The following is a 115,343-nucleotide window of genomic DNA, read 5'->3' as shown; positions in this document are numbered from 1 at the left end:
CCTTAGGGAAAACACCATTCAAAAAAGCATTAGAGCAATACAGTTTCAATTTCATACATGTTAATTTTGGAATTCCCCTAAACGAAATAGATGCCTTTATAGATTATGTTGAGAACCAGGGTATTGATAAAACCTTACTGGCAAAGGATAAGGAAATTCAATTTTTGGAGCGTATTAATCAACTGAGTAGATCTTATCTAAAAACTAAAGGTGATAAGAATTAAATTTCTTTTGTTTTGCTACCTTTTCTTTTCAGGCAGTGTATTACTAGCCCAACGATTTGAGATTAAAGGGCAACTCATCGCAGATGATGATGTTGAAGGAATTCATATTTTAAATACTTCTGCACCAAAATATACAGTTTCTGATGAAAAGGGCAACTTTGCTATTGAAGTTAAATTGTCTGATACACTTTTCATTTCCAGTTTAAAATACCAACCTAAAGAAGTAGTTATTTCTCAATCAACATTAGATTCTAGAACATTACGTATATTTTTAACAGAAAAAGTGAACGAGTTAGATGAGGTCATAGTTGGAAAAATATTAACAGGTAGTCTAGAATCTGATTTGCAAAATTCTGATGTCGAGCCCGAAATTAATTTTTACGATTTGGGAATCCCTGGATTTAAAGGAAAACCACTTACTATAAATGAAAGGAAATTATTTGATGCTGACGGTGGGCCTGATATTCTCTCCCTTTCTGGTGGTCCTTTTGGAGGTGGTTTAGGAGTAAACTTTCATAAACTTTTAAATCGTATAAGTGGTAGAACCAAAAAGTTGAGATTAATCGTTGATCTTGATAATCGTGATGCCTGTATCTCCAGATTAAGGCAAGAGTATGAGTCTATACTTTTTGAAGATTTAGATTTAGCTGAAAACTTAAGAGCAGAATATTTTCTTTATTGTCAGGAAGACGAAGGATTTTTGGATTTATGTGCTAGAAAAAATGATATAGAAGCCATTGATTTTTTAAAATTAAAGTTAAATACTTATTTGAATAATCAGAAATCTACGGTTAAAAACTAAATTTGGAATAATGTTTGGATTCAATTTCTTAAATAATTAGTAATGCGTAGACTTAACTTCTTTTTATTACTTTTTTTAGTGCCATTCTTAATTTCAAGTGGTCACAAGCATGAATATTATGTTAGTGTTACTAATATAGAATATGTTCAAAAAGAGGAATCCGTTCAAATAATTACACAAATCTTTATCGATGATTTTGAAAGAATGATAAGAGAACGCTTTGATGAAAGAATAACCTTGGCGATTGATAATGAATCTATTCTGGTCGATGATTATATGACGCGATACTTAACAGATAAATTAGAAGTGACCATAAATAATAAATCCCAAAAATTTAATTTCCTGGGAAAAGAGTATAAAGAAGATATTGCCTATTGTTATTTAGAGATTTCGGACATTAAGGCAATAAGTAGTATCGAAGTTAAGAATAGAGTTCTTTTTGATATTTATCCTGATCAGCAAAATATTGTTCGATTGAAAATAAACAATAAAAACAAGAGTTATTTATTAATTCCAGATAATGACAACTGCGTGTTAAACTTTAATTAAAACATAGCATAAGCCAGGAGATTTGGCTATTTTCGACATCATTTTTTAAAACTACACTAGAGCATATGAAATTTCTTAAGTACTTAATATGTGCTACATTAATATTTTCTGTAAGTACATATGCGCAAAATGAAATAAAGCCTGAGCGACAAAAGGGCCACACAAACCAGAATAAGTTCAAGCAATTATATGATGAGTTTGCCACGCCAAATATGTTTAGAACAGGATCTGGAGCACCAGGACCAGCTTACTACCAACAACAGGCAGATTATAAAATGGATATTGAAATAGATGATGACAATGCGCGTTTATATGGAGATGAAACCATTACATATACCAACAACTCTCCAGATCAATTGAGCTATTTGTGGGTACAATTAGACCAAAACATGCGTGCAAGGGATTCCAAGACCCCATTAATTAATAATACTGGTATTGGTCCTGCAACTACATCGTCAAGAGCAGTATCATCTTATTTAAAGGAACGTTTTGATGGCGGTTTTAATATTGAGCATGTAAAAGATACAAACGGAAAGGGTTTGCCTCATATTATCAACCGCACAATGATGCGTGTTGAGTTACCAAAACCATTAAAAACTGGAGAGAAGTTTTCATTTAAGATTAAATGGTGGTATAATATAAATGATCACGTGAGAGATGGCGGTCGTTCTGGGTACGAGTACTTTGAAGAAAATGATAACCGTATTTATGTTATGGCTCAATTTTACCCACGTATGGCAGTTTACAATGATGTAGAAGGTTGGCAGAATTCTCAATTCTGGGGACGAGATGAATTTGCTTTACCATTTGGTAATTTTGATGTAAACATAACAGTACCGGCAGATCATATTCTAGATGGTACTGGTTATCTCACTAACAGAGAAGAAGTGTTTACTAAAGACATGATGAAGCGTTACAAAAAAGCTCAGAAATCTTACGATGAGCCTGTTGTAATTGTAACTGAAGAAGAAGCGCGCGTCACAGAAAAGACTAAAAGCAAGGATAAGAAAACGTGGAAATTGTCTGCGCAAATGGTGCGTGATTTCGGATTTGCAACCTCACGTAAATTTATCTGGGATATGATGGCTGTGAAGCTTGGTAGTAAAGATGTAATGGCAGTTTCGCTTTATTCTAAGGAAGGGAATCCATTATGGGAACAGTGGTCTACTAAAACTGTTGCAAGTACCTTAAAATCATATTCACGTATGACTTTTGATTATCCTTACCATAAAGCCATTTCGGTGCATGCGCCAATGGGAATGGAGTATCCAATGATTTGTTACAATTTTGGACGTCCTAACGAAGATGGTACCTATTCAGACAGAACAAAATTTGGTATGATAAGCGTTATAATCCACGAGGTCGGTCATAATTGGTTTCCCATGATTGTAAACAGTGATGAACGTCAGTGGACCTGGATGGATGAGGGTCTAAATACCTTTGTTCAATATGTTGCCGAACAAGATTTTGGTCAATGGTACCCTGCAGCTTTATCTCCAGGACAAACTAATTATCCTTCGCGCAGAGGTCCAGCAAAGAATATTGTACGCTATATGAGTGGCAACCAAGATTATATTGCGCCAATTATGACAAAAGGTTTGAACACCTATCAGTTTGGTAGTAATGCTTACTCAAAACCTGCAACAGGTTTGAATATGCTACGTGAAACCATAATGGGTCGCGATTTATTTGATTATGCCTTTAAGGAGTATGCGAACAGATGGAAGTTTAAGCACCCTACACCAGAAGATTTTTTCCGCACTATGGAAGATGCATCGGCGGTTGATTTAGATTGGTTTTGGAGAGGATGGTTTTACACAACTGATTATACTGATATTGGAATAAAAGAAGTAAAAAAGTTTGCTGTTACCAATAATCCAAACGAAGAAGGAAAACGCCTTGCTGAACGCTACAGAATGGATCCTAACAGCCTTGTTTATTTTATTGAAGAAGGAAAAGAAGGTTATGATGAGGCCCTAACTAGTGGAGGAATGACGGATTTACCAACCGTTAAAGAATATTTAATGGATAATTTCTCCCCACAAGAACGAATTGCTATGAAGACACCTCCAAGATACTTCTATGAAGTAACCTTTGATAAACCAGGTGGTTTAGTAATGCCTCTAATTGTAGAATATACCTACAAAGATGGAACCAAGGAGAAAATTACCTACCCAGCACAAATTTGGCGTTTAAATGATAAGGAGGCCAAAAGAGCAATTGCAAGTGATAAGGAAATTATTGCAATAACAGTAGATCCTGATTTAGAAACAGCAGATGTTGATACCTCTAACAATTCTTGGCCAAGGGAGGTTCAAGAAAGCGAGTTCGAAAAATTCAAGAATCAATTGAAAGATTAATTTATATATAAATTATTAAGCCGACTTTAACGAGTCGGCTTTTTTTATTACATAAAGTCACTCTATATTTGTAATGTGATAAAGTTCATGACATACCTATTCATAGGAGGCACTGAAATAATTTTTGTGCTTTTCGTTGTTGTGCTTGTTTTTGGAGCAGATAAACTACCTGAAATTGCAAGAGGTTTAGGTAAAGGAATGCGTACTTTGAGAGATGCAACAAACGATATTAAGCATGAAGTTACAAAAAGTGCTAAAGAAAATAATGTTATAGATACAGAGGTAACCAAAAACATAAATGAAGAACTAAATAAAGTAAAGGATGATCTCGAAGATTTTACTGGTTCTTTAAAGCGTGATATGTAACCTTATTTTTTTCGACTGATTGTCAATCCATCACGTATTGGTAATAGAACAGTCTCGATTCTTGGATCGTTTTTTAATAAATTATTATAATCCAAAACAGCTTTTGTAGAGTGATCTTTGGAATTAAGAGGCTCAACAACTTTACCATGCCAAAGTACATTGTCTGATAGTATGATACCACCTTTAGTTAATTTACCGATTACAAGCTGAAAATAATTCGAGTAATTTGGCTTATCAGCATCTATAAAAACTAGATCAAATGTGTCATTAATTTTTGGGATGATTTCTAGAGCGTTTCCAATATGTTGGATAATCTGATGGCCATAACCGGATTTGTCAAAATATTTCCTTTGCAAATCTTCGAGTTCTTCGTTAATATCTATGGTATGGATAACTCCATCAGTTTCTAAACCTTCTGCCAAACATAATGTTGAATAGCCTGTAAAGGTGCCAAGTTCTAATACTTTTTTTGGGCGTATTAATTTTGATAGTATACTCAGAACGCGACCTTGATAAGGACCACTAAGCATTATGGGCTGTAGAACTTTCTGGTATGTTTCTCTTGTTAACTCTTGAAGTAATTCTGGTTCGTCGTCGGAATGTTCAACGACGTATTTGTCTATTGCATTTGGTAAAAAATACATTAGCTCAGGATTCTATTGTAAAGTGTTTTTTTTGCGTCTTCATCTTCACCACACAGCCATTTAATAACATTGTCCTCCCAAATTTCACCTTTTTCTTCTTCAGTAATTATATTTCTTTCTATAGCGAGATCCAGTATTTTACCAGGATAGGAGGACTGTTTAATACTTTCCATTTCGCCTAGAGGGTACGGATCATCTAACCCCATAATTACTTGCTTGGAGGTCTGATTTTTAATCAATAATTGCAAAGAGCCTGTGTCATGAACTAAAGTATCAAAATAGATATTTTTATGACCTACAGCTTTTCTTGGGTGAATTTTATCTTCAAACAAATCTGGTCTGCCGTCAAATCCTTGAATTCTCCTGCCTAAATTTATTTGTGCCAATTGCCCACCATGGGCAAAACAAACACGCATGTTTTTATATTTTTCGTAGTATCCATTAAGTGTTAAAAAGTGATAAGCATCAGCACATTGTGCAAGCATCCATATCAGATGAAAACGCCATGAGGTGTTCTCTAGTTTGATGAATTTCTCACCATCATAAGGATGAATTTCTACTGCAAGATTGTACTTGTCGGCCAGTTCAAAAATGGGTTCGTTTTCTTCGTCAAAAATGCAGCGCCACGTCCCAATGGTGTCCATGTAATGTGTCGGAAGGCAAAGCAAACGCATCCCTAAAACCTCGACACAGCGTTCAATTTCCCAGCATGCTCCTCTAACAAAGCCAGGGTGTACTACAAAACCACATGTAAATTTGCTTGGATTGTCGTGCTGGATCTTTGCATTGAAATCATTTTGAAAGCGTAAAGCCTGTTTCATTTCTTCCAGTCGTAAGCCATTACCATATAATTGTGAAAGGTTAAGCACAACAGCATGATCTATCTTAAAATGCTCCATCCAAGCGAGTTTCTCATTTAAGAAAAAACTAGAATCGGTGATCGGTCGATTCCAATCTTTTTGAAGCATAAATTTTCTATCCTTATCAACCCAGAAAATACCTTTATCTCTCATAAAATCTGGTATCTCTTCAGGATAGGGAAGAAGATGCGAATGGCCGTTTATTCTTAGCTTACGTTTAGTCATTAATTTTAACCATTAAAGGTAATTTTACAAAGCGTATTTAATTATTAGAGTTTTTTTTCGCTATAGTATTGTAATATCTATCAAATATTGCTGGCATATCCGTCTCAATATTTTCAAGGGTAAATTCCTCTTCATATAATAAGCTTGCATCCTTTTCCGAATACCATTGCAGTTTATCTTTCACGCCTTTGTCGCGCGGATATTCTATAACCAAACCAACGGTGTTTGGACCGCGTTGAGGTGAGTGTGGAACCTTTGGTGGCAGTAAAAAGATTTCTCCTTCTTTAATATGTATGTCTTTTTGTTCACCTTCATCGATAACCTTCAATATAATATCACCTTCAATTTGATAGAAAAATTCAGGTGTTTCGTTATAGTGGTAATCTTTACGATCATTAGGTCCGCCAACAACCATTACAATAAAATCTCCATCTTTCCAGACGACCTTATTGCCAACAGGTGGTTTTAATAAATGTCGATTTTCTTCAATCCAAGCTTTAAAATTAATTGGTGGATATAACTTACTCATGTTTAAAGTATTTAATTTGGTGATACTATAAAGTTACAAACTTTTTGTTCGGCCACCATCAACAGGCAGGTTTATTCCGTTGATATAGCTGGCTCTTTCACTAGCTAGGAAGGTTATGGCGTCTGCGGTCTCTTCTGGTTGCGCAAAACGTTTGGCTGGAACTGTATTTTTCATTGCATCTGAAGCTTCTTCTACGGATTGACCGGTTTTGCTAGCTTTATTTTTTATAATTTGGGATAGTCTTTCAGTGGCAGTAGCGCCAGGAAGTACATTGTTTACGGTAATACCAAATTGACCCAATTCATTGGCGAGCGTTTTACTCCAGTTGGCAACAGCCCCTCTGATGGTGTTGCTAACACCCAACCCATCCAAAGGTTGTTTTACAGAAGTTGAGATTACATTTATTATTCTCCCAAAACCTTGTTCTTTCATGAATGGGACCAAAGTTTGAACCAATACATGATTACATTTTAAATGTTGTGTAAAAGCGTGTTCAAACTCTTCTAAAGTCGCATCAAAAATTGGTCCACCAGGAGGCCCTCCCGTATTATTAATTAAAATATGAAATCCGTGATTTTGTTTAATAAAAGTCGAGATCTTTTCTTCTAGTTCGTCTGGATTGCTGAAATCTGCGACAATAAAGTTGTGCTTGTGTTGTTGAGGTAGTCCTTCTATAGTGGCTTTTAACTTTTCTTCGTTTCGTGCAATAAGTGTTAAAATTGTGCCCTCGTTTGCGAGTGCAATTGCAGTTGCTTTTCCAATACCTGCTGTGCTACCACAAACAAGAGCATATTTATTATTTAGTTCTAAATTCATTTATTTAGCAAGTTTAAAACTTTGAAAAATAAGATCTGCTATTTTAACGTAATCGTCGTATTCTGCAGTAGAGGAGGAGAATGTTAAAATATATGCCTTACCGTTAAATAATAGTATGCTCTGTTTGAATTTCAGTAAATTTCCATTACCAAAATCTGCAGACCAGACTACTTCCTTAGTAGCAAGCCCATCTAATTGCGTAGCATTATTCGATTCTATTTTAGAATCAGGGAGTTGTGTCATAATTTGATCAAGGGATATTTTTGCGTACTCTTCAACGGTAAGTTCTTGGCCGTTTAGACTTTCAGTAGTTAAATTTATATATTCTCTGAACTTATCTCCATCCATTGTACTTTCGTCCGATAGAAGTAGAAATTGCATTCCTGGTTGAGACAATTGGTCACTAGATTCCCAGTTATCAGGATATGAAATTGCGAATGCATCTTTCTTGAGTGTTTTCCAGTTTTCTTGTGCTGTTATTGCCAATGAGGCAAGTAAGAGTAGGCATGTCATTACTTTAGTTTTCATGGTATTTGGTTTAAAATTATTACCAAAAGATACAGAATATTGATTTTTATATCAATGAATGTTCAATATTTAATACAAACGTTTTTAGGTTCAGTGAAAAACCTAAGTGCTTCAAAACCTCCTTCACGACCAACACCAGAAGCTTTTACACCACCAAAAGGTGTACGTAAGTCGCGCATCATCCAAGTATTCACCCAAATAATTCCTGCATGTAATTGATTGCTCATTCTCATGGTGCGTTTTAGATCATTGGTCCATAATGTTGCAGACAAACCATATTTTACTTTGTTGGCCATATCTAAGACATGGGTTTCGGTTTCAAAAGGCATTAGGGTAACGACTGGCCCAAATATTTCCTCCTGATTTACTCTGCATTCATCATTCATAACTTCGATAACAGTGGGTTCCAGATAGTATCCATTTTCATAATCTTTAATTGTGACTTGGTTACCACCACATAGCACTATACCGTTTTCATCTTTGGCTATGTCTATATATGACTTTACCTTTTCAAGATGAGGCTTTGATACCAGTGCACCAATATTTGTAGTAGGATCAGAAGGGTGGCCTACTTTAAGCTGTTTGATCTTTTCGACAAAATCTTTTTTGAATTTTTCATAGATGGATGTCTCGACAAATATTCTGCTACCACATAAACATATTTGACCTTGGTTGGCAAATGATGACCTAACTGTGGTCTCTAACATATCATCATAATCGCAGTCTGCAAAAATGATATTTGGATTTTTACCGCCTAGTTCTAATGATAGTTTTTTAAACATTGGCGCAGCAACTTTGGCGATATGAGCACCAGTTGCTGTACCACCAGTAAATGAAATGGCTTTAATATTTGGGTGTTCTACGATGGCATTACCAGTTGTAGTACCCAAACCATGTATAATATTTAAAACGCCATTAGGTAAACCAGCTTCATTACATATTTTTCCAAGTAAAAAAGCGGTCATAGGTGTAATTTCGCTAGGCTTTGCAATAACACAATTACCTGCTGCAATTGCTGGTGCAATTTTCCAAGTGAATAAATAGAGCGGTAAATTCCATGGACTTATACATCCTACAACACCAATGGGCTGTCTCAGTGTATAATTAATAGCGTAATGACCCACTGATTCATGGCTTTCACTTGCAAATTGAGTAATGGCATTTCCAAAAAACCTAAAGTTACTCGCTGCTCTGGGAATATCTACAGCTTTAGCCAAAGAAATAGGTTTACCATTATCCCTGCTTTCAGCTTCTGCAAAGCGTTGTAGATTGGCTTCTAATAATTCAGAAATCTTAATTAGAATTCGACTGCGCTCTTCTAATGTGCTATTACTCCAACCAGGAAACGCTGTTTTAGCACTTTGATAGGCGAGTTTTACATCTTCTACTGATGAGTTAGGAATCTTGCCATAAATTTCACCATTGGAAGGGTTATAATTATCTATCCAAGTATCTTTTACTGGATTTTCAAATTTACCATTTATGAAATTTTGGATTTTCAAATTAGGATTTCTTATGAGCCATTACTTTAATTTCAACAACCAAATCTGGATGTGGTAATTGATGTACCGCAACTGTTGTTCTTGCCGGTCCAGTTTCCTTATCAAAGAATTCTGCATACGCCTTATTGTAATCTGCAAAATCGTTCATGTTTACTAAAAAAGAGGTAACATCGACTACATCTTTTAACGTTGCACCTTCTTTTGCTAGATTGCGCTCAATATTTTTTAGTACTTCTTTTGTTTGGGTATAAGCATTTAGTTTTTTGGTACCCATTTCATCAATAATATCAACTCCTGCTATTGAATTGTCGGGTCTTCTTGAGCTGGTACCGGAAACAAATATAAAATCACCCACACGTTTTGTGTGTGGATAGGCTCCTCTTGGGGTTACTGTTTTTTCGTTCATACTTATTTTTCTAATCCAGCAATTTTATCATCTTTTAAAACTGCTTCGGTTTCGTGTTGAATTTTCTCTAATATTTGATGTAGCATATCAATATTTGACGGATCATATGGTGTTGTTATATCTCTATCTACTAACATATTTAAAATTGCTTTGTCTTGAGCTCTACCGAGTATCATTGCTTCTCTATAACCTATTTCCTCATTGAAGGTAACCATGCTATATTTTGAAAAATAAGTATTTGGGAAATGATTTTCTAGTGCCATTTCAATTTTTCTTTTTTGCTGAAATAGCGGATTAGCAACATGATTTTTCATTTCATGAAAATTATCAATTGCTAAATCTGCAATAGCGTCGGTATCTTTTTTTCTGGTTTTACTAAACTGAGAAAAGACTTTTTCCCAGTCACCTTTATGTTTCTCCAATATTTTATCAAATTCTACTACATCTTCAAAAGATGCATTCATCCCCTGGCCATAAAATGGGACTATTGCGTGTGCAGAATCTCCCATCAACAAAGTGTTGCCTTTGTAATGCCACGGCGAACATTTCACAGTTCCCAAAGGTGCTGTTGGATTTTCAAAAAAGTCATCAACTAAATTTGGCATAAGCTCTAGGGCATCTGGGAATTCATTTTTGAAAAAATCGGTGACCCTTTCTGGGGTGGTAAGGTTATTGAAATTGTATTCGCCTTCATCATAACTTAAAAACAATGTGACGGTAAAACTACCATCTAAGTTTGGAAGCGCAATAACCATAAATTCACCTCTTGGCCAAATATGTAGGGCGTTTTTATATGTTTTGTATCCACCATCTTCATTTGGTAGAATAGATAATTCTTTATAGCCATGGGTTAAATACTCTTGCGAAAAACTAAATAAGAATTTATTGCCAAGGTAATAACTCTTTCTTAGAGCGGATCCAGCGCCATCTGTTGCAATGATACAATCTGCTTCCTCTGCAAATTCTTTGTTTGTTATAAGGTTTTTAAACAGTGCAGTGGTATTTTCAAAATCTACAGATTTACATTCCGTATTAAAATGAATCGTAACATTTGGATGCTCTTCTGCTTCATCTAGTAGTAATGCATTTAATCCACCCCGAGAAATAGAATTTATATATTCATGTGCTCGGCCACTATAGTTGGAGAGAAATGAATTACCGTCTTTATCGTGTAACATGCGACCATTCATTGGTATGCACAACGCTTTGACTTTTTTCTCCAAGCCAACTAATTTTATTCCTTTGTTGCCTCTGTCTGAGAAGGCTAAGTTAATTGAACGACCGGCTGATATGTCTGTTTTACGCAAATCCGGACGTTTTTCGTATACCGTAACATTGTAGCCTCGTTGACCCATGCGCAATGCCAGTAAACTTCCACATAGGCCTGCGCCAATGATTAATATCTGTTGTTGATTATTTTCCATTTAAGATTAATTTCAATTTTTCTACCATGTTAAAAACGTCCTCAAACGAATTGTAAAGTGGTACTGGAGCACAGCGAATTACGTCAGGTTCTCTCCAGTCACAGATTATACCCACATCTGTTAACTTATGATGTAAACTTTTATCGGCATTTTTAACTTGAATTGATAGTTGACATCCGCGTTCGTTGTTGTTTATAGGTGTTATGATTTTTATGCTTTTGTGATTTAATTCATTCAATAAAAATTCAAAATATGTGGTTAGCTTTTTGGATTTAGAGATCAAATTATCCATACCTGCCTTTTTAAAAACATCAAGTGAAGCTTTTATTGCTGCCATGGATAAAATAGGAGGATTGCTTAATTGCCAGCCTTCTGCTCCTGGAAGCATATCAAAATCGTCACGCATTTTAAATCTAGTCTCTTTATTGTGACTCCACCATCCTGTAAATCGATTTAAATTTTTATCATAAGCATGTCTTTCGTGTACAAAAACTCCGCTTAAACTACCAGGTCCTGAATTAAGATACTTATAGCTACACCAAATGGCAAAGTCTGCACCAGAATTATGAAGATTTAATTTAACATTCCCAGCGCCATGAGCACAATCGAAACCGACAAAACAGCCATATTTATGGCCTAACTCGGTTATTCGCTTTAAATCAAAAAATTGGCCGGTATAATAGTTAACACCTCCTATCATAACTAAGGCAATCTCATCGCCATACTCTTTTAATATGGATTCAAGATCTTCATACCGCAGAAGTTCTTCCCCTTCACGTGACTTCCACAAAATTAATCCTTCTTTCTCATCAATTCCGTGGTGTCGCAATTGTGATTCAACAGCATATTTATCTGATGGGAAAGCGTCACCTTCAATAAGTATTTTATAGCGTTTATTTGTAGGTCTGTAGAAGGACACCATCATCAGATGAAGATTTGTAGTCAATGTATTCATAACTACAACTTCAATTGGTTTTGCACCAACAATTTCTGCCATGGTATCAGTAAGTAACTCATGGTAGGATAACCAAGGATTTTCACCATGAACGTGGCCTTCTACACCCAGTTCTGCCCAGTCCTTTAGTTCTTGATTAATGTATGACTGCGTAATCTTAGGCTGCAAGCCTAGTGAGTTACCGCAAAGGTAAATGCAGTCTTCACCATTTTTATGTTTTGGGATGTGGAATTGACTTCTAAAATGTGAAAGTTCATCAGTTTTATCTAATTCTAGAGCAAAATTTAAACCTGTCTTATAGCTAGTCAATTCTGAATATTTATCGATTGATAACAAAAATAAGAATTAAAGATGAGGCAGTAAAGCAATTTTTGGCTCTGAAAAATTCATTATCTTTAAAGAAATCGTAAAGAAATGTCAAACAAAAAAGAATACTCCAATGGTGAAGTAACCATAGTTTGGGAAGCTAATAAATGTATTCATTCTGCGATGTGCGTTAAGGGTCTACCTGATGTTTTTCGGCCTAAGGAAAGACCTTGGATAAAAATTGATGCAGCCAATACAGTTGAATTGGTAAAAACTGTAAAACAGTGTCCCTCCGGCGCATTGAGCTTTTACATGAATGATAAGACTGATAAATCATCACAAACACTCGAAACCCAAGTGGAGGTTTTAGAAAATGGGCCACTACTAGTTTATGGGACTTTAAATGTAACCCACAGAGACGGCTCAAAAGAAACCAAGAACCGGACAACAGCATTTTGTAGGTGTGGTGCTTCTCATAATAAACCATATTGTGATGGTGCTCACGTTAAACATGAGTTTAAAGGATAAAAAAAGCGCTTTTTTCAAAGCGCTGGTGGAAATATATAGACGCACTAAGGCGGGAAATGTAATTATAACATCGGTCGAAACTTAATTGTTAATCATACAATTTGTTGGGCAAAATTTATGCCAAAAGTTTAGGCGTTTATCATTCTAAGGTTATGGTTAAGTCTGCAAAGTTAATATTCCACATGCCACCTTCTTGTTTGTGGTCTTTGGCAATCTTTATTCCATTAAAGTCTTGGTAATTTTCAAAAGTTGTTGTTAATGAAGGTGTTTCAGAATTACCTTTTCTAAAAATCCATTCTTTTATTAAATAGTTTTCATCATAGAAAATATCGTAAGCATCACCTGGGGTATATCCTCCTTCATTTGGATATGTTATTGTAATCATATCTAGCAGTTCCTTCTTAATAGGTGATTCTTTTTTAACTGACTCTGAAATTATAGCAGTTTCATCCCAGACCAATTGAAATGGTACTAATAACCAGAATTTGTCGTTTATAAATGCTCTATCGGTACTTATATGAGTGCTATCCATTTCATGCCGTTTGTAGTTCACAACAGCATCTCCAACGGTCATTGTAACTTCATTGTGCTTTGGTTTCCAAACCCAGGATCTGCCTTGACCTTTTATTGAATCCCTATCTACTTTAAATGTAAATTTAATTTCAGAAACTCTATCCCAATTATCAATACCATGTGCATTTGCAATTTTTTGCGCAACAGTTAGCTCGTCAGGGTTTTCGGATGTTGATTGATTTTCTTTATTTGACTTGCATGAAACTAGTAATGTGAGGCAAACTAGCAGAATAGAAATATATCTCATTTTAAAACTTATTATAAATTAGAGGCAAAATTAAGTAGAATGGAAGAGCTTAACAGTTATTTTAATGTTAATAAAGAAACTTGGAATAAAAAGGTAGCCGTACATGCACAAAGTGAGATGTATAATATGGAAGCTTTTAAGTCAGGTAAATCTTCATTAATGCCATACGAATTGCAGGCGCTTGGTAGTGTTGAAGGAAAATCACTGTTGCATTTGCAGTGTCATTTTGGACAGGATACTTTAAGCTGGAGTAGATTAGGGGCAAATTGTGTTGGGATTGATTTGAGTGATGAAGGCATAAAATTGGCAAGACAATTGAATGAAGAGCTTAACTTAAATGCAAGATTTATCTGTTGCAATGTTTTGGATGTCTCTAAACATGTTTATGAAACCTTTGATATTGTTTTTACAAGTTACGGCGTCATTGGTTGGCTACCTGACTTAAAACCATGGGGAAAGATGATAGCAGAACGTCTTAGTCCTGGAGGAATATTCTATTTAATTGAGTTTCATCCTATACTCTGGATGTTTGATTATATAGAAGGAAAACCAATAATGAAATACCATTACAACCAGGAGGCTGTAATTTATGAGGAATATAAAGGAACTTATGCGGACAAATCCTCAAGTATTATCAGTAAGGAATATGGTTGGAATCATGGTTTGGGTGATGTGGTAAACGCATTAATTGAAGCGGGATTGGAAATAGAATTTCTAAATGAATACGATGAAAGCCCATATGATGTTTTTCCTGATTTAATAAAGAAGGATAGTGGGATGTATGGCTTGAAAGAACCTTTGTTCCCTATGCTATTTGAGTTAAAAGCTATTAAAAAATAAAGCCTGTTCTAGAAACAGGCTTTTTATTTTAGTGTTTGGAGCTTTCTTTTAAAAGCTCAGGGAATTTTGCTTTGAATTTATTTAATCTAGGGATGGATACTGCTCTGACATAGCGCTGATTTGGATTGCGTTTTTCAAAGTCCTGATGATATGCCTCCGCTACCCAAAACTTTTGAAAAGGGTAGACCTCAGCAGCTATTTTGGCGTCTAATTTTTTGGCAAGAGCTTCTTTTTTTTGTTCAATTATTTTCTTTTGCTCGTCATTTTGATAAAATATAATCGATCGGTATTGTGATCCTGTGTCAGGACCTTGTCCAAGTACTTGAGTTGGGTTTTGCGAACCAAAGTAAACATCTACTAACGTGTCATAACTAACTACATTTGGATCGTAGATTACTTCTACTGCTTCTGCGTGTCCTGTACGGCCAGTATTGCTTAATTCGTATGTGGGATTTTCGGTGAAGCCACCAGAATAGCCGCTTATTGCTTCGTCTACGCCTTTAACACTCTCATATATTGCTTCAACACACCAAAAGCATCCACTAGCAAAATATGCTTTTGCTTTCCCATTTGTTAAAGGAACTTCTACAGGATCTGCATTAATTACTGCTTGCTGTTTTGGATTTATTTGTGCTTGGTTATGACAATTAAAACAAAAAGCAATGCTCAGCACAAAAAATATTTTCTTCATCTCTCTCTCTTTAATTATATCTGGAAACAAATTTACCATTCCTTAGGGTGAATAGTTTTAAAATTATATTAAATAAAAAAGCCTCTGCATAGAGCAAAGGCTTTATAAATACTTTGATAATTAATTATTTGCTCAGTTTAGCAAATAATTTTTCCATTTTTTCTTTTTCTTCTTCAGCCAACTGTGCATCAACTAAAATACGACCACTGTGTTCATCTGTTATCACTTTTTTACGTGATGCAATTTCAACTTGTACTTGTGGTGGTATTGTAAAAAACGACCCTCCAGATGCACCTCTTTCAATCGGTACTACTGCTAATCCATTTTTTACATTATTTCTTATTCTGAGGTAAGCATTCACAAGGCGCTCATCTATTTTCTTTTGAAAATCAGCTGACTTAGCCAACAACGCTTCTTCTTCTTTTTCGGTTTCTTTCAAAATCTCGTTAAGTTCACCTTTTTTGTGTTTAAGGTGTGCTGTGCGATCCTTTAATTTGTCTTTAGTCTCAGAAATGACTTCTTTTTTCTGCTCTATTTGTGCTTTGAATTCTTTAATGTGCTTTTCTGCGAGTTGAATTTCAAGTTCTTGATATTCAACTTCTTTTGTTAAAGAATTGTACTCTCTATTATTTCTGACGTTTTTTTGTTGCTCGCTATATTTTTTTATTAGCGCCTTTGCTTCTTCAATAAGATTCTTTTTGCCTTTTATCTCATCATCTATAACCGCAAGATTGTCATTTAACTTTTCCAATCGTTTTGTAAGACCTTCAACCTCATCTTCTAAATCTCTTACTTCTAAGGGGAGCTCACCTCTGACATTTCTTATTTCGTCTACTCTAGAGTCTATTAATTGTAAATCATACAGTGCTCTTAATCGTTCTTCGACAGAAACTTCAGCTTTTTTTGCCATAATTATAAATACTTAACCGGATTTGTATTTGTCTTTGATAAAATGATTGCAAAACTAGTAATTTTTTTCGAGAGATAGTCTACTAAAAACGATTTTGTGAATTGTTCACTTTCGGAATGTCCAATGTCGGCCAAGACGATATCATTTTCTGCAGTGAAGAAGTCATGGTACTTTAAGTCTGCAGTAACAAATAAGTCTGCACCATTGGTTTTTGCCGCATCAATCGCAAAACTACCTGAACCGCCTAAAACAGCAATTTTTTTAATTGGTTTTGACCGTAACTTTGAATGTTTAATACAGCCTGAATTAAATGTAGATTTAATCCAATTTAAACATTCTTTTTCGTCCATAGGATCATTTAATTCGCCAATCATTCCCATACCTGTGTAAGCGTCGGTATTATCCAAAACCATGATTTCGTAAGCGACCTCCTCATAAGGATGAGTCTCAAACAGTGCCTTTAATACCTTAGACTGAAGGTGTTTTTTAAATACTACTGAAACTGCAATTTCATTTTCGGTATGTAATTGTCCTTTTTGACCATGTGATGGATTAGAATTTTGGTTTCCCATATATGTACCTTTGCCTTCAACATTAAAACTACACGACTCATAGTTGCCCAAACTTCCTGCACCTGCATCAAAAAGAGCGGTTCTTAGTGCAATTGCATGTTCTTTCGGCACATAAGTTTGAAGTTTCTTAATAACACCAGGCTGAGGTAATAGTATTTTCTTGTTTTTTAGGTTGAGTTTATCGCAAATTATAGCATTAACGCCCATGTAAGCATTATCCAGAGCTGTATGAATAGAAAATATAGCAATATCGTTCTGTATGGCTTTTATAGCTACACGTTCTACATAGGTTTTTCCTGTAAGTTTTTTTAATCCCTTGAAAATGATAGGGTGAAAACTAACTATGAGATTACAACTGTTTTCAATGGCTTCATCGATTACAGCCTCAATGGTATCTAAGGTTACTAAAATACCAGTGACGTTTTTGTTATTATCACCAACCAATAAACCAACATTATCAAAATCTTCTGCATAGTTTAATGGTGCTAAATCTTGTAGGCAGTCAATTACGTCTTGTATTGTCATAAATGGTTATTTGTATCAAAAATAGCATATTTTAGTAGCAATGAAATTCATCCGAATTATATTATTTCCAATTACACCTATTTACTTTATCGTTACCTGGTTACGAAACTGGTTGTATGATGTCAATGTATTTGAATCTAGGACATACGAAACACCTCTAATTTGTGTTGGGAATTTAAGTACTGGTGGTACAGGGAAAACACCATTGATAGAATATTTAATTAGGCTCTTACAGAATAACAACAGGGTCGCAACCTTAAGCAGAGGTTATAAGCGCAATACTGATGGATTTGTTTTGGCAAATAAGGACGCTACTGTTCAAACTATTGGAGACGAACCTTACCAGTTTTACAAAAAATTTGATAATATTCATGTGGCTGTTGACTCAAACAGACAGAATGGAATAGAACAGTTATTAAAATTGAAAGACCAAACTAATGTAATCTTGTTGGATGATGCCTACCAGCATAGAAAAGTTAGTGCGGGACTAAATATTTTACTTACAGCATATGACAAACCTTACTACCTGGACTTTGTGTTGCCAACTGGGAATTTAAGGGAGCCGAAATCTGGTAGAAAACGTGCAGATATTATTCTTGTAACAAAGTGTAAGAGTAATATAACAGAAGCGGATAAGGCTGTAATTAAGCAAAATCTTAAATTAAAATCACATCAGAAGGTGTTTTTCAGTTTTATTACTTATGCACAAGAAGTAATAGGGTTTAACTCTAATTTAAATGTTGCTGATTTACCCAAATTTACCTTGGTTACTGGAATTGCAAACGCTGATCCGTTAGTAGATTATTTGGTACAGAAAGGTCTGAAATTTGATCATATTGAATATCCTGATCACCATAATTTTAGGGTTTCAGAAATTGAAATGCTGTCTAAAAAAGAGTTGCTAATTACAACTGAAAAGGATTTTGTAAGACTATCGGCCAATAAACGTCTTTCACATAATTTGTACTATTTGCCAATTGAGACGAAAATTGAAAATGAAGAGGAATTTAATGCACTCATAAAAGCCTTTGTATTTAAAAGAAGCTTGATATAACTTCTTTACCTGTTAAGACATCGTACAATTTATTCTCAAAATCTTCTTGTTTAAATGGTTTTGAGATTATATCGTTAAACCCAGCCTCACCGAACTCATGCATTTTATCTTCTAGTGTAACCGCTGTAAGGGCAAATATGGTAAGCTCCTTATCAAAAGTCCTTATTATTTTGGTGGCTTCAAGACCACTGATACCTGGCATATGTATGTCCATAAGAACCACTTTATAATCAACCTTCTTAACTTGTTCTACAGCTGACTCACCATTATCTACTACATCACAGTGCAAGCCCATTTTGTTAAGGATCTTTTTGGTAATCATCTGGTTGATTTTGTTGTCTTCCACAACAAGAATCTTCACGTCACTTAAATCTAAGCCTTCCATTTTACTTGGTTTTTGGTTGTCTTCAACTTTTTTAATTTTGGTAGTTTCAATGATCTCCAAGGGAATTTCGAAAAAGAACGTTGTACCTTTTCCAAGTTCGCTCTTTAAGTAGATTTTACCTTTTAGAATCTGAATAAGACCTTTTACAATAGATAAACCAAGTCCGGTACCGCCATATTTTCTGTTTATTTGAACAGAACCTTGAGAAAAACTCTCAAACATTTGGTCTTGTTTTTCTTTTGTAATACCAATACCATTATCTTCAACCTCGAATCGTAACGTACAGAGCTTATCTTTTTGGTCTATCTTGTACGTTCTAATCCAGATGTCTCCATCTTTTGTGAATTTAATGGCATTTCCAAGTAGGTTAATTAGGATTTGGGAAATTTTAAGTTGGTCGCCAATGTAGGTTTCTGGCAAACCATCTTCATATTCAAAATGTAATTTTGTACCGTTATCCTTAGCGGAATTACTTAGTGCAGACATTACATTTTCAATTTTAGTTTTAAGATTGAATTCTTCTGGATCTAATTCAACCTTGTTTGCTTCAATTTTATTTATTTGAAGTATATCGTTAATAAACGTTAGCAAATAATCCCCTGAAAACTTCAAAGACTTTAAATGTGGTATTTGATGTTCTTTTGGGTCTTCGTCTAAAAGCATAGTGGTTAATCCCGTAACTGCGTATAGAGGTGTTCTCAGCTCATGTGTTACTGTAGATAAGAAGTTTGCTTTGGTCTTAGAGGCAAGTTCAGCCTTTTCTTTTGCAACAATAAGCTCATCATTTTTCTTATGAAGCATATTGTTGGTTTTTAATCTGATGTTATTGTTTTTATATAACGAAAGGGTTAATAGAGAAAGAATTGTAATTAATGCAATACTTAGTATAGTAGTTATTCTTGTAAAATCACTTTCTGATTTCACCTCCTCAATTTGAGCTTTTAACTGCTCGTTTTCTGCATTTTTATAATCACTTAGATATTGACCTGGTATACCCGACGCTAGATTCTCTCTTTTAATATTCATAAGCGAGTCAGAAAGATGGATATGCCTTTTAAAATAGACTAGAGAGTTTTTATAGTCACCATCGTTATTATATATTTCACTTAAGGTTTTATAAGCAGCATTAACATTGTCTTTAATATTATTTACTCTGGCAAGTTCTAAGCCTTCATTAACTTGGGTCAATGCCAAGTCGTGGCTTCCTAGTGCAGATGAAACGCTTCCAGATTGAATTAAGGCGCTGCTTAATATGCGATTTTGTTCATACTTATTCGCAATAATGATGGTGCGCTCAAGCAGTGATTTGGCATCTTCATATTGTTCAAGAGCAATGTGGACTTTTGCCTCATTCAGAGTAACTTCAGAGATATACTCTTCAAGTCCCTCTTGCTCAAACAAGTTTTTTGCAGAATTAAAATAATCGAGTGCAGTTTCATAATCTTCTTTTGCGCTTAAAAAAACACCCTTGATATTATAACTAACGGCTCTGTTACCGTAATCGTCAATTTCTCTCTGAATGTTTAGAGCTTTGCTTAAGGATAGATTTGCCTGTTCATATTCGTTCACCAAAAACTGAACTTTAGCGATCTTGGTATGTATAATTCCTTGACTAGATTTATCGTCTATTTTTTCAGCGACGTCAAGTGCTTTGTTTAGATTATCTTTGGCATTATAGTAGTCGCCTCTGTCGCTTTCTAATTTAGCTTGATCAATGTAGTTTTGAAGTCTTAATGCAAGCATATCCACATCTTCAACGTCATCTAGTTGCGCATGGATCAGGCCACAAAAACACGCTAAAAAAACAAATATGTAATATTTGATTCGGGACATTTCAGCTCTCTCGTTTGAACAAATATAATTATTTATTCGACAAAAGTGGTGTTTTCTTCGATAAATTGCAAATTAAATCTAAAATTCTTGAGCTATAGCCAGTTTCATTATCGTACCAGCCTACTATTTTTACCATTTTTCCAATTACTGACGTCATTTGAGCATCGAAAGTGCACGAATGTGTATTGCCAATAATATCAACGGAAACAATGGGGTCTTCAGTATATTGTAAAATGCCTTTGAGTTCTTCTTTAGAAGCAGATTTGAAGATTTGGTTTACTTCATCAATAGTTGTCTGTTTTTTAACGTTTATAGTAATATCGGTCAATGATCCGTTTGCCACCGGGACTCTAATACCACAACCGCCAATTACATTTGATAAATCTGGAAATATTTTTGTTAGTGCCTTTGCAGCACCTGTTGTTGTTGGTACAATTGATTGCCCGGCTGCTCTAGCTCTTCTTAAATCACGATGTGGCTGGTCATGCAAGCTTTGATCTGTCGTATAAGAGTGTATTGTGGTGATATAGGCTTGCTTAATTCCAAAGTGTTTTTTGATGAGAGCAATCATCGGCGCTGCATTGTTGGTTGTGCAAGAAGCATTAGAAATTATTGTTTCACCACCATTTAATTCGTTATCATTAACCCCTAAAACAATAGTTTTGACATCATCCTCAATTGGTGGCACTGAAAGAATTACTCTTTTAGCACCCTTATTGATGTGTTGCTGTAGGTCACTTTTTGTTTTGAATTTTCCAGTTGATTCAATTACAAAGTCTGGTTTGATATCCGACCAATTTATTTTTGAAGGATGAGGAGCATTTGATAGCGGAATTTTTACGCCATTGACAATTACATGGTTTTTCTCAAAACCGACAACGTCATTTAAAATGCCATGAATACTATCGTATTTTAAAAGATGACTCAAGGTTTTAGCGTCTGCAAGATCGTTAATACCTACAATCTTTATATCTGGATTTTGTAATGCTAGTCTAAAGACACGTCTACCAATTCTGCCAAATCCATTAATGGCTACCCTAATCATTAATTTATATGCTTTTGCGCTTTATAAGAGGATCTCACTAACGCGCTGCTTTCAACATGTCGAAAGCCTAAACTAAGGCCTATTTCCTCATATTCTTTAAATTCATCTGGGTTAATAAATCGCTGTACAGGAAGATGTTTTTTACTTGGTTGAAGATATTGCCCAATTGTAACGACATCAACGTCGTTATCTCTTAAATCATGCAATGTTTCTATGACTTCCTCGCGCGCTTCTCCTAAACCAAGCATTATACCCGATTTAGTTCTTCGCTGGCCTTGTTGTTTCAAATATTTTAAAACGCCCATACTCTGGTCATATTTAGCCTGTATACGTACCTCACGTGTAAGTCTTCTAACAGTTTCGATATTGTGCGACACTACCTCTGGAGCTACTTCAATTATCCTATCTATATGACGTTCAACACCTTGAAAGTCTGGTATTAGTGTTTCTAGGGTAGTATTCGGATTCATTCGTCGTACTGCCTTAACGGTCTCGGCCCACATAATGCTACCCATATCCTTTAAATCATCTCTGTCTACACTTGTTAATACAGCATGTTTGATTTGCATTATTTTGATAGATCGTGCAACTTTTTCCGGTTCATCCCAGTCGACAGCCTCAGGACGTCCTGTCTTAACACCACAAAAACCACAGGAGCGGGTACATATGTTCCCCAATATCATGAATGTTGCTGTACCTTCTCCCCAGCATTCGCCCATATTTGGACAGCTTCCTGAGGTGCAAATAGTGTTTAATTTGTATTTATCTACGAGCCCTCTTAATTCTGTGTATTTTTTCCCCGTAGGAAGTTTTACCCTTAACCATTTAGGCTTGCGTTCTGGTAAAATATTTGAAGCAATTTTCGTTTCCATGCATTTTCAATTTCAATGAACAAAGATACGAAGTAATAAATTAAAAAACTCTTAAAGTGTTGTTAGGTACCAAACACTGAAGCCTATTAGAAAACTTACACCAAGCCATGATAATATTTGTAACATTTTTGTTGGACGCCATTTTTTCGGAGTGTGTTTACTGGTAATTAGTTTTAGATTTATTATCGCGTAGAAGGGCGCAGTTATAAAGGACAAAATGGTTGCAATCTTGATTAACAAACCCATTTCAGAGGCAAACATAAAAAAGATAAATAAGGTACCTAGTGTTAGCATGAGAATCCAAAAAAGATATCCTTTTTTGAAGGTTTTATTTAGCAGTAGTTCAATACTCGAGGTCATGGCTCTTGGAGATGCATCTAGTGTTGTTAGTGTCGTACTGAACATAGTGGTTAGTGCAGCAATTCCAATTATGGCAAAGGACCACTTACCCAATGCTGTTGTATATAGTTCGATAAGCTGATTTGAGAATGCAGTAGCCTGATTGCTAAATGTTTCACCAGAACCGTTCATAACCAAATAGCCCAATGTTAAAAATGAGATCCCTAGAAAAATCGTACCAATATAACCAATGTTGAAATCCAATAAGGCTGTTTTGGGAGAGAAGGCCTGTTCGTTTTTCTTTTTTTCTACAGCCCATATGGAGTGCCATACCGAAATATCTAAGGGTGCTGGCATCCAACCCATAAATGCTATTAAAAAAGCTATTTCTGTAGTATTTTTTGGTAAAATCTGTGTAAAAGCGATAGTCTTATTTGTATCTAAAAAAGCGAATGTTACAGCGATAAGTGTACTTATCGTAAGAATTAGAATGATAAATTTTATGAGTTTATCCAATGTTTTATATCGCCCCAAGAATAAAATAAAAAGGCAAACAAGCAATACAATTAACGTCCATATTTGAAGACTTGTGACTCCCCAATGGCCATCTCCTAAAAGGTTAATGTCGCCAAATAATGAATGAGCTAGGCCTGCGGTAACAATAGTAACGGCAGTTTGTATTGTAAACATTGTTGCTAGATTAAGGATAAAATAAATTACCAAAATTCCTTTTCCTAATTTGTAATAGCCATGTAAAAGATTTTCGCCTGTAGCCGCCGCATACCTTGGCCCATATTGGAAGAAAGGATATTTAAAGAGGTTAACTAATAGTAGTGCCCATAATAAACCTAGCCCAAAGTCTGCACCAGCTCTTGTAGATTGAACAAGATGTGAAACGCCTATTGCCGCACCTGCAAATAATAAGCCTGGCCCTAGTTTTTTAAGTCCCTCAAACACTAATTTTTAGTTATTATTTCAGCAAGTAGCTTCTTAGCTCTAAGTAGTTTTACCTTTATGTTGCTCATAGGTTCATCTAATTCCTCTGAAATTTCTTTATAGCTTAACTCCTGAAAGTATCTGAGATTTATTACTTCCTGATAATGTGGTTTTAATTTTTTTATATCGCGCAAAAGGTTTGTTAAGTTCTGTTCAGTTATTATTTTGTCTTCTGGAGATGGTGAATCGTCAATAATATCTATATAATTATCCTCGTTGTCCTTGGATGTATTGCGCAAAGACCTTTTCTGGGATCTAACTAGATCAATATGAATATTCTTAGAAATGGTTATTAACCAGGTCTTGAAGTTATACTTTTCGTTGTAGGTATTTATTTTGTCAAAGGCTTTGGAAAAGGATTGTATGGTGATATCTTCTGCATCATTTTCATTTTTTGTGCGTTTTAATTGAAATGCATAAACGTCGTTCCAAAAGGAGTCTAGAAGAAAGTTAAATGCAATTTGATCATTTTTTTTTGCCCTGCTAATCGCCTCTTTTATTTCCAATGCTTAGGTTTAGATATTAGATTAGTAATAAAGATAAATAATTGGGTGATAACTAGAAATAAATCTAGAATAGGAATAAGTAGAATAAGGTCTTTTTCCAATAATTTGTTTGAAGATATACCTACAGAAGCATATTGCACAAATAACCGTAGACAAAAAAGGATTAGTACCAATTGCCAATTATCCATAATTAAAAAACAGAATAACGCTAAAATCCAAAAGGCCAGTTGGCTAATGTAAAATAAACCTAGTAAGGCCTTGTGTTTTACTTTGTATAGTCTAGCGGTGCTGACATGTCTTCGCTTTTGGTAAAACCAATTATTGAAGCTCGATTTTGGTTCTGATAGAGTAAAACTTGCTTTAGTGAAGCAAATAGCTGTATTTTCTTTGGTAGCCATTTCATTTATCAATAAATCATCATCGCCAGATTTTACATGCATATGATTATTAAATCCTGAGTTGTTAAAAAACAATTCTTTTCTGTAAGCCATATTTCTGCCAACACCCATGTAAGGCAAACCTAAAATCGCATATGAGAAATATTGTAGGGCAGTCATTAAAGTTTCAAAGCGAATAAGCTTATTTAACAGAGATAATGGCTTTTTTCTGTATGCACCATAGCCAAGAACAATTGATTTTGCATTCGAAAAGTGACCTGCGATATTGGCGAGCCACATATCGGAAACCGGCAGGCAATCTGCATCCGTAAAAATTAAAAAATCGTTTTTAGAAGCTTTAATACCAAGGGTAAGAGCATATTTTTTGTTGCCCCAAAAAGCTTCATTTTCTTTTACATCTACAATGGAGATGTTATCATTTTGATTTTTTAAAGTCTTCATTACTTCCAAGGTATCGTCGGAAGAACTATCATTAACCAATACAATTTCAAAATTGGGGTATTTTTGATTAATTAAAGCCGGAAGATTTTCCTTTAAGTTTTTAGCTTCATTTTTGGCACAAACAATTATTGAAACAGGAAGGTTTTGTTTTAGCCTCTTTTCTGCAGGTTTAGTTGCAAATGCAAATAGAAAGGATAAATAATAGATGACTTGAATACTAACTATTGCAATAAAAGCTACAAATAGCATAGTAGAAAAGCTCATTAAGGACTATATATGTTGTGGTTCGTTACAGTCTTTAAATTGGTCTGGTGTTTTTCCGCAAAAGCCACATGCATCTCCATCTTGATTCAGCATTGGATTCTGACTCGCACAAGTTCCTGCAAATTTACCGTCTTTTTTAGCCCAAATTTTTATTGCAATGCCGGCTACAGCGAGTGCCAGCAAACCTAAGGTGAGAAGTAATAATTTCATATCAATGCTTAAATTCATTGCAAAGATAAAACAATAAATTAATGTTTGGTTCTATATAGAAAACAAAAAAGGAGCGCCATCGCGCTCCTTTAATATATTGTATTTACCCATTAATTATCTTTCAGGGAAATTTCTGCAACCTCGGTGTTATTTTCATTGGTTTCTTCACCTTTCTTACCAATTTTGATACTCAATGCCAACGCATCTTCCATGTATGGAATTTGTTTCAACTTGCGGTCAGATTCATCCAAGATTCCTAAGTTAACCATTCTATCCTGTAACTCAGCCCAAATTTGATAATGCTGCTCCTCTGGTAATTGAGGTAATGTAATTACATCAATCATAGAGGTTTTATCAACGGGATTTATATATGCCACAGTTTTTAAATTCTTTGCTCTTTCATTACCCGTCATAACATACTTCTTAGCATCAGGATTATTTAATTTCATTAACATATCTGACAATTCACCTAATTTTGCATTATTGTTTGCAATATCACTTCTTAGATCAAAAATCTCATCAATAACAACATTATTCTCATCTAATAAATTCTGATTTCTTTGATATAAAAAGAATGAAGTAACCGCAAATAAAACTGCTGCAGCGCTTGCTGCGATACTATACCATGACGTTCTTTTGTGCTGTACTAATTGAATAACCTTTGTTGGATTTTCATCTTCAAGTGTATTCATAATATCTTTTAGTATATGTTTAGGAACATCTACAGCACCAGCTTTAGCAATTATTTCTAAATTTTTCTGAAGTTTATCATAAGCTGAAGCAACTTCAGGATATTCGGAAATAAAATACTCAACTTCTTGGGTTTCTTTTATAGTTGTCTCGCCTACCAAATATTTATTGAGTAGGTCTGACTTTAAAAAAATTTGTAGTTCTTTTTCCATTTTAAAACCATTTAAGGGTCGTAAACTTTTTTAAGCTCACGCAATCCGATTTTTAATCTAGATTTAATAGTGCCAAGCGGAATATCTAATTCGTCACTCGCCTCTTGTTGTGTCATACCTTGAAAAAACAAAGCATCTAAAACAATTTGGTACTTTTCTTCTAGGCGCCCAACATGCTCTTTAATATCCAAGACATCTTGGTTTAAATTGCTTGAAGGTAAGATATATACGTTTGAAGTATCAATTTGGACTTCCTTCTGATATCTATTGTTGAAACTTCTTAGTTTATCTATTGCGGTATTTCGTGCAATTCTAAATAGCCATGTAAACAATTTGGCTTTTCTAGGATCGTATTTTCTAGCGTTTTTCCATACCTTAACGAATGTTTCTTGCAAAGCATCTTCTGCTATTTCTTCGTTTATCGTAATTTTTAAGATAACACCATACAAACTTGTAGAATAGTGCTCATACAACAAATTAATTGCATGTTTGTCTTCATTTTGAAGCAATTCTATGATCTTTTGTTCTATTGGTGTAATACTCAAAATATTATATATCTATTTAAAACATCCAAATTACGGTTATATGCGTAAATATACTTAAATACGTTTTTAACGTTAAAAATGTTGTAATAATTTAGAATAATTTTTTCTTCGTAAAAAATTGGTTAATAGCATATTAGAAAATTATTCTAAATCCAAAAGCCACATGGTTAGTTGTGGCTTTTGTGTTATAAAATATTAACCTCAGTTTCGATTTTTATATTAAACAGACGCTGAATAGTTGTTTTAATTAGCGTTGCTAAATTGTAAATGTCACTTCCTTTTGCTTCACCATAATTGACTAGAACCAAGGCTTGCTTTTTGTGAACACCGTAATTTCCAAATCGTTTTCCTTTAAAGCCTGCTTTCTCGATTAACCAACCAGCTGGGACTTTAACTTTGCTCTCTGAAATCTGGTAGAATGGCACATCCTTAAAATTATTCTTCAATTCGTTAAAAGCTTCTTTAGAAATAACAGGATTTTTAAAGAAACTTCCGCTATTTCCAATTTTGCTAGGATCTGGTAATTTACTTTGTCTAATCTTTATAACGGCCTTTGAAACATCTTGAATTGTTGGTTGTACAATTCCTATAAACTCCAGCTGATTTTTAATGGCGCCATAATCTAAATTAAGTCGATGATTTATTCTAGTAAGCGTAAGGGTAACACTTGTTATAATATATTTTCCTCTTAAATCTTGTTTGAAAATAGATTCCCTATAGCCAAATTGGCAATCTTTCTTTGTAAAAGTCTTAATTCGTTGCGTTTTAATTTCAATTGCCTCGCAACTAACAAAAACATCTTTTAACTCAACACCATAGGCACCAATATTTTGAATTGGTGCAGTACCAATATTTCCCGGTATAAGGGATAGATTTTCGATGCCGCCAAAGTTCTTATTTAAGCTCCAAAGGACAAAGTCGTGCCAATTTTCTCCAGCCATTGCTTTGACCTTTACGGAATTTTTATTTTCTTCAACAATATCAATTCCTTTAATATTAATATGCAATACAGGGTCCTCGATGTCTTTTGTTAGAAGCATATTGCTTCCGCCTCCAAGAATGAATAATTCTTTAGAGCTGTTTTCTTTGAGGTAAACCGATAATTGTTTAACATCGGTTATGTCAATATAGGATTTGGCAGTAACATCAATGCCAAAGGTATTAAACGGTTTAAGGGAAACATTTTGCTTTACTTCCATTAATCTTTGTACACTTTTAAGGCTTCAGCTATTACCTTTACAGCAATTCTCAAACTATCCGCATTTAGTACATAAGCTATTCTAATTTGATTTTCACCAACACCTGGGGTAGAATAAAATCCTGCGGCAGGAGCCACCATTACCGTATTATTTTCATAATCAAAAGACTCTAATAACCATTTTGCAAAATGATCAGCATTTTTAACAGGAAGCTCGGCAATACAATAAAAGGCACCATTTGGTTTTGCAACTTTTACACCTTCAATTTTTTCTAGCTCACTAATTAAAACATTACGACGTTTTACGTATTCTTCTATTACATCGTCAAAATAGCTTTGTGGAGTATCTAAAGCTGCCTCACTTGCAATTTGTGCTAATGTTGGTGGGCTTAATCTTGCCTGAGCAAATTTCAATGCCGTTTGGATGACCTCCTTATTCTTTGAAACCAAATAACCAATTCTTGCGCCACACATACTGTATCTTTTTGACACGGAGTCTACTACAATGGCGTGATTCTCTAAACCTGGTTCCTGCAGGATAGAATAATGTTCAATACCGTCATAAACAAATTCGCGATAAACTTCATCAGCGATTAAGAATAAATCGTGCTTTTTGACTATTGAGGCAAGTTTTCTAATTTCTTCTTTAGAATACAAATAACCTGTTGGGTTTCCAGGATTACAAATAAGTATAGCCTTAGTTTTTGGAGTAATTAGCTTTTCAAATTCTTCAATAGGAGGTAAAGCAAAATTATCTTCAATTTTAGAAATAACAGGTACTACTCTAATTCCAGAAACTGTAGAGAATCCGTTATAATTGGCATAGAAAGGCTCTGGTATTATGATTTCATCATTCTCATCCATGGTGCTTCCAAATGCAAATAATAAAGCTTCACTTCCTCCAGTTGTTACGATTAGATCCTCATGGGATATTTCAATATTATTGCGTTTGTAATAATTGGCAATCTTTTTCCTGTAATCTTCAGACCCTTCAGATCTAGAATAAGCCAATATATCTAAGGAATGAACCTTTACTGCATCAAGTGCAATGGTTGGTGTTTTTATATCAGGCTGGCCAATATTTAAATAGTAAACTACTTTACCTTTTTTATTTGCTTCTTCTGCATAGGGCACCAATTTCCTGATAGGAGATTGAGGCATATTTATACCTTTATTCGAAATCTTTGGCATTTTCTCTTGTTTATAGTGCAAAGGTCTTAAAATTCTTAAAGTTTATTTAAAAAAATATCCTTAAAAATTGTTCTCATTCAAAGATTTGTAACTTCTGACATATTACTGTTTGTTTTGAAACGCTGTATTTGTCATTTTGTAATCTGTTTTTGCGTGCTTATTTGTGAATCTTTGAGTGCGCAGGGCGAGTTTGTGCAGAATGGAGAGGTTGGAAAGAAAATCAATTTTGAGTTTATTAGTAACCTAATAATCATACCTATAGAGGTTAATGGGGTTGAATTATCATTTGTGTTAGATACAGGCGTTAGCAAGCCTATTCTTTTTAATCTTTCTGAAAAAGACTCATTAGACCTAAAGAATGCTAAAACCTTTTACCTACATGGTTTAGGAGCTGAAGGGAAGTTAAAAGCATTGAGATCTTCAGAAAACACCTTTAAAATTGGAAATGCAGTAAGTAAGAATCAAGATTTATATGTTGTTTATGATGAGGCCATTAATTTTACGCCAAGAATTGGGGTGCTGGTGCACGGTATAATTGGTTACGATGTATTTAAGGACTTTGTTGTTGAGGTTAATTATAGCGCAAAATATATAAGGCTTCATGCAATAAATGCATTTAAGCCAAAAACATCAAAAAAATGGAAGGCAATACCGATGAAAGTATATGCTAAAAAACCCTATGTAGATACGCAGGTTACTTTAAACAAAACAAGGCACGATGTAAAACTATTAATAGATACAGGTAGTAGTGACGCGTTGTGGCTTTTTGATGACACTGAACGTGGTATAATTGCAAGGCCAGATATGAAATTTGAGGATTATTTGGGTCAAGGACTTAGCGGTTCTATTTATGGAGAGCGATCAAAAGTTGATAATTTTAAAATAAGCGACTTTGAAATGGATTATGTCAATGTGGCTTTCCCTGATTCTATTTCGGTAGATAAAACTAAAATGTTTAAGGAAAGAAGTGGTAGTTTAGGAGGTGATATTCTAAAACGATTTAACCTGTTTTTTGATTATAAAAATGAAACGTTGTACCTAAAAAAGAATAGTTATTTTAAAGATCCATTCACTTATAATAATAGTGGTATTGTATTAGAGCATAACGGTTCTATGTTTGTAAAAGAAGAAATAAGAATCCCGTCCTATGACAACTACGGTGATGACAACAATAAGAGTTCTGTTCAAATTAACTTTACCATCAATTATATTATGAAGTTAAAACCTGCATATAAAATTGTTGAATTACGTAAGTCATCCAACGCTTATTTGGCAGGCATAAGAGTGGGTGATATACTTATAAATATCAATGGAAAACACGCTTATGATTTTAAATTGCCTGAGATTAATAAAATATTTCATGGTAAAACCGGAAAAACGATACGCTTGCGTATAGAACGGAATGGAGAAAGCATGTTGTTCAAATTTAAATTGGATGATGCTTTCAAAAAAAATGAGCCCTCAAATTGAGTGCTCATTTATGCATAATCTATAGTGTGATTATTGTTCAATCATACTTTTACTTTTCTTCTCTAATACACTCGTTTTACTAGGATCTACAACAAGTCCTTTAATCTTAAGTGCAACTGTAGGTCTTTCTGCGTTTGATATTACAGTAATAGTCTTTCTAATAGGATTCACTCTGTTAGTGTCATACTTTACTTCAATCTCACCAGATTCTCCTGGCATAATTGGGCCTTTTGGTTTTTTAGGTACCGTGCAGCCACAAGTTGATTTAACATTAGAAATAATCAGTGGAGCGTTTCCAGTATTTGTAAATTCAAAAACTCTAACACCATCAGCACCCTTTTCGATTGTACCGTAATCAATAATCTCAGTCTTAAATTCAATCTTTGCTACTTTTTTTTCTTGAGCATAAAGACCAAGGCTCATCATCCCGATAAACAAAATTGCTATTAATTTTTTCATCACTTAAATTTTAATTGATACTTTCAAAGCTACTTACTTTTTTAATCTCTTCAAAATATATTAGATGTAATGCATTGTATTTAACAGTATTTCGTAGCCATACTGCACATTCATACCCTAATTGTTTTTCAAAAAAAGAAATATAAGTACTTTTGTCAGTTACTTAGCAAAAACAATACCAAAACATGGAAATCCCTTCAAAATATAATGCATCATTAGTAGAGAAGAAATGGTATGATTACTGGATGGAGCACAATTATTTTCATTCAGTTCCCGATGATAGAGATCCTTTTACTATCGTGATTCCGCCGCCAAATGTTACAGGAGTGTTACATATGGGGCACATGCTTAATAATACTATTCAAGATGTTCTGATTCGTCGTGCTCGATTGTTAGGCAAAAACGCATGTTGGGTGCCAGGAACAGATCATGCATCCATTGCGACAGAGGCTAAAGTGGTTGCAAAACTAAAGGAACAAGGTATTGATAAACACAAATTATCTCGAGAGGCCTTCTTAAAGCATGCATGGGAATGGAAAGAGGAGTATGGAGGCGTTATATTGGAACAACTGAAAAAATTAGGATGTTCATGTGATTGGGATAGAACCAAATTTACCATGGATGATGATTTAAGTGAATCAGTAATTAAAGTATTTGTTGATTTATTTAACAAAGGCTTGATTTACAGAGGATACAGAATGGTTAATTGGGATCCTGAAGCTAAAACTACCTTATCGGATGAAGAAGTGGTTTATGAAGAAAAGCAAGGCCACCTGTATTATTTGCAATATGATTTGGTAGATAGTGATGATAAAGTGATCATCGCAACAACGCGTCCTGAGACCATTTTAGGTGATACGGCTATCTGTATCAATCCAAATGATGAACGCTTTACACATCTAAAGGGCAAACAAGCTATTGTTCCAATTTGTAATCGCATAATTCCAATAATTGAGGATGATTATGTAGATATAGAGTTTGGTACGGGTTGTTTAAAAGTAACTCCAGCCCATGATGTTAACGACAAGGAATTAGGAGAAAAATACAATCTAGAAGTCATTGATATTTTCAATGATGATGCGTCTTTAAATGGTTTTGGATTGCATTACGAGGGTAAAGACAGGTTTGTCGTTCAAAAAGAAATTGTAAAGGAACTCAATGAAAAGGGTTATTTGGTTAAAACCGAAGATTACCTAAACAAAATTGGTAAAAGTGAGCGTACCAAAGCCGTTATAGAACCAAGATTGAGTGATCAATGGTTTCTGAAAATGGATAATCTGGTAAAACCTGCCATTCAGTCAGTTTTGATTGATAGGGATATAAAATTCTTCCCCAAAAAAATGGAGAATACCTATAGACACTGGATGGAGAATATTCGAGATTGGAATATTTCCCGTCAATTGATATGGGGACAACAGATTCCGGCTTACTATTTTGGCGATGGAAAGGATGATTTTGTTGTCGCTGAAACCAAAGAGGAAGCTCTAAAACTTGCTCAAGAAAAATCGGGAAATTCTAATCTGAAGCTAAATGATATGACTCAGGATTCAGATGTGTTTGACACCTGGTTCTCTTCTTGGCTATGGCCAATTTCTGTATTTGATGGTATTAGAGACCCTGACAATGATGAGATAAACTATTATTATCCAACAAACGACCTGGTTACAGCACCAGACATAATTTTCTTTTGGGTGGCTAGAATGATTTTTGCTGGCTATGAATTCAGAGGTGATAAGCCGTTTGAAAATGTTTATTTTACTGGATTAGTAAGAGATGGAAAAGGAAGAAAGATGTCTAAGCAACTGGGCAATTCGCCTGATGCTTTAAAACTTATTGAAAAGTATGGAGCTGATGGTGTAAGAGCGGGAATGCTATTACTTAGTTCTGGAGCTGGAAACGATTTGTTGTTTGATGAGGTTAAATGTAATCAGGGTAAAGCCTTTGCCAACAAGATTTGGAATGCTTTTAGATTAGTACAAGGATGGGAGATAAGTAAAAGTATAGATCAACCATTTTCTAGTAAAATTGCTATTGAATGGTTTGCATCCAAATTTCAAAAGACTTTAGATGAAATTGATGATCATTTTAGTAAGTATAGATTATCTGATGCTTTAATGGCAACCTATAAATTGATTTGGGATGATTTTGCTTCTTGGTTGCTCGAGATTGTGAAGCCAGCCTACCAACAACCAATCGATAAAAAGACACGAGATAGTGTAATTTCAATTTTTGAAGATCTTTTAAAGATTCTTCATCCATTCATGCCTTTCCTTACTGAAGAAATTTGGCAATATATCGAGGATAGAAAGCCTAGTGAAGCGTTAATCGTCTCAAAATGGCCTACAAAAACATCCATCAATGAAACATTAATTTCAGATTTTAACTTTGCGTCCGAGGTAATTTCGGGAATTAGAAATATTAGAAAACAGAAAAATATTGCTTTTAAAGAAGCTATTGAATGTTTAGTTATCAATAACGAAAATATCAATAACACCTTTGATCAGGTTATTATAAAACTTGGAAATCTATATAAGCTGGAGTATGTGAATACAGCTATTGATAATGCCTTGACCTTCAGAGTTAAATCAAACGAATATTTTATTCCAATTGGAGATAATATTGATGTTGAAGCTGAGATAAAAAAACTTACCGAAGAACTCAATTATACTGAAGGATTTTTGAAATCAGTTCAGAAAAAACTTTCTAATGAGCGTTTTGTTAAAAATGCTCCAGAACAAGTTGTGGCTTCCGAGCGAAAAAAAGAAGCAGATGCAATTGCCAAAATTGAAACTATAAAGGCTAGTTTAGAGAGTATAAAATAGTTAAATATTCTTTAAAATAGTAAATTCAGTTCAGGTCCAATTTACAATTGATTGCAGGTATTCCGACCTATAAGACACTGTTCATTATTATTATTTATGATTATTATAAAAAACATTTATAATAGTATATAAAAAATTATATTCATATTTGTATTATCGGTTTAATAGAACTAGCTATTTTGTCTTTTTTAGGGACATTAAACGGTAAGGTTTTATTAATATTTTATCCACTGAAATACTGACAAATGCGAGTCAGAATATTTAATTAGGAGGGAAAAGTTGTAGAAAGAGAATATGGCAGACATATTTAAATTTGTTATTTGATAGGATGTGGATGCCTTAAAATCACAAAATTTATAATCTAATTAACGTTGCCAGAAGTAATTACTTTATCAATGTTAATAGACATAAATTAGTATTCATATCTCAAGAATTTTATTTTAAAGAGTTAGTGCATAAAAACTTGAGATGTGAATATAAAATAAAGACACCATGACATTGGTAGATACAGGATTGGTAAATTTTTTCATAGGTTGTTACATACTAATTATCCTGCTACTGTGTATCGTTGTGCTTAGATCGCAGATAAATCTAAAAGATAAAGTAATTTGGTTAGTATTATTACTGTTTTTGCCGGTCCTTGGTGTCTTCTTTTACATAATATCAATTACATTTAAGGTAGCTTCCTAAATGTTTTGATTAACAGTACCAATTATTTTCAGACTGTCTTTTAAGGCAGTCTTTTTTTACCATTCATTAATCTTGTTGCTATCCAACTTCACAAAAATGAAAAGTAAAATGGTAAATCCCCAAAGCCCAGAGCCACCATAGCTAAAAAATGGCAAAGGGATACCAACTGTAGGTATTAAACCCATAACCATACCTGTATTAATCGTAAAATGTAGAAACAATATAGATGCAACGCCATAACCATAAACTCGGCTAAACTGTGATTTCTGTAATTCTGACAAATACAATATCCGTACAATTAATGCTACAAATAAGACAACTACTAAGCTACTACCCAAAAAGCCCCATTCTTCACCAACTGTACTAAAAATATAATCAGTATGCTGTTCTGGTACAAATTTACCGGTAGTTCGTGTACCCTGGAGAAATCCTTTGCCATAAAAACCCCCAGAACTTATTGCCTGTTCAGATTGGATTAGATTATATGCCTCAGCTTTTTTCATACGTTCTAATTTTGCCGGATCTTTCTCCAAACGCAGCCAAAGACTAATGCGGTTTTGTTGGTGAGTTTTAAGTACATTGTTGTAAAATAATTGCACACCATAAGCAAACCCAATACTTATTGTTAAAACAAGTATATATTGCAGAACTGAGGTGCGTTTCTTTTTCCTTGTAAAATAGCGTGTTATCAAAATAGAAGCAGCTACAATTGACGTGAGTACTAAACCATATTTTAAGGAGAGAATAGAAAGTATGATCAAAGCCAGGGCAACGATCAGATAAACTTGTTGAAGCCCTTCTCTATAAAAAACAAAAAAGAAAGCAAGATAAACGATAGTGCTTCCTGCATCATTTTGAAGAAGAATGAGTATCGCAGGCGTAAATATAATGGCAGCAACCCTTATTTGGTCTTTTAGGGTTTTCATATTGGTTTGTAAATCGCTGATGTATTTGGCTACTGCCAATGCTGTTGCGAATTTTGCAAATTCACTGGGTTGTATGGTCATACTTCCAATGCCATACCATGACCTTGCGCCATTAACATCCTTACCAAATATAAATAAGCCTAATAAGGAAATTATTGCAATAATGTAAATTATACTCGCAAAGCGTTCATAAAACTTAGCCTCAAGCGAAAGTATTAAGATAATCAACACAAAGGTTAGCCCGATGAAAATGGTTTGTTTACCGTAAGGTAGGCTCATGTCAAAATAATTAGTAATCTCCCCAACATGTGAGGCGGCTAAAATATTTACATAGCCAAAAGCAACCAATGCTACAAATAATAGTATTGTTAGCCAATCAAATTTGAAGCGTCTCGTGTTTTCCCTTAGCATTTTTTATTCGTTTCCAATAGTTGCTTTGATATCTGAAATTACCCGGTATTCTTCTGGTGAAACGGTTTGCAATGTGGTTTGCCTGTTTATTCCAAATGGTTCATCAGAAAAAGGTTTAGCGTATTCATGTTCTAAAGTATGTCTTAAAACAAAATCTTCTAAATCAGTTCTCGATATTTCACCTTTTATGTAGCGTTCTATCATTAAACTTGCCATTCTACCAGCGAACCTGCTCCCAAAATATCCATTTTCAACAAACACAGCAATAGCTATTTTGGGATCGTCTTTTGGAGCAAAAGCAACAAAAATAGAATGGTCTGTTAGTTGTGTTTTTTCCCCATTGATGATTGCAAAGTTTTCAGCAGTACCTGTTTTACCGCATATTTCAATTCCTGGCACTTGAACATATTTTGCCGTTCCCTTATTGTAAACATCAAACATGCCCCGAATTACCGGTTCAAAATGTTCCTTGTCAATTGTTGTATACTTTGGTGTGGTAAATTTTAAAGGAATTGTTTCATCTTCAATATCTTTAATGATATGAGGTGTGTAATAGTAGCCTCTATTACCAATCGCGGCAGCCATATTTGCTAGCTGAATAGGCGTAGCTAACACTTCTCCTTGTCCAATGGCATTTGATATAGTAAAAGTGGTGTACCATCTATTTTCACCATATGCCCTGTCATAGGTGGATGCAGATGGTACTTTACCAGGTTGACCAACAGATAGGTCATTGTTGAGATAATTTCCAAGTCCAAAGCTCTTAATATGTTTGCTCCAACTGTCCATTCCTTCTGCGGGACTATCGTATTTATCTATAATCTTACGGTAAACATTAGCAAAATAAGCATTGCATGATTCGTAAATACCAAGATTCATATCAACAGGACTTCGATGTGGATGGCAGCCCATTTTTCTATTGCCATATCTATAACCTAATGAGCAACTAAACCTGTCACTGGTTGTAACTACACGTTCTTGTAGTGCGATTAATGCATTTAGAGTTTTAAATGGAGACCCAGGCGGATACATAGCTTGTAGGCTTCGGTCAAATAGTGGTTTTGCAATACTATCTCTATAAAGTTTATTAAAATTTTTAGAGCGCTCTCTTCCTACCAATAAGTTAGGGTTGTATGATGGTCCCGAAACCATGGCTAATATTTCACCAGAGGACGGTTCAATGGCAATTATGCCGCCGCGTTTGTTGCGCATCAATAACTCCCCATAGGCTTGAAGCTCCGAATCAATTGTAATTTTAATGTCCTTTCCTGGTACAGGTAACGTGTCTAATGTACCCTCTTTAAATGGTCCAATATCTTTATTAAAACGATCCTTTTGAATAAACTTAATACCCTTTACACCCCTTAATGTTTTTTCATATGTTTTTTCAACACCTTGCTTGCCGATGAGGTCGCCCATCTTATAATAAGGTTCCTTTGCTATGATACTTCTGTTAACCTCACCAATATCACCTAATACATTTGCTCCAATTGTAGTTTGATATGCTCTTAACGATCGTTTTTGAATATAAAACCCTTCGTATTTGCGCATTTTTTCTTGGAGTACTGCATAATCCATTTTTGATAATTGGGCAACAAAAGGCGAAGGGAGTCTGGGTGAGTAGTTTGTAGCCCTATCAAGCTTTCTATGGTAATCCTCTTTTGTTATTTTTAGTAATTCGCAAAATTCTAAAATTTCTGCAGAATCCATTGGTTCTACCTCTCGCGGAATTACCATAACATCATACGAAGGCTGATTGGCAACAAGCAGTTTTCCGTTTCTATCATATACGTAACCTCGTTTAGGGTAATTATAGACTTTTCGTATTGCAGAGTCTTCAAAAACATCATACTCAAATCCACCATATACTTGTAGATAGAATAGGCGCGCTATAAATATCAAGCCAACTAGCACTACAGATGTGAGAAGTAGAAGTTTTCTCATTTTTTATTTCTACTGAATAAAATAATAATTAAAACGCTCAGAATAATGGTAAAAATACTAGAGAATAACGTCTTTTTTAAAATTAAAATTATATCGTAAATGTTAAAGACCTCTAGCAGAAAAAGAACAAAATGATGAACTAACGTACCCAGTAAAACATATCCAAATAAACTACCAATATCAGTATTACTAAATTTTACACTTTGATGCTCGTAGAGCATACCAAATGAAGCCTTTAGAAAAAGTGGTCTTGAGTAAGCTAAAACCACTGATGCGGCAGCATGGACTCCTCCAGAATCTGAAAAGATATCAACCATTATTCCCAATAGAAAACTAATAAGCAACAAATTAATTCTACTATCTCGAATTGGAAATAAAAAGATGAAGACGATATAGATGTATGGGTTTATAAAGCCAAAAAAATTGATATTGTTACAAATCACTACCTGTGCCAACAATAATAGCATAAATCTTAAACCTAATATGCCTGTAGCACTAGTCATCAATAGTGTTTTGTAATGCTCTAATTTCGTTTCTATCTGTATTTTCAATAATATAAACAGTACCAAGATTTGTCATATCATTGAAAAGTTTCACCTCAATATTGTAGGTGTCTCCACTTATATCGGTTTCAAACTTATTTATTGTTCCTATACCAATACCTCTAGGAAATATTGCCGATTGTCCACCAGTTTCAATAGTATCGCCAATTTTTACTGGTGCAAACTTAGAAACATCAACTAATTGGGAAAAGTAGGGCGATTTACCATTCCATTTTAGAGTTCCTAAGTGATTAGTTCCTTTTAGTCGCGCATTGATTCTGCTATTGGTATTTAAAATTGATAAAACCGTAGCATAGCTTTTTGAGGTGTTATCTATTATACCAATGATTCCTTTTGAGGAAATTACACCAAAATCTTGTTTTATACTGTCTTTCTTTCCTTTGTTCAGCATAAGGAAATTGTTTGTTAAGGCATAACTGTTCTTGTAGACTTGTGCTGTAACTATTTTGTATGTAGCTTCAAAAAGAGATGAATCAATAAAAGTGGAGTCGTTGGGTTCTCTATGCTTTAGTAGTTGCATTCTGAGGTGCCTGTTTTCCTCGGCAAGTTTTTCATTTTTATCCTTAAGATTGAAATATTTACCAATTGAATTAAAAGTACCGTAAACACCACCAGTTAAACTGTTTGCTGAATTTATGAATTTACTTCTATGATAGGAGTGCGATTGAATGGTCAAAGCCAGTGATACACTAAAAAGCAACAGAAACAACAAAAATGTTTTGTTTCGAATTACAAAATTGATGATTTGTTGCATTATTTAGTCCTTATTTAATCAATACGCTTTTGTATTTAGGTAAGTTTTTAAGCACAATTCCCGTACCTCGCACGACTGCTCTTAATGGATCTTCAGCAATGTAAACTGGTAAATCAGTCTTTTGTGATAATCGCTTGTCAAGACCACGTAACATAGATCCACCACCAGCAAGATATATTCCGGTATTGTATATATCAGCAGCCAATTCTGGAGGTGTTTGAGATAGGGTTTCCATTACGGAATCTTCAATTCTTAAAATTGATTTGTCCAAGGCCTTGGCAATTTCTCTATATGAAATCTGAACTTGTTTGGGTTTACCAGTTAGTAAATCCCGACCCTGAACACTCATATCTTCTGGAGGTAGTTCAAGGTCTTCTGTAGCTGCACCAATTTGTATTTTTATTTTTTCTGCGGTTCTATCACCGACATAAAGATTATGCTGTGTCCGCATGTAGTAGATAATATCATTGGTAAATACATCACCAGCAACTTTGACGGACTTATCACAAACAATTCCACCAAGTGCTATAACAGCAATTTCTGTCGTACCGCCACCAATATCTACTATCATATTGCCCTTTGGTTGCATAATATCAACACCAATACCAATTGCCGCAGCCATTGGTTCGTGAATAAGATAGACTTCTTTTCCATTTACCCGTTCGCAGGATTCTTTTACTGCGCGCATTTCTACTTCTGTAATACCTGATGGAATACAAACCACCATACGCAAAGCAGGATTGAAAAACTTCTTTTTTAATGCTGGGATATTTTTAATGAACAGACTTATCATCTGTTCCGAAGCATCAAAATCTGCAATTACACCATCTTTTAAAGGACGAATGGTCTTAATATTCTCATGGGTTTTACCCTGCATCATATTAGCCTCCTTACCAACAGCGATAATTTTACCGCTAATTCGGTCTCTGGCAACTATAGAAGGGCTATCTACTACAACTTTGTCATTATGGATTATTAGTGTGTTTGCGGTACCTAAATCAATTGCGATTTCTTCAGTTAGGAAATCAAAAAATCCCATGTGCTTTTCTTAATTATTTGGGTTAAATAACATCATGTTTTATGATGCTTCGTAAATGTAATAAATTATACGATATTTCTAAGATTATAGACGTTCTTTACCTAATTATTTTTTAGTGTTTAAAATGCCGTGTGCCGGTAAAAACCATTGCAACATTATTTTCGTTGCAATAATTAATGCTCAATTCATCTTTTATTGATCCTCCTGGTTGAACCACAGCTGTAATACCAGCCTTATCCGCAATTTCAACGCAGTCTGGAAATGGGAAAAATGCATCACTTGCCATTACTGCACCATTTAGGTCAAAATTAAAGGACTTGGCTTTATGAATTGCTTGGTTAAGTGCATCAACTCTGCTGGTCTGACCCGTGCCACTTGCACACAATTGTTTGTTCTTGGCCAAAACAATTGTATTGGATTTGGTGTGCTTGCAGATTTTTGAAGCAAAAATTAAATCCTCAAGTTCATTTTGTGTTGGTGACGTGTTTGTTACTGTCTTTAAGTCTTCTAAGCTATCCGTTTTACTATCTCTTTCTTGTACCAAAGCACCATTTAGGCATGTTCGTACGGTCCTTTTTGGTAATTCAATATCGTTTAATATTAGGAGGATTCTATTTTTCTTTCCTTTCAAAATCTCTAAGGCGTCATCACTAAAAGCTGGTGCAATAACAACTTCACAGAACAACTTGTGTATTTCTTCAGCACTACCCTTATCAATTTCAGAATTAGAAATCAAAATGCCACCAAATGCAGAAACGGGATCACCTGCTAAAGCATCAACATAGGCCTGATAAACTGTATTACGTTGTGCAAAACCACACGCATTATTGTGTTTTAATATAGCAAATGTTGGTGCTTCGTCCTTAAATTCCATTATTAAATTTACCGCAGCATCCACATCGAGCAAATTATTGTAGCTTAATTCTTTACCATGGAGTTTGGTGAACATAGCCTCAAAATCTCCAAAGAAGAATCCCTTTTGATGAGGGTTTTCGCCATAGCGCAAGACTTTGCCAGTGGTTTCACTAATTTTTAAAACTGCTTCGTCATGGTTTTTGTTGAAATAATTAAAAATTGCAGAATCGTAATGTGACGATACATTGAATGCCTTGGTGGCAAATCGTTTACGGTCTTCTTCTGAAGTTGTACCGTTTTTAGTCTCTAGTAGTTCTAAAAACTCTTTGTAATCATCTACGGATGAAACGCAGGTCACATCAGCATAATTCTTAGCAGCAGCTCTAATTAAGGAAATACCACCGATATCAATTTTTTCAATAATATCTTGATTACTCGCACCAGAAGCAACGGTTTTTTCAAATGGGTAAAGATCTACAATTACCAAATCTATCTGTGGTATTTCAAACTCTGCTAACTCATTGATGTCACCGTCGTGATCCTGACGATTTAGGATGCCACCAAATACCTTTGGATGTAGGGTTTTAACCCTGCCACCTAAGATTGATGGATAAGACGTTACATCCTCAACAGGAACCACGTCAATTCCTAACTCTTTTATATATTTTTCTGTTCCACCCGTGGAATAAATAGTCACATTAAGCTCATTTAATTTTCTAACGATTGGTGCTAATCCCTCTTTGCTAAAAACCGAAATTAAAGCAGATGAAATGGTTTTGTTGCTCATAATTTTGCATTGTAATTTTGATGGGCCAAAAATACGGATAATCAAAATGAAAATATCGAGGATTGTCTCAGTTTATTGGAGTTTTTTGTAACAATGAATTGTTGAAAACGTCTAATCGATAAATAGAGTAAAAAACCGCCAATGTATGCTAGTTTACCTAAGGGTCTTTAAGGAAAGTTTTTCGTTTGCATTAAATGCTTTAAGAAATAATAAACTTCGAACATTTCTTTCATTGCTTGGGGTTACCGTTGGTATTTTTTCAATTATTGCTGTTTTGGCGGCAGTAGATTCCCTTGACAAAAACATTAAGGAAAACCTATCTGGTCTGGATAAAAACACGATTTATCTTTCAAAATATTCGTTTGGACCAACAGAAGTACCACGCTGGAAACGTGACAATTTTCCGCAAACAGAATACGATGATTATGAGTTTGTGAGACGTAATGTGCCTGACATTGAAGAATCTGCTTACGTGATATTTGGCGGTAGTGAAACAATTAGATATCAAGCAGAAACACTTACTAACATTAATATTACACCAATTTCCCACGGTATTTATACTATTGATGATTTAAAGGTAGAGCAGGGTAGATTCTATTCAGAGCTGGAGTCTGATACCGGAGCACCAGTTATAGTAATTGGAAGCAACTTAGCCGAGAATCTTTTTGATAAGTCAAATCCAATTGGCAAAGTAGTAAGGGTCTATGGAAGAAAACTTACCGTTATAGGTGTCTTAAAAAAATATGGAGCCAATTTTGGTGATTCGCCCGACGATAAGGGTTTCGTCCCCGCAAATTTTGTGAGACAGTTTAGAAATGGAGGAATTGATGGACTTCCTGGAGCTGTGGTTATTAAACCAAAGAAAGGTGTTGATATCGGTGCTTTTGAAAATGTATTAAAACAAAAATTTAGAGCTTACAGAGGTTTGAAAGCGGACGAGGAGGATGATTTTTTTGTGAATAAACTTTCAGGTTTAGTTTCCTTTATTGACGGCATAATTGCTGTGTTAAATACAGTTGGTTGGGTTATTAGCGGATTTTCTTTGTTAGTAGGTGGTTTTGGAATTGCTAACATAATGTTTGTTAGTGTTAAGGAACGCACTAATCTTATTGGAATTCAAAAATCACTCGGAGCAAAGAATAGATTTATTTTGTTTCAGTTTCTGTTTGAAGCTACAATACTAGCTGTTGTAGGTGGTTTGGTTGGGTTGTTCTTGGTTTGGATAACATCGTTAATAATGAACGGTTTTACAGAAGACTTTAGATTTGTCCTATCCTTCGGTAATATGTTTTTAGGATTTGGACTATCCTCTTTAATTGGCTTAATTGCAGGTGTTATACCGGCCTTCTCTGCATCAAGATTAGATCCTGTTGAAGCAATTAGAACAGGTATGTAGATTTACTTCGGTTAGATTTATGCTTTTTGTAACACAATGTATTTGAAAAGCAATTATCTTTAAACGGTATAAGAGATTATGTTACTGTATCTACGTTTACTTAAAGAAAGCTTTTCATTTGCCTTTAACGCCTTGAGGAATAATAAACTCAGGACATTTCTCTCATTATTGGGCGTTACTATAGGGATTTTTTCAATAATTGCTGTTTTGGCAGCAGTAGATTCTTTAGATAAAAATATCAGAGATTCATTAAGTGCGTTAGATAGCAATACCATGTACTTGGCCAGTTTTTCATTTGGCCCAACTGACGTGCCAAGATGGAAAAGGGAAACATTTGATGAGATTTCTTATAACGAGTATAAGTTTCTAAAGGCAAATCTTAATGGAGCAGAGCATGTTGCTTTTCAATTATTCGTTAGGCGTGAAAACATAAGGTATGAATCTGAGCAAGTAAGCAGTATTAATACAGTGGTTGTTTCCAATGAATTCACAGATATCCAAGTGTTGGAATTTGAAAAAGGTAGATTTTATACAGAATCTGAATCTAATGCTGGTAGGCCAGTAGTGGTTATAGGCTCAGAAATAGCTAAATCCTTGTTTGGTGATTTTGAACCCATAGGAAAGAAAGTAAGGCTGTATGGACAAAAATTTACAGTTATAGGAGTTGTCAAAAAAGAAGGTTCAGGACTTTTTGGTGATAGTAATGATGTTTCAATATTTCTTCCTGCCAATTATGTAAGAAAACGGTTTGGCGATAACAATAAAAATTTCAGAAACATTATAATTATCAAACCAGATAAAGACGCAGATATTGCTGGTTTAAAGGCGGAAGTAATACAGTTAATGCGTAATCGTAGAGGCCTAAAACCAGATGAAATAGATACGTTTTTTATAAGTGTTATATCTGGGCTTCAAGACGCCATTGATGGCATAATAAGTACCATGAATGTTATCGGTTGGGTAATCAGTGGCTTTTCATTATTAGTAGGAGGATTTGGTATCGCTAATATTATGTTTGTTAGTGTTAAGGAACGAACCAATCTCATTGGCATACAGAAATCACTTGGAGCAAAAAATAGATTTATCTTATTTCAATTTCTTTTTGAAGCAGTTATATTAGCTATTGTAGGTGGAGTAGTTGGGTTATTAATGGTTTATATAGGTACAATAATTGGAAATAATATCACCGAGGATTTTGAATTTGTACTTTCCCTTAAAAATATGCTTTTAGGTATTTCAATTTCCTCTTTTATTGGACTTGTTTCCGGATTAATACCAGCATTATCCGCATCACGATTGGATCCTGTCGAAGCGATTAGAACTGGAATGTAATCTAGTCTAAGATATTTGCCACTTCCGCACACACGAATTCTAGAAAACGCTCGTCAGCTTCTGTAAAGGGGTCTGGTGTGTTTGAGTCTATATCAATCTGACCTATATTCTCGCCATTCAAAAAAATGGGTACTACTATTTCTGCTTTAACTGTAATGCTACACGCAATATAATTGTCTTGTGCAGTTACATCTGGTACAACAAAGTTTGCATTGCTCACGGCTACCTGGCCACAAATCCCTTTTCCAAAAGGAATAATAGTGTGGTCTGTTGGTTCGCCAACATATGGCCCAAGTTTAAGCTCTTCTTTTTCACCATTTCTAAAATAGAACCCAACCCAGCTGTAGTACTCGATATTGGCTTCGAGTAGCTCACAAATTTTATATAATCGTTCGTCTACGCTGGTAGAGTGTTGGGTAACTATAGATTTTACTTTTGGTTTTAAATCTTCTAATGTCATTTGAGAAAAACTTTTGGTAAAAGTATTTAAAATGTGAAAAACAAAATTGGTGTTTAAATTAAAATTAATATTGATTTTATCAATTAAGTATAATTTTTTTTTATTGTGAATTATTGTAAATACTTGATTATTTGATAGTTTCTAAGTGTGTTTTTGATAAAAAATATAATTGTTAATTAAAATTCTAAGAAAATGAAAATGAGAAAAATGTAGTTTTAAAATTCTTTTATTTGTAATAATGATTTTAAATTATTCATGTAGCCGTGATGATTTTGGAGAAATAGTTACTGAAAATTTGATAATAACTTCAAAGACAATATTTCAACCCAGCTTAGTATTAGAAAAAATGTTGTTTGCAAACAAAATTCAGAAAGTTAGTTTCTCCTCAAATGAATATCGTTTAATCACTGAAAAGTCCGATACTATATTTGTCTCGGTTGATATTTCTGCAAATGAAAAGTCTGTGGAGATGAGATTAGATAATAAAGAATATGTAGTAACTTTTGACAGAATTGCTGAAAATATAACTGTACAAAATAACACCGATAATACAATTATTACCTATACTGAATTAGAGGGAGAAACAAAAGATATAGGTAAACCGCTTTCTGTAGCTACGACTACCCTTTTCTATGACGAAGAAAATAGTGGAAATGACTACGATACAAATTATCAAAAAAGTAATAATTTAACTTTATGGTGTTTCAGGTTTAGAAAAAGTAAGTGTAATAATGCATTACAGACAATAACTGATTATTGTGGTGATGAACCATCTTCAATTGGAGGAACCGATTGTGGTTGTCTTTGGGGAGATTTTTATTGTGTTTGTGTAACTGATTTTGAATGTTAAAAAATATTTTTATGGATATTGTATTAAGTGATACCGTGAGCCAAATTCTTATGATTACATTTCTTTTAATTCATGCTTTACTCGCTATTTATGTAGTATTTAGCGAAATAAAAAATAGAGAAAATAGATTTCTTTCCGCTATTTGGATATTAGCGTCAATTTTTATCCCTTTAGTACCAGGATTAGTTTATTTAGTCTATAAAAAAGCTTTTAATAGAAAAGAATTAAGGTATTAGAAAAGAATTTGTCTAAAGATAGCTAAAATGACCTTTATTCATTAAAGGTCATTTTTATTATATACCTATATTTATCTCATCAAAACATTACTTCTAAAATATAAGCTCGTCATTCGGTTTATAATTACCTTTTTGACTGTGTATTCTGTATTGACAGTTGGCTATTATTTTTATTTAGAATTTTCTGATGGTACAAAATACTACCCTGATTATGCTACCCATTTAGTAGCAAATCAAACAGAAAATCTACTCGATGGATTGGGTTATGATGCTAAAGTATTACCACATGAAAGTGAACCATCTATGAAAGTAATCATAAATGGGAAGTTTGTAGCACGAGTAATTGAAGGCTGTAATGCGATAAGTATAATCATACTTTTTTTATCCTTTATTATTGCTTTTGCTGATAATTTTAAGACGACTTTTTTATACTGCCTGGCAGGAAGCATTATTATCTATGCATTTAATCTCATTAGAATTGTTGTATTGTCTGCAGGACTTTACCATTATCCATGGCGAAGAGAGATTTTGCATACGGTAATTTTTCCATTGGCTATTTATGGGACTGTTTTTGTGTTGTGGATGGTTTGGGTAAATCGATTTTCAAAAAAGAGAAAAGTACATGAATAGAATTACGAAATATGGTATTCTGGCTTTTCTAATTCTACTTCTTGTTTTAGTAAGGGCATTTGAGGATGTTTTATTTTACGATCCTTATTTGGCCTTTTTTGAAAATGATTATTTATACATGGATAGTCCAAGGCGTGAGGTGGCGAAGTTGGTTTTTTATACCAGTTTACGTTTCGGCATAAATACGGTTATTTCTCTTGCATTTTTGTATGTGGTTTTTAAGGATAAAGGGATGATAAAATTTTCGGTGATGCTATATGGTCTTGCCTATTTTGCGTTGCTGATTCCCTTTTTATATTTTGTCATTAATCCGAAGCAAGAGGACTATTATTTGTTCTTCAATATTAGGCGGTTTTTAATACAACCTTTACTTCTAATTCTGCTATTGCCAGCCTTTTATTATTATAAACTAAACCGTTAAGGCAATTATAAAAATAACTTACGTATCCCTATATTTTGTAGATTTGCGGTGTGAAATTAACGGTGTTACATAAAATCCTCTCAACACTATTAGCTGTATTCGTTCTTGTATCTACATTATCGTTTACGGTTGAAAAGCATTTCTGTGGTGAGCATTTAGTGGATACTGCAATCTTTTCCAATGCCAAAAAGTGTGGCGGAATGGACGCGGAAGACATAAGTTATGTAAAAAAGCCATGCTGTAAAGATACGGTTGATGTTATTGAAGGGCAAGATGACCTCACAGAAAAAGACTTCCAATCTTTTGAGAAGGATACTTATATAACACTGGTATCATATGTATTCAGCTACACGTATCTTTTTGAAACGTTGGCGAAGCCTATTATACCGCATAAAAACTACAAACCTCCAAAAATTATCAAGGACATACATGTTCTAGATGAGACTTACCTCATTTGATTTAAATATAGTACTCCCAATTAAAGTAAAGCTCTAGCTAGAGCAATTGTTAGTTCTATTATTAAATCATGAAAAAATATATATACATTTTATTTTTATGCTTTGCGCATGTAGTTAGTGCGCAAGAGCAATTAAAGGGTGTCGTGTTAGAAGCAAGTGCGTCTAAAGAGTTGCCCTTGCTAGGTGCCAATGTGTTTTGGTTAAATTCTACAGTTGGAGGTGTCACGGCAGAAGATGGAACATTTACCATACCCTACAAATTCTCCTATAACAAATTAGTTATTAGCTATGTGGGTTTTAAAACAGATACTATAACAGTTAATGAAAACCGATACATAAGGCATGTAATGCAACCTTCTGATGAACTAGATGCGGTTACAGTAACATCGCGTAAACAGGCAACTACTAAGTCTTATTTAAAAGCCACAAACACCTTTACGGTAAGTAGCGAAGAATTGCTGAAAGCAGCTTGTTGTAATCTATCTGAGAGTTTTGAAACCAACCCATCCATTGATGTTAATTTTGCAGATGCTGTTACTGGTACAAGGCAAATAAAGATGTTGGGACTCAGTTCACCATATATTCTAATTGCAACGGAGAACATACCTGCAATTCGAGGGGCATCTCAAGCTTATGGCCTAAGTTTTATCCCAGGAACCTGGGTGGAAAGTATTCAGATAACCAAAGGAGCGGGTAGTGTTGTTAATGGTTTTGAAAGTATTGCCGGACAAATTAATGCAGAGTTGGTTAAACCAATGACTGATGACAGATTATTTGTCAACGCATATGCCAGCATAAATGGAAGGCTCGAATTAAATACGCATCTAAATCAAAAAATATCGGATAAATGGAGTAGTGGACTCTATATCCATGGTAACGTTAGAAATCAGAAATTTGACCGAAATGATGATTCGTTTTTAGATGTCCCACTAAAGGAACAGATCAATTTATTGAATAGATGGCAGTACACAAATCCAGAAGAGGGAATCGTTAGTTTTATAAATCTTAGATATCTAAATGATAATACACAGGCAGGTCAAATCGATTTTGAACCCGATAGGGATAAAGGAACCACAAATTTCTGGGGTAGTGAAATTGATACTGAACGCTTTGAGTTGACTACAAAATTGGGATTTGTAAATCCTCAGGTCCCTTATCAAAGTCTTGGGTTTCAAACAGCATTTAGCTATCATAATCAAGAATCTTATTTTGGTTTAAATAATTATGATATAGAACACACAAGCTTTTATTCTAATCTTGTATATAATAGTATTATATCAGATTCTAGGCACAAAGTGAAAACAGGACTTAGTTTTACTTATGACGCCTATAATGAGCTAGTCAATACTAATAACTTTGAACGAATTGAAAATTCTTTCGGAGGATTTTTTGAGTACTCTTATGACGATTTAGATAAGCTTATTTTTACTTCAGGATTAAGAGCAGATAAACATAATCGATTCGGTTTTTTCATTACTCCGAGGTTACATGTTAGATATACACCGTGGGAAAAATCTGCTTTGAGAGCCTCTTTTGGACGAGGTATAAAAAGCGCTAATATTTTTGCAGAGACGCAGAATATGTTCTCAAGTTCGAGGCAAATTAATATTCTTAATGAAGGAGGAAAAATTTATGGTTTAGATCCTGAGATTGCATGGAACTATGGCGTTAGTTATTTGCAGGGTTTTAATCTTTTTGGTAGAAAGGCAGACATTACTTTTGATTTCTACAGAACTGATTTTGAAAACCAGGTTGTTACAGATTGGGAAAATCCTTTTGAAATTAATTTTTACAATCTCGAGGGTGATAGCTTTGCAAATAGTTTTCAGTTGGAATTTAATTATAACGCATTCAATAATTTTGATATGCGTTTGGCTTATAAGTATTATGACGTACAAACCGATTATCTCATTGGCCGATTAGAAAATCCACTTATACCTAAACATAGATTTTTTGGTAATTTGGCCTATGAAACTGAAAAAACCTCAAAAGGTTCTCAGTGGAAATTTGATCTAACTTATAATTGGTTAAGCAGACAACGTTTTCCGAGTACAGAATTAAGCGCTCCCGAATTTCAATTAGACGACTATTCACCTTCAATAGGAACATTAAACATGCAGGTGACAAAAGTGTTTTCACCTAGATTTGAAATTTATATTGGTGGTGAAAATATTACAGATGTTAGACAGTTGGATCCAATAATAAGTCCGGACGACCCATTTGGTTCAAATTTTGATAGTAATTTTGTATATGGTCCCATTTTTGGAAGTATGTTTTATACAGGACTAAGATTTAGAATAAATTAAAAGCGTAAATAAATAATAAAATGAAAAGAGTAATAACGTTAGTTGTATTATTTATGAGTGTAGTTGCATATGCTCAAAATAAAAATGCCAAGGCTAGCATGGAAGTAGATGGTGTGTGCATGATGTGTAAAGAACGCATTGAAAAAGCGGCCATAAGGACAAAAGGAGTTAAGTCTGCAGTTTGGAGTGTAGATACGCACGAGTTGAAGCTTATTTATGATGAACGTAAGACCAACCTTAAAACAATAGCCCAAAAACTGGCAGATGTAGGTCATGATACTAAAGAAATCAAAGCTACGGAAGAAGCCTATAATTCTGTCCACCCTTGTTGCAAGTATAGAGACAAGGATGTTGTAAAAGACCATGATGGAAAAAGGTAAGGAGAAATAAAGAATAGAAGCCTGAATTTAAATTCAGGCTTTTTTTATACTGAATCTGATAAAATATTAAGTGATCTTCGTTAATATCTTATCTAAAAATTATTATCATTTCAAATAAATCATTAATCAGAATGCGATAAGGATGACTTTAGTTTTCTTATCTTTAATCAATGCCTAATAGGTAGAATGATAGGATTAGTTAGCATCTAATAAATATCATAGAATTTAAAAATAATTAAACTAATGAGTTTACTTACAGTTGGTGTTTTCGGGACTTCAAGAAAAAAGCAAGAAAAAAGAGTACCAATTCATCCTGATCAGTTGGATTGGATAGATCAAGAGGTAAGAGATCATTTATTTTTTGAAGAGGGCTATGGATTACCTTTTGGGATGAATGACTCTGCATTAACTGAATTGAGTGCTGGTGTTCTAAGTAGGGCCGAGCTCTTTCAGCATTGTAAAGTCGCCCTATTAGCTAAGCCAGTACAAGAAGATTTTGATGAAATGAAAGAAGGAACGATTCATTGGGGCTGGCCACATTGCGTGCAACAAAGGCTAATTACTCAAAGTGCTATTGATAAAAAATTGACACTTATTGCATGGGAAGCCATGCATCGCTGGACAGCTCACGGAGATTGGCAAATGCATATCTTTCAACACAATAATGAAATTGCAGGATATGCAGGTGTGCACCATGCGATGAATCTGATGGGAATTGATGGAAACTATGGGCCAAATCGCAAAGCAGTGGTCATTAGTTTTGGTTCTGTAAGCAGGGGAGCGATAAGAGCATTACAAGCAAGAGGGATACAAGATATTACCGTATTAACACAACGTCATTATTTTCTGGTAGCTGACCAAATGGCTGGAGTTAATTATTATCAAATTGATGAAGATGAAAAAGGTAATCTTATAGCTCTTAGACCTGATAATCAATCTCATCCATTTATTGAAGAATTGATTGATGCAGATATTATTGTGAACGGAATGCTTCAGGATACTGACAACCCATTGATGTTTGTGTCAGAAGATCAAAACAATCGGTTGAAACCTGGTTGTCTCATTATAGATATTAGTTGTGATGAAGGTATGGGATTTTCCTTCGCGAAGCCTACTAATTTTGAAAGACCCATATTTAAGGTTGGGACTTTATTTTATTATGCGGTTGACCATACGCCTTCATATCTATGGAATGCGGCTAGCTGGGAAATATCTAGTAACCTCATTCCTTATCTACCTATAATAATTGGAGGTCCTGAAAAATGGAAAGGAAGCGAAACTATTAGACGGGCTATTGAGATTAAAGATGGAATTATTAAAAACCCAAAAATAACCTCTTTTCAAAATAGATCAAGTGAATATCCGCATCTTGAAATTTCTGCATCTACCTAACAATGTGTTTTTTGAATTAAATAGATGAATATAACATGAAATTGGAATAACAAAAAGCCCTTGATTCTTATCAAGGGCTTTTTAATTTGAAATTAACTTTAGTAAATGATTATGTATCGAAACATCGGACTACATCATGCCTGGCATGCCGCCGCCCATTGGTGGCATTGCAGGAGTCTCTTCTTTAATGTCAACTAAAGCACACTCTGTAGTTAAGATCATACCAGCAACAGATGCTGCATTTTCTAAGGCAATACGTGTTACTTTCTTAGGATCGATGATACCTTCTTCCATCATATCTACATAAACTTCGTTTTTAGCATCGTAACCAAAATTTTTCTTGCCTTCTAAAACCTTATTTATAACAACAGATCCTTCTCCACCAGCATTTTCGACTATGGTTCTTAAGGGTGACTCAATTGCCTTGTTAACAATTTGTACACCAGTTGTTTCATCAAGATTTTCGGTTTCTAATTTCTCTAAGGTTTTCTTAGCTCTTACAAGAGCAACGCCACCACCTGCAACAATACCTTCTTCTACTGCGGCTCTAGTTGCGTGTAAGGCATCGTCAACACGGTCTTTCTTTTCTTTCATTTCAACTTCTGAAGCTGCACCAACGTATAGCACAGCAACTCCACCTGCCAATTTCGCTAGGCGCTCTTGCAGTTTTTCCTTATCGTAATCTGATGTTGTTGTCTCAATTTGCGCTTTAATTTGATTAACGCGTGCTTTTATGTCAGATTCCTTACCGTGACCATTAACAATTGTAGTGTTATCTTTATCGATAGTTACTGTTTCGGCAGTACCTAACATTGATAAGTCTGCATTCTCCAAAGAGAAACCTCTTTCTTCAGAAATAACAGTACCGCCGGTTAAAATAGCTATATCCTCTAACATTGCTTTGCGTCTATCACCAAAACCAGGTGCCTTAACAGCTGCAATTTTAAGTCCACCTCTTAGCTTATTTACTACTAAAGTTGCTAAAGCTTGTCCTTCTACGTCCTCAGCGATTATTAATAATGGGCGTCCAGATTGCGCAACTGGCTCTAATATTGGAAGTATCTCTTGTAAATTTGAGATTTTCTTGTCAAATAGTAAGATGTATGGATTTTCTAAATCAGCAATCATTTTGTCTGCATCCGTAACAAAGTAAGGCGACAGGTAACCTCTATCAAATTGCATACCTTCTACAACATCTACGTATGTATCTGTTCCTTTTGCTTCTTCTACGGTAATTACACCCTCTTTACCAACCTTACCAAAAGCTTCAGCAATTAACTCACCGATGGTGCTATCATTATTTGAAGAAATTGATGCCACTTGTTGGATTTTTTCAGAAGAATTACCAACCTTTTTTGCTTGCTTTTCTAAATCACCTACAATGGCTTCTACTGCTTTATCAATGCCGCGTTTTAAATCCATTGGATTAGCACCAGCAGCGACGTTTTTAAGTCCTTCTTTTACAATGGCCTGTGCCAATACTGTTGCTGTTGTAGTACCGTCACCAGCTAAATCGTTGGTTTTAGAAGCTACTTCTTTAACCATTTGAGCTCCCATATTTTCAAGTTCATCTTCTAGCTCTATTTCTTTTGCAACCGAAACACCGTCCTTAGTAACCGCTGGTCCGCCAAAGGACTTTCCAATAATTACATTACGGCCCTTTGGTCCTAAAGTTACTTTTACTGCATTTGCCAAAGCATCAACGCCTCGTTTTAGTCCGTCGCGTGCTTCAATATCAAATTTTATGTCTTTTGCCATTTTATTCTAAGTTTTTAATTAGTTATTATAGATTAAACAATTGCTAAGATGTCGCTTTCACGCATCATTAAATAGTCTTTGCCTTCAAACTTAAGTTCGGTGCCGCCATATTTCCCGTACAATACAGTGTCACCAACTTTGACTGTTAATGGTTCATCTTTTTTACCGTTACCTACGGCAACAACAGTTCCCTTTTGCGGTTTTTCTTTTGCATTATCTGGAATAATAATACCAGAAGCCGTGGTTGTCTCAGCTTCCATCGGTTCTACAAGAACACGATCTGCTAAAGGTCTAATGTTTAAGTTCATTCTATATAAGTTTTTAGTAATTAATTAAAAGTATTTAGTCCTGCTATTTCGAAAATTATGCCAAGTGCAATGGACTGACAAACTTGCAGTAAATAAAAAAACCAGCTAGGTTGCTGGCTTCTGGGTTATTTCAAAATATGAAACTATTCAGGAGTGTCTCCACTAGTTTCTTCTCCTGCCGGAATCGTATTAAGTGGTGGTAAGGTAGAGGTGTCTTCAGTTGCATCCAAAGCCTTAGATTCTACAGATGATCCAGAATCAATGGTTAAATTTGAAGCTAAAATCAATACAATCAATGCTGTTGCCAAAAACCAGGTACTTTTATCTAAAAAATCACCAGTTTTCTTAACGCCACCTAATTGTTGCGTCCCGCCACCTCCAAAAGAGGAAGATAAACCACCTCCTTTAGGATTTTGAACCATAATAACCACTACAAGCAAAAATGCTACAATCACGATTAAAACTAGGAATATTGTAAATGCGCTCATGTTATATATTGTTATTGTCTTTTAATTCTGCTATTAATTTAATTTGGTCTGCAAAGAAACTACTTTTTTCTGGATATTTCAAACTTAATATTTTGTAAGATTGAATAGCTTTTTCATAGTTTTTTTGTTCTAAATATATCCTTGCCAATGTCTCAGTCATTAGGCTATCAGATATTGTATCATCGTTATTAACTAACTTTGGTTTTGGAGCCTGTAGGTCTACTGGTTTTATCTTAGGATTTTCACTTATAAACTTGTCAATTATTTTTAATTTATCTTGAAGTGGTGCTTCTTTGACTTCGATAGGAGTACTTTCCTTTTCGGTTTCTGACCGATCAATGGGTTTGAAGCTTGTAATTTTAAGCCACTCGGCAAAAGAATGACTTTCATTCTTATCAAATTCTAAAGGTTTGCCAATATCTAGTTTCTTTTCAGGTTCAATATTTTCAACGTCTACAGAAATAATAGAATTTTGAAGTTCGGTAAGTGCTTCAACCGGTTTTTTCTCAATGGGTTGTTTTGCTTTAAATAAATTAGGGTCTAATACACCTTCGGTAGCTCTTATATGTTCTTTTAGGGCATCATCAATTGTAACGCTTTTGTTAACGGAAATATCATCGACATCATTAACACTAATTGATTTTATATACTCTGAAGTTTGCTTTATCTGTTGTGATATTTCGTTCTGATTAAATACGTCTGAAGTAATGTAATCAAACAATACACTTCTGTCTGCTGTATGCGCTGCAGTTACTTTTAAGGTAGTGTTATATTTAAAACTATTCTTTTGTTTTAGCCCTTTAAGATATAAAGCATGCAAGGGCTGAAAGTATGGGTATTCCTCAATTTTTTTTGCGAGCGCTTCTGTTTGAGTGCTCGTAATGGCCTCAGGATGTTGTAATAAATATGTAAGGTCTCGCAGTTGCATTATTTACCAGTTAGCCAATGAGGCATTGAATATATCTTGTGTTATCCTTTCAAATAACTCTTCATGAGCTTCTGCCTTTACACTGTTGAGCTGTACATTTGCAGGATAATCAAAAAAGAAACTAAAGCGTTGTTCAAAATCTTTTTCTTCATCTAGGGTATTAAAGTATCTCACTTGAACAGCCATGGTAAGCCTATTTTGTGCGGCAGTATTTTGAGCTGTTGCTGTCATAGGAGCAATTCTATATTCTGTAATTTCACCTTCAAAAATTAAATCACCACCATTATTAACCAAATTAAGATTTGTTTGGTTTTGAATAAGATCTTGCAAGGAGTTGGTAAAATCAAAATCTAATTGAGGTTCAATCAGTTCTGCATTATTCTGAAAAAAGTTGACCTGAAAAGTTTTGGCATTACCAGTGTCTGCACCAGTGAACGAGTAGATTCCGCAACTTGTTACCAATAAGACTATAAACAAGCCTAAAATGAACTTAAATACTTTCATTGGATAAATATGTCTTTGTAAAACGCTGTAATTATAAACTAATTATAATGTGTTTGCCAATCTTTTCCTAAAGATCGTATTGCTTAATTTTTCTATATAAGGTACGCTCACTTATACCTAATTCTGCTGCCGCCAATTTTCGTTTACCATTATGGCGTTCAAGTGATTTCTTAATCAACTCAAGTTCTTTATCCTGTAATGATAGTGTTTCTTCTTCCTCAATTTCTTCCGCAAAAAGGTATTTGTCGTTCACGTCTGTAACAGTTTCTACTTGTTTTGTGTGTTCTGGTATAGACAACACCTCTAAATCTTCCGAAATACTTTCTGAATCGTAATTAGCTTCTGAATCCTCGCCGTAAATTTTCTGAATTAGATGTTCATGTTCCTTGGTCACATCGGACACACTGCCTTTTTTCATCAATTCCATGGTAAGTTTTTTCAAATCGTTTAGATCGCTTTTCATGTCAAATAATACCTTATAAAGTATTTCACGTTCATTACTAAAGTCACTTTCGGTTTTAGACGTATTTATGACAGCGGGCAGATTGTTTCCAGAGTTTGGCAAATATTGCTGTAAGGTAGAACTATTAATTGTTCTATTTTGTTCTAAAACTGAGATTTGTTCAGCAACATTTCTTAATTGTCTTATGTTTCCGTTCCAACGGTATTTAAGAAGTAATACTACCGCATCATCAGTTAGTTTTACTGTGGGCATTTTGTATTTCAACGCAAAATCACTAGCAAATTTTCTGAAGAGAAGATGAATGTCTTCCTTGCGATCTCGCAATGGTGGTAGGGATATTTCTACTGTACTTAATCGGTAATAGAGATCCTCCCTAAATTTCTCTTTTTTTATTGCTTCAAACATGTCAAGGTTAGTTGCTGCAACAATCCTAACATTGGTTTTTTGAACTTTACTCGAGCCTACCTTTATGAATTCACCATTCTCTAAAACCCTAAGTAAACGTACTTGTGTGGTTAGGGGTAATTCACCAACTTCATCCAAAAAAATGGTACCACCATCTGCAACTTCAAAGTAGCCAGAACGTGTTTGTGTTGCTCCAGTAAATGCACCTTTTTCATGTCCAAACAGTTCGCTGTCAATAGTTCCTTCTGGTATGGCACCACAGTTTACAGCGATGTATTTGCCATGCTTACGATGAGATAACTGATGAATTATTTTTGGTACACTTTCTTTACCAACACCACTTTCTCCAGTAACCAATACCGAAATGTCAGTTGGAGCAACCTGAATTGCTTTCTCCAAGGCACGGTTAAGTTTAGGATCGTTACCAATAATCCCAAAGCGCTGTTTTATGGCTTGTACAGATTCCATTTATTATTAATTGTTCTTTGAATAGTCAATTGCCTGCCCAATGAGTGTGGCGCTTGTACAGTCGTTAATCTTTACATCTACAAAATCACCGACCTTATAGTGCTCTTTTGGAAAAACAACTACAGTATTTTGGCTATTTCTACCAGACCAATGTTTATCAGAGCGCTTGGATTCCTTTTCAATTAAAACTTCTTCAACCTTTCCAACATGAGCTTGTGTTCTTAATAAACTATGCTTTTGTTGAAGCTGTATAATTTCGTTAAGTCGTCTTTTCTTTACATCATCAGGAATATCGTCTTCCAATTTTCTAGCAGCCAATGTGCCGGGACGTTCTGAGTAGGCGAACATAAATCCAAAATCGTACTTAACATATTCCATTAGGCTTAGCGTATCTTGATGATCTTCTTCTGTTTCGGTTGGGAAACCAGTGATCATGTCTTGTGAAATTGCACAATCTGGGATTAAACGCTTAATATTGTCTATAAGTTCAAAATATTCCTGTCTTGTGTGCAGGCGATTCATAGCCTTAAGGATTCGATCGCTACCGCTTTGAACAGGCAAATGAATGTAATTACAAATATTATCATATTTGGCCATTGTCTCTATAACATCCAAGGTCATGTCTTGAGGATTAGATGTTGAGAATCTAAATCGCATTCTTGGTTGGGCTTTTGCACAGAGTTCAATTAATTTTGCAAAATTGACGGCTGTTGCTTTTTGTAATTCGGAAGCCTTATCAAAATCTTTTTTAAGACCACCGCCATACCACAAATAGCTGTCTACGTTTTGTCCTAGTAAGGTTACCTCTTTATACCCATTTTCCCATAAATCATTAATTTCTTCAATTATGCTTTGAGGATCTCGGCTACGTTCTCTTCCCCGTGTAAATGGCACAACGCAAAAAGTGCACATATTGTCACAACCACGAGTAATCGATACAAAGGCTGTAACGCCGTTTGAATTTAATCTTACAGGTGAAATATCACCATAGGTTTCTTCTTTTGAAAGTATAACATTTATAGCATCACGACCTTCATCGACTTCAGTAAGAAGATTTGGTAAATCCTTGTAAGCATCGGGACCAACAACCAAATCGACAATTTTCTCTTCTTCTAAAAATTTGCTTTTAAGCCGTTCTGCCATACAGCCCAAAACACCAACCTTCATATTGGGATTGATACGTTTTACAGCATTGTATTTTTGCAATCGCTTCCTAACTGTTTGTTCCGCTTTATCTCTTATGGAGCAAGTATTAACCAATACTAAGTCTGCTTCTTCCAGTTGTTGCGTCGTATTATAGCCTTGTTCGCTCAATATAGATGCAACTATTTCACTATCACTGAAGTTCATTTGGCAACCATAACTTTCAATAAAAAGTTTTTTACCATTACCCTCTTTTTTATCTAGAACCAAGGCTTCACCCTGTTTGTTTTCGTCAATTATTTTTTCCATTGTAAGAAATAAATTTTTCTTTATTCAAAGAATATGCAAAGATAGTATTAATTTACAGAATGTGACAATCTGGCAGTTAGTTAATAGTTTAATTTAACATTAAAACACACAATCATTTTGCGTATCTTTAATTTAATTAATGAGAGGTTAGACTAATAGAAGGGTTGTTGCTTAAAATCCCTATTTTTAGTTAGAGAAATGAATTTGGTTGAAACTTTTATTTCAGAATTCAACTAAACTGTTTAAATAATCATTGCTCAGTCAAACGGATTAAAGGCACTTACAAAAACTAGAATCAATATAAAATGAAAAAGATTATTGCACTGCTGTTTTTCATCAGTTTTGTCTCGTGCAAAAGTGATGATAATGTAGAAACTGTTACTGCGACTTTTGCTATCCCAGAAGTTATGTCCAAAACCGATTGGCGTTCACAGATTGAAGTTCAAGTTCCCAAACCAATTGAAAATGTTGGTAAGATTTACGTCTATAATGATTTTATTTTCATAGGTGAAGAAGATAAAGGTGTGCACGTTTTTGACAACAGCAATCCGACATCACCACAAATAATTGCATTTCTAAACATTCCGGGAAATGAGGATATTGCGATTAAAAATAATTTTTTGTTTGCCGACAGCGCAATTGATCTCATTGTCTTTGGCATTTCAAATATTAATGGTATTACACAAGTGGCGCTATTGGAAGATGTATTTGATTACTATGAACAATTTGATACACCAGATCCTTTTGCTTTTACTGATTATTCAGATTTTAATCCTGAAGAAGAAGTCATTGTAGGATGGACTTATGAAGAACGTGAATTGGAGCAATCGTTTTACGATGACATATACACTCTTGGGTCTGGAGAATCAGCAAATAGCGTTGGAGTAGGAGGATCCTTGGCGCGATTTCAAATTGTTGAGGATTATTTGTATACAGTAGGAGAGGCGGAATTGAGTACGTTTAATATTTCCAACCTTTCTGCACCAAGTTTTGTCACAAGTTATTATGCTGGCTGGCGAATAGAAACAATGTTTCATGCAGAAGGCTACTTATATTTAGGTGGTGATAACGGGATGTTTATTCATAGTGTAGAAAACCCTGCTTCACCAACCTTTATTTCTGAATTTACGCATTGGGAAGGATGCGATCCGGTTGTTGTAGATGGCGATTACGCATTCCTTACTTTAAGAGGAGGTAATGAATGTGGACAAGAATTAAGTGTCCTAGAGGTTATTGACGTTAGCAATAAATACAATCCTACGTTGGTTGCACAACACAGTTTAGATAATCCGTACGGATTAGGTTTTAAAGACAATTACTTATTTGTTTGCGACGGTAATTCAGGTTTAAAAGTATATGACAAAACAAATCCTCTAGACTTGCAAATGATTAATGCATTCGAAGAAATTAATGCAAAAGATGTGATACCCTTAGAAGACAAACTACTAATGATTGCAGAAGATGCGCTATATCAATATGAATACAATGACGAGGGCGCAATCCAATTATTAAGTACGCTCATTTTAAATTAACTAATATTTAGTAAATAATTAAAGCCTTACATATTGTGAGGCTTTTTTGATTGTTGAGTGTTGTTTTAGAAGCCGTGAATCACTCGAAAATAATGCAGATTAGGATTGTAAATTAATTTCTACATACATTTGTAACCTCAAAAAAATGAAGAATGCCAAAGAATTTAGTAATAGTTGAGTCGCCAGCAAAGGCTAAAACAATAGAGAAATTTCTGGGTAAAGATTACAAAGTAGAATCTAGTTTTGGTCACATTGCAGATTTGCCATCAAAAGAATTAGGGGTAGATGTAGAAGGTGATTTCGACCCAAAATATCAAGTATCAAAAGACAAGAAAGATGTTGTCAAGAAACTCAAGGATTTAGCAAAAAAGGCAGATATTGTTTGGTTAGCAAGTGATGAAGATCGGGAAGGTGAAGCAATTGCATGGCATCTTGCAGAAACTTTGGCGCTAGATAGAGCGAAAACAAGACGAATTGTTTTTTCAGAAATTACCAAAAAGGCCATAAGTAAAGCAATAGAGAACCCTAGAACAATAGACTACAATCTTGTTGATGCACAACAGGCAAGACGTGTACTAGATCGCATAGTGGGCTATGAATTGTCTCCTGTGCTGTGGCGAAAAGTAAAAGGAGGTCTTTCTGCTGGAAGAGTGCAGTCTGTTGCAGTGCGGTTAATTGTAGAGCGTGAACGAGAAATTCAGGATTTTAATGCAGTAGCTTCTTATCGTGTTGATGCGGAGTTTGTAACTTCAGATGGATCCACCTTTAGAGCAAAGCTCCCGAAGAATTTTGCAACTAAAAAAGAAGCAGAGGCATTTTTAAATAAAAATCTGGAAGCATCTTACAATGTTTCAGATTTAGAGAAAAAGCCAGTTAAAAAATCTCCTGCTCCACCATTTACGACTTCAACCTTACAACAAGAAGCATCTAGAAAATTAGGCTTTTCGGTAAGCAGGACAATGCGTAATGCGCAACGTTTATATGAAGCAGGTCTGATTACATATATGAGAACAGATAGTGTTAATCTATCCAATGAAGCAAAACAAGGAGCCGAAAGTGCAATCAAGGCATCCTATGGCGCTGAATATAGTAAACCGAGAAATTACAAGGGAAAAACAAAAGGTGCTCAAGAAGCACATGAAGCCATAAGGCCTACGGATTTTTCAAATCCAACTGTTAACGCAGAACGAGATCAAGCGAGATTATATGATCTTATTTGGAAACGAGCAATTGCCTCACAAATGAGTGAAGCCAAACTGGAACGCACAAATGTAAAGATTAAGGTAAATTCCAATCAGAAGGTAAGTGAGCAGTTCACAGCAAATGGAGAGATGATAACCTTTGATGGCTTTTTAAAAGTATATTTAGAAGGGACAGATGATGAAGACATTGAGCAATCAGGATTACTACCAGAATTAAATATCAACGATATACTATTAAACAATTATATCACTGCAACACAACGTTTTACAAGGCCACCAGCACGTTTCACTGAGGCATCTTTAGTTAAAAAACTGGAAGAACTTGGAATTGGTAGACCATCTACCTATGCACCGACAATATCTACAATTCAAAATAGAAATTATATAGAAAAAGGATCTGTTGATGGTGTTGAGCGGGATTATGTGCAATTGGTTTTAGAATCAAATGTAATAAAGGAAAACAGCTTAACAGAACGGGTAGGATCGGACAAAGGTAAATTGGTTCCAACTGATATTGGTATGATTGTTACGGATTTCCTTGTAAATCACTTTGAGTCTATATTGGACTATAATTTTACGGCTAAAGTAGAAGAAAGTTTTGATGACATTGCAGAGGGGAAAGAGGACTGGAAAGTGATGATGAAGGACTTTTACAAAGGATTTCATCCTCAAGTAGAAGACGTACAGGAAAATGCAGATCGAGAATCTGGAGAGCGCGTTTTAGGTACGGATCCTAAAACAGGAAGACAAGTGAGCGTTCGTCTCGGTAAGTTCGGACCTATGGTTCAAATAGGTACAGCGGAAGAAGATGAAAAACCACAGTTTGCAAGTTTGGCGCCAGACCAACAATTAAGCTCTATAACTTTCGAAGAGGCTATGAGCCTTTTTGAGCTTCCTAAGGCACTAGGGCACTATGAAGAGGAAGAAGTAGAGGTTAATATTGGCCGTTTCGGACCCTACGTTAGGTATGGTAAGAAATTTGTCTCATTACCAAAAGGTGTAGATCCTTTAAGTGTAGAATTAGAGGAGGCAATTACCTATATCAAAGAAAAGGAAAAGGCAGACGCACCTATATATACTTACCAGGGTTTAGATGTTACAAAGGGAAAAGGAAGATTTGGACCATTTATTAAATGGAACAATATGTTTATAAATGTTAATAAAAAATACGATTGGGATAATTTATCTGAAGAAGACATTGTAACTTTGATTGAGGACAAGTTACAGAAAGAAAAAGATAAACTTGTCCATGTTTGGGAAACCGAAGGTATCAGAGTAGAAAAAGCCAGATGGGGTAGACATAATGTAATTAAAGGCAAACAGAAAGTAGAGCTTGCAAAAACAGTAGATGTGAGTAAAATGACTTTAGAAGAAGCCAAAGCACTGCTTGAGAAAAATGCGCCAAAAAAGAAAACCAAACGTAAAACAACCAGAAAAAAAACAACGGCTAAAAAGAAATAATTTAAATGAATTTTAATTTTCTATCGCCTGTTTCAGATATAGTGCTAGCACATAAGGAACTTTTGGCGCCACAGGCATTAGGAAAAAAAATAAAAGTACATTCAAAACAACACGGTATACCAGACCTTGATGATGTACGGCTCGCATTGATTGGCGTAAAGGAAACTCGTAACGACGTTAATTATATGGGAGAAGAAATTCATTTCGATTCAATACGATCTGCTTTTTACGCTTTGTTTCCAGGTAATTGGCACAGTAATATTGCAGACTTAGGCGATATTGATCCTGGTGAGACCGTCGAGGATACTTATTTTGCAATTAAAACTGCTATTACCGTACTATTAGAAAAAGGTATTATTCCTATCATTTTAGGGGGAAGTCAAGACTTAACATATTCTAATTATCGTGCATACGATACTGTTATGCCAATGGTCAACATTGTTAATGTAGATACTAATTTTGATCTAGGTGATGCGAATTTACCCATTAAAAATAATAGTTATGTCGGAAAGGTCATTGTAGAACAGCCCTATAACCTTTTTAACTATTCTACCATTGGATACCAAACATATTTTAATTCGCAGGAGGAAATTGACCTGATGGAAAAACTTTATTTTGAGGCTTATAGATTAGGAGATGTTTCTGCGGATATAAATATGGTAGAACCCCTGCTAAGGGATGCACATATTGTTTCTGTAGATTTGAAATCCGTACAAGCTTCAGAGGTAAGTGACAATCAGAAATATTCACCAAACGGTTTTTCAGGTAAAGAAATTTGTGCTATTACCAGATATGCTGGTATAAGCAACAAAGTATCTTCATTTGGCATTTATGAATACCACAACTCAAAGAACGATAACGCGAGTTCCATGCTAATTGCACAGATGATCTGGTATTTTATTGAAGGGGTAAATTGCCGTATCAAAGACGACAATTTTTCAAATGAAAAGTTCTATCAAAAGTTTAATGTTCTAGTTGATAATGATGAGCTTATCTTTTATAAAAGCCTAAAAACAGGACGCTGGTGGATCGAAATTCCTTTTTTACCAGATGTTAATAATAAATTAAAAAAGCACACGTTATTACCATGCATGCATGCCGACTATCTGCAAGCTTTGCAGGGTGAAATACCTGAAAGGTGGTATAAAGCCTACAGGAAGAACATCTTCTAAAATGTGCATTTTATCGGAGTTATACTTGAATTTCGTCGATGAAATGCACATTTTTGAGGACGAAATGCAAAAAAAATTGGAAAAAAGTTGTTTTTTCGAAAATATATAAATATGTTTACGACCTTAAAATTAAGGACGACTAATTTAACCTCGAGTTACTATGAATATTAAGAAGTTTATTTTACTTACTACTGTATTAGTTTTGGTTGCCAGCTGTAACTCTGGAGACCGAGGACAATTGGTAGGTGTTAAGGGTAAAAAATGGCATCCAGAAAAACCTTATGGAATGACACTCGTTCCAGGAGGTGCTTTCATTATGGGTAAATCCGATGATGACATTGCTGGTGTACAAGATGCGCCGACAAAAACAGCAACGGTTCGCGCATTCTATATGGATGAGACCGAAATAACAAACAGTGAGTACAGACAGTTTGTGTATTGGGTAAGAGATTCTATCTTAAGATTAAATCTTGCCGAGATGGCAGATTTAGAAGGAAAAACTCCAGGTAGTGGAGATATTGGAGAATTTGCTTATCTCGATTCAGATCCTAATGATTTGAATGCTTATGAAAGTTACATGCTCAATACTTATGGTAATGAGCAACGTAAAATCAATAGAGATGTAGATTTAATATTTGATACTGATGAGTATCCAGATGAGCTGTATGCTGAGGTTATGGATAATATGTACTTACCATTAGAAGAATCATACAATGGACAGCGCACCTGGGATGTTAAGCAATTTAAATTTCAGTATACTTATATGGACATTGAGAGAGCGGCAAAGGATAGAAATCTTAAACGCTCTGATGTAATTATTAAGGAAGAAATTGAAGTATATCCTGATACAACTGCATGGATTAGAGACTTTGCTTATTCGTATAACGAGCCAATGCACAATGATTACTTCTGGCATTCGGCTTACGATGATTATCCTGTTGTTGGTGTATCATGGAAGCAAGCTCAAGCTTTTTGTCAATGGAGAACCTTAAAACACAATGGGTTCCAGAAAAGTAAAGGAAAGCAACCAGTTAATGCCTACAGATTACCAAATGAGGCAGAGTGGGAATATGCAGCTAGAGGTGGACTACAAGGTGGTACATATCCTTGGGGAGGACCATATGCTAAGAATGACAGAGGTTGTTTCATGGCAAATTTCAAACCTTTAAGAGGAGATTATGCCGCAGACCAAGCGTTGTATACAGTTGAAGCTGACGCTTACGATCCAAATGACTTTAACCTCTACAACATGGCCGGTAATGTTTCGGAATGGGTAAATGGTTCTTACGATCCAGGGTCGTACGAGTATTCCTCAACTATAAATCCTAGTGTTAACGATCCAAATAATGCGCGAAAAGTCGTTAGAGGAGGATCTTGGAAAGATGTTGCATATTTCTTACAAGTTAGTTCTAGAGATTATGAATATGCGGATTCCGCAAGAAGTTATATTGGATTCAGAACGGTACAAGACTACATGGGAACTGAGGTAACCAAAAATGCAGCCACAAATTAAAACTTAAACTTAAACAATAATAAATAACCAAAAATTTAAATTAACCTACTTAAGTTAAATCCATTAACTTAAACTAAAACTAAACAAATTATGGCACAAAAAGGTAAAATCACATTGACTAACATGATCTACGGATTAGGAGCGGCAATCGTAATCGTAGGAGCATTATTTAAGATACAACACTGGCCAGGTGGTTCTGAAATATTAACTATTGGTATGATTGTAGAAGCATTGGTATTTACTTACTCGGCTTTTGAAAGACAGCAATCTGAACTTGATTGGTCATTAGTATATCCTGAGTTAGCTGGCGGAGCAACTTCTGGAAAAAAGAAAAAAGAGGAGCCTAAAGACGCAGAAGGTTTGCTATCTAAGAAACTAGACAACTTATTGAAAGAGGCAAGAATAGATAGTGAATTAATGTCAAGTCTTGGCGAGAGCATCAAAAATTTTGAAGGTGCGGCAAAAAATATTTCTCCTACGGTAGATTCTCTATCTGCACAGAAAAAATACAGTGAGGAACTTTCTTTAGCGGCTGCTCAGATGGAATCTCTAAACAGTTTGTATAAGGTACAAATGGAAAGTGCAAACCGTCAAGCAGCAATCAACGAAGAAGCTGTAGAAAATGCCACCAAACTAAAAGAACAAATGCAATCATTGGCTGCAAACCTTTCATCTTTAAATGGTGTTTATGGTGGTATGCTTTCTGCAATGAACAAAAACTAATTAGTTTTTATAAGCAATTAATAATTAACCATTAAAAACTAATTACAATGGCAGGAGGAAAACTATCTGCAAGGCAGAAAATGATTAACTTAATGTACCTGGTATTTATCGCCATGATTGCGATGACTATGGACAAAGAGGTACTATCAGCATTTGGCGCAATGGATGCCAAATTTGAATCAACAAATGAATTTACAACAGCATCTAATGAAAATCTTTTGAAAGGCTTATCATTAAAAGCTGAGGAAAAACCAGCAGAATTTAGAGTAGTTGCCAACAAGGCATCACAGATTAAAGTAATCTCGGATAAATTTAATGCTTATCTTGAAGGTATAAAAAATGATATAATTAAAGGAGGTGGCTACGAGTTGGTGAATGGAGAGTTACCTGCCGAGGAAATGGATAAAGGAGATTACCTTGATGAGAAATGGTTTACTGGAGACAGATTAACAAAACCAGGTCAGGCAGTAATGGCTACTTTCCAGAAGTATAAAGACGATATCAAAGCGGTACTAGGTGATGATGTTACCTATGAAACAGCAGTTGAAAACTTTGATAAGCGTTTTGATTTTAGTGATATTAAACCTGAAGAAGGAGCAAAATTAAGCTACTTAGATTACAACTTTAAAGGTTTTCCAGCTATTGCTTCACATGCAAAATTAACATCTATACAAAATGATGTTAAAACAACTGAGGCCAATCTGTATAATGTATTCTTAGGAAACTCATTAGAAGAAGCAGTAACTTTAAAGAACTACCAAGCAATAGTGATACCAGATAAGAATGCATTTTTTGCTGGTGAGAAATTTCAAGGCAAAGTTGTATTAGGTAAATATGCAAGTGTAACACCTGTTAAACTTAATATTAACGGTAATGAAGTGTCTTTAGCTGAAGAAGGAGCTATCGATTCCTTAGGGAATGCAAGACTTAACTTTACTACAGGTAGTGTAGGTGAAAACGAGGTAAAAGGTACATTTACTTTTATGGAAAAAGGTGAAGAGTTGCCAATTGAATTCACCGGGAATTACGTGGTTGTACCAAGACCAAACTCGGCAACAATATCAGCTGATAAGATGAACGTTGTTTACAGAGGTGTTGTTAACCCAATGACAATTTCATTTGCTGGAGTTTCAGATAATAATGTTGTAGCTAATGCTACTGGTCTTAAAAAATTATCTAACGGTAAATACGAAATGAGACCTGGTACAGGCAGGGAAGTTACTATAAACGTTACAGCTACATTAGATGATGGATCTAACGTAAGCGATAAAAAGACCTTTAGAATTAAAGATTTACCAATACCACTAGGTAAATTCAACGGACAAATAGGTAATGCTAAATTACCAAAAAGCAATGTTGAAATAGGTAGACTTTCAGCTGACTTTGGTGACGACTTTGATTTTAAATTACCAATTGAGGTTGTGTCATTTACTATGAAAGTTCCAGGTAAGCCGTCAATTAATGTAAATGGAAACCGTTTAAACGGTGCGGCTAAAAATGCCCTACGTTCTGCGAGACGTGGCGATTTAGTACAGTTCATTAACATTAGAGCTAAGGCACCAAATAATCCAATTAGAATTAAGCCACCAACAGCAGTAGTTGTAGAGTTGTCTAACTAATAGGAAATATTATAGTTAATAGAGCGTTATAGATGTGTTCTAAAGCCTCAAATTATAAATTGAAAACAATGAAAATTAAGCAGTTATTATTAACGTTTGTAGGGATTTTAGCCTTCAATAGTGTGTTTGCCCAAGCAAATATTCTAAATGCTAAGATACCAGAAGAAATAGGTATGAAAACAGAGGCAGAATTGCTTCTCGATAATGATAAGCCTTTGGAGTATGGTTATGTTGGCGACCGAGACATATTATTTTCTAAAATTATTTGGGAAAATGTTGTCCTAGATGAACGCGCTAATTTTCCATTGTATTTTCCAACAGAAGACAATCTTGGAAGTAACAGAAAATCATTGTTTAAGGTGTTAAAGGACAATATAGATAATGGTATGATATCAAAAGTATACAGCGATTCCTATTTCACTACAGAAATAACAAATAAGGACTTGGAAAATTCGCTTAAGAAAATTGATACTTTGCCAATTGGATATGATCAATTTAATGCTGATGGCTACATAGATCCTGAATATATTATTACAACCAAAATTCAGTCGCAGGATATCAAATCATATCTAATCAAGGGTATGTGGTATTTTGATAAGCGTCAAGGAGAAATGAAGTACCGTATATTGGCATTGGCTCCTGCTGCACCAGACATTAACTTTATTGACTCCGATAATGAAGCAGATAAAGAACCTATCGGTTTGTTTTGGGTATTTGTACCAGAGATAAGGGACATTTTACATGAGGCTAAGGCATTTAATAATAAAAATAGTGCGGTCCCCATATCCTTCGATCATTTGTTAAATAGTCATCGTTTCCACGGTTTGATATATAAAGAAGAAAATGTTTACGGTGATAGGGAAGTCAAGGAATACATCGCAGAAAATGCGCTTATGCAACTTTTAGAATCTGAACGTATTAAAGACAAGATTCGAAATTTTGAACAAGATATGTGGAGTTACTAGTTAACATTCAAATTATAAAAAGCTCACTTTTAGTGAGCTTTTTTTGTGCAATAATTTTAAATAAATTGGTCTCTGATTGTCCCTTATGTTATTTTTGTAACAATGCGAGAAGTTGAATACATAGTAGTGGGTTGTGGCCTCGCAAGTATTGCCTTTTGTGAAAAATTAAGAGCAAATAATCATTCCTTTATAATTTATGATGATAGGTCTCAACAATCGTCTTTAGTTGCAGCGGGTTTATATAATCCGGTAATCTTAAAACGATTTACAGAGGTTTGGAAAGCGAAAGAGCAGTTAGAAATTGCACTTCCTACATATGAAAAGATAGAAAAGGATCTTCAAATCAAAATAGATCACAAACTTAAGATATATAGACGTTTTGCATCAATTGAGGAGCAAAACATCTGGTTTTCTGCAACTGATAAAATAGCATTAGAGCCCTATCTTTCAACTACTATAATAAAGAATTCAAACCAAAATGTAGATGCACCTTATGGCTATGGAGAAGTTTTACATGCTGGACGATTAGATACTGAAACATTAATTACAAATTATAAATCGTTCATGAAGGTGTCTAATAATTTAGTTGAAGAACCCTTTGAATATCAAAATCTAAAGATTAGCAAGAATAGTGTTACATATAAGAATGTCGTTGCCAAAAATATAGTTTTTGCTGAAGGCTTTGGTGTGAAAAAAAACCCATTTTTTAAGAGTATTCCATTGAATGGTACAAAAGGAGAAGTGATTACAATAAAAGCACCAAAATTAAGAATAGAATACGCTATAAAATCGTCTGTTTTCGTAATACCTATTGGAAATAATAATTATACTGTAGGTTCCACCTACAATTGGTCTGACAAAACCAACCTTCCAACAGATGAAGGTAGGGCTGAACTAGTAAAAAAACTAAAGACTTTTCTTAAATGCGATTTTAAAATAGTAGAACATGTCGCAGGAATTAGACCTACCACTAAAGATAGACGACCATTGGTTGGTGAACATGCTAAAAATAAAAACCTATTCGTTTTAAATGGCCTTGGAACTAGAGGCGTTATGATAGCACCATATGTTGCCAATGCACTTTATAACTACATAGAAAACAAAATTCCTCTAAATAAGGAAATAAGTATTAATCGTTTTGATTCTTAGCCAATTCTTTATCATAATGCATAAATAGATTAATCCAAATATTTCTTGATAATCGCATTATAAATGGAATTAATACAACAAGAGTAATAATTATTGAGATAAAGGCCGTTAACAAGGAAGTTTCGAAAATATCATAACTAATCACAAAAGCGGTAACTGCAAATGCTATACCAACGGCATAACTCACATACATAGAACCATAAAAAAATGATGGCTCCATACGGTAACGTGTATTACAATGTGAGCACTTATCATGTATCTTTAAAGTTTCGCTTAAAGCATAAGGGTTGGGATTAACATACATTGATTCCTTGTGGCATTTCGGGCAGGCACCAAAAAGAATGCTATAAAGTTTATTTCCTTTCCTTATCATAACTAATTTCCTTTAATTTTGCGTTACAAATTGCAAAACAAAGATACTTCAATATTACACCCTAGATGTAACATTTGTAACATATTAAATCGTTGTTTTATAATTAAAATCTATGCTTAATATTCATAATCTTTCCATTTCTTTTCAAGGTGAGTATTTGTTTAAGGATGTCACATTTAAATTAGGTGCTGGGGACAGAGTTGGTTTAATAGGAAAAAATGGTGCAGGTAAATCTACCATGCTCAGAATTTTATCTAATGAACAAGAATACGATTCTGGCCAGATTGCATCGGATAAGGATTTAAAAATAGGTTTCTTAAAACAAGACATTGATTTTGAATTTGGTAAAACAGTCCTTGAGGAATCTTACCAAGCCTTTAAGGAAATAAAAGCGTGTGAGACGCAGCTTCAAACAATAAATGGTGCACTAGCAGAACGCACAGATTATGAAAGTGAGGCATACAATCAGCTTATGGTAGATTTAAATGAAATTCAGCACAAGTATGAAATACTAGGAGGATATAATTATCAAGGAGAAACTGAAAAAATTCTACAAGGACTAGGTTTTAACAGAGAAGATTTTGACAAACTTACGGACACCTTTTCAGGAGGATGGCGAATGCGAATTGAACTTGCCAAACTTCTGCTTCAAAATAACGACTTATTGCTATTGGATGAGCCTACGAATCATTTAGATATTGAATCTATAATATGGCTAGAGTCGTTTCTTCAAAATTATGGTGGCGCAGTGGTAATTGTTTCACATGATAAAATGTTCTTGGATAATGTTACCAATAGGACCATAGAACTTTCACTCGGTCGTATTTACGATTATAATAAACCCTACACTAAGTTTCTTGAGCTAAGGGAAGAAATAAAAGTACAGCAGTTAGCTGCACAAAAAAATCAAGAGAAGCAAATTCAACAGACAGAGAAGCTAATCGAGAAATTTCGAGCAAAAGCGTCTAAAGCTTCCATGGCACAATCACTTATTAAAAAACTAGATCGAATAGATAGGATAGAAGTAGATCAAGACGATAACAGCGTTATGAATTTAAGTTTTCCTATATCCATAATACCAGGGAAGGTAGTTATAAAATTAGAAAATGTCTCTAAAAATTATGGAAAGCTTCAAGTTTTAAACAACGTCAATTTAACCATAGCAAGGGATACCAAAACCGCCTTTGTTGGTCAGAATGGACAAGGTAAATCCACATTGGCTAAAATCATTGTTGGAGAAATAGAACACCGCGGGAATTTAGTACTAGGTCATAATGTTCAGATAGGTTATTTTGCTCAAAATCAGGCAGAATACCTCGATGGAAACAAAACTGTATTGGATACTATGATTGATGCTGCTAACGAGTCCAATAGAACCAAGGTTAGGGATATTTTAGGATCATTTTTATTTAGAGGTGATGAGGTAGATAAGTATGTGAAGGTACTTTCTGGCGGTGAGCGAAATAGGTTAGCATTGGCAAAATTATTGCTGCAGCCATTCAATGTCTTAATAATGGATGAGCCAACCAATCATCTTGATATTCAATCAAAAAATGTATTAAAGGAAGCGCTTAAAAAATTTGAGGGGACATTGATTTTGGTGTCTCATGATAGGGATTTTCTACAAGGATTAACAGAGGTTGTATATGAGTTTAAAGACAAGCAAATTAAGGAGTATTTAGGTGATATAGATTTTTATTTGGAACAACGCAATATTCAGAATTTGAGAGAGGCAGAGAAAAGAACTATTAATGAGACAAAACCTAAAGAAAGTAATAGGCAGAATTATGAGGACCAGAAAAGACTTAAGTCACTAAACAATAAGCTGAGTAAACTCGAGGCCAAAATCAATCATTTAGAGAAGGCTATCAAAGCAGATGATTTAGCCTTAGAGGCCAATTATGACCAGACTGCTTCAGATCCAAAATTCTTTGACGACTACCAATTAAAAAAGTCTGAACTTGAGAAGCTTATGCAACAATGGGAATCTACCCATGTAGCTATTGATAATTTTAACAATTAAGATTATTTTAACGCTGAGCATTTAGGATTAGGGTAACTTTGCGCACTTGTTAAGCACAGATTATGTTACGAAAAGTTATCCTTTCCATATTAGGCTTTGCCTTGATATTAGGAGCAATTTTAATTTCTAACAATTTAATTAAAAATAAAAATAAGCCTAAGTCCGTGTTGCCAAAAGTGGTAAAAACGGTATTTGTGGATACGGTTAAAAATTCTACAATTCCAATTGTAATTTCCGCTAATGGAAATACTGTTGCTAAACGTAGAGTTGAATTATTTTCAGAAGTTCAAGGTGTTTTTAAGCCTACAGGAAAGTTATTTAAGGCAGGACAAAATTATATAAAAGGTCAACGCTTAATTCATATTGATGCGTCAGAATATTACGCATCTGTTCAATCTGCCAAGAGTAACCTTTATAACGACATAGCGGCAATAATGCCGGATTTAAGACTTGATTTTCCTGATATTTTTCCAAAATGGAAGAACTACCTTGTTAGTTTCGATTTGGAATCAACTACGCCAAAATTGCCAGAAATAACATCGGATAAAGAGAATTATTTTATCACTGGAAGAGGTATAGTCTCGAGTTATTATAACGTAAAGAATCTAGAACAGCGCCTTACCAAGTACTACATTAGTGCACCATTTTCGGGTGTTTTGACCGAAGCCTTGGTTACTGAAGGTACCTTGATAAGAAATGGTCAAAAGCTCGGAGAATATATTGATACCTCAGAGTATGAAATCGAAATAGCTATATCCAAATCATACGCGCCATTCATAAAAGAGGGTGAGGAAGTTAAGCTTACAACGTTAAACGGTGAATCTACTTATACAGGAATAGTTTCTCGAGTAAATGCTAGTATTGATTTAACAACTCAAACTATAACGGCGTTCATTAATGTAAAACATCCAGACATAAAAGAGGGTATGTATTTCAATGCGGATGTCAGTGCTAAGAATGAGGAAAATGCTATTGAAATTGATCGTATTTTGCTTTCCGATAGTAATACCATATTTGCTGTAAGAGACAGTATCTTAGAGTCTATTGCGGTAAAACCTGTCTTTTTTTCAGATAAAAAAGTCGTACTTAAGAATGTTAAGGATGGCACAGTGATTCTTAAAAAGCCAGTTCCAGGAGCCTATTCAGGTATGCTAGTTAAACCCTATATAAGTTCAAAAAACGAAGGCTAGAATGCGAAAGATTATTGCATTTTTTATAAGGTACCATGTTGCAGTTAATGTTTTAATTGGAGCTTTTTTCATTTTTGGAATATTAGGTTTTAGCGCCTTAAAATCAAGTTTCTTTCCACTTGTAGATTCGAAAATAATTAACATAGCTATTGCTTATCCCGGAGCATCACCCCAAGAAATTGAAGAAGGTGTGGTTCTAAAAATAGAGGACAATCTTAAAGGCTTAAGAGGTGTAGAAAGAGTAACTTCTGTTTCAAATGAAAATGGAGGAACCATAACTGTAGAAATTGAAAAAGGAGAGAACATAGACTTTATGCTTCTTGAAGTAAAGAATGCAGTAGATCGTGTTCCTAGTTACCCTGCAGACATGGAACCGCTTGTAGTCGCCAAGCGAGAAGAAGTTAGACAAACCATTAGTTTTGCTGTTAGTGGAAAGAATATACCTCTTGGAACATTAAAGCAAATAGGCCGGCAAATTGAAAATGATCTGAGGGGAATATCAGGCATTTCACAAGTAGAAGTTTCAGGTTTTCCAGCGGAAGAAATTGAGATTGCAGTAAATGAAAGTAGCTTACTTGCTTATAATATTACTTTTGCAGATGTAGCATTGGCTGTTGGGCAATCTAATATTTTAGTTACAGGAGGGAATATAAAAACAGAAAAAGAAGATTATTTGATTCGTGCCAATAATCGTTCTTATTTTGGAGATGAGCTATCCAATGTGGTGGTAAAAGCTACTCCAAGTGGTAAAACAGTACGTCTAAAAGACGTGGCTATAATTCGAGATAGGTTTTCAGAAACACCAAGTGCAACCTATTTTAATAGAGAGCTTTCTGTTGATATTACTGTAACTAGTACCAACAACGAAGACTTAGTGAGTTCTGCTCAAAAGGTTAAAGAGTATATCGAGGAGTTTAATCAAAAGTTTACAAATGTACGTCTTGATGTTGTTAGGGATCTATCTATAACTCTCGAACAACGAACACAATTACTTTTTGAAAATGCTCTAGCTGGAATAATCTTGGTGCTTATTTTTCTGTCACTATTCCTTAATACAAGACTTGCATTCTGGGTAGCCTTTGGCTTGCCCATTTCCTTTTTAGGGATGTTTATGTTCGCTGGGCAATTTGATGTCACTATTAATGTGCTTTCCCTTTTTGGGATGATAATTGTGATAGGTATTTTAGTTGATGACGGAATTGTAATTGCAGAGAATATCTATCAACATTACGAAAGAGGTAAAAGTCCAATAGAGGCCGCTATAGATGGTACTATAGAAGTAATACCGCCAGTGGTTTCAGCTATAATAACTACGCTTTTAGCTTTTTCAACATTCCTGTTTTTGGATAGTAGAATAGGAGAATTCTTTGGCGAAGTTTCGGTAATTGTAATTCTTACATTAACGGTGTCTTTAATCGAAGCATTGATAATTTTGCCAGCTCACTTAGCACATTCTAAGGCACTAAGGGCAAAAAATGGTCAGCCAGAACCCCAAGGGATAAAGCGCTTTTTTGCCAAAATGCGCGTAATTAATAAACTTGGAGACCGAATAATGCGCTTTAATCGCGATAGGATTTATGCACCATGTTTGCGCTTTGTCCTAGAATATAAATTACTTGCTTTAAGTATTTTCATAGCGCTTTTAATTTTTACAATGGGTGCCATTGGAGGTGGAGTAATTAGTGTGACATTATTTCCTAGAATTGCAAGCGATCAGGTTGCGGTCACTCTCGATATGCCAAATGGAACAAACGAGCGCATTACCGATTCAATTATTTCTATGATTGAAGATAAAGTTGATATTATAGACAAAGAATTCACAGAAAAATATATCACGGAATCTGATAAGAACCTTGTAGAAAATGTTATCAGGACCATTAATAGTTCCTCATCTGCTTCATTGCGTATTAATATGTTGCCTGGCGAGGAACGGCCAGATGAAATAACATCGATTTTAGTGGCTAATAGACTAAGGGAACTTGTGGGTCCTGTAATTGGTGTTGAACGATTAACCTTTGGATCTGGCAGTAATTTTGGAGGAAGTCCAATTTCTGTATCGTTGTTAAGCAATAACATAACAGAATTAAAAGCAGCAAAACAAGAGCTTAAAGACATAATGAACTCAAATCCTGTTTTAAAGGATGTTGAAGATAACGATCCTGCAGGTATTAAAGAGATTCGTCTTGAGCTTAAGCAAAGTGCATATCTGTTAGGCCTTGACTTAAGAACAGTAATGAATCAGGTTAGAGCAGGATTCTTTGGTGTGCAAGCACAACGTTTTCAAAGAGGACAAGATGAGATTCGTGTTTGGGTAAGATACGATCGTAGTAATAGAGCTTCCATAAACGATTTGGATCAAATGCGTATTCAAACTCCAAATGGAGAAAGAGTTAATCTTAGAGACATTGCAGAGTATAGCATTGAACGTGGAGATGTTTTGATTAATCACCTTGAGGGTCAGAGAGAAATCCAGATCTCTGCAGACATGAAAGATGCAAATGCGAGTAATACAGATGTCATGGACGACTTGAGGGCAAATATAATCCCAGAGTTACAGTCCAAATATCCTACTATAACAGCTTCTTTTGAAGGTCAAAACAGAGAACAAGAAAAATTGAGTAAGTCGTTGAGATCAGCAGGATTGGTAATAATTCTACTTATTTATGCGACTATTGCTTTTACGTTTAGAAGTTATAGTCAACCTTTTTTACTCATTTTATTGATACCATTTAGCCTAACCGCTGTAGCTTGGGGACATTTATTACTAGGTTTTCCACTTAATATTTTATCCTTATTAGGAATTATAGCCTTAATTGGAATTATGGTAAATGATGGTCTTGTTCTAATAGGGAAATTTAATTTAAACCTTAGAAATGGACTCGACTTTGACGAAGCTCTTGTAGAAGCAGGGAAGTCAAGATTTAGGGCTATATTTCTGACGTCGTTAACTACTATTGCTGGTTTGGCACCTCTATTACTTGAAAAAAGTAGGCAGGCGCAATTTCTAAAACCAATGGCAATTTCTATAACTTTCGGAATAGCATATGCTACAATCTTAACCTTGCTGGCCTTACCTTTATTATTGTCTCTTAGTAATAATATTAAGGTAGGTATAAAATGGCTGATACAAGGAAGGTCTGTTACAAAAGAAGAAGTTGAACGCGCTGTAAAAGAAAAGTATGAATTGGAACAATAATATATGGTTTTGCATACTAATGTTTATGGTAATGTATGTAAATGCGCAAGAAGACTTGAGCAAATCTGAAGCTATTGCTCTTGCTCTTCAGCATAATTTTGGCATTTTGGTGGCATCTAACGATGTAAAAATTGCAGAAAATAATAAGGATATTTTAAACTCAGGTTTCCTGCCAACGGTATCAACAACAGCCGGTGCTAACTATACACAACAGACTACAGTGACTGGATTTCCAGGTGTAATAGACCAGAATACTGGTGAGCCAAGACCAGATATTGAAATTCCAAATGCCGAAACGCAACGCTATAATGCCTCAGTAAATCTTGCCTATACTTTGTTTGACGGTATGGGTAGGTATTATAATTACAAACGTTTAAAAGAGCAATATAATTTATCTGAGTTAGAAGCGAGAGAGACAATAGAAAACACTATTGTTCAATTATTTACTGTGTATTATGAAGTAGCTAGGTTAACTCAAAACACGGAAATTTTAGAAGAGACATTGACCATCTCTAGAGAACGCTTAATGAGGGCAGATTATCAATTTGAATACGGACAAAATTCAAAGCTTGATGTTTTAAATGCACAGGTAGACGTTGCTAACGACAGTATAAATCTGATTAGTATCAATCAACAATTAAAAAATACAAAACGAGACTTAAATGTGCTCCTGGCTAATAAGATAAATAATGATTTTAAAGTTGATACAACCGTTACCTTTATTCCAAAATTATTGTTAGAACAATACATTACAAGTGCTCCTGAAAATAATGTCACTTTACTGCAAAATCAGAGTATTATTGAAATAAGTGCATATGATTTAAAAGTCAGTAAGTCTGGATATCTTCCAACTGTTGGACTTGTTGGGTCTTATGGTTGGAATGAAAATAGAAACCCAGCTTCGGTCTTTTTTCCAGGAAATATATCCGATTCCTACACATTTAGTGCGGGAATAAATTTGAGTTGGAATTTGTTTGATGGAGGCACAACTTCAACGTTAGTTCAAAATTCTAAAATTGCTTTAAGTAGCCAGGAGATTGCCAGAAACCAAATAGAAATGGAAGTTGAGCGGGATATTGCGAATGCTCTTGGAAATTATCAAAATAGACTAGAGGTTCTAGAAATTCAGCGTCAAAACGTACTAACAAACGAAACCAATTTCAGTAGGTCTAGAGAGCGTTACAATCTAGGTCAAATTACAGCAATTGAATTTCGCCAAGCACAAATAAATTTGATTTTGGCTGAGACCAATCTAAATGCGGCTAAATACGACGCTAAAATTGCTGAATTACAATTACTTCAACTTACGGGGCAACTCCTAAATGTCGAATTTTAATATTAAAGTACTATGGATGAACATTTCTTTCAATGTCCGTATTGTTGGGAGCAAGTTTCGATGCTAATAGATACTTCCCAAAGACAGCAAAATTATATTGAGGATTGCGAGATTTGTTGTAATCCCATACAAATTGATGTTGTGTGTCAAGACCAAGAAATAGTAGGTTTTCAGGCTGATAATATTGAACAATAAAAATTTTTAAATATCTGTAAATCAGATAATTGAAAAATTTCACTATGTAGTTCATCGAAAAAAGTTGTCGTTTATCCTTTTGAAACCTATATTCGTATAGTAAAATGTGTCCCTCCACAGAAATCTGCTATTATGAGAACTTTAAAATTAACCTTATTATGTTGCTTGCTTTCTGCATTTACATTTGCAAACGTTTCCCAAGAACAAAAGGACGCGCTCCTAGCACTATTTAATGCTACTAACGGTGAGGATTGGAAAACAACATGGAATTTAGATACTCCGGTTACTGACTGGTATGGTGTTACTGTTGAGGATGGCAACGTTGTTGCCTTAAATTTAACTTTTAATAATTTAAAAGGAGAAATACCACGACAAATAGATGCTTTGTCATCGTTAAGAGTTTTAAATTTGGCATTCAACAGATTGGAAGGAACATTACCAGAAAGCCTAACAAAAATAACTTCGCTTGAAAAAATATTGTTGTTTTCAAATAATTTGAGCGGTGCAATCCCTGCTTCTATAGGTAACCTAGAAAATTTAAAAGCGTTAGAACTATACAATAATAATTTTTTCGGAGAAATTCCAAATACAATTGGAAATTTAACTAAGCTGGAAACTCTAATACTTAGTAGCAATAATTTAATGGGAAAGATCCCGTCAACTGTATCCAACCTAAAGGCCTTAAAAGTGCTTAGTGTTTTTGATAATAATTTACTTGGCACAATTCCATCTGCAATTGGAGAATTAACAAGTTTAGAAGAATTGGTCCTATCCAACAATGCTTTTTACGGCAATTTACCAGGTGAACTGGCACAATTATCAAATCTAAAAACCTTGTTGTTGAGTAATAATGGATTTAAAGGTAATTACGCAGCTTTGAAAGATCAGTTACCAAATATTGTAGATTTCGATCTAGACGAAGTGAACATGAAAGGAGCACTTGCAACCTTAGACTCAGAAGACGATGATGATTAATATAAAAGTTTATTTATAATTGGTTTAAAACGCTCGGACACTCCGAGCGTTTTTTTGTTTAAAATTCTTGCCAAAAGGAAAAAGCGTTGTATATTTGCAGTCCAATATCGCGGGATAGAGCAGTAGGTAGCTCGTCGGGCTCATAACCCGAAGGTCACAGGTTCGAGTCCTGTTCCCGCTACTAAATGAGACTCAAACAGTTTTTCTGTTTGAGTCTTTTCTTTTTTAGGGTCGTATTGTTCTAAAAATGAATTAGTTAGTTCGAATAATAGATTCAATTTACTGGTTCGACATTTTTTGTTTTTCATTGAAAAACGGAAACCTTCTGGAAATAGGATATTTTGGAAAAGTCTTTTATTATGGTAATCCAGTGATTCGTAGAATTGACGAGGGTTTTCTGCAACTTTAAAAAAGAATTTCATTACTTTTTTGTGGTTCGACATTTTTGATGGCAGATTCAGAAGCAATTGCTTTTTCTTTTCAATTTGCTCTTTAAGCCTTGATCCATGTTTTTCAAAAATTTCCTTTGATATTTCATCTGTGGCAAACCTAAATTCAATCTTGTCGTATTTTTCTTGAAGCTTATTGATCTCAGAGTTAAGCTGTCGCTTTTTATCCGAACTTGTTAATATTTCATTCTCAACAATTTTTTCAAGCTGCTTTGAGAACAGACTTTCAAAAGACTTAGACAGCTTAAGAGATTCTAGCACACCAGAAAATTGTTGGTGCATACCAGCTGAAAGTGATTTCGTTCTTGTATTTGCATTTACGGTTTTATTACATGATGAACATTTATAATATAAGATATGCTTTCGTTTGTTTTTATATGAAGTCATGTTGGTGTCGCAATCATCACAGACCAGAAACTTTGGCACCAAAGGGGTTTCGGTATTGCCATTTATTTTAGGGATTCCTATTTGGTTTGAATTATTTAACTTCTTTTGAAGCAGATTAAATTCCTTTCTCGTAATGATTGGTTTCCAATGGCCTTTGATTTCGGTATCGGGGACTAAACTGTTGGTAAAGTATCCTGCATAAAACAGGTTAGACCACATTTTACTCAGCGTCTGTTTCGGGATGTACAGACCTTTTAGCTTTAAGTGATCTTGAATTTCCTTATCTGTATAATTTTCGTAAAGTTTTAGTCTAAACGCTTCTTTAATTAGTTTTCCGTGTGCGTTTAGTTTTATCTCTTGCTTGGCTTGTACTTTAGATGGGTCGGAAACTCTAGGGCCAAAGTGATCATAACCTCTTGGAGCTCTTCCGAGAAATCTACCTTTCTCAAGAACATTGATCATTCCTGGTATGATGACGTCTTGACGATTAAAGTTTTCTTTCTGAGCATATAGTAGTTGCGTAGAGAACTCATTTTCGTTGCGTTCAGTGAATGTATTGTGACCAGTACTTACTGAATACAGATACACATTGTATTTACGCCTAAGACTCACAAACAATTCAATATGTTCTGATCCAGCACGTCCAAATCGACTAGGTGACCAGATAAGGATGATTTTAGGTCTCTGGTGTTTAGGTGTTGTTTTAATGGCTTGTAAAAGCTCATTTAGCGTTTTTTGAGTGTTGATTCGCCTCGAACTTTCGTACTCAGCATCGAATTCCCTAGTAATACTCAAACTGTTGTCAGAAGCACAGGCTTTGAGTCGCTTGACTTGGGTTTCAATACTTCCGTTTTTTAAAAATTGCTCCTTTGAGGACACACGCGTATAAGACCATACAATTGCTCCTTTAAAATCTGAAATGGTTACGTCGTTCTTTCTGCTCATGTAAAAGTTATTTTGCTGAATCAAAAATGAGTTTTGTGAATTGATAAATACTCAAGACTAATTCATTTTTTTGTGCTTCATTTAAATCGATATATTCTTTAGATAAATATTCTGTGAGTTCATTGTTATCCAGAAATTGTTTCTGTTGAAGTTCCTGATTTGATTTTCGGCCCATAACGCGACAGGGTTAAATCAGGCTGTGTTTTCAGGGACTGAATTTGTTCTACATAGGTTGTCATACTATTTTGTAATTAAAGTTAATTTATAATTGTGCTGGCTTCTAGGGTCAATTAGGAGTTTTGAACCCTTAGGAATTTTGTTTTTCAGAAAGAAGTCAGCCAGTTCGACTTGCTTCACATGCTTTTCAGTAATAACTCTAGGTTTGATGTGTCCATCATCAAAAGCTATCTCTACTATTTTTGGTTTTTTGAACAATACGATTTCCCGGATTTGATTTTCGAGGTCACTGAGATAATCCAGATTCTTATGTTTTATGTTAAGATCGATGCTTATGATCTTAGATAGCTTGCCTAGTATGGGAATGGAAATCAGTGGGTAATCAAAAGTTAGACTCCCCAGTTTTTTTACTAGAACACCATCGTTGACCAAAAATGAATGTTCGTTCGTCAATGGACTGTATACCATACAATGTGGTTGGCTTATGTTGGCTATGCATGACTTTAGCATATCGGTATATTGGTTTATTTCTTCCCTAAGGGTGTCCATGACCATTTCATTTGCCAAGGTATCTCTTAGGCTAACTTTTCCCGTTTCTGATAGCAGAGGCTTTTTTGAATGAATATACTTCAATATGACCTGGTCGGCATACTTGTTCTTCTTTGGAACATTCCACACCTGATAGGATAGGATTTTTAATTTTTCAGTACTGATGCCAATGTCGCTGAGTTCCTTCAGTATCATCATCCAAATGGCTTCAGGGATGTTCATCCGACCGTGCTTTTGATGCGTCTCAAAGAAATAGGGGATAACTTTGTTCTCTCGCCAATAGGAAACCTGCCGTGATTTAAGGCCAAGATCTTTAGGGAGAATGTATTTTTCATAGAATGATTCCCCAAATTTGATATAAAACTGATCATTCATAAAATTAAATTTACACAAATGTAAATATTAAAAATTAAAAAATACTATATTTGTAAATGTTATTTAAGCAAATTACTATGAATAATGAAATTGAAAAGCGGATTTGTCCGTATTGTGGGGTCGAATTTATACCCAAACGATCAAATCAAACATTCTGCAACAGTGCCTGTAGGACGGCGCATCATAATAAAAGAAATAACGCTAAGCGAAAAGAATTGGCTAAGCTTTTTAAACCGATAGAGAAGCAATATTATGCACTATTAGAGTTGTTAAACGGTGAAAAAGAAGTTACGGTGCACAAGGAATACCTCAGGGGTATTGGGGTTAATTTTTCCCTTTTCACACATATCCACTACAACAAAACAATAAATAAGAACTGTTATGCCCTACATACAGTTCATTATTATAAAGTCGATAAAGAACACTATAAAATTTGCACAAATGATTGATACCGATCTATATGATATTGAAATTTTGTCTTCACAGGAATTAAATATGGTTGAGCTTTCCAATGTGAGGCAATTGAAGCAGGAAAACAAGTATTTAAAATATGGCATAATTGTCATTGGAATAGCCTTATTTGGCTTTACGGCTTATTCTATACACAAGAAGAATTACTCACGAAGAAGCACTAGCGCATTAGATGAAAACTATTTCACCTAATAGGCGTACTTAAATTAACAACTTGGCACCCTAAAACGAATAAAACTGCTTTTACTTAATCCAAAAGTCGCTTTATTGTTCATATGTTTATTATAACTGTTATATCTTCTCCTTCTCTCCGTCGAGTAAAAGTCTAAAATTATACTCTTCAATCTTCTTCACGATGGACTTCAATGTTAGGATTGACAACCTGTAAGTACCAATACCCATCACTAGCACGAAGAAAATATACACCATCCTTATCAATCACTTCAGAAAAGTAAATACCGTCAAACGCATCTGCTGGTATCATGACGGTTAAGTCTGGGCTAACGAGATATTGCTTTTGGATTATCGTTTTAGGTAATAGAACATCAACAGATACATTACTTAAGTCGTCTGTATAAAAAGGTGGAATTTCATTAATCACTATATATTCTCGCTCATTGTATTGTAAGAACAGGTCTATCCATTTCGAAGTTTCATCTGACAAGATTATTTTATAAAAATCAGCATTTTCAATAATACTGTATTTGTAGTAGTTAATTCCCTTATCCCAAGAGTCGTCTTCGAACATTGAAGCTACTTCAATAGCTGCCTGTCTTGATCTTATTCCAGCCTGATAAACCTTAACTGACACGAGGTCTGGTAAGCCAGTCTCGCTTAGTATAGATAATTCCTGAAGTAATTGTGAATAATGCTCCAAGTCTAAAACATGGAGTTTTTTTGCAAGGCCATTCAACACCCAAGGAAGTTTAAATGAAAAATGTTTATTTACGATCTTGGATGCGTTTTCAATTTTTTTGATGTTGGTCATGGAAACACCAGCAAGCCAAAGCTCTCTAACTTCATGAAGGCGCTCATTTTCAAGATACTCATCTTGAAGTACTGGAGTTTGATTGACTATGGCTTCAATCAAGGAAAGCAATTTAACTTTAGCTTGAATAGAATGGTCATCGTTTTCAAAATACTCTCCAATTAAGTCAATAATCTCTTGCAAGTGCTGCTCAAGGATTAAGTCACTCTGTAATGGAATACCTGAGCGTATATGAGCATCCCAATCCTTTGAATCTTGCCCCACAGCTTTTAAAATTCCTACCATTCTTGCTTTTAAAAAAGTAATTACTTCTTCTTGTTCATTGGCATTCGCATCGCTATCTTTTTTGCACTGTAAATATGCAAGTGACTTTTTAAAGAATTCCTCTATCCAAGTAATGTCGGTTGGATCAATTTCATCATGACTCAATTGATGCAATGCGAGTAGAGTATCATCGATAAGGTCTAATTCGTTAATGAATGCTTGACTTTCTTCTAAGTCAGAAAAGTCATTTTCAGCCACAAGTTCCAGTAGTTTTTCAAAACTAATTCCTTCTTCAAATGAGGCAAAGCGTTTCATCGCTCTAATAGACCAAAGGAGTCCACTCTTAGCATCTTGCACGTTGGTCTTGTCAAAGTACCGCAAAATGAGTCTCTGGGTTCTAGTAACCTTACGTCTTTCTTTGACAGTACCTCTTTTGGAGTTATCCAGAGCAACAAGGATTTTTCCTTCTTGGTCAACGAATGCTCTTCCGGCTCTTCCAGCAATATTCCAAAAATCACTGTAAGATAATTTTTGACTTGCTTGTTGAAGCGTTGAAAAAATAACTGATGAAACCCCTAGATTAACACCTTGTCCCAGTGTTGATGTTGCTATAATCACCCTAGGTCTTTCTGTTCTCATGAGACGTTCTAATGGAATCCTAACGTCTGAAGGTAAGTCCGCGTTATGACAAAGAATGCCCAACTTTGAATAATGGAGCCATAGACTATCTTCCCCATCAAACTCTATACATGCCAGTTCAAATGCTTGCCAATTGTTCTCATTTTTCCATTGAAACACATTGTCATCATTTAGAACTTTTTCATATGCCTTGGCCATCGTAAAAACAGACCTTTTTAGCCCAACATAAATAAGCACAGGACCAAATTTGAAGAGTTTGAGAGCCGTGGCTGCTACGGCTTCATTCTTATCCGCTGGAATGTACTTATCAACTCGCTCTCGCAGTTTTCTTGGCTGCTTTTCGGCTACAATAAATCGATTGTTGAAGGAGTTTCTTTCATCATCTGCACTTTGCCAATTTAAATTCACATTCTTACCTGTCCATTCCAAGATACCCATACGTTCTTCAGAAGGTCTCCAGTTGCTTTCAAAGACGTTCACTTCAGAACTGGTAAGCCAAAACGAAAGGTCTTCTGGGTTTGGCAGAACCGCTGAGAGCACAATGAACTTCCCTTCATTTCTATCCACATGAAACCTAAGTTCCTCCATAAATAATTCATTCCTTGTATTTCTCTCATCTCCACCGAGAAGGTGTCCTTCATCCAAGATTACCAGCTTAATGGTTTTTAGGAGTTCACTATCACTTCTAAAAAGAGCCTTTGCCTTTTCCTGGGTAGCGATAATCACGTCTGTATCTTGAATTAGTTTCTCATCTATTTTACTAAATAGACTTCCACCATAGAGTTGCGAAACATCAATACCTATGGGTGCAAAGATTCTTCCTAGATCATTTTCTATCTCAAAGGCAAGTGATTTGTAGGGTGCAATATATAATATTTTTGAAGCGTTATTTCTAACTTTGGTATCCAGTATGGATACTTCGGCAATTCGTGTTTTACCACTACTGGTTGGCATACTAATGATTACACCATCTTCCTTATTAATCACTTTGTTCAAAGCACTTCGCTGCGTTGTAAAGAACTCATGTATTTTACTTCTCTTCGCAAAAACATGAGAGTAAATAAAGCTAGATACCAAAGGAGGCAAATCGATGTAATGATTAGTAAGGACACTCCACAAAGAGGCTCGTTCAATCCCACTAATGATGATGAGAATCAACCTAATAGTCCACCAAACATCTACATCCTCTTTTATACTTGCTATATCTTTTAAAGTGTTTAACTCCTGCTTGGCATGCTCCAGTAAAACTCCATCCCCAAAGTTCAAGTAGCTAATAACTTTTGATAGAGAACGAGCTATGACAATTTCATAGATTCGAGAAGAAGCTTCATCAACGTTTTCTTTTCTGTTTAAGTTGATGTAATCTTTGTTGACAATTATTGTATTGATATCATTTTGAAGTTCATTAAAACGACGGCTCAAGAACAAACTCAATAGCCTTGCAATAGTGGTCTCGTTCTCCGCCTTCTTTATTAATATAAATGACTTTGAATACTGGAATGCAGAATAATAGGCAAGGCCTGAGATCAGAACATGGTAATTCCTGAAGTGAATCTCGTTATTTTTTGAACCATAAATGTACTCTAAAATTTGAGCTCCTCTTTCCAAAGGTTGAGAGGCTTCAAGGATAGCATCTCTTTCTGCTAACCTACAACCAAGGTTCAGATAATGAAAAGCCAGTAAGGTCATCTCTTCATCCTTTACATTGTAATTAGGAAACTTCTCCTTATCTTCATCTGTATTTAGAAGAATATACCTCGCATTCAATTGTGCTACCTGATTCTGAAGGTATCTATCGTCGTTTAGCTTAGTAACGGATTCAAGTGTATTCTCTATGCTCATAGTTGTTCTGGGTTAGCTAATTTCTCTTCTGCCTTAGAGAATACTTTGTTCATAAGAGCAGTTGGGTCGTCAACTCCTAGAGAAAGAAAAACCAATTTTTGATTATCACTATCCAAATTATTTTGAACGGTATCCGCACAGTCTGTCTTACTCAGAAGCAATCCAGAATATGTAATTTTTCCTTGTTGCCTTATAGTTTCAACTACAAATTGGTCTAATCGATTACCAATATCAGTGGTTGAATCGGATTCCAATAGTCGTTCTACCAAAAAAGTAAATGATAGAGGTTTCGTATCAGTTGATAATGAATCAGCTATATTTCTAACAACTTGGGCAGAAGGGTCTTGCCTAAATTTGGCTTCTCCAAGAAATACTTCTATATCATCATTTTCATTATCATAATCAACCATCAACACATCATCACCTTTCATGGATTGATCTACATTAGTGCTGTACCTAAATCGATAGGTCTTGATGAGTGGCTTGCCTGTAGAGCTTAAAATGTACTCACATAAAATTATCTCGGTCATGTTCCCTTTCCGGGTATCATCCCAATTGGGTATCATACGGATATTTTCAGCATATTCTTCAAATCCCAACTCGCCATATTTATTCTTAAGTCTGTCTATTTGACTTTCCTTATAATGATGAAGAATGATCTTGTCAGCTAGCCAATCAACAAGCTCCTCTTCAGTCAAATTATTAGTTTCAGCAAGGCTGCGGTGACATTGACGATCTGTTTCAGGATGGTTTGTGCTATTCAACCACCTTCCAATAATATTGGGAGGTACGGGATGGGTTCCTATTAAAGTATTTTGTCTAGGCATATCTTAATTATACATATCTCATTTCCAAAACTATAAAGATAAAAATATTGGTTCCGAACTTAGTGCGGAATTTCATAAATTAATTGAAAGTCAACTCACTAGATGAGTATTAGTTATAGCCTACATAAGACCTCCTACATAATTCTGAAAATATTTTTTAGGCGAGGAGATGTATCGGTATCCAGTCATATAATGTACATTGTGGATTGAATGAAATCTGAAATAGACTTTTCTAGTGCCTTATTAAGCGGGAGTCTTGACTTTATAATTGATTTCTTCTATGGTGATTAAATACATCCTATTTTTACCATTTTTGCTAAATAACCAATTAATTGGCGCGGTGTACTTTATAAAACCGAAAGAAAAAGTGCAAACCTCTTAATCATAACATTGAAAGTCGATGATCTACGAATAGTAAAAAGACCTAACAAATAGATCAGCTAAACAAGTTGTTTAAATTCATTTTATAGGTTTTACCTACGGGTATTTTATAATCATCGATCCTAATTCTATTCCCTTCAGTTTCCTTGATATGTTTATTCGCAACTATAAATGATTTATGAACTTCAGAAAATTATTTAGAAGAGGAGGTAGAACAATTTTTTAAAGAAGAAGAGATTTATGATAAGGAAAGAAAAAAAGCTGTCTCAGAACCTTCTCTTGCCCTAGTGGAGCATCAAGATTTTGTGTATTACAATAAAGGTGTCCTAGCTATGTATAGATTACAACAAGAAATAGGTGAGGTGCAAGTCAACAAGGCCATACAAAACTTTATATATGATTGGCGAAGTTATACAGGGTTATTAAAAAACAGCACCAATCGATATCCAACTTCGATAGATCTGCTAGAATACTTAAGGTCAGTAACTCCAGAACATCAACAGAGCATTACTCACGAATTATTTGAAGAAACTTCAGGAAACAGTACCAGTTTAAATAAAAATTAATGTGTATTGAAAACGTTTTAATTCGTTTGAAAATGTGTTGAAAACGAATAAAAAAGAATTAGAAATATTTAAAATTTAATCATTTTGTAAATTTTTCACCTGTTTATTCCATCTCAAACTTATCGATATTGATTAATTCTGGCCTACCATTATTTTCAATCGCTTTGATTAAAAACGATTGAGCACTCATACACTTTCGTCTCTTAGTCAAAAGAAAATCGATGGTATTGCCTTGTTTGTCAACCGCTCTATATAAATAACACCACTTACTCCTGACCTTGACATAGGTTTCACCCATTCGCCATCTTCTTCCAACAGATTTCTTACGTTTCCTAAACTCTTTTTCTAAAAGCGGGGTAAACTTAAATACCCATAGTTGGACGGTAGCATCGTCTACTTTAACACCACGTATGGCCATGAGTTCCTCAATCTCACGATAACTCAACCCGAATCTAAACTTGAAATAAACGGCTTGAATAATGATTGACTTTAGAAAACAATGACCTTTGAACATAAACATTTAATTCAATGATATAATTTCTTTAAACTTGATTCTATAGATGCAACAGAACCGTTGATGTATAGGAATTAAAAATCCGTTCTCTAAATGTTCAAGACATGATTAAGTTATCCGAATATGGTATAAAGCGAAACTCAGCTGTAATATTTTTAGTAATTTTATGTTTAATTTATTTGTTATGAAAACACTTATATCTAGACTTTTCTTCTTTACGGTACTAGGACTTTTTATTGGTTTTACATCTTGTAAGGATAATAAAGAAAAGCAAGAGGATAATACTTCTCAAGTTGCTATGGCTTATGCTTGCCCAATGGATTGCGAAGATGGCAAAGTCTATGCAAACGATGATGTGGATTGTCCTGTTTGTAATATGAAGCTAAAGCCAACAGATTCTGCCATGATCTGCGATGCACATAAAGATGGAAAATGCAAATGCGATGGAAAGAAATGTAAATGTGCTAATTGTAAAGAACACAATACAGCTATGACTTGTACTGTCCATGAAGATGGAAACTGTACATGTGAGGGCGATAAGTGTCAATGTTCTAATTGTCCAAAACATAGTTAAGTACTTATTTACGTTTTAATAAAGTTTCTACGGTTTGATTTTTAAATAGGATAAATAAGTCCTAATTAAAAAGAGTTATGTATATTTGTACTTTAAATTTAATTAAGCATTAGACATGTTTTCGAAAGCTTGCGAGTATGGTATAAAAGCAGCGATATATATTGCGGTGAACTCAGCGGAAAATAAGCGTGTGAGTCCGAAAGAAATATCTGAAAATATAGATTCACCTCAAGCCTTTACAGCAAAGATTCTACAAGCCTTAGTAAGACATAATATCATAACTTCTGTAAGAGGTGCTTATGGTGGTTTTGAGATTGATAAAACAAAAATTGAGACGACAAAACTATCTCAAATCGTTTATGCTATTGATGGTGATAGTATTTACAATGGTTGCGGTTTAGGATTACATATTTGCGACGAAAATCATCCATGTCCTGTACACGATAAATTTAAGTTGGTAAGAGAAGAGTTGAGGGACATGCTAGACAACACAACGTTAGAACAATTAGCGCTAGAGATTAAGTCTGGTGTTTCATTTTTAAAAACCTAAAAAAAATTTCAATATAAATAGGATAGATTTGTCCGAAATAAATTATAAATATGGAAGTATTACAAAAAAACACCGAAAAAGAAATAGGGCAGTATGTGGCAGACGATTTTAGAACTGCAGCTATTTTTGCTAAATACAAAATTGATTTTTGCTGCAATGGTAATAGAACAGTCGCCGAAGCCTGCGAAAAAAAAGGAATTGATGAAGCTGTGCTTATAGCAGAACTAAATGACGTTTTAAATGCTAAAACAGGCGAAAGTATTGACTATAAGTCTTGGCCACTAGACTTGTTGGCAGAATATATTGAGAAAAAACACCACAGATATGTAGAAGAAAAAATACCTGTGTTACTTCAGTTTTTAAACAAATTATGTCGTGTGCATGGCGAGCGTCATCCAGAGTTGTTTAAAATAAACGAGCTATTTACAGCTTCGGCAGGCGAATTAGCATCACATATGAAAAAAGAAGAACTTATCCTTTTTCCGTTTGTAAAAAGAATGGTTAGTGCTAAATTAAAAAATGAAGCAATCCAATCACCGCAATTTGGCACTGTAGAAAATCCAATTGCTATGATGAAGGAAGAACACGATAATGAAGGCCAACGTTTTAGAGACATTGCAGAATTAACAGACAATTACAATCCACCAGCTGATGCTTGTAATACGTATAAAGTAGCCTTTGCTATGCTAGAAGAATTTGAAAAAGACTTGCATTTACACATTCACCTAGAAAATAATATTTTATTCCCTAAAGCTATAGCCTTAGAAACACAATTTGATTAATAGCAACCCTTTATTTACTCTTTAACCTGTAGTTTAATCCTGAAATGTTCCCCTAAACATTTCAGGATTTTTATCTTAATTCATTACATTTCTACTTCATCAATTTAAAAGATGCCAAAAAAATTAGTCATAGTCTGTTTAATTAATTTCTTTATTGCTGCGCTAATGGGCTTGGCGTTGCGTTTTTCGTTTATAGACTCTATTGGTATTAATTATAGGTTTTTAACGCACGCGCATTCTCATGCAGCGATGTTGGGTTGGGTGTACTTAATGTTGTATGTTCTTTTTGTGCATTATTTTGTGCCCGAGAAACTCAAGGTTTTCAATCGGTTGTTTTGGTTAACCGAATTTGCCGTTGTTGGTATGATGCTGAGTTTCCCGTTTCAAGGGTATGCTGCTATTTCCATTTCGTTTTCAACCTTACATATTTTTTGTAGTTATTACTTTGTGTATTTGATTTGGAAACATCATAAAATCACATCAAGTGTAAGTCAAAAGTTGTTAAAAACAGCGTTGCTATTTATGGTTGTATCTACATTTGGTGTTTGGTGCTTAGGTCCAGCAGTAGCAACACTTGGTCAGACTTCGGCGTTTTATCAAATAGCGATACAATTCTTTTTGCATTTTCAGTTTAATGGCTGGTTTTTAATAGCTGCTTTAGCGGTCTTTTTTCATCTTTTAAATATTCAAAATTCTAAAATATTCAGACAGTTTTTCTGGTTATTAATAACATCAACTGTATTAACCTTTGCATTGCCAATTCAATGGTTTGCACCTCATGATAGTTTATTATGGATTAATGGTTTTGGTGTTGTAATTCAAATTTTAGTGTTGTATAAATTCTTTCAAGTTTTAAAACCGAAATTCAATACTCTAGCTAATCAGAAAAACAAACTGGTATTTTATATGTACGTTTTTACGCTAATTTGTTTTCTCTTAAAAGTGATATTTCAGTCACTTTCCATTTTACCTGAATTTTCGCAAGTGGTTTATGAGCATCGCAATTTTATTATTGGCTTTATCCATTTATTAATGCTTGGTGTTATTACTGGATTTTTATTTGCTTTTATTTTGAAAAGTGATTTGGTTACGGTTTCAAAATCATTAACTTTTGGAATCTATAGTTTTGTATTAGGCTTTGCGTTAACAGAATTATTGTTGTTAATACAAGGTATTAAGTATTATTTTAAAAGTGGAATTCTTCCACAGTATTATCTACTATTGTTTTTATTTAGCATTTTATTGCCTTTAGGGATTTGTTTTATTTTATTCAATAGTATTAAACAAAAAACGTATGCCACTTAAACCTTTAAAAAGACATAAAGCATTGCAACCATTAAGCAGAGAGCATCATTTTGGCTTGTTATTGTGTTATAAAATTAGAATGGGTTTTCGATATCATATAGCACCAATACGCATTAGGACGTATGCCAGTTGGTTTTACAAAACCCATTTAATTCCGCATTTTGAAATAGAAGAAACACACATTTTTCCTGTTTTAGGCAATGACCATGAATTGGTAAAACGTGCCTTGACAGAACACAAAAACATAATACAATTGTTTGAAAAAAGCAATGATGACACCATAACCTTGCAACATATTGAAGACCAATTAGAACAACATATTAGGTTTGAAGAACGTGTACTCTTTCCTGAAATTCAGAACGTAGCAACAGAAGCAGAATTTCTTCATATTGAAAAAATTCATAATTCTGAATCTTTTGTTGAGAATACGACAGATGTATTTTGGATAAAGTAATATTCATAAACATTTCAAGGAAATACATAAGATATATTGATGTAAAAATTACGTCCTTGTCTCGGAATATTATTCCAATCTGCATAGGTGGAATAGTTGGCATCTAAAATATTTTCTATGCCGTATTTTAAAATGGTTCTTCCTTTTTCGCCATAAAAGGCATTGCCCAAATTAAGATTTAAAATAGCATAAGAAGCGGTTTCATTTTCGCCATAAAAACTACTGTAATTACTTTGGTTACCGTTACCATCGAGTTGTAAGGAAGCATTAAACTTGGGTTTATTATAATTTAATTCAGCGAAGTAAGAAAATGGTCTAATTAATGGTAGATTTTCACTATTACTACCTTTGCCGTAGTTGTAACCTACAGTTCCGTTTACTGAAAATCTAGCAGAAATAGTATAACTACTATTTACATACACATCAAAAATTGAAGCGTTATCTAAGGCAGTATATACACGGACTCCATTGGCACCAATGGTCATAGAACTTACATTTTGTGCAATATCGCCTATGATGTAATCCATGATATAGAAATAAGAAGATTCTAAACCAATTTTAAACTTATCATAAGTTTTTGAGAAACTAAAGTTAGCCTCGAGTGCTTTTTCATTTTTTAAATTGGGATTTCCTATATAGTCGTAATTATCAAAACTATTGAATAAGAAAAATCCATAGCCTTCGCTCACCGATGGCGCACGTTCTCCGTAGCCTAGACCAAAAGCGATATTTGAATCTTCCTTTTTTATGTTATAAGAAGATGCCAGACTCATTAAAAATCGACTTTGTTGGTCGTCAATATTGGGATGAAATATTTGAAGACTTTCAACACCAACTTCTTTTGCAATTCTGTTGGTGTGATAGCCCAATCTCACCGATGACGATAATGATTTACCATCAGCAAAATGCCAATCATCTTTTACGAAAATACCAGAGTATAAGGTTCTAATGTCTGGCCATGTGTACATAAACATATCTGGCTCATTAGGATTGTTAGAAAACATGGTCATTTCAGCAAGCGATTTGTTATAAAACCCATTGAGGTTAAATGTAAAGTGATGCTTTCCTTTTAAAACATCTGCTTTGCTATAAAACCCAAAAGTATCACTCCAGCCAGGCATATCCATACGTATTGGTACATCTGGACGTTTGGTGTCGTCCATAATATGTGTAATTGTATTAAAATACAACTTGGTTTCAAGCGTTTTTAAGGCTTTATCCTCTGGTTTATAGTTGTGTGTAAAAGATGTAATTAGGGCTTCGGCTAAAGACACATCCATTGGTAAGGCAGGATAGCCAACATCTGTTGCTCTATCATAAATAATATTGGCATCGACGCTATGATTTTCTGAAATTTTATAACCTGATTGTAACGAAATATTATACTTCTGAAATTGAGAATATAAAACTTCTAAATTATTACCAGCATCATAGTTTTCAGATTTTCTGAAAATTCCGTCAGCGCTAATAAAGAACTTCTGTCCAGAATACTCCAGGTCTAAACCTGTAGCAATAAAGTTGCCGTTGGTTTCATAGCCTAAATCTGCACTTGTTTTTAGACCAGATTCGTTAAATTTTGAAGTTGGTAATTGCAAATCGATTCCTCCACCCACACAATGTCCATTTTCCGTGCCTTCTTGGCCAGAACCTACGGTTACTTTTTCAAGATTTGAAACATCGACATAAGAGGTGATTGGATCCATTTTATCTGTACAAGCACCAAAAATTTGCATACCATCAATAGTGACTACCAATCGGTCACTAACCATATTGTTTATGGTTGGTTCCCATGCATAATTACCACGTTTTATCATGGTGACGTTGTTAGACTTTTCTAAATAGTCGTCTATACTAGATAAGGTTTTTTCTTGCCTGTAGCTACTAAGTTTACGTCGTGTTTTAATAACGACTTCTTCGAGCTTTGTGGTATCTTTTTTTTGCTCGTTTTTCTTTTCTTGACTAAAACCAAGTGATGAAAAGAGTATCCAAAGCATTATTGTGATTAGCTTTTTCATAGCCAATATTTTTTGCGTTTAACGGATTTTGTCATTTAGAGGCAAAGCCGAAGAATCTAAAAAAAGTCAGTTATTTTAATAGATTCTTCACTTCGTGCCTCGTTCTGAATGACAGTAAGAAAAGTTTTAAAACTCTAATTCTAAGTAAAGACTACTAGCTTCATTTTCTTCGGTGACATCTTCACCTTTTAAAACTTCGTCACCAGAATTCATTAACTTAAGATTCAGTTTCCAATACCCAGTCATGGTTAAGGATAGATCTCCAAAATAAAAATTATCAACACTATTATAAGTAAGGTCTGTATTGTTCGGTGAACTGTGATTTCCCATGCCAGGCATACGTGGATCTAGAGCAATGGTATAATCTTCAACAACAGGGAATGTCATCATATTTTGCATTTTAAATAAACCAACTTTCATTTCATTGATAGCAATGCTTGGGTCTTTTGGTTCGATTAATGCCAAAATATATCTAGAGTCATCGCTAGCCATAAAGCTCGCTACATTTTGGTTTTCGTATTGCATAACATTGATGGTTTCTGTTACAGAATAGTCCATGCCATCAATGGTATAGTCTAGCGTTAATGACCATCCAGAACTGTCTATATTAGTCATTTGGTAGATAATAAAGCCTTTGTAAACCGTATCTTTTCCATCCGCTTTTGTAATTGCTGATTTAGGACAAGAATGTTGCATTGTAGGCATTTGCATTATTGGCATCCATGATAAAATAGCATCTTCGTAGTAAGTATCAGTTGTATTATCTTTTAGACGTATACTAATTTCATTGTAACCAGTTTCAAACATACCTTTTTTGTTAAAAAGCTCTATGGTTTGGTTGCCATTAACAATTTCTTTTACTAGTAATAAACCTTCGACTTCGTTTACAGGATTAGTATTATCATCATCGTCTGTAGAGCATGAGAATACGAGTACTAAAAGTACTAATGGTAATATATATTTAAGTTTCATTTCTTTCTTATTTGTTTAATAATTGGATGTAATTTCCCTTTCTATGTGTGTTTTATACGCATAGTAAAGTGAGTTGTGCGGAATGCACGCAGAAAAGAATTAACTTAAAATTGGTGGTGGCGTATCTAAATCGTAAAACTTAGATATAGGTTGAAATAACCTTAAATCACTATTGAAATGTTGTGATTGTAAGTTAATATTTGAAAGGTCTGTATTTAGATTTATTTCAGAAATTACAAAGACATCTAATCGTGTTCTATTGCTATTTTGTGAAGGTGCATCAGAATTACCATCTGTATTATTTTGAACAAGTTCTTTTCGTAATTGACATTTACCATTACAGCCTTTTTGCTCTTCTTTTTGAATACAAAGTGTTTTGGCAATGAAATCTTGATTAATGACAAAATCAGTTACAATAACAACATTGTTAATACTGTTCGCTAATAGAACGAACGTTAGAAACAGTGCTGTAATTTTATGAATAACCTTTAATATCATAATGCGAATATCGGACAAATTTGTCTTAAATTACCTGACATTTGTCAGCTTACATTAAGCTTTAAAGTATTGAAAATAAATATTAACTAAGCCTTTTAAATAGGTCACTTTATTTTCTAACTTATCCACTTCAGTGACGTCTTTTAAGTCGGTTATTTCCTCTAAAATAGGAACTAATATTAAGTGAAGTTGGTCATGTGGTTCACCTTTCATATCACAACTTTTAATAATATAACTTGTTTCTTTAGATAGGGCATCGCCTAAAATTTTTCCATCTGAAGAAGTGTTATTTTTTAGAATAGAATCTATGCGTTTCATGCCAAGATGTGTTTCTTCATTAGCAATCCACTTTTCATCATTTTTTAGCACTAAGCCTTCAGGAATTATAACGGATTCCGATGTTGAAATTTTATCATTTTTGCAACCTAGTATCAGTAAAGCTATAAGAAGTACCTGAATGTGAAAAGTTTTGTATTTCATGATTAAAAATCTTTTTTCTTTGATTTATAGATAATTCTCAGAACAGGTAATCCTACCCATAAAGTCAAGGCTAAAAACGAAACGATTAAGCCAAAACTAGTACCGAAGAATTGCTTAAATACCGCTCCTGTATATCCTAGCAAGGCTGAGATATCTAATTTTAAAAGAATTAGCGTTCTCGATAGATCAATTGGGTTTAACATTGTGCCTATTAAGGATACTTTATCTAATGGATAGTCTTCAAATAAAATGAGCGACATTAAAAACAAACCGTCGTAAATAATGGCGAGGAACAACCACAAAAGGATGGCGTAACCAAAGCCTTTAATCTTGTTTTCGTTAGATAGCGCAATATTAAAAGCTAAGGCACTAAATATGAAGGTTAGAAATATACCAACAATGAGTAGTAGAGAAAAATCCCAAATGGCGTTAGACATAAGCAAACCATAGGCTATAAAAGGAAGGCCTAAACCGAGAATCAAACTCATGGATAATGAAATGGCAACACCTAAATACTGACCTAAAAAAATAGAAGAGCGTTTTAGTGGTTGCGCTAATAATAACTCCGTAAATTCTTTAGAATTATAATAGTACATCACCCCAAAAATGGTGCCGATTAATGGCACCAATACAATGATGACATTCATTAAAGTAATGACGGCTTTTGATAAATCATTATTTAGAAATAGCAATACAATGCCTAATAGAAGATAGAATCCAAAATACACATAGCTCCAGCTGCTGCGCATTAAATCAAAAAAACTGTATTTTAATATCTTAAGCATGGTTTTCGGTTAAAATGTTAGCAATGGCATGCTCAAAATCTTGTTGTTCGGTTTTTGCCTTTAGTTCTTCAATACTGCCTTTGAAGTATATTTTTCCTTCGAGAATAAAAACAATATTATCTGCAACTTCCTCAACAAAACTCATAATATGAGAGGTGATAAGTATGGTTTTTCCTTTGGCTTTTTCTTTCTGAATTAATTCTTTTAATCTAATTAATGAAATAGGATCTAAGCCTGTAGTTGGTTCATCTAAGATGATTATTGGGCTGTTAAACATAAAGGTTAAAACAATATTGACTTTTTGTTTAGTGCCTCCAGACAATGTCCCAAGCTTTTTGTTCAGAAAAGGTTCTAGTTTAAATGTTTCTATAAGATTTTGGTCTGCGTCAGTTTTACCTCTAAGATCTTTAATCATTTTTATTAATTCATTCACTTTTAGGTTGCTGGGAAAATTAGCAATCTGTGGCAGATAATCTATTTTATGACGATAGTCCGAATTATTTTTAATGTTAGCATCAAAAACTTTGATACTGCCTTTATCTGGAATTACCATACCTAATATAGTCTTGATAATAGTAGTCTTACCTGAACCATTCGGACCTAGTACAGCAAAAATACCACCTTCTTTAATCGATAAGTTTATTCCATTAAGCACATCATTCTTCCCAAACTTTTTATATAAATCGGTTATTTCTACCATGTAACTTCAGTCATTAAGGGTTTATTGTCAATAAGATTTTCGGGTGTAAAAACAGGCGATACTTTTTCTGAAAAATCAATGATATCTATAAAAAGGCTTCGTAGTAATACAATACTTTCGGGTGTGCGATTTACCAAATACGAAAAGAGTTTTACGGGTCTGTAAGGTATATCACCAATGCCATTTTTGTCTAAATCATATCCCGTGTAATTGCTCCAATAGTTATTTTCAAACTTATTGCTATTGAGATTTCCGGAATATGATAAATCGAAAGAATTATACAAGAAGTTGTTTTTTGAATAGATATTATCATAACAAGCACCATGCACTTTTATAGCGTAACCATTATTTTTAAACGTATTTTCTGTATAGGTTATGCGATTGGTACCATCTGCATTTATACCAATGGTATTATCTTCAAAAATATTGTGTTTTAATTCGGCATCATTAATTTCCTTTAGCAGAATTCCATAGGATGCCGTTCCCCAATTTTTTTTAAAAATGTTGTTATACATTTTTATTTTCTTTGAAAACATAACCGCAACTCCTGCGCCATTAGCTTCGAATATGTTATTTTCATAAGTGTTTTCATTAGAGAACATAAAATGCAATCCATAGCGCATATTCTCAGTGGAGTAGTTGTCTGAAATATAACTATTGCTTCCAAATTCTAAATAAATACCATCGCGCATGCGCCTTACATCGTTATTGGTAATTTTTATGTTTTCACAATGCCAAAGATGTATGGCATTACCAGAATCTGCTTCAGCTTTTCCTTCTCCAGAAATAGTATTATTATGTACAATACCATCCTTAGATTTCTGAATTAAAAACCCGAAAAATGCGTTTTCTACCGTGACATTTTCTATCTCAAAGTCATAAGATTTAAAGAGTAAAATGGCTGCATATTCTTTGGTATAACTAACCTCAATGTTTTTTATAATTAAATTTTTAATGATGATATCTGTAGCTTCTACAGAAAAACCATAACCGTTATTTTGTGTATCGATAATCGTTCCTTCTTCGCCTGAGATGTGAAGTGATTTTTTATAAATAATAATGTTTGATTCTTTGTAGAGTCCTTTTTTTATGAAAATACGATCTCCGCTTTTAGAACTATCAACAGCCGTTTGAATGGATGTAAAATCGCAACCTGCATTGCAAACAGTAGTTGTCTGTGATGATGCAAAGCAGGTTGAGATTATAAAAAGAAGAACACTAAATAGTAGTTTCATGCTATTAATTTAGTTAAGTTTTTTGAAAATACCATCCCAATCATAATAATCAGCCGATGAATTATTTATTGCTTTTTTGGCTTGCTCGAAAGAACTAAATCCGGTTAGATTGGCTCCCATAGGACTGCTAACTGCTTCACTAATTACATAGCTCGCGGTTTTGGCATTTATCATTGTGCCTGGTGAGGTGTAATCCGTAATTAATAGGTTGCTATCTAAAATAAGTTCTTGTTTGTCAATTAAGAATCTAATCATACATTCAATAGCATCAAACTTATATTGTTTGCCTTTGCCAGTAACCATTTGAGCAGCATGAGTTTTTGTGACGATGGTCATTTTACAAAAGTGACACATGTCTGTTCCGTAATTAATTGGTTCAGGTACTTTACTGCAACATAAAAAAGTAAATAGTATGAGTAAAAGGCTTATTCGTTTCATGCTTTAATAGATTTCATTTTTTTATTGCCTAACCAATAAGCAACAAAGGTTAAGAACATACCAAAGCCCATCATATATGCGCCTGTGTGCGGATAAGATTTTGCTACGAAATTTAAAATATGTCTCGTGCCAAATAAAGGTGGTTTGTAACTTAATGGATTACCATCTGCATCTGTCATTTTCATTATAGCTTTTGGATCTAAGTTGGTACCATAATCTACCATCCATGCATTAAAATCGTACATACCTAAAACTCCTAATATACACATAAGAATCAACCAACCTAAAAACCATTTTGGCGAAATACCTTTAAACAGGCCTAACAATCCAATAATAACACCTAGGGCAGCCATACCTCCAATAACTTTAGGGAATACACTAAACTCCCACATATCTTCTGGTTTAGGAAGTTTACTCATGCCTATGTAATGGTTTAAGCCATCTATATTTTGTAAATCGTGTTTTTCTTTACCTTGAAGCCCATCGAGATGAATATTCATGCCAATACCATTTGGGTACTGTGGAGCTTCTAGCTCAATACTCCATAAAGGAAAAACAAATAATCCCAATAATAGAGCTGAGCCTATAATCATTATGATACTTGCGGATTTCATGTGCTAATATTTTATATTTTATTGTAGTAATATGTAACATCTCAGAATAACTCATCTCAAGGATAAAGTAATGCGGTCAGTGATGTTTTATGAGTTTGAATTTAAAAGAATGGGCGAGTTATTACGACTCGCCCATATTGAGTTAAATAACATTTTTAACACTAAAACTATTCAACTCTCTTATTCATCTAAGGTGAATTTAAGAGGTGTGTTTGCATTTGCCGCAGACACCCTTATATAACCTTGCATTTCCTGGTGTAATGCAGAACAGAAATCAGTGCAATAGAATGGCCAAACACCTTCGCGTTTTGGTTCCCAAACAATGGTTTTTGTTTGTCCTGGCATTACTAAAATTTCTGATGTATTGGCACCAATTATTGAGAATCCGTGTGGTACGTCAAAATCTTGTTCTAGATTTGTTAAGTGCAGATATACTTTATCTCCAACCTTAACACCTTCAATATTATCTGGTGAGAAGTGACTACGTATCATGGTCATACTTATATGAACTTCATTACCATTTCGTGTAACCGTAGATTCACTTTCGCTCTTAGCCACATATGGATGTTCATTTTCAGATAATTCGTAATATTTTTTACTTTTATCTTTAATGATATCTGCTCTAATTCCTGCGGCATAGTGAGGTTCTCCATGCGTTGGGAAATCTGATAATAATTCCATTTTGTCTCCAGAAATATCATACAACTGCGCAGAGTGTTCTAATTCAGGTCCCGTTGGTAAGTAACGGTCTTTAGTTATTTTGTTAAGTGCTACCATGTATTTACCAAATGGTTTTCTAGAATTTCCTCCAGGTATCATTAGGTGACCAACTGAGTAGAAGGTTGGTTGTCTATCTAATATTTCCCAAGTGCCTAATTTCCATTTTACAACTTCAGAAGAGATAAAGAATGTCGTATAAGCATTTCCTTGTCCGTCAAACTCAGTATGTAATGGTCCTAGTCCTGGCTGTTTAACAACACCTGCAATAGTGTTTTCATAACTTAAAACAGGTATTCCGTAAGAATCGTCAACAAAATCCTTATTTGCTATTGCGGTCAACATTTTTTCGAATGAATACACACTTAAATCTGTAGATAATTTACCACTACCAATAATGTACTCACCAGACGGGTCAACGTCGCAACCGTGAGGTGATTTTGGAATAGGAATATAGAACACAGCACCTTCTACATCTTTTGGATTAACTGAAATCACACCTTCTTTCATTGTCGATGTCGCTGTATGTGTTTTTTCGTCATATACATTATGTGCATATGTACCAGCTACTTTTTCACCACCACCATTTTTAACATATTCGGCAATTTTTTGCCAGTTCACAGCTGCGATATAATCTTTATCATTCTGTGAAGCGTTAACTTCCATTAATGTATTGGCTTCTTCAGTATTATAACTTGTAAAGAAAAACCAACCATGAGATTTATTACGACCTGGATGTGCTAAATCGTAGTTGAAACCAGGCATGTTTAATTGGAATTCAAGATTTAAACGTCCATTATCGGCTATACTTACAAATGATAAAGGTCCTTTGAATTGTCCTTTCATTTCATTAATTGGCATATCGCGTTGTGGATTAGGAACTGCAAAACGTGTACCTGCAACAATATATTCGGTATTTTCAGTTACAAAAGAAGAGGCATGGTTACCAGCACTGTTTGGCAATTCAATAATTTCTTCCGTTTCAAAAGTTTCTAAACTAATACGTGCTATTCTAGGAGTATTATTTTCATTGATAAAAATCCATCGTCCATCTAATTCTCCATTAGTTTGTGAAATATCTGGATGGTGAGAGTCGCCCCAAGGTACAAATCCGAAAGACGTATTTAACATCGGTTTGGTTTCTTCAGAATAACCATAGCCTGATGTTGGAAATTGTGAAAATACAGGGATTTCTTTTAACATTCTACCGCTAGGTAGGCCATAAACAGTTAAGTTACCGCTATAACCTCCAGACATAAAAGCATAGTATTCGTCATGTTCACCTGGTGCTACATATACCTTTTCGGCTTTACTCGAAGACATAGCGCCAGAATTGTTAGAATTGTTGTTATTACCGCAACTTGTTATAAAAATAAGTGCAGTAATACTCAACAAATATTTACCTATTGTATTCATATAATTTTGTTTTAATTAGTTGATTTATTTATTCTCTTGGTAAGATGACATCCTCAGTGACGTGCACCCAACCGTTACTTACATTAACAGTACCTAATATCTTAACTCCATCTACAAAGAGGTCACCATCTTTCTCAGTAACTTCCACGTATTTACCTGAAGCCATATAAAGTTTACGCCCTTTTTGCGCATTCTTTTTTAGCATATCAACTGGGTAGTTGGCAGGCGCAACATGATGTGTTAAAATAAAAGCGAGTTTACTTTTGTTTTCTGGTTCTAAAAGGCTATTTAGAGTCGCTTCATCAATTTTTGCAAATGCAGCATTATTTGGTGCAAATACTGTTAATGGGCCAACATTTACCAATGCGTTTTCGACACCTGCAGCTTGCACAGCAGCAACTAATGTTGAGTGATCTTCTGACTGAATCGCTAACTGTAATGCGTTAGGTGTACCTCCTTCATCTTTAATGAAAGCTTGTCCTGTTTTTTTAGTTGAAGTTTCATCAGTAGTAGTGTCATTTGTTGCGTTTTCAGATGATTTTGTAGCATTATTGCAAGCTACGAAACATCCAAAAAGCACAAACAATATTAATGATTTGATTAGTGTTTTCATTGGTTTTTTGTTTAGTGTTATTATTGAAATTTAGAGTGTTCTAAAATATTCAAGAACAGCTCTCGCTTCCTCTTTTGTTAAGTTTTGATTGGCCATAGGAGAGCCATTAAATTCCATTAATAAGTCCTTCGCTAATGGATCTTCTTTTACCATTTTCTCTGGTGCTAGAATCATATTCATTACCCATTCTGGCGAACGACGTTCTAAAATGCCTTTTGGTGCTGGGCCAATGAATTTTTTTTCTGCTTTATGGCAAGCGGTACACATTTTTTCGTATATCTCCTTACCGTGTGTAGCCATGTCTTGGTCTACAACAAGTGCAAGGTCAACCGATGTTACAGGACCAACTCCTTTGTTCTTCAGGTCTACACGTTCAGAGGCCTTTACTTTAACTTCAGGTGTTTTTTTACCATAAGAAACTTCTTCTTTCTTTTCACTTCCACCACAATTAAATAGGGTGAATGAAATAATAAGTGCAATGAGTTTTAGTGTTTGTTTCATTTTTATTGATTTAATATGATGCAAATATAATATGGGGCTTGTTAGTAAAATATGATAAAAATCATATTTAAGATAAAAATATCTTTTTTACTTTTGTTCAATATTAACAAGTCTAAAGATTATGTTTTCAAATTCAACTAAGTACGCTATAAAAGCGGTTTTGTATTTAGCAGTACATTCTTCAGAAGAGCAAAAAATAATGATTAAAGATATTGCTGAACCTATTAATGTGCCTAAGCACTATATTGCTAAGATTTTGCAAGCTCTTTCCAAAAAAGATATTATATCTTCAACTAAAGGCCCCAAAGGAGGATTTTATCTAACCAGTGATCAGTTGCAAACAAAAGTTATGCAAATCATAGAAGCGGTTGATGGTGAAGAGAGGTTTAATTCTTGTTTATTAAGTTTGGAAAAATGTAATAGTGATAATCCATGTTCGTTGCATCATTTGGTTTTTGATGAGAAAAACAAGATTAACGAAAGGTTGAAAATGACAACTCTAAAGGATTTAAGACAACATATTATGAGAGGGGAGTCTATACTACCATTATAATCATTTGTTTTAACAGTTAAGTTCTCATTATTAAAATTTAGATATCTGAAAAAACATAAATGAGTTGAATTTGTTTTAGATATGCTTTTTCACATTTTTAATATTATAGTGTTTTTTTGTAACTCCAGACAGCCAAGCCATTCATAACTATAGCATATACTAATGTTTTTATGGCCAAAGGGAAAACATCGTTAAAGCTAGAACCTTTGAGCATGACCATTCGTATGATTTCCACAAAGTACTTAACTGGATTAAATTCAGTGAGTTTTTGTGCCCATTTTGGCATACTTTCAATAGGTGTGAACAATCCACTCATCAATATGAATATTACTACAAAAAACCAAGCAATAAACATTGCTTGCTGTTGTGTGTCGGTGAAGTTTGAGATGAACAATCCAATTCCCAAAATCACTAATATGTAAACGGCGGTATAAACATAAAGAAGTCCTAGGTTTCCTATCATAGGTACATTAAAAATAACTTTAGCCAGAATTAAACCAATGGTCAATAATCCTAAGCCCAATACCCAAAATGGGAATAACTTCCCAATTATAAAATGATGTTTTTTTATGGGTGTAACATTTATCTGTTCTAGCGTACCAATTTCTTTTTCTCTAACAATGTTCATTCCTGATAAGAACAGGGTAATCATTGTTACAAGCAAAACCAAAATCCCAGGCACCATAAACGTTTTGTAGTTTAAAGTCTGGTTGTACCAAAATAGGGGAATGCTATCTATATTTTTCGGTTTTTGTACAGCATCTGAAACCTGTATCAAATCCGCTACAATACTTTTGTTGTAGTTCTGTATAATTTGGGTTATATAAACATTGATAACTCCCGCTGCCGAACCATCAATGGCATCAATAAATACGCCTATATCTTTTGTTTTGTCTTTTTGTAAATCCCGTTCAAAATGGGTAGGTATATTTAAATACGCATCAATCGTACCTTCCTGCATTGCTTGGGAAGCCTCCTTTTCAGAGGGAAACTTTTCTGAAACATTGAAATAAGTCGAAGATTCAAATTGTTCTATCAACCCTCTGGAGATGCTACTGTTATCGGTATCGACATATCCAAATTGTATATTTTTTATTTCGTAGGTAGCCGCATTGGATAAAATGACCAATTGTAGCACAGGTAAAATAAATATGATGGGTAGCATTCCTTTATTTCTAAAGATTTGCTTAAACTCCTTTTTTATGATGTATAGTATTATTTTCATCTTACTCCAGTCTAATTTTATATTTCTTCACACTTACACCAATGAACACTAAGGTCATCAAAAGAAGAATAAAGGTTTCCTTTAAAACAAAACCAATTCCAATACCTTTTAACATTATGCCTTTTACAATGATTATAAACCATTTTGCGGGTATGATGTTGCTAATAACCTGAAGCGGTAATGGCATACTGCTAATAGGGAAAATAAACCCGGATAGTAATATGGTGGGTAACATTAAGCCCATAAGGGAAATCATCATAGCTGTTTGCTGTGTTGCCGATATGGTAGAAATTAAAATACCCAAAGCAAGTGATGTGATGATAAACAGGACACTTTCAATCCCTAATAAGAATAAGCTGCCATTAACAGGCACATTAAATACAAAAATGCTCAACAAGACGATGACTACGGCATTGATAACAGATAGGAAAATGTATGGAAACACTTTACCTATAATTACCTGAAATGGTTTTAAAGGGGAAACCAATAAAATTTCCATTGTACCTTGTTCTTTTTCACGGGTGATTGAAATAGAAGTCATCATTGCTGAAACCAACATCAGAATAACAGTCATAATCCCTGGAACAAACATATAAACACTTTTCAATTCGGCATTATAAACCATCCTGCTTTGCGGCATAATCTGGTAATCAATAGAAATATTTTCGTTTAATTCTTGTTGATACTTTTTAAGTATTGACGAAATGTAATTACTTATGGTACTGGCCATATTAGGGTCTGTAGCATCGGTAAGTACTTGTACATTTGCCTGTTTTTCTTTAATGAGATTATTTCCAAAGTTGTTTTCAAATTGAAGTACCGCTTTTACTTTGCCTTTTTTGAATATGGATTCTATGGATGACTCCTGATGTATGATATCTACAATACTGAAATGCTTTGAAGCAGATATTTTATTGATGATTTCTTTGGAAGTAACATCATTGGCCTGGTCTAAAATGCCTATATCCACGTTGTTAATTTCATTGGTAATGGCGAAACCAAACAACAATATTTGGGCTATGGGCATTCCGAATAATATAAATAGGGAACGTTTATCACGGAATATGTGATAAAACTCTTTTCTTACAAAACCTACAAATCGTTTCATCCTCTGGCGAGTTTTAAAAACACATCGTTCATTGTGTCTGTTTTATAATGCTCTTTTAGCTTTTTTGGGGTGTCCAAAGCTTCAATTTTCCCATTCACCATTATGGAAACACGGTCGCAATATTCTGCTTCGTCCATATAATGTGTAGTTACAAAAATGGTAGTCCCATTATGGGCAGCTTTATAAATCATTTCCCAAAATTGACGTCTGGTAATAGGGTCTACACCACCAGTAGGCTCATCTAAAAAAACGATTTTAGGCTCGTGCAATAGAGAAACTGAAAACGCTAACTTCTGTTTCCAGCCCAAGGGCAGTGAAGCCACAAGACTCTTCGTAACTTCTTGAAGCCCCAATTCCTCAACCAGTTCGCATCGTTTTTGGTCTATTTGTTTTTTGGACAATCCGTAAATACCACCAAAAAATGTGATGTTCTCTTTTACTGTCAAGTCATCATACAAGGCAAATTTTTGACTCATATACCCAATATTTTTTTTGATAGATTCAGTTTCCTTATAAACATCAAAACCGGCAACCGTCGCCTTCCCCGAAGTAGGGGAAGAAATCCCGATGAGCATTTTCATCGCTGTGGTTTTACCAGCACCATTTGCTCCCAAAAAGCCAAATATTTCCCCTGCCTTTACCTGAAAACTTATTTGGTTTACCGCTGCAAAGTCTCCAAATAACTTGGATAGATTTTCTACTTGTATAACGTTATTATCTTTCATCATTTGGCTAATTCCATAAAAGTGTCCTCTATGGTAGGTTGGGTTTTTTCAATTTTAATATCTGTAAGACCTTGAAATTCCAGATAGGTTTTCAAACTTGCCTTATCTATAGGGTCACGCTTGTCGGTATAGTGTACGAACTCCCCAAAAGGAAAAATACTGTAGGTGTGCTCGTAATTAGTTAAACTCTCAATGAGGTTGTACATATTGTGGGCACTGATGTTGTATAACGGTTTTGGAAAGTGGCTAACAATTGCGTTTGGCGTATCTATTTCAAGGATGTTACCATTTTGAATTAATGCGATGCGATCACATAAGGCAGCTTCATCCATATACGGTGTTGATACTAAAATGGTTATTCCTTTTTTCTGTAACCGTTTGAGCATTTCCCAAAATTCCTTTCTCGATACGGGGTCCACTCCAGTAGTAGGCTCATCCAGAAAAAGGACTTTCGGCTTGTGTATCAACGCACAGCTTAAGGCAAGCTTTTGTTTCATACCACCTGATAGTTTGCCTGCTCTACGATTTTTAAAAGGTTCTATTTGTACATAGATGTCTTTTACCAAATCATAGTTCTCTTCTATGGTCGTACCAAAAATTGTAGCGAAAAAATTCAAATTTTCCTCTACGGTCAAATCTTGATAAAGTGAAAAACGCCCAGGCATATACCCAACACTATTTCTAATGGATTTATAATCGTTAAGCACATCATAACCTGCTACGGTAGCTTGCCCATTATCTGCTATCAACAGCGTGGTAAGTATTCGGAACAAGGTGGTTTTTCCTGCACCATCGGGACCTATTAGTCCAAAAAGCTCACCAGGTTTTACATCAAAAGAAATATCTGATAATGCGTTTATTTCACCATAAGATTTTGATATGTTGGATATTGTGATGCCCATAATTATTCAAAATAATCGTCATAAGCATTTACGTTTTGCTCAATGCTCTTATAAATATGTTGTGCTTCAGCCAAGGTGTTAGCTTCTTTTAAAGCATCAATTTTTTCTATTAACGGAAGCAGCCATACGTGTAAATTATCGTGTGAAGGCCCTTTCATAGTACACTCTTTAATGACATAGTTTTTCTCTTTGTTAAGTGCATTGACGATGGTGTGATAATCATTCAATTCTTTTGGGTTACTTGTTGTTAAAACGGATTGCATTCTAACTACACCTTCATTTGTTTCAGGATTCGCAGTCCATTTAGCCCCATTATTCATTTTTATTTCTTGCATCCAGTCATTACCAACTGCGTTGCTTTCAGCATGCTGTTCTGTGTGTTCTGTTTCATTTTTCTTTGTTGCATTACTTTCTTTGGGTTGGTCTTTACAACCTGTAAAAAGTAGTGATACTACAATGAGTGCGATTATTGTTTTATTCATAATTTCAAGTTTAATATTTATTGATTTGATTCTGTGTTTAACCACATTTCAGCTGGCATTCCAATTTTTAAACTGCCATCGTTTTTTACCTGCACTTTCACCGCATAGACCAGGGCAACTCGTTCTTCTTTGGTTTGAATGATTTTAGGGGTAAACTCCGCTTCCGAAGCTATCCAGCTAATTTTGCCGTCATACGTTTTCATTGCATCTTGGTCATCGATTTTGACGGTTACGGCTTCACCTATCTTTAATTTGGCCAATTGGGTTTCGCTGACATAAACCCGTAGTTCCATAGTCGATAAATCAGCAATTTTATAGAGTGGTTTTCCAAAGGATACAATTTCACCGGGTTCAACGTATTTTGACAATACAGTGCCATTTATTGGATTTTGTATTCTACTCTTTGTTATTTGGTCATTGACTTGTTGAAGCTGTACATCTATGTTTTTAAGTTCGTTTACCACTGGTGCGTTCTGAATTTCAACACTGCGAATACTGTTTTTTAAAACTGCTATTTCACCGTCAATATCATCCAACTGCTTTTGTGTTCCAGCATTGTCTTTAATTAAATTTTCAATTCTTGTTTTATTGGTGTTGGCGGTCTTTAATTTGGCTTGTAATACATTTATCTGAGACAAAACACCTTTGGACTTTGCTTTAATCACATCTTTTTGTACGAAAAGTTGCTCTTTTTTTAAGTGAAGAGGAATCGTATCTATATGACCAATAAGTTCATTGTATTCTATAACAGAGCCTTCATCAATAGTAAAGGTCATTAGTTTGCCAGTGTTTTCAGCAGATACAGTTATTTCTGTAGCTTCAAAATTTCCATAGCCATCTGCTTTATCTCCGTTATTGCTACAGGCTATTAATACAGTTATAGCAGTTAGTGTAATTAGTATTGTCTTTATGTTTTTCATCGTTTTTCTATTTAATATCGCCTTTAAGGGTATTGTAATTGGCTTTGGCTAATTCCAATTGGGTTCTATGTTGATTGAAAAAATTTTCAGTTTCGTAAAGTTTGGTAAGTTCTGTAATGTATTCAGAGGTCGTGATAACACCATTCTTCAATTGAGATGCGGAAGTATTAACTACTTCTTGTTGCAAAGAAATTAGCTGCTGGTCAATATTAATAGTGCTTTCAAGAGTTTCAATTTCTTTTTGTTGTTCATTTAAAGCGGTGTTGATGTTCAGTCTAAAAACTTCTTCTTGATTGCTAATCAATTCTTTTGAATAATCCAATGCTTGCAGCTGTTTCTTATTAGCATTCCAGTCGAACACGTTCCAGTTTAGATTTAAACCAACCATGTAGTAAGATGTAAACTCATTTTCCAACATATTCAATCCTGGATTACCATAACCACCAGTTGCAAATCCTTTAAGTTCGGGAACCAATGATTTGGATAGTATATTTTGTTGTTGTCCTATCTCTTGTTTCTGCAAGTTGAACAAGCCTAATTCCGGTCTGTTCAAATCTGAACTTTCAACTATTGAGAGCAAAGGTTTATGAAATTCTGTTTCAATAGGAATAGAAACTCCTATTAATGAAGATAACGATGCAATCAACTTTGACTTATTGTTGGTCGCTTCTTTCGTTTGCTGTAAAATTTTCAACAATTCAGCTTCAATGACTTTATCTGATGTAGGTAATAATACACCATTTTCTATTCCGGATTTCACTTCCTTTAATTTACTATTCAATTGTTGTTCTCTTACATTCAACAATTTAGTTTGGTCATCAATCAGAAGAATTGAAAAATACAGTTGATTAACACGTTGTTTTAATTGGTACAGATTGACTTCGACCTCTTGTTGTTTTCTGTTAGAAATTATATTTTGTAAACCTTGCGATGCTTTAATTTTTCCTCCGTTGAAAATCAGCTGATTAGCTGTGAGTGTGGCACGGTATTGATCGTTGTTCAGAGATTCAATATCTATACTGGGTACTGGAACCTCAGTAACATCACTCTGATAGGTCGCCTGGGCATTAAGATTAAGCTGTGGTAATGTCTTCGCTTTTATAGCCGAAAGCTCAACCTCCTTTTGTTGCTCTAGGATGGCACGTTGTTTAGCAAGAGGGTAATTTGTTTTCAAACTTTCATAACATTCATTCAAACTGATATTGCTTTGGCTGTAACCAAAAATCGTTGTTAAAAAGAATAGTCCTAATAGATATATAGTTTTCATAGGTTTATTTTTTTATGGCATTAATGATGAAATCTGATACTTCTTTTTTTCGAGCTTCCAACAATGTTTTGAATGTTTTGTCATCGACATTCGTAAACGCTTTAATCAAAGGTGAAGCAACAAAAGGGAAAATATTTAAGGCTAGGATATTTATAAGCAACTGTTCCGCACTTATAGGATTTATGTTACCAGCATTAACTTCATTTTGTACTTGTAGCTTAAATTTATCAATGTTTGGAAAGGTAACATTCATCTTTATTTTTTCGATGAAGTTTGGATTTCTATTAAGCTCCTGAATAACGAAGTTTGGTAAATAAGGATGCTTTATTATAAAACTAATATAGTTGTAAGTGAAGTTTTTGATTTTATTCTCTAATGAAGAATCATCATTAAGAATGGCGTTTAGTTGAGGTGCTAATAAAGCGAAAGCTTTTTTAAATACAGCCTCGAACAAGAGTTGCTTACTTCTGTAATAATAATGTAACATTGCCTTGTTGATGCTTGCTTTATCTGCAATTTCTTGCATTCGTGCACCATCCATTCCTTTAGCTTGAAATACTTTTTGTGCTGCTTTTAATATTTGTTCTTCTGTTTTATTGTCTTTATGTTTTGTCATAAATTAACCTTTTAGTTTAACCATATGGTTAACAAAATTACTAAAAAATATTTAATAACAATTGTTTGAGTTTTTAAAAATATACCAATGATTTACAAAAATGTGGTAATATGCAACTACAAGAAATAATGGTGTTTAGTATAAACAAATGAAATAGAGGTATTAGTATTGAATCTTATTCATATTAATAGGTAGTCTTTATTTGAGAAATTATATCGAATTTATATTTATAAGAATTAAGGTTTGGAATATTTTAAAAAAGTTAAAGAAGCATAAATGAATTGTCAATAAATTCATCAATTCTAACTGAGTCGAAAATGAGTTTATTCATAAAAAGAAGAATGGTAAATATTAGAAAGCCTATAAAAAATAAAAAGTTCCTTTTGTGTCTAAAAGTCAATGATATCTTTTGTTTAAAGTTCATTTAACTGATTAAATTTATTGATTTCTAGTATTAAAAGGTTCGATATTTTTTCTGTACGCTCTACAAGTCGAACCTTCAACCTTTTTCAGTTGGAGGTTTTTTTGTCTTTGAATACAATAAAATGATGATTTTTTAATTAAATTGGTGTTTTTTACCTATAAATGCTTTTGAGGAATACTTAAACTGTTGTTAATTAAAGGTTATCATTTCAAAATTTCGTAACTTAGTAACCTATATGAAGCAATTTTTCCATAAAATAATGTCTTTAGTAATGGCTTTTGTAGTGTTATTCTCTACAATGTCATTTACTGTGAATATGCATTATTGCGGAGATACGTTAGTAGAAACAGCTATTTTTCATAAGGCCAAAGGGTGCGGAATGGAAATGGAAAAGCCTTCAACCGAAGGATGTTCTATTAACAAGAAAAATTGTTGTGATGATGAACAATTAGCAATTGAAGGTCAAGACGAATTACAATTGCAAGTTGACAAAATCTCATTTGAGCAACAAGTATTCATTGCTTCATTTGTTTACACATATATCAACCTTTTTGAAGGTTTAGACAATAATGTATCTTCTTACGAAGAATACAAACCGCCACTCGTCATAAGGCAGCTCTACAAGATTGACGAGACTTATTTAATTTGATTTTTAAACAATAGACTGTTTTATCCTATGGCTTTATGTCGTAAGGATAATTTGCTGTATTCGGTGTTTTCCTAGCGCCAACGTCTAACTGTTTAATAATCAAAGCCAATGCTCAATAAAAGCATCAAATTTTTAATAGAAAATAAACTCGTTGCAGTTCTGCTACTAGTCCTTTTTGTAGGATGGGGAACGGTTAATGCACCTTTTAATTGGGATACAGGTTTCTTACCAAGTAATCCAGTTGCTATAGATGCCATTCCAGATATAGGTGAAAACCAACAAATCGTTTTTACTAAATGGGATGGTCGCTCACCACAAGATATAGAAGACCAAATCACCTATCCACTTACAACATCTTTACTCGGTATTCCGGGAGTAAAAACCATTCGTAGTTCTTCTATGTTCGGCTTTTCAAGTATCTATATCATTTTTGAAGAAGACATCGAATTTTACTGGAGTAGAAGTCGTATTCTCGAAAAACTTAATTCCTTACCAAGTGGTTTATTACCCGAAGGTGTTAATCCTGCATTGGGTCCCGATGCCACAGGATTAGGACAAATATTTTGGTACACTTTAGAAGGTCGTGACGAAAACGGAAATGTAACTGGTGGTTGGGATTTGCAAGAGTTACGCAGTATTCAGGATTACTATGTAAAGTATGCGTTGTCCTCTGCAAGTGGTGTTTCAGAGGTCGCTTCTATTGGTGGTTATGTTCAAGAATATCAAGTGGACGTGAATCCAGAACTAATGCGTCAGTATAATATTGGATTACATCACGTTGTAAAAGCAGTTAAGGAAAGTAATAAGGATATTGGCGCACAAACTTTGGAAATTAACCAAGCCGAATATTTAGTTCGTGGTTTGGGGTATGTAAAATCCATTTCAGACATCGAAAATGCAGTAGTCACTTCAGAAGATTATACTTCAATTAGGATAAAAGATATTGGTAAAGTTTCATTAGGTCCTGCAACAAGACGTGGATTATTAGATAAAGAAGGCGCAGAGATTGTTGGTGCTGTTGTGGTGGCTCGTTATGGCGCAAACCCAATGGAAGTCATCAATAATGTAAATGAGAAAATTAACGAGTTAAGCGCAGGTTTACCTTCGAAAGTATTAGCGGATGGTAGAATCTCACAAGTAACCATAGTGCCTTTTTATGACAGAACAGAATTGATACAAGAAACTTTAGGTACACTCAATGAAGCCTTAACTCTTGAAATATTGATTACCATTTTGGTTATAATCATTATGGTGTTTAATCTTCGAGCTTCTGTCTTGATTTCAGGATTATTACCAGTTGCAGTCTTAATGGTATTTATTGCGATGAAACTCTTTGGCGTCGATGCTAATATTGTCGCATTATCTGGTATTGCAATTGCTATCGGAACAATGGTCGATGTTGGTGTTATACTATCAGAAAACATCATTCGGCATTTAGATGAAGATGATGGAACTCAACCCATTAATACGGTAGTTTATAAAGCAACAGCTGAAGTGTCTGGCGCAATCGTAACCGCAGTTATGACAACTATTATCAGTTTCATTCCTGTATTTACAATGATTGGAGCGGAAGGAAAACTATTCAGACCATTAGCCTTCACAAAAACTTTTGCACTAACAGCTTCTATAATCGTAGCGTTGTTTTTAATTCCACCGTTTGCTGCATTTTTATTCAGAAAGAAAAACATCAAAAACACTTTTAAATATGTTTTAAATGGTGTTTTAATAGCATTGGGAATCGTAGCCATAGTCTATGGATATTGGTTAGGATTGATTTTGATAGCGTTTGGGATTACAGCATTTCTCAATCTTCAAAGTAAGATAACAGACAAGCAAGCTAATATTATCAATATCATTATTTCGGTATCAGCTATTGTATTCTTGTTAGCCGAATATTGGAGACCATTAGGCGTTGATAAAAGCATTTTTTGGAATCTCATTTTTGTGAGTGTTATTTGCTTTGGTTTATTAGGTGTTTTCTCATTATTCATCAAATATTACACACGCATTTTAAGGTGGTGTTTAGATAATAAGTTACTCTTTTTGTCTGTCCCAACAGCAATTGTGATTGCAGGTTTTTTCATTATGAAAAACACAGGTAAAGAGTTTATGCCCTCATTAAATGAAGGCTCATTTCTACTAATGCCAACTTCGATGCCTCATTCTGGCGTAGAAGAAAACAAACGTGTTTTACAGCAATTGGATATGGCAGTAGCCAGTATTCCAGAGATTGAAACCGTAGTTGGTAAAGCAGGTAGAACAGAATCAGCGTTAGACCCAGCACCACTTTCAATGTATGAAAATATCATTCAGTACAAACCAGAGTATATGCTGAATGAAAACGGAGTACGCCAACGCTATAAAGTCAATGATGATGGTGAATATGTGTTAAAAAACGGAATGTCATTGCGAGCGGAACAGCGTGAAGCGTGGCAATCTCTTAAAGCAAAAGAACAACTCATTCCAGACGATGATGGCGAGTTCTACCGTAATTGGCGACCAGAAATACAGTCACCGGACGATATTTGGAATGAAATTGTAAAAGTTACCAAATTGCCAGGCGTAACCTCTGCACCAAAGCTACAACCTATTGAAACCCGATTGGTAATGCTTCAAACAGGAATGAGAGCACCTATGGGAATTAAAGTAAAAGGTCAAGACTTAAAGCAGATTGAAGCGTTTGGTGTGCAATTAGAAAACATCATCAAGGAAGCTGAAGGTGTTAAAAAAGAAGCTGTTTTTGCAGACCGTATCGTAGGGAAACCCTATTTGTTAATTGATATTGATAGAGAAAAAATTGTACGTTATGGTATTTCAATACAAGATGTACAAGATGTACTTAAAGTTGCAGTTGGTGGTATGGTCTTAACCCAAACGGTTGAAGGTCGAGAACGCTATGGTGTTCGAGT

Annotated in this window: 111 protein-coding genes, 1 tRNA gene and 1 pseudogene (2 of these 113 running past the window's edge); 46 read left to right on the top strand and 67 right to left on the bottom strand. The window is 34.5% G+C overall.

The annotated features are described in order from the left end of the window. The 5 genes from LBU54_RS10615 to tatA all read left to right on the top strand — a co-directional run. Nucleotides 1–224: the 3' end of a carboxypeptidase-like regulatory domain-containing protein gene (locus LBU54_RS10615; RefSeq protein WP_224529201.1), read on the top strand. 592 nt of this gene lie to the left of the window's left edge; the window shows 224 of its 816 coding nt (coding positions 593–816); its start codon lies off the left edge, out of view; the stop codon is at nucleotides 222–224. Beyond that, nucleotides 211–1,026 carry a carboxypeptidase-like regulatory domain-containing protein gene (locus LBU54_RS10610; RefSeq protein ID WP_224529199.1) on the top strand — a complete coding sequence of 272 codons (816 nt, stop codon included), beginning with the start codon at nucleotides 211–213 and terminating at the stop codon, nucleotides 1,024–1,026. The genes LBU54_RS10615 and LBU54_RS10610 overlap by 14 nt, the downstream gene beginning before the upstream one ends. A gap of 42 nt (nucleotides 1,027–1,068) precedes the next feature. Beyond that, entirely contained in the window at nucleotides 1,069–1,575 is a 507-nt protein-coding gene (locus LBU54_RS10605) for a DUF6702 family protein (protein ID WP_224529198.1), read from the top strand. A 65-nt stretch (nucleotides 1,576–1,640) separates the two neighbouring features. Continuing rightward, nucleotides 1,641–3,935 (top strand): M1 family metallopeptidase, encoded by a 2,295-nt coding sequence (locus LBU54_RS10600; RefSeq protein ID WP_224529197.1) that lies wholly within the window; start codon nucleotides 1,641–1,643, stop codon nucleotides 3,933–3,935. Nucleotides 3,936–4,022: 87 nt separating this feature from the next. Continuing rightward, nucleotides 4,023–4,301: a Sec-independent protein translocase subunit TatA/TatB gene (gene tatA / locus LBU54_RS10595; RefSeq protein ID WP_224529196.1), complete on the top strand. Its 279-nt coding sequence runs from the start codon at nucleotides 4,023–4,025 to the stop codon at nucleotides 4,299–4,301. A gap of 2 nt (nucleotides 4,302–4,303) precedes the next feature. On the opposite strand, the gene LBU54_RS10590 is transcribed toward tatA, so the two are convergent. The 9 genes from LBU54_RS10590 to kynU all read right to left on the bottom strand — a co-directional run bounded on the left by LBU54_RS10590 (nucleotide 4,304) and on the right by kynU (nucleotide 12,499). Further along, nucleotides 4,304–4,945 carry an O-methyltransferase gene (locus LBU54_RS10590; RefSeq protein ID WP_224529195.1) on the bottom strand — a complete coding sequence of 214 codons (642 nt, stop codon included), beginning with the start codon at nucleotides 4,943–4,945 and terminating at the stop codon, nucleotides 4,304–4,306. Then, nucleotides 4,945–6,030, bottom strand: coding sequence for an amidohydrolase family protein (locus LBU54_RS10585; protein WP_224529194.1), 1,086 nt, complete (start codon nucleotides 6,028–6,030; stop codon nucleotides 4,945–4,947). The genes LBU54_RS10590 and LBU54_RS10585 overlap by 1 nt, the downstream gene beginning before the upstream one ends. A 37-nt stretch (nucleotides 6,031–6,067) precedes the next feature. Beyond that, nucleotides 6,068–6,559 (bottom strand): 3-hydroxyanthranilate 3,4-dioxygenase, encoded by a 492-nt coding sequence (locus tag LBU54_RS10580; RefSeq protein WP_224529193.1) that lies wholly within the window; start codon nucleotides 6,557–6,559, stop codon nucleotides 6,068–6,070. 33 nt (nucleotides 6,560–6,592) lie between these two features. After that, nucleotides 6,593–7,375 (bottom strand): SDR family oxidoreductase, encoded by a 783-nt coding sequence (locus LBU54_RS10575; RefSeq protein ID WP_224529192.1) that lies wholly within the window; start codon nucleotides 7,373–7,375, stop codon nucleotides 6,593–6,595. After that, entirely contained in the window at nucleotides 7,376–7,903 is a 528-nt protein-coding gene (locus LBU54_RS10570) for a DcrB/PsbP domain-containing protein (protein ID WP_224529191.1), read from the bottom strand. 62 nt (nucleotides 7,904–7,965) lie between these two features. Then, a complete protein-coding gene (locus LBU54_RS10565; protein ID WP_224529188.1) occupies nucleotides 7,966–9,405 on the bottom strand; it encodes an aldehyde dehydrogenase in 1,440 nt (479 codons plus the stop codon). A gap of 1 nt (nucleotide 9,406) precedes the next feature. Beyond that, a complete protein-coding gene (locus tag LBU54_RS10560) occupies nucleotides 9,407–9,811 on the bottom strand; it encodes a RidA family protein (protein WP_224529185.1) in 405 nt (134 codons plus the stop codon). Nucleotides 9,812–9,813: 2 nt separating this feature from the next. Beyond that, nucleotides 9,814–11,235: an FAD-dependent oxidoreductase gene (locus tag LBU54_RS10555; protein ID WP_224529184.1), complete on the bottom strand. Its 1,422-nt coding sequence runs from the start codon at nucleotides 11,233–11,235 to the stop codon at nucleotides 9,814–9,816. Next, on the bottom strand, nucleotides 11,225–12,499 hold the full coding sequence (kynU, locus tag LBU54_RS10550) for a kynureninase (protein WP_224529211.1): 1,275 nt from the start codon (nucleotides 12,497–12,499) through the stop codon (nucleotides 11,225–11,227). The genes LBU54_RS10555 and kynU overlap by 11 nt, the downstream gene beginning before the upstream one ends. 105 nt (nucleotides 12,500–12,604) lie before the next feature. On the opposite strand from kynU, the gene LBU54_RS10545 reads away from it, so the two are divergent. Next, nucleotides 12,605–13,024: a (4Fe-4S)-binding protein gene (locus tag LBU54_RS10545; protein WP_224529181.1), complete on the top strand. Its 420-nt coding sequence runs from the start codon at nucleotides 12,605–12,607 to the stop codon at nucleotides 13,022–13,024. 139 nt (nucleotides 13,025–13,163) lie between these two features. Here LBU54_RS10545 and LBU54_RS10540 read toward each other — a convergent pair whose 3' ends face one another. After that, nucleotides 13,164–13,844, bottom strand: a complete 681-nt coding sequence (locus tag LBU54_RS10540) for a hypothetical protein (RefSeq protein ID WP_224529176.1) — start codon at nucleotides 13,842–13,844, stop codon at nucleotides 13,164–13,166. A 39-nt stretch (nucleotides 13,845–13,883) separates the two neighbouring features. On the opposite strand from LBU54_RS10540, the gene LBU54_RS10535 reads away from it, so the two are divergent. Then, nucleotides 13,884–14,684, top strand: a complete 801-nt coding sequence (locus LBU54_RS10535; protein WP_224529173.1) for a class I SAM-dependent methyltransferase — start codon at nucleotides 13,884–13,886, stop codon at nucleotides 14,682–14,684. Nucleotides 14,685–14,712: 28 nt separating this feature from the next. Here the strand turns inward: LBU54_RS10535 and msrA are convergent, their stop codons facing one another. The 3 genes from msrA to LBU54_RS10520 form a co-directional block, all read right to left on the bottom strand. Next, nucleotides 14,713–15,375 carry a peptide-methionine (S)-S-oxide reductase MsrA gene (gene msrA, locus LBU54_RS10530; RefSeq protein ID WP_224529170.1) on the bottom strand — a complete coding sequence of 221 codons (663 nt, stop codon included), beginning with the start codon at nucleotides 15,373–15,375 and terminating at the stop codon, nucleotides 14,713–14,715. 124 nt (nucleotides 15,376–15,499) lie between these two features. Next, the gene (locus LBU54_RS10525) at nucleotides 15,500–16,285 is read right to left on the bottom strand and encodes a zinc ribbon domain-containing protein (RefSeq protein ID WP_224529166.1); all 786 of its coding nucleotides are present in this window, start codon (nucleotides 16,283–16,285) and stop codon (nucleotides 15,500–15,502) included. Between the two features lie 2 nt (nucleotides 16,286–16,287). After that, nucleotides 16,288–17,382: a Nif3-like dinuclear metal center hexameric protein gene (locus tag LBU54_RS10520; RefSeq protein ID WP_224529164.1), complete on the bottom strand. Its 1,095-nt coding sequence runs from the start codon at nucleotides 17,380–17,382 to the stop codon at nucleotides 16,288–16,290. Nucleotides 17,383–17,422: 40 nt separating this feature from the next. Between LBU54_RS10520 and lpxK the strand changes: the two genes are divergently transcribed. Beyond that, entirely contained in the window at nucleotides 17,423–18,436 is a 1,014-nt protein-coding gene (lpxK, locus tag LBU54_RS10515) for a tetraacyldisaccharide 4'-kinase (protein WP_224529161.1), read from the top strand. On the opposite strand, the gene LBU54_RS10510 is transcribed toward lpxK, so the two are convergent. The 11 genes from LBU54_RS10510 to LBU54_RS10460 form a co-directional block, all read right to left on the bottom strand. After that, nucleotides 18,417–20,654: an ATP-binding protein gene (locus tag LBU54_RS10510; protein WP_224529157.1), complete on the bottom strand. Its 2,238-nt coding sequence runs from the start codon at nucleotides 20,652–20,654 to the stop codon at nucleotides 18,417–18,419. The two genes, lpxK and LBU54_RS10510, sit on opposite strands and share 20 nt — an antisense overlap. A gap of 28 nt (nucleotides 20,655–20,682) precedes the next feature. After that, complete coding sequence (gene gap, locus LBU54_RS10505) at nucleotides 20,683–21,699, bottom strand: type I glyceraldehyde-3-phosphate dehydrogenase (protein ID WP_224529154.1); 1,017 nt, start codon at nucleotides 21,697–21,699, stop codon at nucleotides 20,683–20,685. Beyond that, on the bottom strand, nucleotides 21,699–22,571 hold the full coding sequence (lipA, locus tag LBU54_RS10500; RefSeq protein WP_224529151.1) for a lipoyl synthase: 873 nt from the start codon (nucleotides 22,569–22,571) through the stop codon (nucleotides 21,699–21,701). Before lipA ends, gap begins: the two co-directional genes overlap by 1 nt. 51 nt (nucleotides 22,572–22,622) lie before the next feature. Then, nucleotides 22,623–23,867 carry an NRAMP family divalent metal transporter gene (locus LBU54_RS10495; RefSeq protein WP_224529150.1) on the bottom strand — a complete coding sequence of 415 codons (1,245 nt, stop codon included), beginning with the start codon at nucleotides 23,865–23,867 and terminating at the stop codon, nucleotides 22,623–22,625. Beyond that, the gene (locus LBU54_RS10490; protein WP_224529147.1) at nucleotides 23,867–24,412 is read right to left on the bottom strand and encodes an RNA polymerase sigma factor; all 546 of its coding nucleotides are present in this window, start codon (nucleotides 24,410–24,412) and stop codon (nucleotides 23,867–23,869) included. Before LBU54_RS10490 ends, LBU54_RS10495 begins: the two co-directional genes overlap by 1 nt. Then, nucleotides 24,403–25,515, bottom strand: a complete 1,113-nt coding sequence (locus tag LBU54_RS10485) for a glycosyltransferase (protein WP_224529145.1) — start codon at nucleotides 25,513–25,515, stop codon at nucleotides 24,403–24,405. Before LBU54_RS10485 ends, LBU54_RS10490 begins: the two co-directional genes overlap by 10 nt. A gap of 6 nt (nucleotides 25,516–25,521) precedes the next feature. Beyond that, nucleotides 25,522–25,725 (bottom strand): membrane or secreted protein, encoded by a 204-nt coding sequence (locus LBU54_RS10480; RefSeq protein WP_224529143.1) that lies wholly within the window; start codon nucleotides 25,723–25,725, stop codon nucleotides 25,522–25,524. A gap of 110 nt (nucleotides 25,726–25,835) precedes the next feature. Further along, nucleotides 25,836–26,627, bottom strand: coding sequence for an anti-sigma factor (locus LBU54_RS10475; protein ID WP_224529141.1), 792 nt, complete (start codon nucleotides 26,625–26,627; stop codon nucleotides 25,836–25,838). Between the two features lie 11 nt (nucleotides 26,628–26,638). Next, entirely contained in the window at nucleotides 26,639–27,172 is a 534-nt protein-coding gene (locus LBU54_RS10470; RefSeq protein WP_224529137.1) for an RNA polymerase sigma factor, read from the bottom strand. A gap of 185 nt (nucleotides 27,173–27,357) precedes the next feature. After that, entirely contained in the window at nucleotides 27,358–28,371 is a 1,014-nt protein-coding gene (gene murB, locus LBU54_RS10465) for a UDP-N-acetylmuramate dehydrogenase (RefSeq protein ID WP_224529135.1), read from the bottom strand. Beyond that, a complete protein-coding gene (locus LBU54_RS10460; RefSeq protein ID WP_224529131.1) occupies nucleotides 28,371–29,561 on the bottom strand; it encodes a pyridoxal phosphate-dependent aminotransferase in 1,191 nt (396 codons plus the stop codon). The genes murB and LBU54_RS10460 overlap by 1 nt, the downstream gene beginning before the upstream one ends. Nucleotides 29,562–29,732: 171 nt before the next feature. Between LBU54_RS10460 and LBU54_RS10455 the strand changes: the two genes are divergently transcribed. Continuing rightward, nucleotides 29,733–31,031, top strand: a complete 1,299-nt coding sequence (locus LBU54_RS10455; protein WP_224529128.1) for a retropepsin-like aspartic protease — start codon at nucleotides 29,733–29,735, stop codon at nucleotides 31,029–31,031. Between the two features lie 30 nt (nucleotides 31,032–31,061). Here the strand turns inward: LBU54_RS10455 and LBU54_RS10450 are convergent, their stop codons facing one another. Then, complete coding sequence (locus tag LBU54_RS10450; RefSeq protein ID WP_224529125.1) at nucleotides 31,062–31,490, bottom strand: DUF1573 domain-containing protein; 429 nt, start codon at nucleotides 31,488–31,490, stop codon at nucleotides 31,062–31,064. Between the two features lie 185 nt (nucleotides 31,491–31,675). Between LBU54_RS10450 and LBU54_RS10445 the strand changes: the two genes are divergently transcribed. Further along, nucleotides 31,676–34,312: a valine--tRNA ligase gene (locus tag LBU54_RS10445; protein ID WP_224529120.1), complete on the top strand. Its 2,637-nt coding sequence runs from the start codon at nucleotides 31,676–31,678 to the stop codon at nucleotides 34,310–34,312. 492 nt (nucleotides 34,313–34,804) lie between these two features. Continuing rightward, the gene (locus LBU54_RS15450; protein ID WP_224529118.1) at nucleotides 34,805–35,002 is read left to right on the top strand and encodes a PLDc N-terminal domain-containing protein; all 198 of its coding nucleotides are present in this window, start codon (nucleotides 34,805–34,807) and stop codon (nucleotides 35,000–35,002) included. Between the two features lie 56 nt (nucleotides 35,003–35,058). Here LBU54_RS15450 and rodA read toward each other — a convergent pair whose 3' ends face one another. The 6 genes from rodA to purH all read right to left on the bottom strand — a co-directional run bounded on the left by rodA (nucleotide 35,059) and on the right by purH (nucleotide 42,281). Then, entirely contained in the window at nucleotides 35,059–36,339 is a 1,281-nt protein-coding gene (rodA, locus tag LBU54_RS10435; RefSeq protein ID WP_224529113.1) for a rod shape-determining protein RodA, read from the bottom strand. Nucleotides 36,340–36,342: 3 nt separating this feature from the next. Next, the gene (mrdA, locus tag LBU54_RS10430; protein ID WP_224529111.1) at nucleotides 36,343–38,283 is read right to left on the bottom strand and encodes a penicillin-binding protein 2; all 1,941 of its coding nucleotides are present in this window, start codon (nucleotides 38,281–38,283) and stop codon (nucleotides 36,343–36,345) included. After that, complete coding sequence (locus LBU54_RS10425) at nucleotides 38,280–38,786, bottom strand: rod shape-determining protein MreD (protein WP_224529109.1); 507 nt, start codon at nucleotides 38,784–38,786, stop codon at nucleotides 38,280–38,282. Before LBU54_RS10425 ends, mrdA begins: the two co-directional genes overlap by 4 nt. Next, nucleotides 38,779–39,600 (bottom strand): rod shape-determining protein MreC, encoded by an 822-nt coding sequence (gene mreC, locus LBU54_RS10420; RefSeq protein WP_224529107.1) that lies wholly within the window; start codon nucleotides 39,598–39,600, stop codon nucleotides 38,779–38,781. Before mreC ends, LBU54_RS10425 begins: the two co-directional genes overlap by 8 nt. Before the next feature lie 10 nt (nucleotides 39,601–39,610). Further along, a complete protein-coding gene (locus LBU54_RS10415) occupies nucleotides 39,611–40,639 on the bottom strand; it encodes a rod shape-determining protein (RefSeq protein WP_114300653.1) in 1,029 nt (342 codons plus the stop codon). A gap of 112 nt (nucleotides 40,640–40,751) precedes the next feature. Further along, nucleotides 40,752–42,281: a bifunctional phosphoribosylaminoimidazolecarboxamide formyltransferase/IMP cyclohydrolase gene (gene purH / locus LBU54_RS10410; protein WP_224529105.1), complete on the bottom strand. Its 1,530-nt coding sequence runs from the start codon at nucleotides 42,279–42,281 to the stop codon at nucleotides 40,752–40,754. A gap of 145 nt (nucleotides 42,282–42,426) precedes the next feature. Here purH and LBU54_RS10405 point away from each other — a divergent pair, with 145 nt between their 5' ends. Next, nucleotides 42,427–43,677, top strand: coding sequence for an ABC transporter permease (locus LBU54_RS10405; protein WP_224529103.1), 1,251 nt, complete (start codon nucleotides 42,427–42,429; stop codon nucleotides 43,675–43,677). A 78-nt stretch (nucleotides 43,678–43,755) separates the two neighbouring features. After that, a complete protein-coding gene (locus tag LBU54_RS10400; RefSeq protein WP_224529101.1) occupies nucleotides 43,756–45,009 on the top strand; it encodes an ABC transporter permease in 1,254 nt (417 codons plus the stop codon). Nucleotide 45,010: 1 nt separating this feature from the next. Here the strand turns inward: LBU54_RS10400 and LBU54_RS10395 are convergent, their stop codons facing one another. Then, nucleotides 45,011–45,469: a GAF domain-containing protein gene (locus tag LBU54_RS10395; RefSeq protein WP_224529098.1), complete on the bottom strand. Its 459-nt coding sequence runs from the start codon at nucleotides 45,467–45,469 to the stop codon at nucleotides 45,011–45,013. A 346-nt stretch (nucleotides 45,470–45,815) separates the two neighbouring features. On the opposite strand from LBU54_RS10395, the gene LBU54_RS10390 reads away from it, so the two are divergent. The 8 genes from LBU54_RS10390 to LBU54_RS10355 all read left to right on the top strand — a co-directional run bounded on the left by LBU54_RS10390 (nucleotide 45,816) and on the right by LBU54_RS10355 (nucleotide 52,142). Beyond that, the gene (locus LBU54_RS10390) at nucleotides 45,816–46,319 is read left to right on the top strand and encodes a hypothetical protein (RefSeq protein ID WP_224529096.1); all 504 of its coding nucleotides are present in this window, start codon (nucleotides 45,816–45,818) and stop codon (nucleotides 46,317–46,319) included. A gap of 11 nt (nucleotides 46,320–46,330) precedes the next feature. Continuing rightward, the gene (locus tag LBU54_RS10385) at nucleotides 46,331–46,555 is read left to right on the top strand and encodes a hypothetical protein (RefSeq protein ID WP_224529093.1); all 225 of its coding nucleotides are present in this window, start codon (nucleotides 46,331–46,333) and stop codon (nucleotides 46,553–46,555) included. Nucleotides 46,556–46,633: 78 nt separating this feature from the next. Next, a complete protein-coding gene (gene xrtF, locus LBU54_RS10380; RefSeq protein WP_224529209.1) occupies nucleotides 46,634–47,185 on the top strand; it encodes an exosortase family protein XrtF in 552 nt (183 codons plus the stop codon). Beyond that, nucleotides 47,178–47,606 (top strand): exosortase F system-associated membrane protein, encoded by a 429-nt coding sequence (locus tag LBU54_RS10375; RefSeq protein ID WP_224529091.1) that lies wholly within the window; start codon nucleotides 47,178–47,180, stop codon nucleotides 47,604–47,606. Before xrtF ends, LBU54_RS10375 begins: the two co-directional genes overlap by 8 nt. Nucleotides 47,607–47,656: 50 nt before the next feature. Beyond that, nucleotides 47,657–48,064: an HYC_CC_PP family protein gene (locus tag LBU54_RS10370; RefSeq protein ID WP_224529088.1), complete on the top strand. Its 408-nt coding sequence runs from the start codon at nucleotides 47,657–47,659 to the stop codon at nucleotides 48,062–48,064. 68 nt (nucleotides 48,065–48,132) lie between these two features. Further along, entirely contained in the window at nucleotides 48,133–50,370 is a 2,238-nt protein-coding gene (locus tag LBU54_RS10365) for a TonB-dependent receptor (RefSeq protein ID WP_224529085.1), read from the top strand. Nucleotides 50,371–50,390: 20 nt separating this feature from the next. Further along, nucleotides 50,391–50,750, top strand: coding sequence for a heavy-metal-associated domain-containing protein (locus LBU54_RS10360; protein ID WP_224529083.1), 360 nt, complete (start codon nucleotides 50,391–50,393; stop codon nucleotides 50,748–50,750). Nucleotides 50,751–50,993: 243 nt separating this feature from the next. Beyond that, nucleotides 50,994–52,142, top strand: a complete 1,149-nt coding sequence (locus tag LBU54_RS10355; protein WP_224529080.1) for a N(5)-(carboxyethyl)ornithine synthase — start codon at nucleotides 50,994–50,996, stop codon at nucleotides 52,140–52,142. A gap of 129 nt (nucleotides 52,143–52,271) precedes the next feature. Here LBU54_RS10355 and groL read toward each other — a convergent pair whose 3' ends face one another. The 7 genes from groL to miaB all read right to left on the bottom strand — a co-directional run bounded on the left by groL (nucleotide 52,272) and on the right by miaB (nucleotide 58,916). Then, nucleotides 52,272–53,900 (bottom strand): chaperonin GroEL, encoded by a 1,629-nt coding sequence (gene groL / locus LBU54_RS10350; RefSeq protein WP_224529077.1) that lies wholly within the window; start codon nucleotides 53,898–53,900, stop codon nucleotides 52,272–52,274. Nucleotides 53,901–53,932: 32 nt separating this feature from the next. Then, nucleotides 53,933–54,208, bottom strand: a complete 276-nt coding sequence (locus tag LBU54_RS10345; RefSeq protein ID WP_224529074.1) for a co-chaperone GroES — start codon at nucleotides 54,206–54,208, stop codon at nucleotides 53,933–53,935. Nucleotides 54,209–54,351: 143 nt separating this feature from the next. Beyond that, entirely contained in the window at nucleotides 54,352–54,696 is a 345-nt protein-coding gene (gene secG / locus LBU54_RS10340) for a preprotein translocase subunit SecG (RefSeq protein WP_224529071.1), read from the bottom strand. A gap of 1 nt (nucleotide 54,697) precedes the next feature. After that, nucleotides 54,698–55,624, bottom strand: coding sequence for a hypothetical protein (locus LBU54_RS10335; protein ID WP_224529068.1), 927 nt, complete (start codon nucleotides 55,622–55,624; stop codon nucleotides 54,698–54,700). Nucleotides 55,625–55,627: 3 nt separating this feature from the next. Further along, complete coding sequence (locus LBU54_RS10330; RefSeq protein WP_224529064.1) at nucleotides 55,628–56,128, bottom strand: LptE family protein; 501 nt, start codon at nucleotides 56,126–56,128, stop codon at nucleotides 55,628–55,630. Between the two features lie 67 nt (nucleotides 56,129–56,195). Next, nucleotides 56,196–57,464 carry a sigma-54 interaction domain-containing protein gene (locus LBU54_RS10325; protein WP_224529062.1) on the bottom strand — a complete coding sequence of 423 codons (1,269 nt, stop codon included), beginning with the start codon at nucleotides 57,462–57,464 and terminating at the stop codon, nucleotides 56,196–56,198. A gap of 6 nt (nucleotides 57,465–57,470) precedes the next feature. Then, nucleotides 57,471–58,916: a tRNA (N6-isopentenyl adenosine(37)-C2)-methylthiotransferase MiaB gene (miaB, locus tag LBU54_RS10320; protein WP_224529060.1), complete on the bottom strand. Its 1,446-nt coding sequence runs from the start codon at nucleotides 58,914–58,916 to the stop codon at nucleotides 57,471–57,473. A 305-nt stretch (nucleotides 58,917–59,221) separates the two neighbouring features. Between miaB and LBU54_RS10315 the strand changes: the two genes are divergently transcribed. From LBU54_RS10315 to LBU54_RS10280, 8 genes are all read left to right on the top strand, one after another. Further along, complete coding sequence (locus tag LBU54_RS10315) at nucleotides 59,222–60,448, top strand: LVIVD repeat-containing protein (RefSeq protein ID WP_224529058.1); 1,227 nt, start codon at nucleotides 59,222–59,224, stop codon at nucleotides 60,446–60,448. Nucleotides 60,449–60,600: 152 nt separating this feature from the next. Beyond that, nucleotides 60,601–63,111 carry a type I DNA topoisomerase gene (gene topA / locus LBU54_RS10310; protein ID WP_224529057.1) on the top strand — a complete coding sequence of 837 codons (2,511 nt, stop codon included), beginning with the start codon at nucleotides 60,601–60,603 and terminating at the stop codon, nucleotides 63,109–63,111. Between the two features lie 5 nt (nucleotides 63,112–63,116). Beyond that, nucleotides 63,117–64,283 carry a formimidoylglutamase gene (locus LBU54_RS10305; protein ID WP_224529055.1) on the top strand — a complete coding sequence of 389 codons (1,167 nt, stop codon included), beginning with the start codon at nucleotides 63,117–63,119 and terminating at the stop codon, nucleotides 64,281–64,283. A gap of 166 nt (nucleotides 64,284–64,449) precedes the next feature. Next, nucleotides 64,450–65,796 (top strand): type IX secretion system lipoprotein PorK/GldK, encoded by a 1,347-nt coding sequence (porK, locus tag LBU54_RS10300; RefSeq protein ID WP_449667020.1) that lies wholly within the window; start codon nucleotides 64,450–64,452, stop codon nucleotides 65,794–65,796. A gap of 90 nt (nucleotides 65,797–65,886) precedes the next feature. Further along, complete coding sequence (porL, locus tag LBU54_RS10295; RefSeq protein ID WP_224529050.1) at nucleotides 65,887–66,519, top strand: type IX secretion system motor protein PorL/GldL; 633 nt, start codon at nucleotides 65,887–65,889, stop codon at nucleotides 66,517–66,519. Between the two features lie 47 nt (nucleotides 66,520–66,566). After that, on the top strand, nucleotides 66,567–68,138 hold the full coding sequence (porM, locus tag LBU54_RS10290; protein WP_224529048.1) for a type IX secretion system motor protein PorM/GldM: 1,572 nt from the start codon (nucleotides 66,567–66,569) through the stop codon (nucleotides 68,136–68,138). A 68-nt stretch (nucleotides 68,139–68,206) separates the two neighbouring features. Continuing rightward, nucleotides 68,207–69,103, top strand: a complete 897-nt coding sequence (gene porN / locus LBU54_RS10285; protein WP_224529044.1) for a type IX secretion system ring subunit PorN/GldN — start codon at nucleotides 68,207–68,209, stop codon at nucleotides 69,101–69,103. A 102-nt stretch (nucleotides 69,104–69,205) separates the two neighbouring features. Beyond that, complete coding sequence (locus LBU54_RS10280; protein WP_224529041.1) at nucleotides 69,206–70,252, top strand: NAD(P)/FAD-dependent oxidoreductase; 1,047 nt, start codon at nucleotides 69,206–69,208, stop codon at nucleotides 70,250–70,252. Here the strand turns inward: LBU54_RS10280 and LBU54_RS10275 are convergent. Beyond that, nucleotides 70,233–70,625 (bottom strand): DUF983 domain-containing protein, encoded by a 393-nt coding sequence (locus LBU54_RS10275; RefSeq protein ID WP_224529038.1) that lies wholly within the window; start codon nucleotides 70,623–70,625, stop codon nucleotides 70,233–70,235. The genes LBU54_RS10280 and LBU54_RS10275 overlap by 20 nt on opposite strands. A 112-nt stretch (nucleotides 70,626–70,737) precedes the next feature. Between LBU54_RS10275 and LBU54_RS10270 the strand changes: the two genes are divergently transcribed. The 7 genes from LBU54_RS10270 to LBU54_RS10240 all read left to right on the top strand — a co-directional run bounded on the left by LBU54_RS10270 (nucleotide 70,738) and on the right by LBU54_RS10240 (nucleotide 79,721). Next, nucleotides 70,738–72,648: an ABC-F family ATP-binding cassette domain-containing protein gene (locus LBU54_RS10270; protein ID WP_224529034.1), complete on the top strand. Its 1,911-nt coding sequence runs from the start codon at nucleotides 70,738–70,740 to the stop codon at nucleotides 72,646–72,648. Nucleotides 72,649–72,710: 62 nt separating this feature from the next. Beyond that, nucleotides 72,711–73,838, top strand: coding sequence for an efflux RND transporter periplasmic adaptor subunit (locus LBU54_RS10265; RefSeq protein ID WP_224529031.1), 1,128 nt, complete (start codon nucleotides 72,711–72,713; stop codon nucleotides 73,836–73,838). Between the two features lies 1 nt (nucleotide 73,839). Then, entirely contained in the window at nucleotides 73,840–77,034 is a 3,195-nt protein-coding gene (locus LBU54_RS10260) for an efflux RND transporter permease subunit (protein ID WP_224529026.1), read from the top strand. Then, complete coding sequence (locus LBU54_RS10255; protein ID WP_224529021.1) at nucleotides 77,018–78,370, top strand: TolC family protein; 1,353 nt, start codon at nucleotides 77,018–77,020, stop codon at nucleotides 78,368–78,370. The genes LBU54_RS10260 and LBU54_RS10255 overlap by 17 nt, the downstream gene beginning before the upstream one ends. A 12-nt stretch (nucleotides 78,371–78,382) precedes the next feature. Further along, entirely contained in the window at nucleotides 78,383–78,565 is a 183-nt protein-coding gene (locus LBU54_RS10250) for a CPXCG motif-containing cysteine-rich protein (RefSeq protein WP_224529019.1), read from the top strand. Between the two features lie 132 nt (nucleotides 78,566–78,697). Then, a complete protein-coding gene (locus LBU54_RS10245; RefSeq protein ID WP_224529017.1) occupies nucleotides 78,698–79,540 on the top strand; it encodes a leucine-rich repeat domain-containing protein in 843 nt (280 codons plus the stop codon). A gap of 108 nt (nucleotides 79,541–79,648) precedes the next feature. After that, nucleotides 79,649–79,721: transfer RNA gene (locus LBU54_RS10240), tRNA-Met, on the top strand. Here LBU54_RS10240 and LBU54_RS15445 read toward each other — a convergent pair. The 3 genes from LBU54_RS15445 to LBU54_RS10225 form a co-directional block, all read right to left on the bottom strand. Then, on the bottom strand, nucleotides 79,681–81,321 hold the full coding sequence (locus LBU54_RS15445) for a recombinase family protein (protein ID WP_224529207.1): 1,641 nt from the start codon (nucleotides 81,319–81,321) through the stop codon (nucleotides 79,681–79,683). The genes LBU54_RS10240 and LBU54_RS15445 overlap by 41 nt on opposite strands. A gap of 7 nt (nucleotides 81,322–81,328) precedes the next feature. Next, entirely contained in the window at nucleotides 81,329–81,496 is a 168-nt protein-coding gene (locus tag LBU54_RS10230; RefSeq protein ID WP_224529015.1) for a hypothetical protein, read from the bottom strand. A 65-nt stretch (nucleotides 81,497–81,561) separates the two neighbouring features. Then, entirely contained in the window at nucleotides 81,562–82,440 is an 879-nt protein-coding gene (locus tag LBU54_RS10225) for a hypothetical protein (RefSeq protein ID WP_224529013.1), read from the bottom strand. Between the two features lie 423 nt (nucleotides 82,441–82,863). On the opposite strand from LBU54_RS10225, the gene LBU54_RS10220 reads away from it, so the two are divergent. Next, entirely contained in the window at nucleotides 82,864–83,085 is a 222-nt protein-coding gene (locus LBU54_RS10220; protein ID WP_224529011.1) for a hypothetical protein, read from the top strand. 148 nt (nucleotides 83,086–83,233) lie between these two features. On the opposite strand, the gene LBU54_RS10215 is transcribed toward LBU54_RS10220, so the two are convergent. The 3 genes and pseudogenes from LBU54_RS10215 to LBU54_RS15425 form a co-directional block, all read right to left on the bottom strand. After that, complete coding sequence (locus tag LBU54_RS10215; RefSeq protein WP_224529008.1) at nucleotides 83,234–86,626, bottom strand: DEAD/DEAH box helicase; 3,393 nt, start codon at nucleotides 86,624–86,626, stop codon at nucleotides 83,234–83,236. Then, nucleotides 86,623–87,453, bottom strand: coding sequence for a Hachiman antiphage defense system protein HamA (locus tag LBU54_RS10210; protein WP_224529006.1), 831 nt, complete (start codon nucleotides 87,451–87,453; stop codon nucleotides 86,623–86,625). Before LBU54_RS10210 ends, LBU54_RS10215 begins: the two co-directional genes overlap by 4 nt. A 436-nt stretch (nucleotides 87,454–87,889) precedes the next feature. After that, nucleotides 87,890–88,015: pseudogene (locus tag LBU54_RS15425) on the bottom strand (DNA-binding response regulator); the annotation flags it as partial. A gap of 151 nt (nucleotides 88,016–88,166) precedes the next feature. Between LBU54_RS15425 and LBU54_RS10205 the strand changes: the two are divergent. Continuing rightward, nucleotides 88,167–88,400 (top strand): hypothetical protein, encoded by a 234-nt coding sequence (locus tag LBU54_RS10205; RefSeq protein WP_224529003.1) that lies wholly within the window; start codon nucleotides 88,167–88,169, stop codon nucleotides 88,398–88,400. Between the two features lie 103 nt (nucleotides 88,401–88,503). On the opposite strand, the gene LBU54_RS10200 is transcribed toward LBU54_RS10205, so the two are convergent. After that, complete coding sequence (locus LBU54_RS10200) at nucleotides 88,504–88,914, bottom strand: IS6 family transposase (protein WP_224529001.1); 411 nt, start codon at nucleotides 88,912–88,914, stop codon at nucleotides 88,504–88,506. Nucleotides 88,915–89,098: 184 nt separating this feature from the next. Between LBU54_RS10200 and LBU54_RS10195 the strand changes: the two genes are divergently transcribed. The 5 genes from LBU54_RS10195 to LBU54_RS10175 all read left to right on the top strand — a co-directional run bounded on the left by LBU54_RS10195 (nucleotide 89,099) and on the right by LBU54_RS10175 (nucleotide 92,579). After that, nucleotides 89,099–89,488 carry a hypothetical protein gene (locus LBU54_RS10195; protein ID WP_224529000.1) on the top strand — a complete coding sequence of 130 codons (390 nt, stop codon included), beginning with the start codon at nucleotides 89,099–89,101 and terminating at the stop codon, nucleotides 89,486–89,488. A gap of 115 nt (nucleotides 89,489–89,603) precedes the next feature. Next, on the top strand, nucleotides 89,604–90,038 hold the full coding sequence (locus LBU54_RS10190) for an RrF2 family transcriptional regulator (protein WP_224528998.1): 435 nt from the start codon (nucleotides 89,604–89,606) through the stop codon (nucleotides 90,036–90,038). Nucleotides 90,039–90,088: 50 nt separating this feature from the next. Beyond that, nucleotides 90,089–90,820, top strand: a complete 732-nt coding sequence (ric, locus tag LBU54_RS10185) for an iron-sulfur cluster repair di-iron protein (RefSeq protein WP_224528977.1) — start codon at nucleotides 90,089–90,091, stop codon at nucleotides 90,818–90,820. 111 nt (nucleotides 90,821–90,931) lie between these two features. Beyond that, a complete protein-coding gene (locus LBU54_RS10180; protein ID WP_224528976.1) occupies nucleotides 90,932–92,125 on the top strand; it encodes a hypothetical protein in 1,194 nt (397 codons plus the stop codon). Then, nucleotides 92,115–92,579 carry a hemerythrin domain-containing protein gene (locus LBU54_RS10175; RefSeq protein WP_224528974.1) on the top strand — a complete coding sequence of 155 codons (465 nt, stop codon included), beginning with the start codon at nucleotides 92,115–92,117 and terminating at the stop codon, nucleotides 92,577–92,579. The genes LBU54_RS10180 and LBU54_RS10175 overlap by 11 nt, the downstream gene beginning before the upstream one ends. Before the next feature lie 14 nt (nucleotides 92,580–92,593). On the opposite strand, the gene LBU54_RS10170 is transcribed toward LBU54_RS10175, so the two are convergent. The 12 genes from LBU54_RS10170 to LBU54_RS10115 all read right to left on the bottom strand — a co-directional run bounded on the left by LBU54_RS10170 (nucleotide 92,594) and on the right by LBU54_RS10115 (nucleotide 103,563). Further along, nucleotides 92,594–94,594, bottom strand: a complete 2,001-nt coding sequence (locus LBU54_RS10170) for a TonB-dependent receptor plug domain-containing protein (RefSeq protein WP_224528973.1) — start codon at nucleotides 94,592–94,594, stop codon at nucleotides 92,594–92,596. 126 nt (nucleotides 94,595–94,720) lie between these two features. Further along, complete coding sequence (locus tag LBU54_RS10165; protein ID WP_224528972.1) at nucleotides 94,721–95,566, bottom strand: hypothetical protein; 846 nt, start codon at nucleotides 95,564–95,566, stop codon at nucleotides 94,721–94,723. Between the two features lie 99 nt (nucleotides 95,567–95,665). After that, nucleotides 95,666–96,064 (bottom strand): hypothetical protein, encoded by a 399-nt coding sequence (locus LBU54_RS10160; RefSeq protein ID WP_224528971.1) that lies wholly within the window; start codon nucleotides 96,062–96,064, stop codon nucleotides 95,666–95,668. Between the two features lie 54 nt (nucleotides 96,065–96,118). Then, nucleotides 96,119–96,544 (bottom strand): hypothetical protein, encoded by a 426-nt coding sequence (locus tag LBU54_RS10155; RefSeq protein ID WP_224528970.1) that lies wholly within the window; start codon nucleotides 96,542–96,544, stop codon nucleotides 96,119–96,121. Nucleotides 96,545–96,546: 2 nt separating this feature from the next. Beyond that, nucleotides 96,547–97,329 carry an ABC transporter permease gene (locus LBU54_RS10150; RefSeq protein ID WP_224528969.1) on the bottom strand — a complete coding sequence of 261 codons (783 nt, stop codon included), beginning with the start codon at nucleotides 97,327–97,329 and terminating at the stop codon, nucleotides 96,547–96,549. Continuing rightward, nucleotides 97,322–98,029 carry an ABC transporter ATP-binding protein gene (locus tag LBU54_RS10145; RefSeq protein WP_224528968.1) on the bottom strand — a complete coding sequence of 236 codons (708 nt, stop codon included), beginning with the start codon at nucleotides 98,027–98,029 and terminating at the stop codon, nucleotides 97,322–97,324. The genes LBU54_RS10150 and LBU54_RS10145 overlap by 8 nt, the downstream gene beginning before the upstream one ends. Then, entirely contained in the window at nucleotides 98,023–99,264 is a 1,242-nt protein-coding gene (locus tag LBU54_RS10140) for a nitrous oxide reductase family maturation protein NosD (protein ID WP_224528967.1), read from the bottom strand. Before LBU54_RS10140 ends, LBU54_RS10145 begins: the two co-directional genes overlap by 7 nt. Before the next feature lie 9 nt (nucleotides 99,265–99,273). Then, entirely contained in the window at nucleotides 99,274–99,702 is a 429-nt protein-coding gene (locus tag LBU54_RS10135) for a nitrous oxide reductase accessory protein NosL (RefSeq protein ID WP_224528965.1), read from the bottom strand. Beyond that, the gene (locus tag LBU54_RS10130) at nucleotides 99,699–100,316 is read right to left on the bottom strand and encodes a hypothetical protein (protein WP_224528963.1); all 618 of its coding nucleotides are present in this window, start codon (nucleotides 100,314–100,316) and stop codon (nucleotides 99,699–99,701) included. The genes LBU54_RS10135 and LBU54_RS10130 overlap by 4 nt, the downstream gene beginning before the upstream one ends. A 180-nt stretch (nucleotides 100,317–100,496) precedes the next feature. Further along, on the bottom strand, nucleotides 100,497–102,449 hold the full coding sequence (nosZ, locus tag LBU54_RS10125) for a Sec-dependent nitrous-oxide reductase (RefSeq protein ID WP_224528961.1): 1,953 nt from the start codon (nucleotides 102,447–102,449) through the stop codon (nucleotides 100,497–100,499). A 28-nt stretch (nucleotides 102,450–102,477) separates the two neighbouring features. Beyond that, on the bottom strand, nucleotides 102,478–103,062 hold the full coding sequence (locus tag LBU54_RS10120) for a fasciclin domain-containing protein (RefSeq protein WP_224528959.1): 585 nt from the start codon (nucleotides 103,060–103,062) through the stop codon (nucleotides 102,478–102,480). A 30-nt stretch (nucleotides 103,063–103,092) separates the two neighbouring features. After that, entirely contained in the window at nucleotides 103,093–103,563 is a 471-nt protein-coding gene (locus LBU54_RS10115) for a c-type cytochrome (protein ID WP_224528956.1), read from the bottom strand. 121 nt (nucleotides 103,564–103,684) lie between these two features. On the opposite strand from LBU54_RS10115, the gene LBU54_RS10110 reads away from it, so the two are divergent. After that, complete coding sequence (locus LBU54_RS10110; protein WP_224528953.1) at nucleotides 103,685–104,116, top strand: RrF2 family transcriptional regulator; 432 nt, start codon at nucleotides 103,685–103,687, stop codon at nucleotides 104,114–104,116. Between the two features lie 103 nt (nucleotides 104,117–104,219). Here LBU54_RS10110 and LBU54_RS10105 read toward each other — a convergent pair whose 3' ends face one another. The 8 genes from LBU54_RS10105 to LBU54_RS10070 are packed head-to-tail and all read right to left on the bottom strand — an operon-like array spanning nucleotide 104,220 to nucleotide 111,361. After that, nucleotides 104,220–105,341, bottom strand: coding sequence for an ABC transporter permease (locus LBU54_RS10105; RefSeq protein WP_224528950.1), 1,122 nt, complete (start codon nucleotides 105,339–105,341; stop codon nucleotides 104,220–104,222). Nucleotide 105,342: 1 nt separating this feature from the next. Next, the gene (locus tag LBU54_RS10100) at nucleotides 105,343–106,449 is read right to left on the bottom strand and encodes an ABC transporter permease (protein WP_224528947.1); all 1,107 of its coding nucleotides are present in this window, start codon (nucleotides 106,447–106,449) and stop codon (nucleotides 105,343–105,345) included. After that, a complete protein-coding gene (locus tag LBU54_RS10095) occupies nucleotides 106,446–107,174 on the bottom strand; it encodes an ABC transporter ATP-binding protein (RefSeq protein WP_224529205.1) in 729 nt (242 codons plus the stop codon). Before LBU54_RS10095 ends, LBU54_RS10100 begins: the two co-directional genes overlap by 4 nt. Continuing rightward, nucleotides 107,174–108,076, bottom strand: coding sequence for an ABC transporter ATP-binding protein (locus tag LBU54_RS10090; RefSeq protein ID WP_224528944.1), 903 nt, complete (start codon nucleotides 108,074–108,076; stop codon nucleotides 107,174–107,176). Before LBU54_RS10090 ends, LBU54_RS10095 begins: the two co-directional genes overlap by 1 nt. 2 nt (nucleotides 108,077–108,078) lie before the next feature. Next, nucleotides 108,079–108,558 (bottom strand): hypothetical protein, encoded by a 480-nt coding sequence (locus LBU54_RS10085; RefSeq protein ID WP_224528941.1) that lies wholly within the window; start codon nucleotides 108,556–108,558, stop codon nucleotides 108,079–108,081. A 17-nt stretch (nucleotides 108,559–108,575) separates the two neighbouring features. Next, nucleotides 108,576–109,478 (bottom strand): HlyD family secretion protein, encoded by a 903-nt coding sequence (locus LBU54_RS10080; protein WP_224528937.1) that lies wholly within the window; start codon nucleotides 109,476–109,478, stop codon nucleotides 108,576–108,578. 7 nt (nucleotides 109,479–109,485) lie between these two features. Beyond that, on the bottom strand, nucleotides 109,486–110,745 hold the full coding sequence (locus tag LBU54_RS10075) for a TolC family protein (RefSeq protein ID WP_224528934.1): 1,260 nt from the start codon (nucleotides 110,743–110,745) through the stop codon (nucleotides 109,486–109,488). 4 nt (nucleotides 110,746–110,749) lie between these two features. Then, on the bottom strand, nucleotides 110,750–111,361 hold the full coding sequence (locus tag LBU54_RS10070) for a TetR/AcrR family transcriptional regulator (protein WP_208152703.1): 612 nt from the start codon (nucleotides 111,359–111,361) through the stop codon (nucleotides 110,750–110,752). 659 nt (nucleotides 111,362–112,020) lie between these two features. On the opposite strand from LBU54_RS10070, the gene LBU54_RS10065 reads away from it, so the two are divergent. Both LBU54_RS10065 and LBU54_RS10060 read left to right on the top strand, forming a co-directional pair. Continuing rightward, nucleotides 112,021–112,434, top strand: a complete 414-nt coding sequence (locus LBU54_RS10065; protein ID WP_224528931.1) for an HYC_CC_PP family protein — start codon at nucleotides 112,021–112,023, stop codon at nucleotides 112,432–112,434. Between the two features lie 108 nt (nucleotides 112,435–112,542). Next, nucleotides 112,543–115,343: the 5' portion of an efflux RND transporter permease subunit gene (locus LBU54_RS10060; RefSeq protein WP_224528928.1), read on the top strand. Its footprint extends 901 nt past the window's final position; only the first 2,801 of its 3,702 coding nucleotides appear in the window; its start codon is at nucleotides 112,543–112,545; its stop codon lies beyond the right edge, outside the window.

The sequence above is a fragment of the Winogradskyella alexanderae genome, from assembly GCF_020166335.1.
GTDB classification, from domain to species: Bacteria; Bacteroidota; Bacteroidia; order Flavobacteriales; family Flavobacteriaceae; genus Winogradskyella; species Winogradskyella alexanderae.
Note: the sequence above shows the minus strand (reverse complement) of the source record. Positions and strands in the feature narration are given on the sequence as shown.

What these genes read in the sequence shown, in the direction of transcription:
- LBU54_RS10605 (WP_224529198.1), top strand. Translation starts at nt 1,069, where the DNA reads ATGCGTAGACTTAACTTCTTTTTATTACTTTTTTTAGTGCCATTCTTA.
- LBU54_RS10600 (WP_224529197.1), top strand. Translation starts at nt 1,641, where the DNA reads ATGAAATTTCTTAAGTACTTAATATGTGCTACATTAATATTTTCTGTA.
- tatA (WP_224529196.1), top strand. Translation starts at nt 4,023, where the DNA reads ATGACATACCTATTCATAGGAGGCACTGAAATAATTTTTGTGCTTTTC.
- LBU54_RS10590 (WP_224529195.1), bottom strand. Translation starts at nt 4,945, where the DNA reads ATGTATTTTTTACCAAATGCAATAGACAAATACGTCGTTGAACATTCC.
- LBU54_RS10585 (WP_224529194.1), bottom strand. Translation starts at nt 6,030, where the DNA reads ATGACTAAACGTAAGCTAAGAATAAACGGCCATTCGCATCTTCTTCCC.
- LBU54_RS10580 (WP_224529193.1), bottom strand. Translation starts at nt 6,559, where the DNA reads ATGAGTAAGTTATATCCACCAATTAATTTTAAAGCTTGGATTGAAGAA.
- LBU54_RS10575 (WP_224529192.1), bottom strand. Translation starts at nt 7,375, where the DNA reads ATGAATTTAGAACTAAATAATAAATATGCTCTTGTTTGTGGTAGCACA.
- LBU54_RS10570 (WP_224529191.1), bottom strand. Translation starts at nt 7,903, where the DNA reads ATGAAAACTAAAGTAATGACATGCCTACTCTTACTTGCCTCATTGGCA.
- LBU54_RS10560 (WP_224529185.1), bottom strand. Translation starts at nt 9,811, where the DNA reads ATGAACGAAAAAACAGTAACCCCAAGAGGAGCCTATCCACACACAAAA.
- LBU54_RS10555 (WP_224529184.1), bottom strand. Translation starts at nt 11,235, where the DNA reads ATGGAAAATAATCAACAACAGATATTAATCATTGGCGCAGGCCTATGT.
- LBU54_RS10545 (WP_224529181.1), top strand. Translation starts at nt 12,605, where the DNA reads ATGTCAAACAAAAAAGAATACTCCAATGGTGAAGTAACCATAGTTTGG.
- LBU54_RS10540 (WP_224529176.1), bottom strand. Translation starts at nt 13,844, where the DNA reads ATGAGATATATTTCTATTCTGCTAGTTTGCCTCACATTACTAGTTTCA.
- LBU54_RS10535 (WP_224529173.1), top strand. Translation starts at nt 13,884, where the DNA reads ATGGAAGAGCTTAACAGTTATTTTAATGTTAATAAAGAAACTTGGAAT.
- msrA (WP_224529170.1), bottom strand. Translation starts at nt 15,375, where the DNA reads ATGAAGAAAATATTTTTTGTGCTGAGCATTGCTTTTTGTTTTAATTGT.
- LBU54_RS10525 (WP_224529166.1), bottom strand. Translation starts at nt 16,285, where the DNA reads ATGGCAAAAAAAGCTGAAGTTTCTGTCGAAGAACGATTAAGAGCACTG.
- LBU54_RS10520 (WP_224529164.1), bottom strand. Translation starts at nt 17,382, where the DNA reads ATGACAATACAAGACGTAATTGACTGCCTACAAGATTTAGCACCATTA.
- lpxK (WP_224529161.1), top strand. Translation starts at nt 17,423, where the DNA reads ATGAAATTCATCCGAATTATATTATTTCCAATTACACCTATTTACTTT.
- LBU54_RS10510 (WP_224529157.1), bottom strand. Translation starts at nt 20,654, where the DNA reads ATGTCCCGAATCAAATATTACATATTTGTTTTTTTAGCGTGTTTTTGT.
- gap (WP_224529154.1), bottom strand. Translation starts at nt 21,699, where the DNA reads ATGATTAGGGTAGCCATTAATGGATTTGGCAGAATTGGTAGACGTGTC.
- lipA (WP_224529151.1), bottom strand. Translation starts at nt 22,571, where the DNA reads ATGGAAACGAAAATTGCTTCAAATATTTTACCAGAACGCAAGCCTAAA.
- LBU54_RS10485 (WP_224529145.1), bottom strand. Translation starts at nt 25,515, where the DNA reads ATGAGCTTTTCTACTATGCTATTTGTAGCTTTTATTGCAATAGTTAGT.
- LBU54_RS10480 (WP_224529143.1), bottom strand. Translation starts at nt 25,725, where the DNA reads ATGAAATTATTACTTCTCACCTTAGGTTTGCTGGCACTCGCTGTAGCC.
- LBU54_RS10475 (WP_224529141.1), bottom strand. Translation starts at nt 26,627, where the DNA reads ATGGAAAAAGAACTACAAATTTTTTTAAAGTCAGACCTACTCAATAAA.
- murB (WP_224529135.1), bottom strand. Translation starts at nt 28,371, where the DNA reads ATGGAAGTAAAGCAAAATGTTTCCCTTAAACCGTTTAATACCTTTGGC.
- LBU54_RS10460 (WP_224529131.1), bottom strand. Translation starts at nt 29,561, where the DNA reads ATGCCAAAGATTTCGAATAAAGGTATAAATATGCCTCAATCTCCTATC.
- LBU54_RS10450 (WP_224529125.1), bottom strand. Translation starts at nt 31,490, where the DNA reads ATGAAAAAATTAATAGCAATTTTGTTTATCGGGATGATGAGCCTTGGT.
- LBU54_RS10445 (WP_224529120.1), top strand. Translation starts at nt 31,676, where the DNA reads ATGGAAATCCCTTCAAAATATAATGCATCATTAGTAGAGAAGAAATGG.
- LBU54_RS15450 (WP_224529118.1), top strand. Translation starts at nt 34,805, where the DNA reads ATGACATTGGTAGATACAGGATTGGTAAATTTTTTCATAGGTTGTTAC.
- rodA (WP_224529113.1), bottom strand. Translation starts at nt 36,339, where the DNA reads ATGCTAAGGGAAAACACGAGACGCTTCAAATTTGATTGGCTAACAATA.
- mrdA (WP_224529111.1), bottom strand. Translation starts at nt 38,283, where the DNA reads ATGAGAAAACTTCTACTTCTCACATCTGTAGTGCTAGTTGGCTTGATA.
- LBU54_RS10425 (WP_224529109.1), bottom strand. Translation starts at nt 38,786, where the DNA reads ATGACTAGTGCTACAGGCATATTAGGTTTAAGATTTATGCTATTATTG.
- mreC (WP_224529107.1), bottom strand. Translation starts at nt 39,600, where the DNA reads ATGCAACAAATCATCAATTTTGTAATTCGAAACAAAACATTTTTGTTG.
- LBU54_RS10415 (WP_114300653.1), bottom strand. Translation starts at nt 40,639, where the DNA reads ATGGGATTTTTTGATTTCCTAACTGAAGAAATCGCAATTGATTTAGGT.
- purH (WP_224529105.1), bottom strand. Translation starts at nt 42,281, where the DNA reads ATGAGCAACAAAACCATTTCATCTGCTTTAATTTCGGTTTTTAGCAAA.
- LBU54_RS10405 (WP_224529103.1), top strand. Translation starts at nt 42,427, where the DNA reads ATGCTAGTTTACCTAAGGGTCTTTAAGGAAAGTTTTTCGTTTGCATTA.
- LBU54_RS10400 (WP_224529101.1), top strand. Translation starts at nt 43,756, where the DNA reads ATGTTACTGTATCTACGTTTACTTAAAGAAAGCTTTTCATTTGCCTTT.
- LBU54_RS10395 (WP_224529098.1), bottom strand. Translation starts at nt 45,469, where the DNA reads ATGACATTAGAAGATTTAAAACCAAAAGTAAAATCTATAGTTACCCAA.
- LBU54_RS10390 (WP_224529096.1), top strand. Translation starts at nt 45,816, where the DNA reads ATGTTGTTTGCAAACAAAATTCAGAAAGTTAGTTTCTCCTCAAATGAA.
- LBU54_RS10385 (WP_224529093.1), top strand. Translation starts at nt 46,331, where the DNA reads ATGGATATTGTATTAAGTGATACCGTGAGCCAAATTCTTATGATTACA.
- LBU54_RS10375 (WP_224529091.1), top strand. Translation starts at nt 47,178, where the DNA reads ATGAATAGAATTACGAAATATGGTATTCTGGCTTTTCTAATTCTACTT.
- LBU54_RS10365 (WP_224529085.1), top strand. Translation starts at nt 48,133, where the DNA reads ATGAAAAAATATATATACATTTTATTTTTATGCTTTGCGCATGTAGTT.
- LBU54_RS10360 (WP_224529083.1), top strand. Translation starts at nt 50,391, where the DNA reads ATGAAAAGAGTAATAACGTTAGTTGTATTATTTATGAGTGTAGTTGCA.
- LBU54_RS10355 (WP_224529080.1), top strand. Translation starts at nt 50,994, where the DNA reads ATGAGTTTACTTACAGTTGGTGTTTTCGGGACTTCAAGAAAAAAGCAA.
- groL (WP_224529077.1), bottom strand. Translation starts at nt 53,900, where the DNA reads ATGGCAAAAGACATAAAATTTGATATTGAAGCACGCGACGGACTAAAA.
- LBU54_RS10345 (WP_224529074.1), bottom strand. Translation starts at nt 54,208, where the DNA reads ATGAACTTAAACATTAGACCTTTAGCAGATCGTGTTCTTGTAGAACCG.
- secG (WP_224529071.1), bottom strand. Translation starts at nt 54,696, where the DNA reads ATGAGCGCATTTACAATATTCCTAGTTTTAATCGTGATTGTAGCATTT.
- LBU54_RS10335 (WP_224529068.1), bottom strand. Translation starts at nt 55,624, where the DNA reads ATGCAACTGCGAGACCTTACATATTTATTACAACATCCTGAGGCCATT.
- LBU54_RS10330 (WP_224529064.1), bottom strand. Translation starts at nt 56,128, where the DNA reads ATGAAAGTATTTAAGTTCATTTTAGGCTTGTTTATAGTCTTATTGGTA.
- LBU54_RS10325 (WP_224529062.1), bottom strand. Translation starts at nt 57,464, where the DNA reads ATGGAATCTGTACAAGCCATAAAACAGCGCTTTGGGATTATTGGTAAC.
- miaB (WP_224529060.1), bottom strand. Translation starts at nt 58,916, where the DNA reads ATGGAAAAAATAATTGACGAAAACAAACAGGGTGAAGCCTTGGTTCTA.
- LBU54_RS10315 (WP_224529058.1), top strand. Translation starts at nt 59,222, where the DNA reads ATGAAAAAGATTATTGCACTGCTGTTTTTCATCAGTTTTGTCTCGTGC.
- topA (WP_224529057.1), top strand. Translation starts at nt 60,601, where the DNA reads ATGCCAAAGAATTTAGTAATAGTTGAGTCGCCAGCAAAGGCTAAAACA.
- LBU54_RS10305 (WP_224529055.1), top strand. Translation starts at nt 63,117, where the DNA reads ATGAATTTTAATTTTCTATCGCCTGTTTCAGATATAGTGCTAGCACAT.
- porL (WP_224529050.1), top strand. Translation starts at nt 65,887, where the DNA reads ATGGCACAAAAAGGTAAAATCACATTGACTAACATGATCTACGGATTA.
- porM (WP_224529048.1), top strand. Translation starts at nt 66,567, where the DNA reads ATGGCAGGAGGAAAACTATCTGCAAGGCAGAAAATGATTAACTTAATG.
- porN (WP_224529044.1), top strand. Translation starts at nt 68,207, where the DNA reads ATGAAAATTAAGCAGTTATTATTAACGTTTGTAGGGATTTTAGCCTTC.
- LBU54_RS10280 (WP_224529041.1), top strand. Translation starts at nt 69,206, where the DNA reads ATGCGAGAAGTTGAATACATAGTAGTGGGTTGTGGCCTCGCAAGTATT.
- LBU54_RS10275 (WP_224529038.1), bottom strand. Translation starts at nt 70,625, where the DNA reads ATGATAAGGAAAGGAAATAAACTTTATAGCATTCTTTTTGGTGCCTGC.
- LBU54_RS10270 (WP_224529034.1), top strand. Translation starts at nt 70,738, where the DNA reads ATGCTTAATATTCATAATCTTTCCATTTCTTTTCAAGGTGAGTATTTG.
- LBU54_RS10265 (WP_224529031.1), top strand. Translation starts at nt 72,711, where the DNA reads ATGTTACGAAAAGTTATCCTTTCCATATTAGGCTTTGCCTTGATATTA.
- LBU54_RS10260 (WP_224529026.1), top strand. Translation starts at nt 73,840, where the DNA reads ATGCGAAAGATTATTGCATTTTTTATAAGGTACCATGTTGCAGTTAAT.
- LBU54_RS10255 (WP_224529021.1), top strand. Translation starts at nt 77,018, where the DNA reads ATGAATTGGAACAATAATATATGGTTTTGCATACTAATGTTTATGGTA.
- LBU54_RS10250 (WP_224529019.1), top strand. Translation starts at nt 78,383, where the DNA reads ATGGATGAACATTTCTTTCAATGTCCGTATTGTTGGGAGCAAGTTTCG.
- LBU54_RS10245 (WP_224529017.1), top strand. Translation starts at nt 78,698, where the DNA reads ATGAGAACTTTAAAATTAACCTTATTATGTTGCTTGCTTTCTGCATTT.
- LBU54_RS15445 (WP_224529207.1), bottom strand. Translation starts at nt 81,321, where the DNA reads ATGAGCAGAAAGAACGACGTAACCATTTCAGATTTTAAAGGAGCAATT.
- LBU54_RS10230 (WP_224529015.1), bottom strand. Translation starts at nt 81,496, where the DNA reads ATGGGCCGAAAATCAAATCAGGAACTTCAACAGAAACAATTTCTGGAT.
- LBU54_RS10220 (WP_224529011.1), top strand. Translation starts at nt 82,864, where the DNA reads ATGATTGATACCGATCTATATGATATTGAAATTTTGTCTTCACAGGAA.
- LBU54_RS10215 (WP_224529008.1), bottom strand. Translation starts at nt 86,626, where the DNA reads ATGAGCATAGAGAATACACTTGAATCCGTTACTAAGCTAAACGACGAT.
- LBU54_RS10210 (WP_224529006.1), bottom strand. Translation starts at nt 87,453, where the DNA reads ATGCCTAGACAAAATACTTTAATAGGAACCCATCCCGTACCTCCCAAT.
- LBU54_RS10205 (WP_224529003.1), top strand. Translation starts at nt 88,167, where the DNA reads ATGTATAGATTACAACAAGAAATAGGTGAGGTGCAAGTCAACAAGGCC.
- LBU54_RS10200 (WP_224529001.1), bottom strand. Translation starts at nt 88,914, where the DNA reads ATGTTCAAAGGTCATTGTTTTCTAAAGTCAATCATTATTCAAGCCGTT.
- LBU54_RS10195 (WP_224529000.1), top strand. Translation starts at nt 89,099, where the DNA reads ATGAAAACACTTATATCTAGACTTTTCTTCTTTACGGTACTAGGACTT.
- LBU54_RS10190 (WP_224528998.1), top strand. Translation starts at nt 89,604, where the DNA reads ATGTTTTCGAAAGCTTGCGAGTATGGTATAAAAGCAGCGATATATATT.
- ric (WP_224528977.1), top strand. Translation starts at nt 90,089, where the DNA reads ATGGAAGTATTACAAAAAAACACCGAAAAAGAAATAGGGCAGTATGTG.
- LBU54_RS10180 (WP_224528976.1), top strand. Translation starts at nt 90,932, where the DNA reads ATGCCAAAAAAATTAGTCATAGTCTGTTTAATTAATTTCTTTATTGCT.
- LBU54_RS10175 (WP_224528974.1), top strand. Translation starts at nt 92,115, where the DNA reads ATGCCACTTAAACCTTTAAAAAGACATAAAGCATTGCAACCATTAAGC.
- LBU54_RS10170 (WP_224528973.1), bottom strand. Translation starts at nt 94,594, where the DNA reads ATGAAAAAGCTAATCACAATAATGCTTTGGATACTCTTTTCATCACTT.
- LBU54_RS10165 (WP_224528972.1), bottom strand. Translation starts at nt 95,566, where the DNA reads ATGAAACTTAAATATATATTACCATTAGTACTTTTAGTACTCGTATTC.
- LBU54_RS10160 (WP_224528971.1), bottom strand. Translation starts at nt 96,064, where the DNA reads ATGATATTAAAGGTTATTCATAAAATTACAGCACTGTTTCTAACGTTC.
- LBU54_RS10155 (WP_224528970.1), bottom strand. Translation starts at nt 96,544, where the DNA reads ATGAAATACAAAACTTTTCACATTCAGGTACTTCTTATAGCTTTACTG.
- LBU54_RS10150 (WP_224528969.1), bottom strand. Translation starts at nt 97,329, where the DNA reads ATGCTTAAGATATTAAAATACAGTTTTTTTGATTTAATGCGCAGCAGC.
- LBU54_RS10145 (WP_224528968.1), bottom strand. Translation starts at nt 98,029, where the DNA reads ATGGTAGAAATAACCGATTTATATAAAAAGTTTGGGAAGAATGATGTG.
- LBU54_RS10140 (WP_224528967.1), bottom strand. Translation starts at nt 99,264, where the DNA reads ATGAAACTACTATTTAGTGTTCTTCTTTTTATAATCTCAACCTGCTTT.
- LBU54_RS10135 (WP_224528965.1), bottom strand. Translation starts at nt 99,702, where the DNA reads ATGAAACGAATAAGCCTTTTACTCATACTATTTACTTTTTTATGTTGC.
- LBU54_RS10130 (WP_224528963.1), bottom strand. Translation starts at nt 100,316, where the DNA reads ATGAAATCCGCAAGTATCATAATGATTATAGGCTCAGCTCTATTATTG.
- nosZ (WP_224528961.1), bottom strand. Translation starts at nt 102,449, where the DNA reads ATGAATACAATAGGTAAATATTTGTTGAGTATTACTGCACTTATTTTT.
- LBU54_RS10120 (WP_224528959.1), bottom strand. Translation starts at nt 103,062, where the DNA reads ATGAAAACACTAATCAAATCATTAATATTGTTTGTGCTTTTTGGATGT.
- LBU54_RS10115 (WP_224528956.1), bottom strand. Translation starts at nt 103,563, where the DNA reads ATGAAACAAACACTAAAACTCATTGCACTTATTATTTCATTCACCCTA.
- LBU54_RS10110 (WP_224528953.1), top strand. Translation starts at nt 103,685, where the DNA reads ATGTTTTCAAATTCAACTAAGTACGCTATAAAAGCGGTTTTGTATTTA.
- LBU54_RS10105 (WP_224528950.1), bottom strand. Translation starts at nt 105,341, where the DNA reads ATGAAAATAATACTATACATCATAAAAAAGGAGTTTAAGCAAATCTTT.
- LBU54_RS10100 (WP_224528947.1), bottom strand. Translation starts at nt 106,449, where the DNA reads ATGAAACGATTTGTAGGTTTTGTAAGAAAAGAGTTTTATCACATATTC.
- LBU54_RS10095 (WP_224529205.1), bottom strand. Translation starts at nt 107,174, where the DNA reads ATGAAAGATAATAACGTTATACAAGTAGAAAATCTATCCAAGTTATTT.
- LBU54_RS10090 (WP_224528944.1), bottom strand. Translation starts at nt 108,076, where the DNA reads ATGGGCATCACAATATCCAACATATCAAAATCTTATGGTGAAATAAAC.
- LBU54_RS10085 (WP_224528941.1), bottom strand. Translation starts at nt 108,558, where the DNA reads ATGAATAAAACAATAATCGCACTCATTGTAGTATCACTACTTTTTACA.
- LBU54_RS10080 (WP_224528937.1), bottom strand. Translation starts at nt 109,478, where the DNA reads ATGAAAAACATAAAGACAATACTAATTACACTAACTGCTATAACTGTA.
- LBU54_RS10075 (WP_224528934.1), bottom strand. Translation starts at nt 110,745, where the DNA reads ATGAAAACTATATATCTATTAGGACTATTCTTTTTAACAACGATTTTT.
- LBU54_RS10070 (WP_208152703.1), bottom strand. Translation starts at nt 111,361, where the DNA reads ATGACAAAACATAAAGACAATAAAACAGAAGAACAAATATTAAAAGCA.
- LBU54_RS10065 (WP_224528931.1), top strand. Translation starts at nt 112,021, where the DNA reads ATGAAGCAATTTTTCCATAAAATAATGTCTTTAGTAATGGCTTTTGTA.